The organism is Kineococcus aurantiacus (assembly GCF_013409345.1).
Taxonomy (GTDB): Bacteria; Actinomycetota; Actinomycetes; order Actinomycetales; family Kineococcaceae; genus Kineococcus; species Kineococcus aurantiacus.
Genome location: NZ_JACCBB010000001.1, coordinates 1 through 115343, shown reverse-complemented (window position 1 = coordinate 115343; position 115343 = coordinate 1). Strand labels below are relative to the sequence as shown.

The following is a 115343-nucleotide window of genomic DNA, read 5'->3' as shown; positions in this document are numbered from 1 at the left end:
CTTCGGCAACCTGCCCGCCGTCGAGGCCGCCTGGGACGACCCCTCGATCGCCGACGACGAACTGCTGGCCCCGGTGCGCGAGTCCCTCCCGACCGCCTTCGGCGCCCCGACGGCGGCCACCTGGAGCCAGGTCGCCGACGTCATCGGCCAGCAGATGGAGCGGGTCGTGCGGGGCGGGTCGACGGCGCAGGCGGCGCTGGACGAGGCGCAGGCCCAGGCCGAGGCGCTGGGGACCGGGGCCTGACCGTGGCCTCCACCACCTCCCGCCCCGCCCCGGGAGCCACGTCGTCCGCACCCCGCGGTCCGGCGCTGCGACGCCCCGGCCGGGCCGGGCGGGGCCGGCGCGCCTCCCTGGACCTCGTCGGCTGGGGTTTCGTCCTGCCGTTCGTGCTCGTCTTCGCGGTCTTCAGCGTCGCGCCGGCGGCCATGGCGCTGTTCCTCAGCCTCACCGACATCGGGATCGGCGACCTCACCAGCCCGTTCGCCGTCGACGTCGTGGGGCTGGGGAACTACACCGGCATCCTGCGCAGTGAGGACTTCCAACGGGCGATGCTGAACACCGCGCTGTTCGTGGTGGTGGGGGTGCCCGTCACCATGGGTGCCGGTTTCGTGCTGGCCCTGGCGCTCGACTCCGGCATCCGGCGGCTGCGCAGCGTCTTCCGCGCCGTCGTCTACGTGCCCGTCATCGCGAACGTGGTCGCCGCGGCGGTGCTGTGGCAGTACGCGTTCACCCGGGAGGGACCGGTCAACGGGTTCTTGGGCGCCCTCGGCGTCGACGGGCCCAACTGGCTGGGCCGGCCCGGGTGGGCGGTGGTCGCGGTGCTGCTGCTGACCGTGTGGCGGAACATCGGCACCTGCATGGTGCTGTTCCTCGCCGGTCTGCAGTCGGTGCCCGAGGAGGTGCACGAGGCCGCGGCGCTGGACGGGGCCGGGTACTGGCGCAGGGTGACCGCCATGACGGTCCCGCTCCTGCGGCCCACGACGCTGCTGGTCTCGGTCCTCATGAGCGTGTCCTTCCTCAACATCTTCGACGAGCCGTACCTCGTGACAGACGGGGGGCCGCTGAGCGCGACCACCTCGGTGGCGAAGTGGGTCTACGACCAGTTCGGCTACGGCCGGATCGCCGACTCGATGGCCGGTTCGATGGTCCTTCTCGTCGTGGTGCTCGTCGTGAGCACCGCCCAGGTGCGTCTGCTGAGGTCGAAGCATTGAGCGTCCAGACCCCCACCCCGACCGCCGTGACGGTCACGCCCACCGGACCCCGTGGCACGCGGCCGGCGACGGCCGTGGCTGTGTACGTGCTCCTCGTCGTGGTGTCCGTCCTGATGCTGGCGCCGTTCGCCCTCGTGGTGTTCGGCGCGTTCAAGACGCGGGGGGAGTTCACGGCGGACCCCGGCGGCTGGTTGCCGGACTCCTTCACCAACGTGCACAACTTCGTGGTGCTGTTCACCGAGAAGGGGTTCGGCCGGTACTTCCTCAACAGCGCGATCGTCTCGGCGGTCACGGTCGTGACCAACGTGCTGTTCAGCGCGATGGCCGGCTACGCGCTGGCCAAGGTGCCCTTCCGCGGCCGCAGCCTGGTCTTCGGCGCCGTCGTCCTGGCCATGACCATCCCGTACGTGGCCGTCTTCGTGCCGCAGTTCGTGATCGTCGTGCAGCTGGGGCTGGTGGACACCCTGGCCGGCATCGTCCTGCCGATCCTGGTCATGCCCATCGCGGTCTTCATCATGCGGCAGTTCGCGAGCTCCGTGCCGGACGAGCTGCTGGAGGCCGCGCGGCTGGACGGGGCCAGCGACGTGGGCGTCTTCGTCCGCGTCGTCCTGCCGCTGCTGGGACCGGCGGTCGCCACCGTCGCGATCTTCACCTTCCTCAACAGCTGGAACTACTTCCTCTGGCCGCTCGTCGTCGCCCAGTCCGTCGACACGTACACGCTGCCGGTCGGGCTGTCGGTGGCGTCGGCCGCGGCGAACACCACCGACTACGGCGTGCTGCTCGCCGGGTCGGTGACGATCCTCGTGCCGGTCCTCGTGCTGTTCCTCTTCCTGCAGCGCTACTTCATCCAGGGGATCGCGGCCACCGGCCTGAAGTGAGCCGCGCCCCTGCCGACCCGCCGCGTCGACCGGTTCCCCGGTGGGCGAGGACGACTGGGAGCATCCCCTCGTGACCGAGACCACCCTCCTCACGGCCGACGTCGTCGTGCCGCTCGCCGGCAGCGGCCCCGACCTGCACCGGGTGCTCGCCCCCGGGGCCGTCGCCGTCAGCGGCCAGACGATCCTCGCCGTCGGCGGCCCCGCCGAGCTGCGGGCCGCCCACCCCGACGCCGCCGTCCACGACCTGCCCGGCCGGGTCCTCATGCCGGGCCTGGTCAACGCCCACCACCACTCCGGCCTGCTGCGGGGCACCGCCGAGCACCTGCCGGTGTGGGAGTGGCTGCGCCTGCACATCGACCCGATGCACCGGGTGCTGCGACCCGAGGAGGCCGAGGCCGCGGCGTGGCTCTGCTACGCCGAGGCCCTGCTCTCCGGGACCACGACGGTCGTCGACATGTGGCGCTACCTCGACGGGGCAGCCCGGGCCGCGCAACAGCTCGGCAACCGCCTCGTCACCGTCAACTACGTCGGCGCCCACCCCGACCACGACTACTTCGACACCCTCGACGACAACGAGCGGGTGCTGCGGCAGTGGTCCGGCGCCGCCGAGGGGCGGATCGTCCCCTGGGTCGGTCTGGAACACCCTTTCTACGCCGACGAGGCCGGCCAGCGCCGGGCCGTCGCGCTGGCCGGCGAGTACGGCACCGGGCTGTACACGCACTGCTCCGAGGCCGAGATCGAGGTCGAGCAGTTCCAGCAGCGCTACGGTGCCCGCCCGGTCCACGCCCTGGACCGGCTGGGTTTCTTCGACACCCCGCGCACCGTGCTGGCCCACGCGGTCTGGCTCGACGACTCCGAGATCGAGCTCCTCGCCGCCCGCGGTGCGGGCGTCTCGCACAACCCCGTCAGCAACATGAAGCTCGCCAGCGGCTTCGCCCCGGTCGCCGAGCTCCTCCGGGCGGGCGTCGCCGTCGGGATCGGCAGCGACGGGGAGAAGGAGAACAACAACCTCGACCTGTTCGAGGAGATGAAGGTCGCCTCGCTGCTGGGCAAGCTGCGGACGATGGACGCGGCCGCGATGGACTCCTGGCAGGTCCTGGAGATGGCCACCCGCGGCGGCGCCCGGGCCATGGGCCTGGACGAGACGACCGGGTCGCTGGAGGCCGGCAAGCAGGCCGACCTCATCGCCGTCCGCCTCGACACCCCGCGGATGACCCCGTTGTTCACCGAGGGCCCCTACGCCAACGTCCACCACAACCTCGTCCACGCCGTGCGGGGCTCCGACGTCGACCTGACCATGGTGGCGGGGCAGGTCGTCGTCCGCGACGGTCGCCTCGTCACCGCCGACCTGCACGAGATCATCGCCCGGGCGAACGCAGCCGTCCCCGGTCTGTTCGCCCGCCGCAGCGCGTGGCTCGCCGAGAACGGCGAGCCGGGAGGAGTCGTGCCGTGACCGACCAGGCACCCCACCAGACCCCCGTCACCGAGACCGACCTCGCGCGGCTGCGCGACGCCATCGCGGTGTCCCGCCGCTCCCGCGACCACGGCCAGCACCCCTTCGGGGCCGTGCTCACCGACCCCTCCGGCACGGTCGTCCTGGAAGCGGAGAACAGCGTCCCCGCCGACGGCGACTGCACCGCGCACGCCGAGCTGAAGCTCGCGCGCGCCGCGTTCCGGGCCTACGGGCCCACGGCCCTGGCGGGGTTCACCCTCTACACCAGCGCCGAGGCCTGCGCCATGTGCTCCGGGGCGATCTACTGGTCCGGCATCGGCCGGGTCGTGCACGCCCTGAGCGAGGCCCGGCTCGGCGAGCTGACCGGCGACCACGCGGAGAACCCGACGATGGCGCTGTCGAGCGCCGCCGTCCTGAACGCCGGGCAGCGCGTCGTGCTCGTCGCCGGACCGGCGCTCGCCGGCGAGGCGGCCGCGGTGCACGAGGGGTTCTGGGACTGAGGGGAGCCCCCCGGGCCCGGCGTGGCCGGAACCGGGAGGCCCAGAGCGGGGTTCAGCCGTCGGTCCTCAGACGAGGGGCAGTTCCCCGCCGTCGACGGTGAGGGTGGTGCCGGTGACCCACTGGGCCCGGTCGGAGGCGAGGTAGGCGACGGCCTCGGCGATGTCGCGCGGGTCCCCGGGACGTCCCAGGGGAACCCCGGCGGTGACCTCGGCCAGGGGGACGCCCATCGCGTCGGCGAAACCCTGGCGGATGGCGTCGGCTCCGGGGGTCAGGACGTTTCCGGGCACGATCGTGACGACGCGGATGCCGGCCGGGGCCAGCTCGGCGGCCAGGGCCTTGCCGTAGGCGTTCAGCGCGGCCTTGGCGGCGCCGTAGTGGGCCAGCGGGGGCGCCGGGGTGAGCGCGGCTCCGGAGGAGACGTTGACGATCGCGCCGCCCTCGCCGGCTTCGCGCAGCGCCGGCAGCAGGGCGTTGTTCACCCGCACCGCGGAGAGGTAGTTGAGGTTGAGGGCGTCGACCCACTCCTCGTCGGGGATGGTGGAGGGACCGCCGAGGTGGGCGCGGGCGGCTGCGGCGTTGTTGACGACGACGTCGACGCCGCCGAGGACGTCGAGGGCTGCGGCGGTGAAGGTCTCCACGCCCGCCGGCGAGCTGATGTCGCCCTTGATGAAGGTGGCGGCCCGCGGGGTCGTCTCGGTGGCGTTGCGGGCGGTGGTGACGACGCGGGCGCCGCCGTCGAGGAAGCGCTGGGCGATGGCGGCGCCGATCCCGCGCGAGCCTCCGGTGACGACGACGCGCTTGCCGGCGAACTCGGTGGGGGAGGGGGTCACGGTTCTGAACATGCGGTCCACAATACATGTTCTGGACCGGACGTCCAGAAGTTCTGGAACGCCGGTTCAGATGGGCGTACGATGCGGGCATGGCGCGACCCCGCAAGTTCGACGAGGACGACGTCGTCGACGCAGCCCGCCGGCAGTTCAGCCGGACCGGCTTCCACGGGACCTCGGTCGACGACCTCTCCCGCGCCACGGGCCTGAGCAAGGGCAGCCTCTACGGGGCGTTCGGCGACAAGGCGGCCCTGTTCCACCGGGTCTTCGACGAGTACTGCACGGCGTCCGACCACAGCGCCGCGGCCCGGGTCGAAGGACCGGAGGACCAGGCGCTGGACCGCCTGCGCGAGTGGTTGCGTTCCCCCGAGGGCGGCCACGACCGCCTCGGCTGCCTGCTGGCCAAGGGCACGGCTGAACTGGCGTTCGAGGACGAGGCCGTCGCCGCCCGGTCGCTGGCGGCCTTCGAGGCGTTGTTCGACAGCTGCCGCCGCCTCGTCGAGCAGGCCCAGCGCGCCGGTCACGTCGACCCGGCCGCCGACCCCGCGGTGCTGGGTGGAGTGGTCGTCACCACGCACCGCGGGCTGGAGGCCCTCAGCAAGGCGGGGGTCGACGCCGCGACCCTCAACCGCATCGCCGACGCCACGATCGACGGCATCGCCCTCGCCCCGGCCCGCCCGCAGGTCCAGGGTCCCCGCTCGCGGACGTCACCGCGCCGCGCGGCGCCGGGGGAACCGGGCACTTCGCGGCGCCCGCGCAGCCCGCGCGGTCGTCAGGAGGCGCCGGGGGTCCCGCCCGCGTAGCTCCAGGCCGGCTTGCCCCCGGCTCCGGTCGAGGTGACCTCCGGGCCGATGAGCAGGAAACTCGCCTCCCCGTCCGCCCGGGGGCGGTGCTCGACGCCGCGCGGGACGACCAGCAGGTCGCCCGGGCCCAGCACGACGTCCCCGTCGCGCAGTTGCACGGTGAGTTCCCCCGACAGCAGCAGGAACGTCTCGTCCTGGTCGTCGTGGCTGTGCCAGTTCGTCGACCCGGTCCCCTTGGCCACCTTGAACAAGTTGCCGTTGGCCGAGGTCAGGACCTCCTGCGACCAGAACTCCACCAGTTCCGCGGCCTCGTCGGCCGGGTTGATCTTCTGCAGCACGCACGCCTCGTCCCCACCGGTCGTCCCCGACCGGTCCCGTCGATCCCCGCACGTCGGGGCCCACCCGATCATCGGCGGCGGGTGCCGACGCGGGAAGTGGTAGGAATGCCACGTGCCGCAAGGATCGTCGCAGGGAGCGTGGGGGTCGTCCCCTCCCGGTCCGCACCGCGTCGCCATGGTCGTCGACGCCGACTCCAACCCCTTCGAGGTGGGCTGCGCCTGCGAGGTGTTCGGCGCGCCCGTCCGGGCGGGCATCGGGCGGGCCCTGTACGACTTCCGGGTGGTGGCCCCCCGCCGGGGCGTCCGGATGCGCGACGGCCTCTTCACCATCGAGGCGACCGGCACCCTGGCCGACCTCGAGCAGGCGCAGACGGTGATCGTGCCCAACCGGCCGCACCACGACGACCCGACCCGTCCGGCCGTCCTGGCCGCGATCCGGCGCGCGCACCGGCGCGGTGCCCGGCTGGTGGGTCTGTGCACCGGCGCCTTCACCCTGGCCGAGGCCGGTGTCCTGGCCGGGCGCCGGGCGGCGGTGCACTGGGACCTCGCGGGGACCTTCGCCCAGCGGTACCCCGACGTCCGGGTCGAACCGGACGTCCTGTTCGTCGACGACGGCACCGTGCTCACCTCCGCCGGCAGCGCCGCGGCGCTGGACCTGGCGCTGCACGTGGTGCGCAGCGACCACGGCGCGGAGGTGGCCAACCACGTCAGCCGGCACCTCGTCTTCGCCGCGTTCCGCGACGGCGGTCAGCGCCAGTTCGTGCCCCAGCCGGTCCCCGCCCTCGTCGACCGTTCGCTGGCGCCGGTGCTGGCCTGGGCGGCGGGGGCGCTCGACCAGCCGTTGAGCGTGGCGGACCTGGCCGGGCGGGCGGGGACGAGCGTCAGTTCGCTGCACCGCCGCTTCCGCCAGGAAGTGGGGACGACGCCGCTGGCGTGGCTGACCGCCCAGCGGGTCGCGCTGGCCTGCCGGTTGCTCGAACGCGACGACGCGGGGATCGACGTGGTCGCCCGCCGGGCGGGACTGGGTTCGGCGGCCAACCTGCGCAGCGTGCTCAAGCGGCAGGTGGGGTTGAGCCCGTCGGACTACCGCCGACGGTTCTCCGCGGGGTCGCGCCCCACGGGCCCGGCGACGGCGGGGCAGCCGCGCAGCACGGGGTAGTCGTCGAGCACGGGCACCGACCGCGCGCTGGTCAGGAACGTGCGCTGCGCCAGGCCCCGCAGGGCCCGGGTGGCGGCCAGCCGGTGGGCGGTGCGCACGAGCGCGACCCCGGTCCCGGAGAAGGGGTGCAGGAGTCGCGCCCCGCCCGGAGGCAGACCCTGGGCGCTGTCGGCGTACCGGCGCAGGAGCGCCTCGTACCGGGCGAACGCCCGGCCCGGGTGGTCCTCGCCGGCGGCGTGGGTGCGGGCGAGTTCCCCGGCCAGCACGTGGGCGGCGACCAGGGCCAGGGTGGTGCCCATGCCGGTCGGGCCCGACCCCCACGCGGCGTCCCCGAGCAGGGCGACCCGGCCCTTGCTCCAGGTGGACACCACGACCTGCTCCATGCGCTGGGTGTAGAACTCCTCCGGCCGGGCGGCGAACCCGTCCAGGATCCGCCGCGTCTGCCACCGCGCGCCCCGGAACCGTTCGGTCAGGACGCTCAGCTGCGCCTCGACCGGCAGCCCCTCGAACCCGAGGGGTTCGGACTCGAACGACAGGCTGGCCCGCAAGGTCCCGACGTTGTCGGGCCGGATCGAGGCGACCCGGCCGCGGGGAGCGGTGTACCAGTCCCACCAGTCGACGTCGTCGGCGGTGCGGCTCAGCGTGCCGTAGGCGATGCTCACGCCGAAGTCGCGGTACTCGGTCTCCCGGTCGAACAGCAGCCGGCGCGTGCGGGAACTGCGGCCCTCGGCGACGAGCAGCACGTCGAACCGCTCGCGCGCGCCGCTGTGGAACTCGACCTGCACGCTGTCGGGGTCCTGCCGCACACCGACGACGTGGTCGCCGTAGCGCAGGTCGACGTCGTCCTCGACCAGGCCGACGAGGATCTCGGCGAACTTCCCGCGCAGGATCTCCAGTTCGGCCGTCGGGCCGTCGCGGCCCTCCTCGCGGGGGATGCTCGCGTAGGGCCGGCCCTCGTCGTCGACGTAGCGGGTGCCCCGCTCGCCGGTGAGGTGCGCTCTGACCGTGTCCTCGATCCCCATCCGGCGCAGCACCTCCCGGCCGAGTCCGCGCACGTCGATGTTCTGGCCCGCCTCCCGCGGCCGGGGCGACCGTTCCAGCAGCGTGACCGCGAAACCGGCCTGGTGCAGGCCCCAGGCCAGCGTGGGGCCGGCGATGCTGGCTCCCGTCACCAGGACCCTCGGGGTGCGCGTCGGCGCCGTGTGGGTGCTCACGTCTCGTCCTCCTGCAGCGGTGGTCGGGGTGGAGGGGGCGTCGGCGGCGGGCGCGAGTTCTCCCACACCGGTGTCACCACCATGAAGTTTCTCCACTATGGAGACATTTCATGGTGGAGGCAACCGGTAGGCTCGGTCCCCGTCCACCCAGGACGCGGGCCCCGTGGGGCACGGGGGAGGCAGGAGGACCGGGATGGCGCGACGGCAGGCGGAGGACGGTGCGGCAAGGGCCGTCCTGCGCGAGGACGTGGACGCGCGCAGCGCGATGCCGCTGGCCGACCAGGTCGTCGACGCCCTGCGGGTGCACACCGCCGACAACGCCGACGTCGTCCACCAGCTGTCCCGCTGGCTGGGGGTCGGCACGGCCGACGCCGAGGCCTTCGGGCAGGTGCTGTACGCCCAGGAACGGGGCACCCCGCTGTCGCCGACGGTCCTGGGTCGCCGCGTCGGCTTGAGCACCGGCGCCACAGCGGCGCTGCTGAACCGCCTCGAGGCGGCCGACCTGGTGGTCCGGTCCCGCGAGCACCGCGACCGGCGGGTCGTGACCCTGCGCGTCCCGCCGGACGTCCGGGAACGGGCGGCGGTGTTCTTCGCGCCGCTGAGCGACCGCGTCGACGCGATGATGCGTCAGCACCCCCCGGAGCTGCTCCGCCAGATCGTCGCCGTGCTGGACGAGCTGCACCTGGCGGTGAGCGACGTCGTGAGGGAGTTCGACCGCGCGCAGGCACCTGCGGGCCCGGCTGCGCGCAGGCGCTGACGCAGCCTCAGCCCAGCGCGCGCGTCCCTCCCCGGGCCGCGGCACGCCCCGCCTCGGCCGTGGCGCCCTCCCCGGGGGACCGGCGGGCGACCTCGCTCAGCCAGGACGCGGTGTCCGTGCACGCCCGGCGGGCCTGCTCCTCGTCCCCCTCCGGGCGCTCGGGACCGGTGGTGGCTGCGGTCCAGGCCCGCCCGCCCTGCAACGCGGTGTAGCGGATCCCGAGCCAGAACCCCGGCTCCTGCACCTGCAGACCGTCCTCGTCGTGCTCGGCCGGGCGGGCACGGTCGACGAGGACCTGGGTGACGTAGTGACGCCCCCGACCGTCGGTGCCCTCCAGCACGACGAGGCGCGAGCCGGCCTGCGAGGGGGTCGCCGGCAGCGCCACGGTGCACAGCTCCTCGGGCGCCCGGTCGGGGCCGGGAGCGTCCAGGGGCGTGAACTCGATGGAACTGGACATGCCGGGGCAGCCGTCGTTGTCGGCGCACACCTGCCGCATCGCCTCCCGGCTGCGCGCGGCGGCCGCGGCGACGACGTGGTCCACCGCGGTCCGGGCCTCGGCCTCGCTCACGGCCGCGGCCGGCCCCTCGGGCTCGGAACAGCCGGCCAGGCCGCTCACCAGGACACCGGCCAGGACACCGGCCAGAACACCGGCCGGCGTCAGCGCGCGCAGGGTGCCGGGCCTCGACGGGCGACGCGGTGCGATCACGCCGCCGACGCTACCGAGCGGGCACCGGTCCCGGGGGCGGATGCCGCACCGATCGGTGCTCCTTCCCGGTTCGCCTCACAGGAGCCGCCGAGTTCGGACAGAGTGGGCCCGGTTCCGCTGGCAGACGACGATCGGGGAGCGATGTCCAGGCGTGGTGCTTTCGATCCGCAGGAGACGGCCGGCGCGGGGCGAACGGACGGTGCCTGGCGTCTCGCTGTCGCGCGAGCACTGATGATGGCGGCGGTGACGACGTTGATGCTCACCGGTGTCCTCGCCCAGCCGTCCCGGGCCGCGGTGCCGACCATCACGCGACTGGCGGGCGACGATCGGTACGCGACCGCGGCAGCGGTGGCCCGGCAAGCTTTTCCTGGACGTGCTGACACTGTGCTCATCGCCTCCGGGGAGACCTTTCCAGACGCGCTGACGGTCACAGCGCTCGCCGGCGCCTTGAGAGCGCCGGTCCTCTTGGCGCGTAGCGGCGAAGCCCCCCCGAGCGACCAAGGAGGCCCTGGCTGGTCTGAGGCCCTCCCAGCTCATCGTCGCGGGCGGGGCGAACCGCGTCAGCGACGCTGTCGCGGCGTCCCTGGCGGACAGCGCCGGCGGTGCCCGGGTGACGCGTCTAGCTGGCGAGGACCGCTACGGGACGGCGGCGCGGATCGCGGCCGAACTGCCGACGGCGGGCATCGGGCAGGTCGCAGGAGTGCGCACGGCGTTCCTGGCGACCGGTCTCCGCTTCCCCGACGCGCTCGCCGCCGGGCCCGTCGCTGCGTCGATCGGCTCTCCGGTGCTCCTCACCGATCCGCAAAGCCTGCCCGAGGCTACAGAACGCGCGCTCGTCGACAATGGCATCGGACAGGTCGTCGTCCTCGGTGCCGAGAGCGCCGTCGGTGAGGCGGTCCTCGACCGGCTGAGCTCTTTGGGGATCGGGTTCACCCGTTTGGGAGGGGCTGACCGCCAAGCCACGGCCGCCCTGGTGGCCGACTGGGCCGTCATGCACGTCGGCTTCTCCGGTGCTCGAAGCGGCCTAGCCCGCGGCGACGACGCGGGCGGCGGTGCCGACGCCCTCGCCCTCGGCGCCGTCGCCGGCCTGCGAGGTGAACCCGTGCTCCTCGCCGACGCCTCGGATGCCGGCGCCGCGACGCTGTCGTGGTTCGCGGCGCACTCCGGCGTCGTGACGGGGATCGACGTCGTGGGGGATGACAGGGCCGTCTCCTCGCAGGTCGTCTCCTCCGTCGTCGCGGCTGCGACGACGGGGACAGCGCCCGACCAGAAGGGGACGGGACGACTGGGTGTGGAGGTCGTGGGGGCCCCGGCAGGCTCCGAGGCACTGGTGAACGTGTCGGGCCCGAATGGTTTCTACGCATCGTCGTCGGCCAGTGGGACGCTGGACGGTCTCGCTGCGGGCACGTACCGCGTCACCGCAGCACCGGCGCCCTACCCGGGGGGAGTGGCGTACGCCGACTCGCCCATCCAGGACGTCGAGGTACCCGCGCAGGGCATGTCGCAGGTGCGTGTCGCCTTCGGCACCCAGGTCCCCTCGACCACCAAAGCCCTCCCGGCGGCATCGGTGATCGCCAGCGGCGCGGATCCCGCCGGCAGGCCGGTGCTGTCACTGGAACCCGAGCTGTCCCCGAGCATCGCGGTCGGCGACATTCTCGCAGCGGCGGGAGGGACGGGGCTGGCCGACGGCGTACTCGGGCGCGTCGAAGCCGTGGCGACCGGGGACAGAACCACCGTGACGGTGACGCCCGTGGACCTGCGTGACGCGGTGCCGGTCGCCGACTTCACGGTCGAGGCACGCGGCACAATGCCCGACGTCGAGGTCGACGCGGGCGGTGGCGTCGATGCGGCGGCAGCGGCGCCCGCGCAGACCGCTGGGCGGAGCAGCCTGGCAGTGGGCACGGTGCTCAAGGCCGCGGGGACGGGAACCTCCGCGAGGTGGGCTCCTTCCTGCGGCCCCGCCACCACGGTGGAGCTCAAGGCTGAGATTGCCGCTGATCCCTACTACGTCCTCGACGCTGACTGGAACTGGGACGGGGTCGAGGCCTTGGACATCGGGATGGGCCTGACCGGGCGAGCCGGCCTGTCGCTGTCCGGCAAGGGCAAGCTCGGCTGCGAGGTCAAGAAGGAGCAACCGGTCCCCGTCCAGCTGCCCTCCTTCAAGTTCATGGTTGGGTACGTCCCCGTCGTCGTGAAACCCAAGATGGACATGGTCATGAACTTCAAGGGAACCCTGTCGGGGGAGTTCACCTGCAGCAACTCGGCGACGATTGACGTGAGGTTCGGGTCCCGCTACCGGAAGGGCGAAGGGTTCCGCGGGTACGGCGACGAAAGCCACTCGGACAAGCTGACCTGCACCACCGGGGGCGCCGGAACCGCGGAGTTCCTGGCCGGACCGCAGGTCGACCTCAAGGTCTACGGCGTCGCCGGTCCGCGGGTCGCCGCGCAGGTCGGTCTCAGCGCCAAGGTTCAGACGATCAATCCGCGCTGGTACGTCGACGGTGTTCTCGCAGCCAAGGCCGGCCTGGTCGTCGACCTGTGGAAGATCAAATCCGACTACACCGGCGCGCTACAGCTGACATGGCGGATCGCCGAGGCCGAAGAAGGCGGCATCGACGGTGTGTGCGACGGGGTCCAGTTCTGCCGCTCCGTCGCGTCGGTCGACGTGGACGGTGACGGGTCGACCGATGCCGTGGGATTGGTGGGCGGCGAGGCACGAGGATCGACGACGACCGTGCGGTTGTTGACGGCGTCGGGCCTCCTTGTGGCGACGGTTCCCCCAGGCCCCGAGAGCGAGACGTGGCCGTCCGGGTCGTCCTGGTACGGCTACGCCCAGATCGACGGCCACCCCGGGGCCGAACTTGTCATCGGTTCCACGGCGTACTCCTTCTCGTGGTTCTTCCAGGTGTTACACGTCCGCGACGGACGACTGGTGGCTCTGCCGACTCCCCAAAGCGAAGCAGCCGACGACGTGGAATGGATCCTGACCGACGCCGCCGACGAGCCGACCGGTGACCCGATGGAGGACTACGCGGGCCGTACAGGGTTCACGTGCCTGCCGGACGGCACCCTGGAGACGCGCTTGGCCAGCATCGTGGGCGGTGGGGACCACTGGGAGACGTACCGGACGCAGAGGCGTTGGGACGGCGACCGATGGGCCGACGTCAGCACGGTGACCGGGACTGCGGCCGCGGGCGGACTGCCTGGCACGTGGTCGGGCTGGTCGTGCTCGGGACTCTCCCGGCTGCCGTGACCGGTCGCGCCGTCGAACTGGACGTGACCGAGACGGCTGCGCCGTCATGTCCGAGGGGCTTCAGGCCCTGGTGCTTCGGTGAACCGGCGGGATGCGCGGGGTCATCTCGTGCCTCGATCTCCTGTCGTGCCACGGCGCCGAGGTGGTCGCCGCCAGGCCCCGCTACTAGAGAGCGCGCCGTCGACTCGGGGCCGACCCTGCACGGTCCCGGCGGATAGGCCCGTGTCGTCGGAGAAAGCCGATGATCGTCCTCCCACCCTCGCAGGAGCATCCCTATGAGCTGGTGCGCCCGCACAGTTTCATCGTGCGCAGTGTGACCAGCATGGACGCCGTCGACGAAGCGCTGGACCGGCAGTACCGGGCTGTGGTCGCGCCGCCTGCACTTCCCTCGCTCAACCACGCCTCAGGACCGGACGCAGCGCACGAGGACGAGGAGGACGAGGAGGAGATGTGGGAGGTGTCGGTGTCTCGGGCGGTGGGAGGCCAGTACACGCGGGAGGAGTGGTTCGACACCCCGACGATGAACGTGGGGGTGGGCAGCGAGCGGGTGCCGGTGCAACACAACTACGAGACCAGCGGGCACAACGCGGCCGCTCATAGCGAGCGCGCAGGACACCGACGACACCGAGCTGACGTACGCATCGAGGAGGACTGGAGCTGGACCCGGCCGGCTGAGATGTTGCCAGCCGCCGCCGCACGGAAGCGGTCCGGCAGTGGCTGACGACGGGACAGCGGCGCACGAACATCGACTGGGAGGATCTGTAGCCCGTTCCTCCGGACCGCTGTCCACCGCCGACCTCGTGGTTCAGCTCGCGGGCACCTCGGCCCGGCCGCGCCCGTCCCCGCGGCGGGAGGCCTTGGCGGCGTACATCGCGGTGTCGGCGCGGCGCAGCAGGTCGTCGAGGGTGACCGGGCCGGTGCTGCGGGCGGTCCCGGTGCTGGCCGAGACGCGGACCACGACACCGTCGAGGTCGAAGGGGGAGTTCAGCGCGGCCTCGGCGCGGGCGGCCACCTCCTGCACGGCGGTCGGGTCGGCGGTGGCCAGCACGACGACGAACTCGTCACCCCCCAGCCGCGCCAGGCCGTCCCCCGGGCGCAGCAGCGCGGCCAGGCGCTGCGCGGCCAGTTGCAGCAGCCGGTCGCCGGCGGCGTGGCCGTACCGGTCGTTGACGGGTTTGAACCCGTCCAGGTCCAGGTAGAGCACCGCGACGGGCCCGACCGCGTCCCCTGCGGCGTCCGCGGGGGCGTGGTCCCCGGCGCCGGCGACGTGGCGGGTGAAGTGCTCGTGCAGCCCGGCGCGGTTCAGCTGCCCCGTGAGGGGGTCGTGGGTGGCCGCGTGCAGCAGCGCGTCGTGGCGGGCGCGCCGTTCGCGGTCGGCCGCGGCGTTCTCGGCCTCGCGCTGGGCGGCCAGGACCGCGACGTTGCCGATGAGCAGCAGCGACAGCAGCAGGGTGATGACGAAGGCCACCAGGTCCAGGGCCGGGGGCAGGGGAGTGGGCAGCCACCCGGCCTGCACGAGGACCTGCAGGGTCGTGCTTAGCAGCACCGTCACCACCGCGCAGGGGCGCCAGGCCCGTGCTCCGCTCCACTGCAGGTGCACGCTGGCGACCAGGGCCGTGAAGACGGGGAACAGGAACGACACCCCGGTCCAGGCGACGGTGAGGCCGAACACCCCCGAGGCCAGCAGGACCCGCACCCAGACGCGGTTGTCCAGCCGGCCCCCGCCGATCCAGCGCTGCACCGGGTCGCAGCGCAGCAGCAGGGCTGCCGGCCAGCCGAACACCTGGGTCCACCAGGGGGAGAGCACGGCCTCGTCGGGCAGCACCCACCACACCAGCCCGGCCAGCGCGCCGATCCCGGCCGCGGCGGCGGCCAGGCCCGCACCCGTGACGCGGGGACGCCTCGACGACCCCGCCGGTGCCCGGCCGCGGCCCGCGGGCAGGACTCGGCCCGGGCCAGCGCCTGCTGCACCGCGCGGGGCACCCCCTGGCACGCCACCTCCGTGGGCTCGCTCGTCGTCCGCGGCCGATGACCGCTCCCACGGCATCGGTGCAGGGTACGGCCGCCTGGAGGCGGCGAACGAGTGAGGACGCGCGAGCCGGTGCGGGTGCCGGACCCGCCCACGGGATCCCCGGGGGCCCCCGAGGTCACCGGGGATCAGGTGCGCCACCGTTCCGCGATGGCCTCGGCCTCGGCGATCACGGCCGCCCGCACGGCGGCGGCGGCACCGCCGAGGGTGCCGGCGCGCGCCAGGCTCGTCGAGCGGTGGTGCCCGGCGGGGTCGTCGACCCGGACGGCCGTGACGTCGGCGGGCAGCACGTCCGCCGCCAGGCTGGGCAGGGTCGTCAGGCCCAGCCCGGCGGCGACGAACCCGAGCCGGGCCCCCCAGTCGGCGACCTCGGCGACGACGCGGGGTGCGGGCAGGGTCGGCCAGGCCCCGAACTGGGGTTCACCGCGGGCCCCGTGGCCGACGACCCACCCCTCCCCGGCCAGCGCGGAGACCGGCACCCTGCCCTGCCCGGCCAGGTGGTGGCGACGGCTGAGGGCGACGAGCAGTTCCCCGCCCGGCAGCGGTTCGAGGTCGAGGCCGGTCAGGTCCCAGTCCGGCAGCCCCTCGCCGCCGGCGAGCAGCGCCAGGTCCAGGCGCCCGGCGCGCAGCCGGCGGAGCTGCACGGGTGTCGAGGCGATCTGGAAGTCGACGGCCACGGCGGGGTGGTCGAGGGCGACGCGGGCGAGGGTCCGGGGGCCCAGGACCATCGCCGCGGTGGTGAAACCCCCGAGGGCGACACGACCGGACACCGGGGCGGCGGCGTCCCGCAGTTCGCGGGAGGCCGTGTCCAGCTGGTCCAGGACGACGACCGCGCGCGCCGCGAGCCGGTGCGCGGCGGCGGTGGGTGCGGCGCCGCGCGAGCCGCGGTGGAACAGCTGCACCCCGGTGGCGTCCTCCAGGGCGGCGATCTGCTTCGAGACGGCCGACTGGGTGAAGCCGAGCCGCTCGGAGGCCCCGGTCACCGTGCCGGTCTCCAGCACGGCCAGCAGCGCGCGCAGCAGGGAGGGGTGGACGTCCAGCGTCTGCACCGCCCCATCCTCCGGCATGCCGCGGTGGAATGACGGACATGAACGACTGTCGCTCCCGGAAAGGCGGTCGGCGCGGCACGATCGACACCGGAACCCCACCGCGGCACCCGTCGCCGGTGCGACCCGGTTCCGGTGGGAGGCGTCGTGTCCAAGGTCTGGTTCACCACCGGCAGTTCCAGCGGTTTCGGCCGGTTGTGGGCCACGGCGGCGCTGGAGCGCGGTGACCGCGTGGTCGCCACCGCGCGGCGCCCCGAGACGCTGGACGACCTCGTGCAGCGCCACGGGGAGGCCGTGCTGCCCCTCGCGCTGGACGTCACCGACCGCGACGCGGTGTTCGCCGCCGTGGAGCACGGGGTGCGGCGGTTCGGCCGTCTCGACGTCGTCGTGAACAACGCCGGGTACGGGCACTTCGGGATGGTGGAGGAACTCGGCGAGCAGGAACTGCGCCGGCAGCTGGAGACCAACTTCTTCGGCGCGGTCTGGGTGACCCAGGCGGTGCTGCCGGTGCTGCGCGCCCAGCGCAGCGGTCACCTGGTGCAGGTGACCAGCGAGGGCGGTGTCCGCGCCTACCCCGGCATCGGCGCGTACCACGCCTCGAAGTGGGCCCTGGAGGGTCTGTCCGAGTCCCTGGCCCAGGAGGTCGCCCCCTTCGGCGTGCACGTCACCTGCCTCGAACCGGGGCCGTACGCCACCGACTGGCTGTCCCGCGGTTCCCGGCGCAGCGACCCCGCACCGGCCTACGACGTGGTGCGGGCGGACCTGTCCCCGGACTTCGCCGTGGGCGACCCGGCCGCCACCTCGGCGGCGGTCCTGCAGCTCGTCGACGCCGCCGAACCCCCGCGGCGCCTGGTCCTGGGGAACACGCTGCCGCAGATCGAGGCGGTGTACGCCGACCGGTTGCGGACGTGGGACGCGTGGCGGTCGGTCTCGGAGGCGGCGTTCGGCTCCGGGACCCCCTGACCCCTCGACATCTCCCGGGCCCCCGGGGTCCGGACCGTCTCACTCCGCCGGGGGCACCCCCACCCGGTCCCGGTCGCCGACGACGTGGACCCGCGGCCCCGCCGCCCGCAGCCGCTCCAGCTCCGCCTCGTCGGCGTGCTCGTCGGTGACGACGTCGTCGATCCCGTCCAGCGCCGCCACGCGGGCCAGCGTCACCCGACCGACCTTGGAGGAGTCGGCGACCACGACGGTGCGCTGCGCGCTGCGGATCATCGCCGCGTTCGTCCGCGCCTCGGTCTCGTCGTGCGTCGTGACGCCCCCGGCGGCGCTGAGCCCGTCGGCGCCCAGGAACGCCGTCCCGACGTTGAGCGCCGTGAACGTGTTCTCGGCCAGCACCCCGACGAGCTCGAAGGAGTGCGGCCGCACGACCCCGCCGGTCATGAGGACGCGCAGGTTCGGCCGGGAACCGATCTCACCGGCCGTGGTCAGCGAGTTCGTCACGATCGTCAGGTCGGGACGGAACCGCAGCGCGCGGGCCACCTCCGCCGCCGTCGTCCCGCCGCCGATCGCGACCGCGTACGGGCCCTCGGGCAGGAACGTCGCGGCCCGGCGGGCGATGAGCTGCTTGAGGTGGTGGGACGTGCCGGCCCGCAACCGGACGGGGACCTCGACGGCCGAGGCGGCGGTGCGGGCCCCGCCGTGGGTCCGGGTCAGCAGCCCCTGCGCCTCCAGGTCGGCCAGGTCGCGGCGGACGGTGGCGACCGAGACGCCGAGCTCGTCGACGAACCGGTGCAGGCCGACCGTCTCCTGCTCGCCGAGCAGGCGCAGGACCGCGACCAACCGGCGCGAGCGCTTGCCCGAACCGGCGTGGGGGAGTGGTGGCGTCGTCACGCGGCATCCGATCAGTAATCCTGAGCGCTTCGCTCAGATCATTGCAGCCGTCGCTCACCTTCGCCCACCATCGGCCCATGACCCGCGTCACCTCCGTCGGGGCCGGCAGCGTCGTCCCCACCCGGCGGCTCGCCGCCGACCCCCTCGGCTTCGACGACCTCGGACCGCTGGACCTCGCCCTCTTCGACGTCGACGAGCGGCGGCTCGCCGTCGCCGAGGGCACCGCCCACGACCTCGCCGGGCTCAACGGCCTCGACGTCGAGGACACCCGGTTCCGCGCCGCCGGCGTCAACCACCAGGCGTGGCTGCTGGAGTGGACCCACGAGGGACGCGACCTGCACCCCCTGCTGCGCGAGCGCACCGCGCGCGCCCCCAGGCTCGAACGCCGCGTCCGCGTCGAGGTGCTCCGCCGCCTCGAACCGTCGGAGCACCTGCGGATCTCGCCGGAGAACGTCGAGGAGTTCCACGCGGCCGAGGGGGCGCTCGCCGCCGGTGAGCCGCTGACGCTGGAGGAGGGGGCGACGGAGCACGCCCCGCAGGTCGTCCACTCCCTCGTGACCGGACCGAGCGCGAGATCCACGCCGAAACCGTTAGCCACGGGCTCATCGACGACCTGCCGACCGGGTGCGTCGTCGAGGTGCCCCCCGCCGTCGGGGCGCGCGGTGTCGAGCCCGTCCCGAGGGGGTCGCTGCCGGTCCAGGCGGCCGCCGTCGACCGCCCGCACGTCTCGGTCGCCGAGCTCACGGTCGAGGCCGCGCGCACGGGCGAACCGCGGCTGCTGCGGCAGGCCGTGCTCGTCGACCCCGACGCGAGCTCGACGCTGACCCCCGAGCAGATCCGGGCCGTGGGCAACGACCTCGTGGTCGCCCACGGCGACCTGCTGCCGGAGCCGCTGCGCGAGACACTGCCCCCGAACGCGCTCCGACCCGACCACGACCGAGGAGTCCCCGGTGCCCGTCCCCCGACGGCCTCCGCCGGCCTGGAGGACCGAGCCGCCGCGAACCCACCGAGCACCGACCGCAGGAGAACCCCGTGAGCACCCCCGTGACCGACACGCCCCTCAGCGCCACCCACGCCGAGATCCGCCAGCAACCCGCGGCCTGGCGCGAGCTGCGCGACCTGCTGACCCACCGGGGTGACGAGCTCGCCGCGTTCCTCGCACCCCTCCTGGCCCGCGAGGACCTGCGCATCGTCTTCACCGGCGCCGGGACGTCGGCGTTCACCGGCGACATCGCGAGCCAGGCGCTGCGCCCCGTGCTGGCCCGGCGCCTCGACGCGGTCGCCACCACCGACCTCGTGGCCGACCCGCACGGCGCGCTGGCCGAGCCGCTGCCCGTGCTGCTGGTCTCCTTCGCGCGCTCGGGCAACAGCCCCGAGAGCCTCGCGGCGACACGGCTCGTCGACCGCCTGGCTCCGCAGGCGCACCACCTCGTCATCACGTGCAACCCGCAGGGGCAGCTGGCCCGCGAGCACGCGGCGACGGAGGGCTCCTTCGTGCTGCAGCTGCCCGAGCAGACGCACGACCGGGGGTTCGCGATGACGTCGAGCTTCTCCACGATGCTGCTGGCGGCGCTGCTCGCGTTCGACCCGAGCGGTGCCGACGCCGTCGACGCGCTCGCGGCGGCCTCCACCGCGCTCATCGACCGCGCCGGTGAGGTCGAGGCCCTCCTGGACGCCGGGCCGCACCGCGTCGTCCACCTGGGCAGCGGGCCGTTGAAGGGCCTGGCCCAGGAGTCCGCGCTGAAGCTGCTGGAGCTGACCGCGGGCCGGGTCGCTGCGTTCCACGACACCCCGCTGGGTTTCCGGCACGGGCCGAAGTCGATCGTCGACGACCGGACCCTCGTCGTCGTCCACGGGTCGGCCGACCCCTACACCGCGCGGTACGACGCCGACATCGTCGCCGAGCTGCGCGCCGACCACCCCGGCCGCGTCGTCCACCTCGGGGTCGAGGACTTCGCCCTGCCCGGGCTCGACGGCCTCGGCGACGGGCTGCGGGCCGTGGCCATGGCCACGTTCTCCCAGCTCCTGGCCCTCGGTGCCTCGGTGCGGCAGGGCTGCGACCCGGACGACCCGTTCCCGGACGGGACGGTCAACCGCGTCGTGCAGGGCGTCCGCATCCACGAACTGCCCCTCCGGTGAGCTGCTACCTGGGCGTGGACGGCGGCGGGACGAAGACCGAGTTCGTCCTCGTGGACGCCCAGGGGCGGGTCGTCGCCCGGGACCTGCAGCCGACCAGCTACTACTTCGGGGGCGCCGGGCTCGAGGCCGTGGAGGAGGTCCTGCGCGCCGGGATCGCGAACGTGACCGCGGGGATCGGCACCGAGGAAGTCGGGTACGCGTTCTTCGCCTTCCCCGGGTACGGGGAGGCCAGCGCCGACGTCCCCGCCCTGGACGCGCTGCCCGGGAAGGTCCTCGGCCACGACCGCTACGAGTGCGGCAACGACATGGTCAGCGGCTGGGCCGGTTCGCTGGGGGGCCGCGACGGCATCAACGTCGTCGCCGGGACCGGGTCGGTCGCCTACGGCGAGCGGGCCGGCGCCGCGCACCGCGTGGGCGGGTGGAGCGAGCTGTTCGGCGACGAGGGCTCGGCGTACTGGGTAGCCGTCAAGGGGCTGGCGGCGTTCTCCCGGATGGCCGACGGCCGGGAGCCGCGCACGGCCCTGTACGGCGCCGTGCGGACGGCGCTGGGGATCACCGAGGACCTCGACGCGATCGGTGTCGTCGTGGACCGCTGGCAGGGGCAGCGCACGCGGGTCGCCGCACTGGCCCGGACCGTGACGGCCGCCGCCGAGGCGGGGGACGAGCGGGCGCTGGGCATCGTCCGCGCCGCCGTCGCCGAACTGGTCGAGCTCGTCGAGGCCACCGCGCGGGCCCTGGGCCACGACGCGGGGGAGGTGGTCCCGGTGTCGTGCTCGGGCGGCTTGTTCGAGGCGCCCGTGGTGCTCGCGGAGTTCCGGGCGGCGCTGGCGGGCACCTCCTACGACCTGCGCGAGCCCCTGCACGACCCGGGGCTGGGCAGCGCGCTGCACGCGCTGCGCCGCGGCACGTCCTGACCGGTGGCCGGCGCCACGTCCCGGTGGTCGACGACGTCGTCGACCACCGCGGGCACCAGGCCGCGGCCCCGCTGCCCTCGTGGTGCGGCGCAGCGGGTTCGGTGATCCCCACCGTGCGGGCGACGGTGCCGGGCGTGACCGGGCCGCCGTTCCGCAGCGGGCCCGGGGAGCCGTCGAGGACGTCGCGCCGGGCCACCGCGACGTCGGGTCAGCTGCCGGGCGGTCCCGCGAAACCTGTTGGGGCTCAACCCTTGACCCCTCGAACCGGCAGCCCTACCTTGACCTGTGCACTGACATACCAGTCCCGTCGGCCGGGGTCCTGCCCTTCCCGGTCACCGACCGCCAGGAGTCCACGTGCCCGATCTCTTCGTCGCCGGTCGGTGGCGCTCCGCCGCGGCCGGCGGGACCCGAGACGTGGTCAACCCCTTCGACGCCGAGGTGTTCGCGGTCGTCGACGAGGCGGCCGCCGAGGACGCCGAGGCCGCGGTCCTGGCCGCCCGGGCCGCCTTCGACGAAGGGTCCTGGGCGCGGGCGCCCGTCGCCGAGCGGGCCGCCCTGCTCGACCGGGTCGCCGACCTCCTGCAGCGCGACCGCGAGGAGATCGCCCGCACCGAGACCCTCGACACGGGCAAGACGCTGGCCGAGTCGCGCATCGACGTCGACGACGTCACCGCCGTGTTCCGGTACTACGCGCGGGAAGGCGTCGTCGAGGTCGACCGGACCGTCGACGTGGGTCGCCCGGAGGTCGTCAGCCGCGTCGTGCACCACGCCGTCGGCGTCTGCACGCTCATCGCGCCGTGGAACTACCCGCTGCTGCAGATGTCCTGGAAGGTGGCGCCGGCCCTCGTCGCGGGGAACACCGTCGTGCTCAAACCCAGCGAGGTCACCCCGCTGACGACGGTCCACCTCGTCCGGTTGCTCGAGGAGGCCGGCGCCCCGCCCGGGGTGGTGAACCTCGTCCTCGGCGCGGGGGGTGCGGTCGGCCCGGCGCTGACGAGCCACCCCGCCGTCGACCTCGTCTCGTTCACCGGTGGACTGGCCACCGGGCGGGCCATCGCCAAGGCGGCCGCGGAGACCGTCAAGCGCGTCACCGTCGAGCTCGGCGGGAAGAACCCGAACATCGTCTTCGCCGACGTCGACCTCGACGTGGCGATCGACACCGCCCTGACCGGGGTGTTCCTGCACTCCGGGCAGGTCTGCTCGTCCGGGACCCGGCTCATCGTGGAGGAGTCGATCGCCGACGAGCTCGTCGCCGGCGTCGTCGAGCGCGCCCGCCGGATCCGGTTCGGCAACGGCCTCGAGGACGGGGTGGAGAGCGGTCCGCTCGTCTCGGCGCAGCACCGCGAGAAGGTCGAGGGGTACGTCGCCCTCGGGCAGCAGGAGGGCGCCCGGCTGCTCACCGGTGGCCGCCGCCCGGACGACCCGGTGCTGCAGCGCGGCTTCTTCCACGAACCCACCGTCTTCGACGACTGCGACCGCGGCATGCGGATCGTCCAGGAGGAGACGTTCGGTCCCATCCTCACCGTCGAGCGGTTCCGCACCGAGGAGGAGGCGGTGTTCCTCGGGAACGACACGACGTACGGCCTCGCCGGGGCCGTCCAGACCCTCGACGTCGAACGCGGCGAACGCGTCGCGGGCGCCCTGCGGCACGGCACCGTCTGGATCAACGACTTCGGCCCCTACGTGCCGCAGGCGGAGTGGGGCGGGCAGCGGATGTCCGGCAACGGCCGGGAGCTCGGGCCGGCCGGTCTCGCGGAGTACCGCGAGACCAAGCACGTCTGGCGCACCACCCGGCCCGCGGCCCCGGGGTGGTTCCGGGGCTGAGGCGGGCCGGGGCACGGACCCAGGAAGAACTTCGAGCACACGGAGGCACGGTGGAACCCAGGGGTGGTACGGCGGCGGTCGAGGAGTCGCACGGGCTCGACGAGTACGGGTACAAACCGGGCCTCGAACGCAGCATCGGTTCCTTCGCCAGCTTCGCGGCCGGCGTCAGCTACATCTCGATCCTGACGGGCACGTTCCAGCTCTTCTACTTCGGGTACGGTACGGCCGGCCCCCGCTACCTGTGGTCGTGGCCGGCGGTGTTCGTCGGGCAGCTCATGGTCGCCCTGTGCTTCGCGGAGCTGTCGAGCCGCTACAGCGTCGCGGGCTCCCTCTACAACTGGACCAAGCGCCTGGCGTCGCCGACCGTCGCGTGGGTCGCGGGCTGGACGATGCTCGTCGCCTCGATCGTGACGCTCGCCGCCGTCGTGCTCGCGGTGCAGCTCACGCTGCCGCAGCTGTGGGCGGGGTTCCAGCTCTTCGGGGACGGGACGGACGCGACCGACTACGCGCTCAACGCCGTCGTCCTCGGGACCGTGGTCGTCGTGCTCACCACCCTCGTCAACGCGTTCGGCGTCAAGCTCATGTCCCGCATCAACTCCGTCGGGGTCTTCGTCGAGCTGATCGCGGCCGTCGTCATCGTCGTGCTGCTCGCCGTCCACGTCACGCGCGGGCCGGGCGTCGTCCTGGAGGACCGCGGGGTGGGCGTCGACCACTCCGGCGGGTACCTCGGGGCGTTCCTCGTCGCGGCGCTGGCCTCGGGCTACGTCATGTACGGGTTCGACACCGCCAGCTCCCTCGGCGAGGAGACGAAGGACCCGCGCCGCACCGCTCCCCGCGCCGTGCTGCGCGCGGTCGTCGCCTCCTTCGTTCTCGGCGGTCTCATCCTGCTCCTCGGGTTGATGGCGGTCCCGGACCTCGACGACCCGCTCCTGGCGTCGTCCACCGGCGGGTTGCAGCACCTCGTCCTGTCGACCGTCGGGTCGGGGTTCGGCAAACCCTTCCTCGTCTGCGTGGTCGTGGCCGTCCTCGTCTGCTCGCTCGCCGTCCACACCGCGACCATCCGGATGATGTTCGCGATGGCCCGCGACAACAACCTCCCCGCGGGCGCGAAGCTGGCGCGGATCAGCCCCAGGCACCGCACGCCCGTCGTCCCGGCCGTCGTCGTGGGCGTGCTGGCGATCGTGATCCTCGTCGTCAACGTGGGGCAGCCGCAGATCTTCCTCGTCCTCACGAGCCTGGCGGTGGGGATGATCTACCTCGCCTACCTGCTGGTGACGGTCCCCCTGCTCGTCGCGCGGCTGCGCGGCCGCTGGCCCACCCCCATGCCGGACGGGTCCAGCGCCCCGTTCACGCTCGGCCGCTGGGGTCTGCCCGTCAACGTCCTCGCCGTCCTGTGGGGCGTGGGCATGATGGTCAACCTCCTCTGGCCGCGGGCCGAGGTCTACAACCCGGCGGCGCCGTTCCACTGGTACCTGAAGTGGGGTGCGCTGCTGTTCATCGCCGTCGTCGTCGGCGGCGGCACCGTGTACTACCGGCTGCGCCTGCGCCACCGCTCCGGTGTCCTCGCCGACCACGCGAGCACCCTGGACGTCGATCGCGCCGCCGGGCAGCCCCCGGCGCGGGGCCTGTCGACCATCGCCGGCCCCCGGGAGAAGGAGGGTCCCCGGTGACCGCGACGACCGGACCGACCGCGTCCACGACGGTGGAGGAGTTCGACTACGTGATCGCCGGGGGCGGCACGGCCGGGTGCGTCGTCGCCGCCCGGCTCTCGGAGGACCCGGACGTCACCGTCTGCGTGCTCGAGGCCGGCCCGAGCGACGTGGGGGACCCGAACATCCTCGTGCTCGAGGACTGGATGCACCTGCTGGACTCGGGGTACGACTGGGACTACCCGGTCGAACCCCAGGAGAACGGGAACTCGTTCCTGCGCCACGCCCGCGCCAAGGTGCTCGGCGGCTGCTCCTCGCACAACTCGTGCATCGCGTTCCACCCGCCGGCCGAGGGCCTGGACGCGTGGGCGGCGCTGGGCTGCACCGGCTGGGACGCGGCCAGCGTGCTGCCGCTCGTGCGCCGGCTGGAGGACAACGCGGGCCGGGCCCCGCACCACGGGACGTCCGGTCCCGTGCGGTTGCGGGACGTCCCGCCGAACGACCCGTGCGGGGTCGCGCTGCTGCGGGCCGCCGCCGCCGCCGGCCTGCCCACCGTCCAGTTCAACCGCGGGACGACGGTGCGCAACGGCGCCGGCTGGTTCCAGATCAACGCGGGGGAGGACGGCTCGCGCATGTCCTCCTCGCACGCCTACCTGCACCCCGTGATGGACTCCCGCCCGAACCTCGCGGTGCGCACGGGGTACTGGGTCGAGCAGCTCGTCCTGGAACCCGGTCCCGACGGCGCCCCCCGCGCCACGGGCGTGCGGTTCCTGTCCCCGGACGGCGTCCACCACGGCGAGGTGCGGGCCCGCCGCGAGGTGGTGCTGTCCGCGGGCTCCATCGACACCCCGAAGCTGCTCATGCTCTCGGGCATCGGGCCGGCGACGCAGCTCAAGGAGTTCGGCCTGGACGTCGTCGTGGACTCCCCCGGGGTGGGGGAGAACCTCGACGACCACGTCGAGGGCCTCGTGTTCTGGGACGCCCTGCAGCCGATGGTCACGCGGTCCTCGCAGTGGTGGGAGATCGGCGTCTTCGCCACGACGGCGATCGCCGGGCCGGACGCCCCGCTGCCGGACCTGATGATGCACTACGGCTCCGTGCCGTTCGACATGAACACCGTCCGCTGGGGCTACCCCACGACGGACAACGGGTTCTGCCTCACCCCGAACGTCACCCAGGGCCGCTCGCGCGGGACGGTGCGGCTGCGGTCGCGCGACTTCCGCGACCGCGCGAGGGTCGACCCGCGCTACTTCACCGACCCCGAGGGGCACGACCTCGCCGTCATGACCGCCGGGGTCCGGCTGGCCCGGGAGATCGTGCAGCAGGCGGAGATGGCCGGCTGGGCCGGGGCCGAGCTCGCACCCGGCCGCGACGTCGTGACCGACGACGAGATCGCCGACTACGTCACCAAGACGCACAACACCGTCTACCACCCGAGCGCCACGGCGAAGATGGGCCCGGCCACGGACCCCCTCGCCGTCTGCGACCCCGAACTGCGGGTGCGGGGGGTGCAGGGGCTGCGGATCGCCGACGGGTCCGTCATGCCGTTCCTGCCGGCCGTCAACCCGAACATCCTCACGATGACCATCGGGGAGAAGTGCGCGGACCTGCTGAAGGCCGCCGGCTGAGGAGGGGGCCGGGGGAGAGCCGGGTCAGGACGGGCGGGCCCGGAGCCCGTCGAGCAGGACCGACAGGAGCCGGGGGCCCCGTTCGTCGAGCTCGTCGTCGTCCAGGCGCGAGAGCCAGCTGATGAGCACGATGACGTCGCGGGCCTCGACGTCGGCGCGCAGGCTCCCCTCGGCCCGGCCGGCGGCGAGCAGGAGTTCGACCGCCTCACCGATCGGGCCGAGGCTGTGGGCGGCCAGGTCGCGCCACGTCGCCGCCTCCACGGCCGCGAAGACGTGGGTCTTCACCCGGGCGTAGGCCGCGACCCGGTCGAACCACGCCGCCAGCGCCTCGACGGGCCCCCGGGTCGACAGCAGGTCCGCGGCGGCGGCGACGAGCTCGTCGACGTCGTGGCGGTAGACCTCGGCCAGCAGGTCCTCCCGGGTCGGGAAGTGCCGGTACAGCGTCCCCTGCCCGATGCCGCAGGCCTTCGCGACGGCGTTGAGCTTCAGCTCCCCGGACCCGCGCAGCTGCTCACGCGCCGCGTCCAGGATCAGTTCGCGGTTCCGGCGGGCGTCCGCCCGGCGGGCATCCTCACCCGTGGCGGAAGCGGACACGTGTCCGCTATGGTCCTCGACGTATCTGGACATGTGTCCACCTTACGTGAGGAGCCACCGTGACCATCCAGGACAAGGTCGTCGCCATCACCGGCGCCAGCAGCGGCATCGGGGAGGCGACCGCCCGCCACCTCGCGGCCCGCGGCGCCGCCGTGGTGCTCGGGGCCCGCCGCACCGACCGGCTGGACCGGCTCGCCGACGAGATCACCGCCGCCGGCGGCCGGGCCCAGACCCTGCGCGTCGACGTCACCGAGCCCGGCGACCTGCGCGCGCTCGTCGACCGGGCGCTGGAACGGTTCGGCCGCCTCGACGTCCTCGTGGGCAACGCGGGGATCAGCAGGGTCGGGCCGGTCGCCGACCTCGACGTCGAGGGCTGGTCGGCGATGGTCGACGTCAACGTCAAGGGCGTCCTGCACGGCATCGCCGCCGCCCTGCCGGTGTTCCGCCGCCAGGGCACCGGTCACCTCGTCACCGTGGTCTCCACCTCCGGGCTGAAGATCGTCCCCGCGCAGGCGGTCTACGCCGGGACCAAGAACGCGGTGCGGACCCTGCTGGAGTCCCTGCGGCAGGAGAGCACCGACGGGGTCCTGCGGACGACGTCGATCTCCCCGGGCTACGTCCGCACCGAGTTCATCGACTCCGCCGTCGACGACCCCCGGCTGCGCGAGCGGATGCGGCAGGACATGGCCGAGCTGGGGCTGGACCCCGAGGCCGTGGCCCGGGCCATCGCCTTCGCGGTCGACCAGCCCGAGGACGTCGAGATCGGTGACCTCACCGTCCGGCCGACCCGGCAGGGTTGAGCGGGCCGGGCTCACCGCCCTACTTCAGGCCCGAGCTCGCGAGCCCGTCGATGACGCGCCGCTGCAGCACCACGAAGAGCACCAGCACGGGCGCCGTGGCCAGCAGGCTCGCGGCCATCACCACGGGGTAGTCGGTGGTCCGGTCGCTGATGAGCGTGGCCAGGCCCGCCGACAGCGGCATCCGCTCGGCGTACGTCGAGACCACCAGCGGCCACAGCAGCTCGTTCCAGCTCCACAGCGTCGAGGTGATCGCGAGCACGCTGATCGTGGGCCGGGCCAGGGGCAGCATGACGCGCCAGAACACCTGGAACGGGTTGGCCCCGTCGAGGCGGGCGGCCTCCTCCAGCTCGTCGGGCATCCCCAGGAAGGCCGTGCGCATGAGGAACGTCCCGAAGGCGCTGAACAACCCCGGCAGGACCAGACCGCCCAGGCTGTCCAGCAGCCCCAGGTCGGCGACGATCTGGTACTGCGAGAGCAGGTAGACCTGCGAGGGCACCATGAGGATCGACAGCACGGCCGCCAGCAGCACCGGACGGCCCCGGAAGCGCATCCGGGCGAACGCGTAGCCGGCCGCGGTGCAGAACAGGATCTGCGCCAGGACCCGGACGACGGTGATGACCACCGAGGTCCGGAACTGCTCCAGGAACGGCAGCCGCTCGAAGACGGCCGCGTAGTTGCCCCACTGCGGGTGGGCGGGCCAGAACGACGGCGTGACGCTCTGCACCTCGGCGTTGGTGGACAGCGACATGACGACCTGCCACAGGAAGGGGAAGGCCATGACCAGCGCCCCGGCACCCAGCACCAGGTGCGCCACGACGTGGGAGCCGCCGCGGCGGCGCTGCGCCTTCGCCAGGTCGCGCCGGGTCGGGGCGGCGACGCGGTCGAGCTGCTCAACCACGGACCCACCGCCGCTGCAGGCGGAACTGGACGGCCGTGGCGAGGCCGACGAGGACCAGGATCACCATGGCCGTGGCCGCGGCGACCCCCTTGTCGTTGTCCACGAAACCCGCCCGGTAGAAGTAGTAGACGAGGGACAGGCTCTTCGGCAGCGCCGGGTTGGTGGTGCCCAGGACCGCGTACAGCAGGTCGAACAGCTGGAACCCCGCGATGACGGTCACCACAGCCAGGAAGGAGGTGCTGGGGGCGAGCAGCGGCACCGTGATGGACCGGAACTGCCGCGACCGGCTCGCCCCGTCCAGCTGCGCCGCTTCGTACAGCTCCGGGGGGACGTTCTTCAGCCCGGCGGACAGGACGATGAGCGAGAACCCCAGCGAGGACCACAACCCCACGACGGCGACGGCCACGATCGAGGCCCAGGGCGTGCTGATCCAGTAGGGGCCCTCGATCCCGACCAGACCCAGGGCCCAGTTCAGCACGCCGAAGTCGCCGTTGAAGATGATGCGCCAGACCATGGCCACGGCCGTCGGCATCGCGACGTACGGCAGGAAGTAGAGCACCCGGTAGAAGGCCGCGAACCGCAGGCCGGGGAGGTTCAGCAGCGACGCCAGGCACACGGCGATCGGGATGTTGAGCAGCACGATCGCCGTGTAGAGCAGCGTGTTGACCAGCGAGCGGTAGAGCGTCGGGTCGCCGAGGATCTCGGCGTAGTTCCCCAGGCCCGTGAAGGTGGTCCCGCCGAACACGCCGAAGGTCGTGAGGGAGTACCACGCCGTCTGCGCGATGGGCCACAGGTAGAAGACGGCGACACCCAGGGTCAGCGGGGCGACGAACAGCCACGGCCACGCGCCGTCGCGCCGGACCCGGCGCCCTCGTGCGGGCTCCCGTCCGGCTCCTCGCGCGGGCAGCGCCTCACTCATCCGCGAGGGCCTCGTCCATCTGCTGCGCCAGGTCGCCCGCCACCTCACCGACGGGCCTGGCGCCGGAGAAGGCGTCGGGGAGCAGGTCGGTCTCCAGTGCGTTCCACGCGGCGGTGTTCTCGCTGACGGGCAGCGGTTTGGAGTAGTCGACCGCGTCGAGGAACAGCTGCAGGTCGGTGCCCGGCATGGAGGACGCGAACGTCCCCTGGGTGCCGTTGAAGGCGGGGATGACGGTGCCGGCGCTGCCGAGCTGCTGCTGCGCCTCCTGCCCGGCCAGGAACACCTGCAGGGCCTGCGCGGCCTGCCGGTTCTTCGTCGAGGCGGACACGACGTTGGACACGCCGTGGATGACGGTGACCTGCTGGGCGCCCCGGGGCAGCGGCAGCACCTGCACCTTGCCGGCGAGGTCGGTGTCGGTGAGCGCGGCGCGGAACCAGCTGCCGCCCCAGTACATCGCGAGCTTGCCGGAGGTGAACCACTGGTCGGCGGTGGTGTCGGTGAGCTGCTGGATGCTGGGCGAGCCGCCGGACGCGATGAGGTCGGTCCAGAACTGCAGCCCGGCCACCGCGTCGGTGCTCGCGTACCCGGACTTCCCGTCGGCGACGACCTCGCCGCCGGCCTCGAAGATGGTGTTGTAGTAGGTCGTCTGGCCGTCCATGCCGCCGGCCGCCCCGAAGACCCCCTGCGCGGACAGCGCCTGGGAGATGCGCACGGCCGTGTCCTGGAACTCGTCCCAGGTCCACTCCGCCGTCGGCAGTCCCACCCCGGCCCGGGCGAACAGGTCGGTGTTCACCCACACGCCGATGGTGTCGAAGTCCTTGGGCACGCCGTACGTGACGCCGTCGAGGCTGTAGAGGTCGACCAGGGCCGAGGGGTAGTTCGCGGGGTCGATGTCCCCGGCCTCCACGGCCCCCGTGATGGGGGCGATCTTGCCGTTCGCGGCGTAGAGCTGGAAGTTCGGGCCGTTCATCCAGAACAGGTCCGGCAGCGTGTCGCTGGAGGCCTGCGTCTGCAGCTTGGTCCAGTACTCCGAGAACGGCGTGACGTTGACGGCGACCTCGACGCCGGGGAACTTCGCGGTGAAGGCGTCGATGTTCCTCTGCAGCCCGGCGACCTGGGCCTGGTCCCACAACCCGTAGGTGATCCTGGCCTCCAGGTCGCTGGAGGGGGCCTCGTACGCCGTGTCGGCGGCGGGGCCGTCGCCGGAACCGCCTCCGCAGGCCGCGGTCGTGACCAGCACGCCGAGCGTCGCGGCGCCGGCCAGGGTGGTGCGGCGGGTCGTGGTGAGCGGGTGGGCGGTCGTGCTGGTCACGGGGAGACCCTTTCGTCGGAGGTGGCGGAGAAGTGCCGGACGACGTCGTCCGGCAGGTCGGGGACCTGCAGCGGGATCGACCCCGAGCGCAGCGACTCGGCGGCCAGGGCACCGGTCGCCACGGCCTCGCGGGCCGCGACGGGGGAGACGAGCGTGGGCGCGCCCTCGGCGACGTGGGCCAGGAACTCGGTCATGGTCGCGACGTCGGCGTCGGCGTGGCCGCCGGTGACGCCCCCGACCGGGTGCTCGCGGTCCCCGGTCGCCGTCCACTCGTGCCGCCGGTTCCACACCCGCACGACGCCGCCGGCGGTGTCGCCGAAGTTCTCCAGCCGGCCCTCGGTGCCGATGACGGTGTAGTTGCGCCAGTAGTCGGGGGTGAAGTGGCACTGCTGGTAGCTGGCCAGGACCCCGTTGCCCAGCCCCATGAGGACCATCGAGACGTCCTCGACGTCGACGACGGGGTTCAGCCCGGTCTGCGCCGCGGGGGGCCAGTTGTCCATCGAGAACCAGTCCGGCATCGTCTCCCCGGGCCGTTCGCGGCGGTCGGTGATGCCGCCGTAGACCATGAGGTCGCCCATGCCGACGACGCGGCGGGTGTACCCGCCGGCGAGGTGGTGCACGACGTCGAGGTCGTGGCTGGCCTTCTGCAGCAGCAGCGTCCCCGTGCGCCGTCGGTCGGCGTGCCAGTCCTTGAAGTAGTAGTCGCCGCCGTGGCCGACGAAGTGCCGGACCCACACGGCGCGGACCTCGCCGATCTCGCCCCGGTCCACGACGCCCTTCATGGTGCGCACCACGTCCGCGTGCCGGAAGTTGTGGCCGACGTACAGCGGGGTCCCGGTGGCGGCCGCCGTCGCCAGGACGCGGTCGGCGTCGGCCAGCGTGGTCGCGAGGGGTTTCTCCAGGTAGACGGCGATGCCGGCCCGCAGCAGGTCGACGGCGATCTCGGCGTGCGTGTGGTCGGGGGTGGTGACCACGGCGGCGTCGACGCCGGCCCCGGCGATGAGCGTGCGGTGGTCGGGGAAGACCGTCGCCGCGGGGAAGGCGGACGCGGCGCGGTCCCGGCCGGCCTGCGTGGGGTCGGCCACGGCGCTGACGCGCGCTCCGGCGCGCACCCGCGGCACGTGCTGCCCGATCTCGGCCCGGGCGCCGACCCCGATGACAGCCACCGAGAGGTCGTGGCTGATCACTGCGTGACATCCCTGATTGAACTTGTCGCGAATACGACCGAAACGAGCATGAAGCGACGGTAGCCGCCTCGTGACGACAGCACCAGGGGTTCCGCCGCGACGAAACACCCCCGCAACACGGAGGGCTCCGGGCGGTGTGCCCGGAGCCCTCCGCGGTGGCGGCCCTCAGCGCGCGGTCGTCGCCTCGACGACCCGGACCCCGGCGGCCGCCAGGTCCGCGGCCTGCTCGGGCGCCACCGGGCCGTCGGTGACGAGCACGTCGACCCGGTCCAGCGGGCAGATCCGCGCGAACGTGGTGCGGCCCAGCTTGGTGGAGTCCGCGGCGATGACGACCCGGCCGGCGACGGCGGCCAGCTGGCGGCTGGCCTCGGCCTCGCCCTCGTGGATGGTCGTCGCGCCGAAGCGGCTCGTCAGGCCGTCGACCCCCAGGACCACCAGGTCGAGGGAGAAGTCCTGCAGCGAGGACCCCACGAGCGGCCCGACGAGCTCGTAGGACTTCGCGCGCGGCACCCCGCCCGTCACGACGATCTTCACGTGCTCGCGCACCGAGAGCTCGTAGGCGATGTTCAGCGCGTTCGTGACGATGGTGACGCCGAGGGAGCCGAACCGCTCGCTCGACCCCAGGGCCCGCGCCACCTCCGTCGTCGTGGTGCCCCCGTTGAGGCCGACCGAGGCCCCCGGCTCGACGAGCTCGGTCACGGCGCGGGCGATGGCGAGCTTCGCCTCGGCCTGGCGCGGGATCTTGTACTGCAGCGGCAGCTCGTAGCCCGAGCCGAGCACCGCCGCACCGCCGTGGGTGCGGGTCACGAGCCGCTGCTCGGCCAGCAGGTTCAGGTCGCGCCGCACGGTCGCGGTCGAGACGCCCAGGGCACCGGAGACCTCGGCGATGGACACGTTCCCGCGCTCGGTGACGAGTTCGAGCACCCGGTTCAGGCGCTGCTGGGCGGTCATGGCACGGACTCCTCGGTCAGGGGCTCCCGGGGCCCGGGAGCACCCAGGATGGCACGGTTACCGTTGACGCGGGTGCTCGACTCTGATCAGAATGCGCGTTGTGCGCTCACGATCGATCAGAGCAGGGGAGCGCGCGGTGATCGGGATCGACGTCGGCGGCACGACCGTCAAGGGCCTGGCGCTGGACGCCGGCGGCACGGTCCTCGCCGAGCACCGGGCCCCCACCCCCGCGCCCGACCCCGACGGCCGGCGCGTCGCCGCCGCCGTCGGCGAGGTCGCCCGCGCCCTCCGGCACCGCCCCGGTGACCCCGTCGGCGTGGCCCTGCCGGGGATCGTCGACGAGACCACCTCCACGGCGGTGCTGTCGGCGAACCTCGGCTGGGCGGACGTCGCCTTCGGGGACCTCCTGGGCGACCTCCTGGGGTCGGGGGCGCTCGTGTGCCACGACGTCCGCGCCGGTGCCGTCGCCGAGGCCCGAACCGGCGCGGCCCGCGGGGCCGGCGGGGTCGTCGCGTTCGTGCCCGTCGGCACCGGGATCTCCGCGGCGGTCCTCCTCGACGGGGTGCCCCTGGTCGCCGGGGGGTTCGCCGGGGAGATCGGCCAGCTCGTCCTGGCCGACGGGCCCTTCCGCGGCCGGCGCACCGAGGACGTCGCCTCCGCCGCCGCCACCGCCCGCCGCGCCGGGCTGCCCGGCGCCGTCGACGTCGCCCGCGCGATCCGGGCGGGAGACGCTGCCGCGCAACGGGTGTGGTCCCAGACCGTGGACGTCCTGGGGCAGTCCCTCGCCGGCCTGGTGGCCGTCGTCGCCCCCGACGTCCTCGTCGTCGGCGGTGGGCTGGCGCTGGCCGGGGACCTGCTGCTGGACCCCCTGCGCACCCGCCTCACCGACCTGCTGCCCGGGTTGCGCGTCCCCCGCCTGGTGCCCGCCGCGCACGGGGACACCGCAGCCGCCCGCGGAGCCGCCCTGCTGGCCGGGGACGCTTCGTGAACTCCCGGGCGAACCGCGTCGTGGTCGTGACGCCGAACCCGGCCCTCGACGTCACCTACCGGGTGGACCGCCAGCTCGTGGGCGAGACCGTGCGCGTGCGCGAGGTCCTGCACCGCGCGGGCGGCAAGGGGCTCAACGTGGCCCGCGTGCTGCACACCCTCGGCGTCGGCGTGCACACCGTCCAGCCGCTCGGCGGGGACGCCGGCCGCTGGATCGCCGCCGAGCTGCACCGGTGCGGGATCGGCTGCACCGCCGTCGAGATCGACGGCGCCACTCGCAGCACCGTGACCGTCGTCGACGACGTCGCCCACCCCACCGTCCTGGCCGAACCCGGCCCGGGACTGACCGGGCAGGACTGGTCGCGCGTCGTCGCCGCGGTCCGGGCGTGCGGGCCGGGGGACGTGCTCGTCATCTCCGGTTCCCTGCCGCCGGGTGCGGCGGACCTCGGTGAGCTCGTCACCGCCGGCCGCGCCGCCGGGGCCCGCGTCCTGGTCGACGTCAGCGGCCCGGCGCTGCTCGACGCCGCGCGCGCGGGCGCCGACCTGCTCAAACCCAACGCCGAGGAGGCTCGCCGGGCCACCGGGACGTCCGCCCTCGACGACGCCGTCGACCGGCTGCTGGAGCTGGGGGCCGGCCGCGTCGTCGTCTCCGACGGCGCCGCGGGGCTGCTGTCCGCCGGTCCCGCGGGCCGGGTGCACCAGCCCGCGGTCCCCGGGGTCACGGGGAACCCCACGGGCGCCGGCGACGCCGCGACCGCGGGCCTGGCCGCGGGCTGGGTCGCGGGCGCCGACCCGGCCACCGCCCTGCGCTGGGCCGCGCTGCTGGGGGCGGCCGCCGTCCTGCGCCCGGGCGCTGGGGAGATCGACCCGGCGGACCTCCCGGAACTGTCCGCACGCCTCGAAGTCCCCACCACGAGAACGGAACCCCCGTGCCTGCTCAGACCCTGCTGACCGACGCCCGCGCCGCCGGACGCGGTGTCGGCGCCTTCAACGTCGTCCTGCTCGAGCACGCCGAGGCCATCGTCGACGGCGCCCAGCGCGCCGGCCTGCCGGTCGTGCTGCAGATCAGCCAGAACTGCGCCGCCTACCACGGCGGTCTGGCCCCGCTGCTGCTGGCCACGCTCGAGATCGCCCGGACCGCGACCGTCCCGGCCCTCGTGCACCTCGACCACGCCGACGACGAGGCGCTCGTCCGGACCGCCGTGGAACGCGGCGTGCACACCGTCATGTTCGACGGCTCGCCGTTCGGGCACGCCGAGAACGTCGACCGCACGCGGCGCGTCGCGCAGTTCTGCCACGCGCAGGGGGTGCCCGTCGAGGCCGAGCTCGGCGAGGTCGGCGGCAAGGACGGGGTCCACGCCCCCGGCGCGCGCACCGTCCCGGCCGAGGCCGCCGAGTTCGTCGCGGTCACCGGGGTCGACAGCCTCGCCGTCGCCGTCGGCAGTTCGCACGCCATGACCGAGCGGACCGCGGTGATCGACCTGGACCTCGTCGCCGACCTCGCGGCGGCCGTCCCCGTCCCGCTCGTGCTGCACGGTTCCTCCGGCGTCCCCGACGACCAGCTCGCCGCGGCCGTGCGCGCCGGCGTGACCAAGGTGAACATCTCCACCCACCTCAACGGCCTCTTCACGCGCGCCGTGCGCGAGTCCCTGACCGCCCGGCCCGAGCTCGTCGACCCGCGCCGGTACGTCGCCCCGGGGCGCGAGGCCGTCGCGGCCGAGGTCGCCCGGCTGCTGGCGCTGCTGGCCCTGCACTGAGCCCGCGGTGTCCCGTGCGCGGTCAGGCGGACGTCGTGCCCACGGCCGACCGGGACGGCGGGAGGGGGAGCCAGTGCAGGCGTTCCCCCAGCCCCAGGGGTGCGCGCGCGAAGGCGTGCTCGACCTCGGCCCGTCCTTCGTGGAAGTGCTCCCACCCCTCGTAGTGCACGGGGACGATCGTGCGCGGGCGCAGCAGGGAGCACAGTTCGACCGCCTCGGTGGCGGTCAGGCTGTAGTGCGCCCGACCGGTCACCGGGAAGCGGACGGCGCCCAGGTGCAGCAGGACGGTGTCGACGCTCAACCGGGCCGGCACCTCGCGGACGGCGTCGTACAGGACGGTGTCCCCGCTCATCCACAGCACGCCGTGCTCCTGCGTGGGCCAGGACAGGGCGAAGCCGACGACGGCGCCGGCGACGGGACGGCTGAAGCGCGGCCCGTGCCGGCACGGGGTGGCGGTGATGGTCAGGTCCTGCCGCGCCGACCCGGGCGGGGCGGTGAGGGTGGTCTGCTGCCACGGCCGCAGCCCGCGGCACCGGCCGCGCAGGTGGTGGGCGCCGGGGACGGTGGTGATGACGGTGCCGGCGTCCCGCAGCAGTTCCCGCCCGGTGTCGTCGAGGTTGTCGGCGTGGTGGTGGTGGCTGAGCAGGACGACGTCGACGGGGCCGACGTCCTCGGCGGCCAGAGCGGGCCCGGTGAGCTTGCGCGAACCGGTGCCCCAGCCGAAGGAGTAACGCCGTCCGGGGGCGTCGAAGGTGGGGTCGGTCAGGATGCGCCAGCCGGCCGCCTCCAGCAGCACGGTGGGTCCTCCGACGTGCGTGATGCGGACGTCCTTCACGGAGTGCTCCTCACGGGCCGCTGGTGGTGGTCGACCGTCGGGCAGGCGGCGGCACTGAGCGCCGTCCCTCGTTCCCGGCTCCCGGAGGTCACCCCTTGAGGAAGCGCAGGAGGTCGTCGCCGAGCTGCTGCTTGTGGGTGTCGGTGATGCCGTGCGGGGCGCCCTCGTAGACGATCAGCTCGGCGTCCTCGACCAGGGCGGCGGAAGCCCTGCCGCCGACGGGGAAGGGCACGACCTGGTCGTCGTCACCGTGGACGACCAGGGTGGGCACGTCGAAGGCCGCCAGGTCGTCGCGGAAGTCGGTCTCGGAGAACGCCGCGATGCTGTCGTAGGCGTTCTTGTGCCCCGCCTGCAGACCCTGGCGCCAGAAGGCGTCCTGGATGCCCTGGGAGACGGTGACCCCGGGACGGTTGGCGCCGAAGAACGGCCCGGCGGCCAGGTCCTCGTACAGCTGGGAGCGGTCGGCCAGCGAGCCGGCGCGCAGGCCGTCGAAGACCTCGACGGGCACCCCGTCCGGGTTGTCCTCGCGCTGCACCATCAGCGGCGGCACGGCGCTGACCAGGACGGCCTGGGCGATGCGGGAGGTGCCGTGCCGGCCGATGTAGCGGCTGATCTCCCCACCGCCGGTGGAGAAACCGACGAGGGTGACGTCGCGCAGGTCGAGGGTTTCCAGGAGCGCGGCGAGGTCGTCGGCGTAGTGGTCCATGTCGTTGCCGTCCCAGACCTGGGTGGAACGCCCGTGCCCGCGCCGGTCGTGCGCGATGGCGCGGTAACCGGCGTCGGCGAGCTGGTGCTGCTGGGCCTCCCAGCTGTCGCTGTTCAGCGGCCAGCCGTGGGCCAGGACGACGGGGCGGCCCCGGCCCCAGTCCTTGAAGAAGATGTCGTTGCCGTCGGGGGTGGTCACGAAACCCATCAGAGGTTCCTTCCGGTGGTGAGCGGGGGATGGGCGGAGGCCGACGGGTGTCGGTCCGGTGCCGGCCCTGCGGTGGGCCGTGCCGACGGTCTAGTCGTCGACGACGTTCTCGACGACCTCGTGGAGAACGTCGAGGTGCTGGCCCCCGGACGAGGAGCGGGTGGGGAACCGCAGCGCCCAGTCCAGGGCGTCGTCGGCCACGGCCTGCCAGCCCTCGACGACGGCGCTCAGGTGCGGGCGGCCGGGGAACTCGTGGATCTCGGTCACCGCCCCGGTCTTGCGCTGCGCCGTGAAGATGGCGCGGCTGAGGGAGGCGGGCACGGTGTGGTCGGCGCCGTTGGCGTGGATCAGCAGCGGGGGCCGGTCGCTGTTGGTCAGGTCGACGGCGTTGGCGGCCCGGGGACTGAGCGCTGCGGTGGCGGCCTGCCACAGCGGCAGGCCGGGTGTGGGGGCCCAGTGCTGCTCCCACAGCTCGTCGGACTCCGCGCGGGTGAGGGTGTTGGCGAAGGCGTAGTGCCACTGGCTCCTGGTCAGCGCCACGGTGCGGTGGCGGTTGGCGGGACTGCGCAGCACCGCCCAGCCGCTGCGCAGGGTGCTCAGCGGCAGCTGGTTCACGCCCTTGATGGAGGCCGGCGAGATCGCCCCGCCGGCCGAGCCGAGCCCGCGGTCCAGCAGGAGCTGCACGATGAGCCCGCCGAAGGAGTGCCCGATGAGGATCGGAGCCTGCGGCAGCGCGGCGATGGTGCGGGCGTAGGCGTCGACGATCTGCGTCAGACCCACGTCGTCGGTGCGGTCGCCGCTCAGGCTGCGTTCGCGCAGCTGCGCCAGGGGCACGTCCATGCCCGGCCACTCCGGGGCCAGGGTGGTGTGCCCCCTGGCCTCGAAACGGGTGCGCCAGCCGGCCCAGGAGGCGGAGCTGAGCCACAGGCCGTGGACGAAGACGACGGTGCGGTTCCCGGCTGCGGGGTCGGGTGCGGGGTCGGTGGGCATCGTGCTCACCGGCCGGCCGCGCTGCGGATGACCGCGGTGACCTCGTCGGGGTGGCTCATCATCACCACGTGCGAACTGCGCACCTTGGTGACCTCCGCCTTCATCCGCTCGGCCATCGCGAACTGCGCCGGGACCGGGATCAGGCCGTCGCGGGTGGCCACGACGTAGGAGGACGGGATGGTCTTCCACGCCGGGACCCCCGAGGGCTCGATGAGGGAGGACAGCACGCCGGGGCGCTGGGTGGCGGCCATGACGGCGACCTGCTTCTCGGGCAGGTCGCCGGCGAAGATGCGCCGGAACTGGGTGGGGTCGACGTAGGCGTCGGCGTTCTGCGTCCCGCTACCGGGGAAGGGGCGCAGGACGAGGTTCTCGACGACGTCGCTGTGCCCGCCGCCGAGCTCGTTGGCCGCCGCGACGCTCTCTCCCTGGGCCAGGCCGTAGGCGGCGGCGTACACCAGGGCCTTGACGTGGGGGTTGCCGGTGGCGGCGTTGGTGATGACGGCACCGCCGTAGGAGTGCCCCACCAGCACCAGCGGGCCGGTGAGGGTGGACAGGAAGGTGCGGAGGTAGTCGGCGTCGGAGGCCAGGCCCCGCAACGGGTTGGCCGGGGCGATGCAGGTGTAGCCGCACCGCTGCAGCCGCTCGATGACCGCGTTCCAGCCCGAGGCGTCGGCGAAGGCGCCGTGCACGAGCACGATGGTGGGCCGACCGCGCCCGGGCGCCGTCGTGGGCGCCGCGGCGGCGCTGGTGCCGGCGCCGAGGGCGGCCAGCGGGGCGGCCAGGGCGGCGGCCAGCACGGGCCGGCGGGCGAACCGGGCAGCCTTGCGGGCGGTGGACGTCTGGGGCCGGGAGTCGGGGTCGGTGCCGGGGGTGGTGGAGGGTTCGGGGTTCACGACGTCAGCTCCTCGTGGGGTGGGGTGGTCGCTCGCGCCGATCGGCGAGGTCGACCGGCAGGACCGGGTTCACGCGACCGGGTCGTCGACCGGGTCCGTCGATCGAGCGAGGCGGGTGGTGGTGCTGCGCGAGGGGTTGGGAGTCGATCGTGCGGGTGTCGGCTCGCCTCTGCCCTCGAGAGCGTGATCATCGTGACGCCGGCCGGGCACGGCGGGTATGCGACGGTCGACTGCATCGACGACCGTGCTGCACGGTCCGATGACTGAGGCGCGGTCGGACGGTGACGCGGGTCTGCTCCGTCAGTGGCCCGGGTGGCCCGTGACCGGGGGAGGCGGTGCGGTGGTGCCGGACCGGTCCCGCCCCGCAGGACCCGCCCCGCAGGACCCGCCGCGAAGGACCCGCCGCGCAGGAGGTGCCGTGAGCCTCTGCTCCACGGCACCCGCGTCAAGTGGAGGCGGACGACCGCTGCAGGTGCGCCATGGCCGCGCGCAGGTGCGCGCGCCCGCTGATGCCGAGCTTGGGGTAGAGGCGGTACAGGTGCGAGCCGACCGTGCGGTGCGACAGGAACAGCCGCTGGCCGATCTCGCGGTTGCTCAAACCCTCGGCGGCCAGCAGCGCGACCTGCAGTTCCTGGGCGGTCAGCTGCTCACGAGCCTGCGGCAGCGGCCCGGCGCTGTCCTCGCCGCTGGCGCGCAGTTCCTCCCGCGCCAGCTGGGCCCACCCCGCGCCCAGGGCCTCGAAGGTGTCGCGGGCTTCGCGCAGGGGGCCCCGGCACTCCAGGATGCGCTTGCGCCGGCGCAGCCACGAGCCGTACGCCAGCAGCAGCCGGCCGCGGTGCACCGGCCACTGCGACAGGTCCAGCGCGAAGGCGGCGGCGAAGGCGGCTTCGCGCTCTGCTTCGGGGCACACGACGGTGCGGGCGTAGGCCACCGAGGCGATCAGCGCCGGGGAGGGCAGCACCTGGCTGCGCGCCTCGTAGCGGGCCAGGACCTGCCGGGCCTCGGGGGTGCGCCGGGCGCGGGCGGCGGCGTCGGCCAGGTCCGGCAGCGCCCACCCGGACATGTCGGGGTGGAAGCTGGGCGACGTGGGGTCGAAGCAGCGCAGCAGCAGTTCGAAGGCCTCCTCGTGCCGGCCGGCGAAGGCCGCGGCCAGGCCCCGGGTGTGCTGGGCGGCTTCGGCGACGAAGTGGACCCCGGCGGCGTCCGGGTCGGCCAGCACCCGTTCGGCGTGGGCCGTCGCGCCCACCGACTGCCCGCGCATCGCCTCGTGCAGGGCCTGGGTGGCGCGAGCGGCCAGCGCCCAGAAGGCGTCGGCGGACTCCTCGGCCAGTGCGGTGGCCTCCTCGGCGTCGGCGCGCAGCGCCGGCCAGTTCCCCAGCCACAGGCGGATGAAGCTCACCGAGGACATCGTGCGGGCCAGCAGCGCCGCTCTGCCCTGAGCGCGGTAGCCGGCCGCGGCGGTGGCCATGTAGGAGGAAGCGGTGACGAAGTCCCCCAGGACCAGGGCCGCCCCGCCCAGGAAACGCATCGCGTCCACGTCGGAGCGGTCGGGCACCAGGTGCGCCAGGCGCTGCAGCACGCTGGCTCCCCGCGGCTGGGACTGGGCGTAGGCCTCGATGGCCAGGGTGCGGGGGTCGTCGGGGTGCAGCCCCAGCCGGTGGAACACGTCGACGACGTCCTGCCCGCTGCTCTCGGGGACCGCCCCCCACCAGCACCGCGACGCCGCGCGCCAGCACACCGCCACCGCCAGGTCGGTCAGGTCCTGCTCGACCAGCTGCGCGGCCAGCCGGACCAGGTCGCCGACGCGGTCGGCGTCGTGCAGGTCACCGGGGTCGGTGATGTCCTGCACCAGGACCAGACGTGCCCGCGCGGCCAGGTCCATGCTGTGCCAGTCGGCGCGGGAGACCAGTTCCACCGCGCGGCTGCGGTCGTTGAGCTGCGAGGCGATCTCGGCCGCCCGCAGCAGCAGCGAGGTGCGCCGGACCGCGTCCTCGCTCAGCGAGGCCGCCCGCTCCAGCGCGTTGACCGCCACGCCCAGCGCGCCGCGCTGGAGGGCGCGGCCCGCGGCCGCTTCCAGCTCGCTGGACACCTGCTCATCGGTGGCCAGGGTGGCTGCGGCCCGGTGCCAGGCCCGCCGGTCGGGGTCGTCGGCCAGCACGTCGGCCACGGCGGTGTGCACGACCACGCGCTCGACCATGCTGGCGGCGGAGTACACCGCTGCGCGCACCAGCGGGTGGCGGAAGCGCAGCCGGTGCCCGTCCGTCAGCAGCAGCCCGGCGTCGACGGCCGCCGCCAGCGCCGGAGCTGCCACCGGGGGTCGCGTCGACGCGGGCGAGTCCGGGGCAGGTGGGGACGAGGCTCCGCCGAGGAGTTCGCCGGCCACGGTGAGCAACGAGGTGAGCGGCAAGGTGGTGTCGACGGCCAGGACCGTCAGCGCTGCCCGCGTCGGGCGCGGCAGCTGGGCGAGCCGGTCGGCGAAGGCGTTGATCAGCCGCTCGTTCACCGGCAGCAGACCCTCGAGGGCCTCCGTGTGCGCCGGCGAGGCCGAGTCCAGGCAGCCGGGCAGCTCCACCAGGGCCAGGGGGTTCCCGTCCGCCACGTCCAGCACCCGTTCACGTTCCTCGGCGCCCAGTCCTGGAGCGCTGGCCCGCAGCAGCCGCCGCGACGCCTGGTCGTCGAGGCGGTGCAGGTCCAGCTGCGCGAGCCCACCGGCGGTCAGGACACCGGGGTACTGCTCGCGCACCGCCGCCAGGACCACGACCGGCTGGTCGCGCAGCCGGCGGCAGACGAAGCCGATCACCTCCAGCGTCTCCGGGTCCAGCCAGTGCGCGTCCTCGACCAGCACCAGCAGCGGGCAGGCGGCGGCGCGTTCCTCCAGCAGTTCCAGGACGGCCAGGCCCAGCGTGAAGACGTCGGCGGGGTGGTCGTTCTCGCCGAAGGCGGCGCGCACGGCGCGCTGCAACCGGTCGGTCAGGTGCGGCACCTGCTCGGCCATCGGCCTCACCAGCTGGTGCAGGCCGGCGAAGGGCAAGGCGGCCTCGGCCTCGGCGCCGGTGATGGACAGCGTGCTGAAACCTCGCTGCCGTGCCCGTCGGAGGGCCGCCAGCAGCAGACTGGACTTGCCGATGCCCGCCGGGCCACGCACGACCAGCGCGCTGCCCTGGCCCGCGCCCGCACCGGCCAGCACGTCCTCGAGCAGGGTCAGTTCCGGCTGCCGACCGTGCAGCGGCGCCGACTCCTGCGGCCGGGCCGGGGCTGCCGCCGGCGTCGCCGCGTCCCTCGCACCGGGTGCTCCCGCTGGAGCCGCGCCCGCGGCGGACGGCTCGGTCGAGGTCCTGCGTACCGCTCCTCCCGTCCCCACAGGCGAAGGATAGGGTTCCGGCGGTGCACGGATCGGGGCCCAGAGTGCTCACTCGGGGTCTGTGGGTGCAGAGTCGTCGCGTCGTCAGCAGGCCCACCGGTCACGCACACCCCTGGTGCACGCGTCGTCGGCGTCCTACCGTCGTCCCCAGCAGCTTTCCCGGTCCTTCGGCCACCCGCTCGGCGGTCACGAGCCGTCCCAGGAGGAGGTGCTGTGCCTGTCCTGCTGGACACGAGTTCGCTGCCCGCGCACGAACGGGCGGACGCGGTGCGCGCCGCCCTCGAGGGCGCCGTCTCCAAGGCCCGGGTCTGGGCACCCCCGGACGCCTGCTCGCGCATCACGCGGTGGGACCTGGGTCCGGGGGCCCACGTCATCCACCACGCCTCGCGCGGGCACCGGCTGACCCGCACGCGGCAGCACCTGACCTCGGACACGGCGGAGCGGATCTCCGTCGGGGTGTCGACCCGCGGTTCGATGCTGTTGCGCCACCGGGACACCCTGCTGGGGGACCGGATCGGTGAACTGCAGCTGATCGACCTCACCTCACCCTACGACCTGCTCGTCGAAGGTGATTCGTGCGTCCACGCCGTCACCATCGACTGCTCCCACCTCGGGCTGCCGGTGGACGCCGTGCGCCGGGCCGTCCCGCTGATCTCCAGGAGTCCCCTGTACTCGCTGGTGCGCCGTCACCTGCTGGAGCTGCCCGACGCGGTGGACACCCTGCCCGCCGGGCCGGCGCTGGGGATGCTGGGAACGTCCACCACGGAGCTGGTGCGGGCCCTCATCGCCTCGGTCTCCGAGACGTCCGACCGGACGGTGCGTGAGGCGCTCCACGAGTCCCTCTTCGTGCGCATGACCACCTTCATCCAGCAGCACCAGCGCGACACCGACCTCACCGCCGACAGGCTGGCGGCACGGTTCGGCGTCTCCGTCCGCGCCGTGTACGCGGCCTTCGCCCGCAACGAGGAGTCACTGGCCGAGTGGGTCATCCGCGGGCGTCTCGAAGGCGCCCGGCACGACCTGGCGACCCACGCCCGCGACTGGGGGGCCGTCGGCCGGGTCGCGGCCGCATGGGGGTTCAAGGACGCCCGGCACTTCGCCCGGCGGTTCCGCGACCACTACGGGATGTCCCCGCGCGAGTGGCAACGACGCTGCGCGGCACCGTCGGCCGACGGCTGGGCGGGGAGCGGGTCCTCGTCGGCGCGCCGCGGCAGGGTCACCACCTGAGTCGGGGACCGGGGGTGTCGAGGCGCCTGGCACCGGGCCGATCACCGCGGTCGTCCCCACGGCCCCGGTCCTGAGCCGACCGGGGAACCGCTGCCGACGGGGCTCCGGTCCGTTCGGTGCCGGTCACGCCCGTCGCGACCCGGCGCGCGGGCGGCGCGGGAATGGCGGGGCGGGGAACGGGGTTCCGACCGGTGCGGACACATGACTGGTCATGCATCAGGCGGACCGGCCCGCGAGGAAGAGGTGAGGACGATGCAGTTCGGCATCTTCTCGGTCAGCGACATCACCGCCGACCCCACGACCGGTCGCACCCCCAGCGAAGCCGAGCGGATCCAGGCGATGGTCCAGATCGCCGTCAAGGCCGAGGAGGTCGGCCTGGACGTCTTCGGCATCGGGGAGCACCACAACCCGCCGTTCTTCTCCTCCGCGCCCACCACGTTCCTGGCCCACGTGGCGGCCCTGACCCGGCGCATCACCCTGTCCACCGCGGTCACCCTGGCCACGACGAACGACCCGGTGCGCATCGCCGAGGAGTACGCCATGGCCCAGCACCTGGCCCGGGGACGGCTGGACCTCACGCTGGGCCGGGGCAACACCGTCCCGGTCTACGAGTGGTTCGGCCAGGACATCCGCCAGGGCGTGGCGCTGGCCATCGAGAACTACGACCTGCTGCACCGGTTGTGGCGCGAGGACGTCGTGGACTGGGAGGGGGAGTCCCGTTCCCCGCTGCGGGGTTTCACCTCCACCCCGCGCCCGCTGGACGGGGTGCCGCCGTTCGTGTGGCACGGTTCCATCCGCAGCCCGCAGATCGCCGAGCAGGCTGCCTTCTACGGCAACGGGTTCTTCGCCAACAACATCCTGGCCCCGAACGGCCACTTCCTGCCGCTGGTGAACCACTACCGGCAGCGTTTCGCCCACTACGGCCACGGAACCCCCGAGCAGGCGGTCGTCGGGCTGGGGGGTCAGGCGTTCATCGCCCCCCGTTCCCAGGACGCCTTCACCGCGTTCCGGCCCTACTTCGAGGCGGCCCCGGTCTACGACCACTCCCGGCCGCTGGAGTGGTACGCCGAGAACACCCCGCTCAGCGTGGGCAGCCCGCAGCAGGTGATCGACCAGACCATGGCCTTCCGGGAGACCTTCGGGGACTACCAGCGCCAGCTGTGGGTGATGGACTCCTCCGGGCTGCCGCTGCCGGCGGTGCTGGAACAGTTGGAACTGCTGGGCGGGGAGGTGGTGCCGGTGCTGCGCCGGGAGATGGCCGCGCTGCGCTCCCCGGCCGCGGCCGACGCGCCGACCCACGCCGGTCTGGTGCGGGCCCGCTACGGCGACGGCCCGACCCGTCAGGCCCGCCCCAACCCCAACCGCGGTGACAACCTCAGCGGACGTCTGCCCTACCAGGACAGCGACACCGACCGGCCCGCGGACCTGCCGGTCCTGGCGTGAGGACGGGCGAGGTAGAACCGGTGGACGAGCCGGCGGGGGGAGCGGCGCGGCCGGCCCGCCAGGACGTCCGGTTGGCCAACGAGGCCTGGGAGGCGCTCTTCCGCGCCCAGGCCGTGCTGGCCCGCCGCTTCCGCGACGACGACATCTGGGACGAGGTCTCCCCGAGCGAGTACGACGTGCTGCACACCCTCGCCCGCCACGAGGACGGACACCCCGGCGTCCCCGGGTCCGGCGAGGCGGGCGCGACCATGGTCGAGATCAACCAGGAGGTGCTGCTCACCCAGGGCGGCATCTCCCGGCTGGTCGCCCGGCTGGTCGAGCGCGGTCTGCTGGAACGCCGGCCGGACCGGCACGACCGGCGCGCCGCCCGCGTCCTCCTGACCGCGCGGGGACGAGCGGTCCTGCGCACGGTGGGACGTCGCCACGCGCGGGCGGTCAGCGCCGCCATGACGGGAGCCCTCAGCCCCGACCAGTTGCGGCAGCTGCGTCACCTGACCCGGCAGCTCACCGACCACCTGACCTGAACCGGCCGCCGCGCGGGCACGGTGGAACCTTTGCCGTGCCCGCCGTCCGGTGGCACGCTGACCCGGGCCCCGGACCGGCGCGTGGCCTCGCCGGGTGGACCGGCCGACGCCCGCAGGCCGGAGCGGGTGCTGGGAGGGACCGGCGTGATCGGGCGCGAGGCGGAGTTGTCGCGACTGCAGGACCTGCTGCAGCTGGTGGTGACCTCCGGCACCGGACGGGTCGCGGTCGTCGAGGGTGAGGCCGGCATCGGCAAGTCGGCCCTGGTGGACGCGTTCACCGCGACCACCGCGGCGGCGGGGGTCCGCCGTCTGCGCTGCGCCGGCTTCCAGCGCCAGGCCCTGGCGGGGTTCGCCGCCCTGCACGAGCTGCTGCACCCCGTCCTGGCGCAGGCCGGGACCCTGCCGCCGCGCCAGGAGGCGGCCCTGCTGACCGCCTTCGGTCTGCAGGAGGGCCCGGTGCCGGACCGGCTGCTCATCTGCCTGGCGGCGCTCGGGCTGCTGGAGGAGACCGCCGCGGCGCAGCCCGTGCTGCTGGTCGTGGAGGACCTCGCCTGGCTGGACGCCTCCAGCGCCGAGGTCATCGGCTTCCTCGCCCGCCGCCTGCAGGAGGTCCCGGTGCTGCTGGTGGCGACGGTGCGCACCGGCGGCGGGACGTCCGACCTCGAGGCGCTCGACCCCGCGCTGCAGGACAGCACGACCGCGCGCGTCCCCGTGCGGCCGCTGTCGCCGGAGCACTCCGAGCAGCTGCTGGACGCCCTGACGGCCTCCGGCGACCAGCTGACCGCCACCGCACGCCGGCGCGTGCTGGAGGAGGCCGGCGGCAACCCGCTGGCCCTGCGGGAGTTCACCAACGCCCTGCGCGCCCGCGGCGCGGGCGAGCAACCGCCGGCCGGGGCGCCGCTGCCCACGACCCGGCGCCTGGAGGCCGCCTTCCTCGGGGAGGTCGCCGACCTGCCGGCGGGCAGCCGGACGCTCCTGCTGCTGGCCGCCGCGGGGGAGGAGGCGTCCTTGTCCCAGCTCCTCAGCGCCGGGCGGGCCCTGGGTCTGGTCCCGCAGGACCTGACGCCGCTGGAGCGGGCCGAACTGGTCGAGGTGGCCGGCCACCGGCTGCAGCTGCGCCACCCGCTGCTGCGCTCGGCCGTCTACGGCGCGGCGTCCGCGATCGAGCGGGCCGAGGTGCACCGGGCGCTGGCCGGGACGTTCCTCGACAGCGCCCGAGCCGCCTGGCACCGCGCGGCGGCCACCTTCGGACCCGACGAACCCGTGGCCGCGGAACTGGAGGCCGCCGCCACCCGAGCCTCCGAGCGGGGCGCGCGCGCGGAGGCGGCCACCGCCCTGCACCGCGCCGCGGAGCTGTCCCCGGACGCCGAGGAGCGGGTGCGGCGCCTGGTGCTGGCCGCGGAACTGGCCCGCCAGGCCGGCTCGGTCCAGCAGAGCCGCCAGCTCCTGCAGGAGGCCGAACCCCTGGCGCGGACCCCGCAACGCCGTTTCGAGCTGTCGCAGGTGCGCGGGGTGCTGGGCACCTACACCGGGACCGACACCGACAACACGGCCGAGCAGTTCGCCTTCGCCCGCGCCCTCGGTGGGCCCTCGGGGACCGAGCGGCCCCGGGAACGGGTGCGGGTGCTGGCCGCCGCCGCCTACGGCGCCATCAACCGCACCAGCGGGGACCCGGCCCTCGACGCCGCGGCGCGACGTGAGGTCCGCGACGCGCTGGCCGCCGTCGACCTCGGCGACTGGGACGACTACCAGCAACTGGGACTGGCGGTGCTCGACCCGCTCGCCCGGGTGGCCGTGCTGCGACCGGAACTGCCGCGGCTGGTCCGGTCCCTGGCCGAGGACCTGCCGCTGATGCTGGGGCTGGCCCACGCCGCCGAGCACCTGCAGGACCTCGGCACGGCCCTCACCGCCTGGGCGTTCACCGCCGAGGAGTTCACCCGTTCCGGTTCCGCCGGGGACGTGAGCCAGTCGTTGTCGTTGTCGGCGAACCTGCGGCTGATCGCCGGGCAGACCGCCGAGGCGCTCGTGGAGGGGGAGAGCGCACGCCGCCTGGCGCTGGACCTGGAACTGCCGGTCGTCGCGGCGTCCGCCGAGGCGGGGCTCGTGCGTACCCACCTGGTGACCGGCCGGCCCGCGGAGGCCGAAGCGGCGCTGCGGCGCAGTCGTGAGCTGTACCCCGGGACGCAGGTCTCCCTGGTGGTGGCCAGCACCTCCTGGTCGGCCGGTCTGCTGGCCCTGCACCAGCGTCGTTACGGTGACGCGCTGGCCGAGCTGCGCGGAACCTCCCGGCACCCGGTCTTCGCGCAGTGGGCGATCGCGGACCTGACGGAGGCGGCGGTGCGCAACGGGCAGCCGGGCGTCGTCGAGCAGCCCCTCGCCGACGTCGAGCACGCGGCCGACGTGCTGGACTCGGCCCACCTGCGGGTGCTGGTCCACCGCAGCCGGGCCCTGCTGTCCGCCGGTGCCCAGGCGCAGGAGCACTACCGGGCGGCGCTGGCCGCGGCCGCGGACAGCGCCGCCCCGGTCGAACGGGCCCGCACCCACCTGCTCTACGGGGAGTGGCTGCGCCGTGCCCGGCGGGTGCGGGAGGCCCGGGAACACCTGAGCGCCGCGCTGACGACGCTGCAGGCCGTCGGTGCCGGTTCCGGTTCCCTGGCCGTGCGGGCCGCCGCCGAACTACGAGCGGCCGGTGCGGCCCCGGCCGGCGGTCCGGCTCCGGCCGCTGCGCCGCCGTCGCTGACCGCGCAGGAACTGCAGATCGCCCGCCTCGCCGCGCAGGGTTTGACGAACAAGGAGATCGCCGACCGGGTCTACCTGTCGCACCGCACGGTGTCGTCCCACCTGTACAAGGTGTTCCCCAAGCTCGGCATCGCCAACCGCCACCAGTTGCGGGAAGCGCTGCGCGGTGACGGTTTCTCCTCCTCGGGGTGACGGCGCGCCCGGGGTTCGCCCCGGTCAACCCTGGAGGAGCAGGTCGAGGGTGGGGAGGGGGCCACCGGGGAACTGCTGCAGACGGCCGCCGACCGCGAGCGGACCGAGGTCGACGGCCGCCCAGCCCGCCGCGTCCACCAGCGCCGCCACCTCCCGGTTGGCGGTCACGTGGTCCCCCGACAGGAACACCACACGCCGCCCGGCGCCGGTGTGCGGCTCGGCGGCCAGCACCGAGGGGGAGAGGGTGTTGAACGCCTTGACCAGCCGGGCACCGGGAACCAGGTCCTGCACCACCTCGCTGGAGGTGCGACCCCCGAGATCGGCGACGCGGAAGTCCGGCGGGCCCAACGGGTTGGTCGGGTCGACCACGATGCGGCCTCGCCAGTCGACGACCCCGGAGGCGTCCACCGCCGCCGGTACCCGGCGCCACGGCACGGCCAGCACCACCGTGCCCTCGGCCGCCGCCTCGGCGACGGTGCCGGGGTGCAGCTTCGGCCCCAGCCTCGCCGCCAGCGTCGCCAGCGAGCTCGGCCCCCGGCTGTTGCTGATGACGACCTCCTGGCCGGCGGCGGTCAGGCGTGCCGCCAGCGCCTGCCCGATCGCGCCGGCACCGATGATCCCCCAGCTCATCGAACGTCCCCTCCGTTCACGGTCCTGCTCCTGGTCGTGGTCGTTCTCGTGGTTCCGGCGGTGCGGGTCAAGGCTGCGAGGGACGACGGTCCGTCCAGTCGAAGACGATGCGGCGTTCCGCGATGCGCCAGCCCGAGGCGGTCCGCTCGAAGGTGTCCAGGTAGCGGATCGCCATGGTCAGCAGCACGCGCTGCCCGTCGTCACGGAGCAGGTGGTGGGCCATGCAGTACGTCTCGGCGGTCGCCGAGTCGCCCGTCACGTCGATGTCGCTCTGGCCGTTGAGGTAGGTGGTGGCCTCGTACTGCGCGATCAGCCCGGTGAACGTCGCGGCGAGCGCCTCGCGTCCGCGGATGGTCTGCAACGGGGCGACCTGCGCCGGATCCCCCTCGAACAGCAGCACCTGAGCGTCCTGGCTGAAGACCGCCGCCTGCCGGTCCGGGTCGCGCCGATCGGCGTGGTGGGCGTAGGCGTCGACGAGTCGCCGGATCGCCTCGTGGTCAGAACCCGAGCCGGGGTCGTGGCTCGGGACGAACTGGTGGGTGCTCACGTCGGCTCCTCGGTGCGGGTTCGGGTCGAGGGATACCGGTGCCCCGCGGCCAGGAAGGCGGCGAAGTCCAGGACCCCCGGGTGCAGCTGCCGGGTGAGCAGCAGATCCCCCTGGTAGGCGGGTGGGCGTGCCAGCCAGCCGAACATCGCCCGGAAGTCCTCGTCGTCCACCGCCTCGACGGGTGTCGGCTCGAAACGCCCGACGAGCCCGTGCCGACGGCCCAGGCGCTCGGCGACCTGCTCGGGACCCAGGTCGTCGCCGGCGACCTCGACGGCTCCAGCCGGTACCAGTCCCGGGTGCTGGAGCAGCGTGGCCGAGATGACCCCGACGTCCTCGGCGGAGATCAGCTGCAGGGGCGTGCGCGGGCGCAGCGGCGCTCGCAGCACCAGGTTGTCGCCCTCACGCACGGGAGCCATCGACTGCAGGAAGTTCTCCATGAAGAACACCGGACGGACCACCACTGCCGGCAGGCCGCTGGCGCGCAAGTGCTCCTCCACCGTCCACTTGCTCTCGAAGTGCGGGACACCGGAGCGGCGTTCGGCGCCCCCGACCGAGCTGTACACGAGCTGCGGAACCTGCGCGGCGGCGGCCGCGTCGACGACGGCGCGTCCCTGCGCCACTTCCCCGGCCGGCCCGCGGGCGGCGAAGACGGTCATGACGAACAACGCGCGCACGCCGGTGAAGGCCTCCCGCAGGCTCGCCGCGTCGTCGGTGTCGGCGTGCACCGCACGCACGCCCGGGAGCCCCACCAGGTCGGCGGCGGCCTCGGGGCGACGTACCAGGGCGCGTACCGGTGCACCGGCCGCCGACAGCGCCCGGACCACCGCCGAACCCTGCTGCCCGGTCGCGCCCAGGACGGCGACCTCACCTCGCCGGTCCCTCACCCCGGCAGCAGCATGGTGTAGACGTCGGTGATCAGGCCCTTCTCCACGATGGCGATGTCCGCGCCGCGCACCACGGGCTCTTCGCCCTCGGGGCCGAACTGCCAGGCGAGGTACCCCAGGTCCTGCACCACGTGGACGGGGCCGCCGGGGCTGAAGACGAAACCCGGCGACTCGTCCAGCAGCCGCTGGGCCTTCTCGTCCAGCGCCTGGTGGCCCACCACCGTCTCGTCGGGGTCGGCGAACCTGACGTCGGGCACGTAGACCCGCTCGATGGCCGCCCGGCGCCGTTCGGGGTCCCGCTCGGCGAAGACCTCCAGCAGGTTGGCGTGCATGAGTTCCTCGACCGTCACCGGTGCTCCTCCACTGCTCGTCGCTCCACCACGCTGCACTGCCCGCGCACCTGCGCGGTGCCGGGACACCACCGTCCTCGACCCCACCGCCGGGGACCATCCGTCACGTGACTGAAGGTGCGGGGACGGGCCGCGGGGTCGTTGCGCCACGTCACGACGGGGTGGCACGCTGACGCCGGTCCGTGGCCGTGGAGTCCCACCGGGCACGGACCGGGGGCGACGCGGAGGTGTCGCCCCGACGGTTCCCCGGCGTGACGTCCACGCACGGGCGCAGGGGCGAGGGTGGGCAGTGATCGGGCGCACGGAGGAACTGGCTCGACTGCGTGAGCTGCTCGACTCGGTCGCGACGACCGGCGCCGGTGAGGTCGTCGTCGTCGAGGGCGAGGCGGGCATCGGCAAGACCACCCTGGTGGCCGCCCTCACCGACGTGGCCGTGGACGCGGGTTTCCAGGTGTTGCGCTGCACCGGTTTCCAGCGCGGCGCCCTGGGCGGTTTCGCTGCCCTGCACGAGCTGCTGCAGCCGGTCCTGGAGCGGGTCCCCTCGCTGCCCCCGCGCCAGCGGGCGGCGCTGCTGACCGCGCTCGGCCTGCAGGCGGGACCGGCACCGGACCGGCTGCTCATCTGCCTGGCGGTGCTGGGCCTGCTGGAGGAGGCCGCGACGACCCGGCCGTCGCTGGTCGTCGTCGAGGACGCCCCGTGGCTGGACGACTCCAGCGCCGAGGTCGTCGGTTTCGTCGCCCGCCGCCTGGGCGGCGCGAAGGTCCTGCTGGTGGCCACCGCCCGCACCAGCCGGCCCGAGGCCTGCTCACTGGAGTGCGGCAGCGAGGTCCTGGAATCCGCGGCCACGGCGCGGGTGCTGCTGCGACCGCTGTCCGCGCAGCACTCCGAGGAACTGCTGGACGCCGTGGAGGCGTCCGCCGGCCACGCCCCCGGCGCCCCGGCGCCGGCGGTCCTGCCGGCGGGCGCGCGCCGCCGCGTCCTGCAGGAGGCGGGGGGCAACCCCCTGGCCCTGCGCGAGCTGAGCGCCGCCCTGCGCAGTCGCGGCGCGGACCAGCACGTGCCCGCCACCGCGCCGCTGCCCACCACCGGCCGCCTGGAGGCGGCGTTCCTGGTGGAGGTGGGCGACCTGCCGGCGGCCAGCCGGACCCTGCTGCTGCTGGCCGCGGCCGGTGAGGGCGCGCGCCTGTCCGAGCTGCTGGCCGCCGGCCGGCGGCTGGGGGTGCACGCCCCGGACCTGATCCCGCTGGAACGGGCCGACCTCGTCGGCGTCGTCCGCGACCGGCTGCAGATGCGCCACCCGCTGCTGCGCTCGGCCGTCTACGGCGCGGCGTCCCCCGCCGAGCGCACCGAGGCGCACCGGGCCCTGGCCGCGGCCACCGCCGACGGCGACCGCGCCGCCTGGCACCGGGCGGCGGCCACCGCGGAGCCGGACGAGTCCGTGGCCGCCGAGCTGGAGGCCGCGGCCGTGCGGGCGGCCGGGCGCGGGGCGCGGGCGGAGGCGGCCACCGCGCTGCACCGCGCCGCGGAGCTGTCCCTGCAGGACGACGCACGGGTGCGGCGCCTCGTGCAGGCGGCGGAACTGGCCCGCCAGGCCGGCGACCTGACCCAGGCCGAGCAGGTCCTCGCCGAGGCCGCGGCGCTGCCGATGTCGCCGCGGCACCGCTTCGCGTGGGCGCAGTCGCGGGGGTTGACCAGCACCTCGCTGGGCCGGGAGCACGACAGCACGCGCGAGCAGCTGGCCTACGCCCGGGCGCTGGCCGGTGCGAGCGGTGCCGACCACCCCGAGGAGCGCGTGGCCGTCCTCGTCGCCGCGGCGTTCGGAGCCAGCAACCACGTCAACTCCGACACCCGCGACGAGGGGGAGCTGCGGCGCACCGTCCACGACGAGCTGGCCGCGGTCGACCTCGGCCGTCCGGACGCCGCGCAGCAGCTCGGGTTGGCCGTGCTCGACCCGCTGGCGCACGCGGCGCTCGTCCGTCAGGCCCTCCCGGCGATGCTCTCCAGCGCCCCGGGCGACTCGCTGCTGCCCCTCGCCCAGGCGGCCGAACTGCTGCAGGACCTGACGACGGCGCGCCGCGCCCGCACCCTGGCGGCCGAGGAGCTGCAGCGCCTGGGCTCACCCGGCGACGTCGTCCACGCGCTCAGCGGCGTGGCCCTCCTGGAGGTGATCGCCGGGCAGCTGCCCGAGGCGCTCGTGCACGCCGAGCAGGCCCGGCGCACGGCCCTCGACCTCGGTCTGCCGCTCGTCGCGGCGCTGGCCGGGGCCAGTACCGCCCAGGTGCACCTGTGGACCGGCCGCACCCCGGAGGCGGTCGCCGTGCTCCGGCGCAGCCGCGCTCTGCTGGAGCGCGCGGGCATCGAGCGCGCACCCGCCGGCCTGGCCTGGGCCTCGGGTCTGCTGGCGCTGGAGCAGCGCCGCGACGCCGAGGCCCTCACCGCGCTGCGCGGCACCTCCCGGCACCCCGTCTTCGAGCAGTGGGCCATCGCGGACCTGACCGAGGCGGCGGTGCGTTGCGGCCGCCCGCAGGCCGTCCACGCGACCCTCGCCCGCGTCGGGCGGGCGGCCGACGTCCTCGGCTCGGCGCACCTGCAGGCGCTGGTCCACCGCAGCCGGGCCCTGCTGGCCGAGGGGCGCGAGGCGGAGGAGCACTACCGGGCCGCGCTCGCCGCGGGGGCCGACGCCGGCGCCCCCCTGGAGCAGGCCCGCACCCGGCTGCTGCACGGGCAGTGGCTGCGCCGTGCGCGGCGGGTGCGGGAGGCGCGCGAGGAGCTGACCACCGCGCTGCGCGCCTTCGAGACGGCCGGCGCCGGGTCCCTGACCCGGCGCGCCACCGCCGAGCTGCGCGCGGCGGGCAGCGTCCCCACCCCGCTGGCCACGCCCGAGCGTCCGGCGACGCCGCCGACGGCGACGCTGACCGTGCAGGAGCTGCAGATCGCCCGGCTGGCCGCGCAGGGGCTGACGAACAAGGAGATCGCCGACCGGGTGTACCTGTCGCACCGAACCGTCGGCAGCCACCTGTACCGCGTCTTCCCCAAGCTCGGTGTGGCCAACCGGCACCAGCTGCGCGCGCTCCTGGAGGGCGCGGACCCCGCGGCGCCCGGCCGTTGAACCCGGTGACCGGCGCGCGGGGCCCGGGCTCACTCCACGCTCAACGCCCGCGCCGGTCCGCGCCGCAGCGCCAGCAGCGTGGTGGGCACCGTCGCCGCCAGCAGCAGCACCAGCCCCGCGACCGCCGTCACGGCCACGGCCCCGGCGCCGGACGCGGGGAGCGCGGCGGCCCCACCGGCCGGGACCACGGCCCACGCCGCGACCCCGGCGGTCACCGCGACCACCCCCGCCCCCAGCGCCGTCGCGGTGACGGCGTGGATGACCGACTCCCACACCGCGGCGAGCAGCACCACGCCGTGGCCGCCGCCCGCGGCGCGCACCAGCGCCGACTCGCGCTCGCGCACCCGCCCGGACATGAAGACGGTGGCCGCCGCCCCCACGACGGCCAGCAGCAGCGGCCCGCCGACGAGCAGGACGGCCGTCTGCACCGGCGGCGCGGGCGGCAGCCGGCCGGTCTGCGCCCCGACCGCGGCCCGCACGGTGCCGGTGACCGCGAACAGGCTGCCGGGCAGGGCGACGGCCACCACGAGCGGACCGGTGGTGGCGCTGGCGCGCGCGGTGCCGTGCGCGGCCCGGGCCCGGGCCAGGAACCACGACGCCGACGCCTCCGCCGGCACCACGCGGGTCCACGCGCGCAGGAACGGCGCGAACACCAGCGGCCCGGCCAGCACGACGAGGGCGCTCAGGAGCGGACCGGTCAGCGTCAGCGGGACGAGGACGCGGTCCAGGGGCGTCCTGCCCGCGCTGAGCACCAGCACGACCAGGACGCCCAGCAGGAGGACGAGCCCCGCCCAGCGGCGGCGGTCCACCCGCGCCGGCGGCGGGTCGGCGTCGCGCACCAGCAGCAGACCGCTGGTGCGGGAGGCGGCGCGGGCGCTGCGGCGACCGCTCGCGGTGACGACGGCGGTGACGACCACGACGACCGCCGCCGCGGCGGCCGGCCCGAACACCAGCGGCACCTGCTGCAGCCCCTCGGAGGTGGACAGCACCCAGCGGCAGAACGGCACCACCAGGGGGACGGCCAGCAGGACCCCGCCCAGCGCACCGGCCAGGGCCACCAGCAGCAGTTGCGCCAGCACGACGGCGCGCACCTGGCGCGGGCTGACACCGATCAGCTGCCACAGCGCGTGCGAGCGCTGCTGCGAGGTGACCGTCAGCGACGCCACCGAGGACAGCACCACCGCGGTGGCGACCGCGGTGAGGACGACGACGAGGCCGACGACGGGGTACAGCGCCAGGCCGCGCGTGCCGCCGACCTGCACGGCGCTCTGCAGCAGGCACCCCGCGACCGCACCCACGACGGCCGCGGCCCCGGCGACCACCCCGGCCCCCACCCAGGTGCGCGCGTCGGCCAGCAGTTCCCCCACGACCAGGCGCCGCAGCAACCCCCGGGGCGCCCGGGTCGCCGTTCCGGCCCGCACGCTCACACCTTCGCCGCGGCGCGGGTGACGGCCTCCAGCACCTGCGCCGCGCTGACCCCGGACAGCTCGTCGTGGACGGTGCCGTCCCGCAGCACGAGCACCCGGTCCGCGGTGGCGGCCGCCTCCAGGTCGTGGGTGACCACCACCACCGCTCGTCGTCCCGACGCCGCCTCGCGCAGCAGCGCCAGCACCTGCGCGCCGGCGGCGGTGTCCAGCGCACCGGTCGGTTCGTCGGCGAAGACGACGTCACGTTCCACCACCAGCGCCCGGGCGATCGCCACCCGTTGCTGCTGCCCGCCGGACAGGGCCGCGGGTTTGAACCCGGCGCGCTCGCTGAGGCCCACCCGGGCCAGCGCCCGGTCGACGTCCTCGGCGCGCACCCGCCGGCGCGCCAGCCGCACCGGCAGCGCGACGTTGTCCCAGGCCGTGAGCGAGGGGATGAGGTTGTAGGACTGGAAGACGAAACCGACGTGCTCGCGGCGCAACCGCGCCAGCGCTGCGCCACTCAACCCCGCCAGCGGGGTGCCGGCGATCCGCACGGTGCCCGAGGTGGGGTCCTCCAGGCCGGACAGGCAGTGCAGGAGGGTCGACTTGCCCGATCCGCTGGGGCCCACGACTGCGACCAGCTCGCCGGGGTGGACCGTCACGCTCACCCCGCGCAGCACCGGTGTCCACCCCCCGCCCTCCCGGTCGGGGAAGGACTTGGTCACCTCGTGGGCCACCAGGGGCGGCGCGCTCACGGCAGGTCCGGGGCGGGGACGGTGGGAGTTCCGTTCGAGGTGGTGCTCACGGTGGGACCGGCTCTCCGGCACTCGGGTGCCTGGCGGAGGACGTCGTGGTGGACGTCGTGTGGGAACTCGTGCGGGAACTCGTGCGGGAACTCGCGGGTGGACCGTCGGGGCGAGCGCTCGACGGCGGCCGGGTCGACGACCCGGCCGCCGTCCACGGGCAGCCCGGACCCCGGAGAACGCTTCCGGGACGTCCGGGGGGCGGCGTGCGGGTCAGTCAGTGCCCAGGGCCCGGGACAGGAACGCGATGCCCTGGGTGATCGCCTCCTGCGCGGCATGGGTGTGCCGCAACGGGTTCAGCCCCACGAAGTCGTGGATGATCCCGCCGTAGCGCACCGCGGTCACCGGGACCCCGGCCGCGCGCAGCTTCGCCGCGTACGCCTCACCCTCGTCGCGCAGCACGTCGGCCTCGCCGGTGACGACCGGCGCCGGCGGCAGCCCGGCGAGGTCCTCGGTGCTGGCCCGCAGCGGGGAGGCGGTGATCTCGGCCCGCTGGGCGGGGTCGGTGGTGTACTGGTCCCAGAACCACTTCATGCCCTCGCGGGCCAGGAAGTACCCCTCCGCGAACTGCTCGTAGGAACCGGTGTCGAAGTTCGCGTCGGTGACGGGGTAGTACAGCAGCTGGGCCTTGAAGTCGACACCGCCGCGCTGCTTGGCGAGGATCGTGGCCACGGTGGCCATGTTGCCGCCCACGGAGTCGCCGGCCACGGCGATGCGGCTGGTGTCCAGGTGCTCGTCGGGGCCGTTGTCGCGGATCCACTCGGCCACGGCGTGGACCTGCTCGACCTGGGTGGGGTACTTCGCCTCCGGGGCCAGGTCGTAGTCCGGGAAGACGACGGCGGCACCCACCCCGACGGCGATCTCACGGATGAGGCGGTCGTGGGTGACCGGACCGCCGAAGACCCAGCCCAGCCCGTGGACGTACAGGACGACCGGCAGGACACCGGTGGCGCCCGCGGGCCGCACGATGCGCACCCGGACCGAGCCGGTGGGCCCGCCCTCGACGGTCAGGTCGGAGACGTCGGCGTCGGGCAGGGTGGGGGTGGGGTCGGTCTGGACGGTCTCGGCGATCTTGCGACCCTCCTCGGGGGGCAGTTGGTACAGGAACGGCGGAGTGGAGTTGGCGTCGGCGAACGCCTGCGCCACCGGTTCCAGGACGGGCTCGACGGGCTCGGGCACGGTGCATCTCCTCAGGTCGTCCAGCGGTGGCGGGGTCGTCCGCCGCGGTGCGCCGTCCGGCTGGTGCCGTCGGCGCACCGTGTGCCGGGGTCGGTGGAGAAACTGCCGCGACCAGCCGCGTCAGCGCATCCGTCAGGTGACTGCGGTCGAGGCGCCGGCAGGGGTGGGGCAGCTCGGGCGGGTCCGGGACACCGGCGGCACCGGGAACCGCCCACGGCCCCGCGGCCCGTGGAGGACCGTCACGTGACGGATGCCGGGCCGGTCACCGCCCTGCCAGGCTCCGTCCCCGGAGGTGCGGACCGTGCCGACCCACCGTCCGCGGCGGGGCGCGCGGCGATCGCACCCGGTGGAGCATCGAGCAGGCAGGAGCAGGCAGTGCAGATCGGGATCATCGGCAGCGGGAACATCGGCAGGGCTTTCGCCGGTCACCTCGTCCGCGGCGGCCACGACGTCGTCCTCAGCAACAGCAGCGGGCCGGAGAGCCTGCGCCCACTCGTCGAGCAGCTCGGTGGTGCCGCCCGCGCCGGCACCGTCGAGGAGGCCGCGACCCGGGACGTCGTCGTGCTGGCCGTGCCCAGCGCCGCCGCCGGCGGCATCGCCGACTCCGTGCCCGACTGGGGCGGGCGCATCCTGGTCGACGCGACCAACGACTTCTCGGCTCCGGTGCCGGGACCGGGGGAACCGACCAGCAGTGAACTCCTCGCCGGGCGTGCCCGTGGTGCGCGCGTGGTCAAGACCGGCAACCACATGGGAGCCGCGGACCTGGCGGCCGACTCCGCCCGTGAGGACGGGAACGTCGTCCTCTTCCTCTCGGGTGACGACACCGACGCCAAGCAGGTGCTCACCGGCCTGTTCGAGGACCTCGACTTCGTCGTCGTCGACCTGGGCGCGCTGGGACCGGGCAGCCGTCTGCAGCAGTTCCCCGGGGGACCGCTGGCCGGGCGCGCCTTCCTGACCCTGCCCCTCTGACGGCGCCGCCGGTCCTGCCGCCCCTCGACCGGGGGCGGTGACGCCGCGGGACCGGGCCGGGTGGCGACCTGCCGCCTCGCCGCCGGGCTGACCGCGGAAGCACGACGGCACCCCCGGGAGTCCGCGTCTCGACGCGGACTCCCGGGGGTGCCGATGCCCTGGGGCAGGGACCTGCGGTGGACTGCGCACCGCGGGCTGCCGGCCCGCCGAGGTCAGCGGGCGGGGGACTCGCGGGGTGTCACTCGGCCGGGGCTTGTTCCGGGGCGTGAGCGGGAGCGAGGAGCTTGTCGTAGCAGACCGCGGCGACGACCCCGCCGACCAGGGGAGCCAGCAGGTACAGCCACAGGCCGCTGAAGGTGCCCGAGACGACGGCCGGACCGAACGCGCGGGCGGGGTTCACCGCCCCGCCGGTGAGCGGGGCCGCGATGAAGATGCACACCGCCAGCGCCGCACCCACCGCCAGGGGAGCCGCGGCCGCGGGGGCCCGGTCGTCGGTGGCGACGGCGATGATGACCAGCACCAGCACGAAGGTGATCAGGGCCTCGATGAAGAAGGCCCGTCCGGAGGAGACCCCCGGCGCCGGGACGGTGGCGGAGGCGCGCACCACCGAGGGACCGGAACCGCTGTGCACGGCCCAGGTGGCCAGGGAGGCCAGGACCGCGCCGGCCAGCTGGGCCAGCACGTAGACCGGTACCGCCCGCCACGGGAACCGGTGGGTGACCGCGAGCCCCACGGTGACCGCCGGGTTGAGGTGGCAGCCCGAGACGTGCCCCAGGCCGGCCACCAGCGCCGTCAGCGCGAGGCCGAAGGCGGCGACGATGGTGAACAGGTCGTACACCGAGGGGTTCGTGGTGGCCGCGGCGACCGAGGTCGCGCCACCGGCCAGCACGAGCACGAAGGTGCCGACGAGTTCAGCGGCACCGGCGCGGGCGACGTTCTCGCCGGCCTGGCTGCCGAACAGGCCACGGGAGCCGGACGCCACCGCGGGACGCTGGTGCCCGGTCCGGGCGGCGCCCGGCGCGGAGGACGCCCGGGTTACGGCGGGGTTGCGGAAGCGCGGCGTGCGCGGACCACCCGGTCCGGGGTCGGACGTGGTCACAGTCCTTCCACCGCCCCGGTCGTCCCGGTGGGCCGGTTCTCCGGTCCCCCCTGATCGGCGGTGCGGTGCGCTGCGGCGCGGGAACCTCGCGGTTCGGTGACGGGGGCGGGTGCGGGTCCGCGGCGGGATCGGCGCACGGTTACCTCCTGGATGGGGATCTCGTTGGAGAAGGGGAAGGCGGGGATGGACCGGGCACCTCGGTCAGAGGTGCGGATCTGGTCGGGCCGCTGCCCCGGTCGGCCCACGCACGGACCGGCCGGGCGGCGAGGCCGGCGTCCCGGGGAGTTCCCGAGTCCGCCGGCCGGGCCGTCAGCGCTGATCGGTGCCGGTGGTTTCGACCCCTTCGAGTACTACGTCACCGAGCGCTTCGACCTCGGCGACCTCCGTGCGCAGCTCAGTTCGCACGAGTTCTTCCCCGGCGACCGTGACGACGCCGATGCGGACGACCTCCACCGGTTGCACCCGCAGGCTCACCTGGGGCACCTCCTCGTGCAGCACGAGGACCACCTCGGTGGGGCCGGCACCCGGTACCGGTTCGAACCCGGTGGCCGGGTCGGCCGTGGCCTGCACGGCCTCCCGGGTCACCACCAGCTCCTCCACCCGCACCGGCACCTCGATCGTGCGGGTCGTGTGCACGATCCGCTTGGCCACCCGGACCCGCTCGACCGGTACCCGGACCGTGCCCGTGCTCAGCACCTCCGCCGACAAGACCACCTCCGCCGCACGGTCAGCCGCACGGCCAGAGGCGACTTGGTCGATCATCGGGTCGGTGGTCGGGCCGGTGGGCTGCTGGCTCACCGGCTCAGGAGCGGTCGGTACCGCGGGTGCCGCGCTCGCCGTGGGTGATGCCCTGGTCGGCGTCGAGGTCGATGTGCTCCTCGCGCACCTCGGCCTGCACGGTCTCCTCACCCTGGACGGTCTCGGTGTCCAGGCGCACCCGCTCGACCGGGACGGTCTCCTTGGCCGCCACGGCCCGCTCCTCGGTCAGGACGACCTCGTGCTCCTCCTCGGTCAGGTCCCCACCGGACAGCGCCGCACCGCGGTTGGCCTCGGTGATCGGCTCGCGGGTGACGCGGACCTCCTCGTGGGAGACCGGGACGGTGCGGGTGACGTTCTCGCTGGTGATGTACTTGCGCAGCCGCGCCCGGCCGGCCTCGCGGGTCTCGGTGCCCACGCGCAGCTCCTCGCGCGAGCGGGTCATCGCGTCGTCGGTGTTGGGCCCGGAGGTGTCGTGCCCGGCGCCGCGGGTGGTGTCGTAGTCCGCGTTCGTCGCCTCGTGGTCCGCGCCGCGGGTGGTGTCGTACTCCGCGTCCGTGCCCACACCCGTGCCGACACCCGTGGTGCCGGTCGTGGTGCCGGTGGTGCCGGTCGTGGTGGTGCTGGTCTGGTCGTAGCTGGAGTAGCCGCTGACGCCGTAGTAGCGGTACAGCTCGGCCTCGTCGCTCTCGCTGAGCTCGTGGCCGGGGTCGTGGTGGGGGGCGTCCTTGACCTTGGCCTTGGTGAAGGGGACGGTCAGGGTGTCGCCGCTGTGGCTGGCTTCGGCCAGCGGGATGAGCGAGAGGTTGCTGCCGAACAGCCCGGTCTTGACCGAGACCCACTCCGGCTGGCCGGAGTCGTTGTCCAGGTAGACGTCCTCGACCTTGCCGATCTTGTCGCCGTCGTTGCCGGTCACGGTCGCGCCGAAGAGGTTGTCGGGGGTGAAGTGGTGAGCCATGGTGTTCCTTCCGTTCTCCGTCGTCCGGTCGGTCTGTCCCGACCGGTACCTGGTTTCTCGGGGGTTCGCTGCGAGTCGTGGTGATCGGGGCCCTGGTGACGGTGTGCCCGTCCCGGGGACCGCTGGGCCTCGTCGAAGTGGACCGTCAGGTCCGGTGAGGCCGCCGGTCGACGACCGCCGCAGCGGTGATGCCTGTCACAATCCTGTCGCTGTCGGCGACGAGCGCAACTCGGAGGACGAGTTCGTTCCCGCCGGCGTCGGGTACCTGGTTGTTCCGGTGCCCTCTCGTTCCCCGTGAGGCGTGTTGGGCTGCTGCTCAACGGTTCCAGCGACGCATGGAGCGGCGCTGGGTCGCCGCGTGCTCCTCGCGCTGGTCGCGGGAGACGAGCCGCCCGGCGCCCCGCAAACCCCTGGAGAGGGTCGACGGTCCGTTGCGGGCCTCCAACCGACGGCCTGCGGCGCCCAGGACCTTCGCGGCGACCGGGACGGCGAGGGAGGCGATGAGCCAGCGGCGCAGTCCGCCGGAGAGCAGGACCCACATGGTGAGGACTCCAGTCGATCTGTCGGTGTTCGGGGTTTCAGTGGACGCGGGGGAGCCGGCGCGCCCGTCGTGCCACGGACAGGTGGACCCGGGCGCGGGCGTCGTCACGATCCAGCACCTGGTGCAGATCGGCGCTGACGGCGTCCGTGGCGGCGACCACCGCGGTCAGGTCGGCGGTCGGCTCGACGAGGGCCTTCAGCTCGACGACGAGTTGCCCGCGGTCGCGCAGCACCCGGCTGCCGGCCGAGCGCACGCCGGGGAACTCCTCGAGGACCTCGGCCGCGGCCGTGGCCGCGCCGGCCGGTTCGAGCAGCAGGCGCCCGTGCTTGTCGGAGCCGGGCAGGACCAGCGTGCCGACGCCGCGGCGGGGCAGGTGCGCCAGCAGCCACCACAGCCCCAGCAGGACGAGGACGGCACCGGTGACACCGGCGGCCCACGGCCACCAGGTCGCGGCGAACGTGTCGGTGGCGGTCTTCAACTGCAACTGCCGCGGCGCGGCCGACCACACCCGCACGAGCCACCCACCGCCCCAGGCCGCGGTCGCGGCCCCGGCGACGAGCAGGACGACCCCGGCCAGCAGGGCCAGGAGCCGGTCGAGTCCGAGGACGGCGCGGCCCATCAGTTCTCCTGCCTCTCGTGCCGGGACGTGCTGTGGGGAGTGCGGACGTGGACCGACACCCGCAACGGCGAGCGCAGCGCGGACAGCCGCTCGCCGACCTCGCTCGTGACCGCTTCGCGGATGCCGTCACCGGCCGTGGCGCGCACCGTGACGTCGACCTTGCGGCGGGTGGCGGCCGAGGAGGCCTCCAGCACGCCGGAGACGTCGCGGGCCGCTGCCGAGGCCAGGCGGGCGACGTCGCGGGTGTGCAGGAAGACCCCCGTCCGCGAGACCAGGGGCAGCGTCTTGCGGGAACGCGGGCGCAGGGCCGTGACCATCAACCACAGGCCGATGAGGGCGACCACGACGCCGACGGGGATCAACCACGCGGCCGGGGCAAAACCCCGCAGGTTCTCGGCGACGGTGGGCAGCCACGGCGATCCGGTGACGGCACCGGCGGCGACGAGGGCTTCGCGCAGCAGGACGACGCCGGCCGCGGTCAGCAGCAGCGCCAGGACGGGACCGACCACGCCGATCGGCCCGCTGCCGCTCTTCTGGCCGGCAGCGCGCATGGGTTCACCCGACGGGGCACCGGCGGGGTCGTCGGTCGACGTGCTGAGCTGGTGGCTCACTGCACCCGCCTCCTTCCTGCGGTCGTCGGGCGGACCACCTTGGTGACGTGGACCTCGACGGAGTCGACCTCCAGGTCGGCCAGGGTCCGCAACCGGTCGGCGACGTGGTCGCGCACCGCGGCGGCGACGCGGGCGGCCGGTTGCGGCCACAGCGTCGTGAGGTGGACCTCGGCCCGCACCCGGCGTCCGGCGACCTGGCAGTCGACGCGGGGGTTGGACCGGCCGAGCGCGTTGCCCACGCGGCTCGTGTCGTCGTGCGGCCCCGCCACGCCGGGGACCTCGCCGGCGGCGGCTTGCACGATCCGCTCGACGGCCCGGTCCTTCAGTTCCAGCGTCCCGCGCGAACCCATCTCGTCGCGCTGGGGGTCCGACGGCGTCGCGGCGGGCGAGAACTCCCTGTCCGCTCCGCCGCCCGTGGTCCCCGCCGGGCGGTGGGGTGAGGTGCGCGTGGCGCCGGCGGTGCTCGTGTCAGCCACGGCCACGGCCGGGCAGCACGGCGGACAGGTCGATCTTGCCCTCCAGGTGCGCGCCGACGACGTAGCCGACGCCAGCGAACAGCAGGGCCAGGACGAACCAGCCGAAACCGCCCTGGATGAAGATGAGGGCCAGGAGCAGACCGGCGAAGACTCCGACGATCGAGGGTGACACAGTTCCTCCAGCGGGGAGGCCCGTGAGGGCCGGGGAAGGGGAAGGGGCCGGCGTCCGGGGGCGCTGACGCCCCCGCCGGTTCATGCCGGCGGTGCCGGCGCGGTCTGGGCCGTCGGGGTGGTGAGGTCCTCGACGAAGACGTCCACCGGCGCGGTGACGACGGGGGCGACGGCCGCGCGGATCCGCTGGGCCGTCGTGGCGATGTCGACGCCGAAGCGCAGCACGACGTGCACCTCCAGGCGCTGCCCGTCCAGCCGCAGCCCCTGCACCCGCCGTCCGGGCAGGTAGGTGGCGACCTCGCCGAACCGGCCGGGGTGCAGGCCTTCCACCCCGGGGACCGTCACCACGCGCGCCGCGACCTCGTCGGCGACGTCACCGATGTCCGCAACGCCGGCGGTGCGAGCACCGGAGGGGTTTCCGGTCGGTGTCCGCGCGGGGCCCTGCTCGTCGGTCAGCTGGCTCACTGCAGGCGGGCGGTGCGCTGTTCGGCTTCCTCGTCGGCGTCGTCCTGGGGCAGGTGGATGTCGTTGACGTCGATGTTGACCTCCGTCACCTGCAGACCGGTCATGCGCTCGACGGAGGAGATGATGTTGCGCCGGACGCTGGCGGCCAGGTCGGAGATGGCCACGCCGTACTCGGCGATGAGGTCGACGTCGATCGCGGTCTGGGTCTCCCCGACCTCCACCGAGACGCCCTGGGAGTGGTTGACGCGCCCGCCGGGGATCCGCTCGCGCAGGGCGCCGACCGCGCGGGAGGCGCCGCCGCCGAGGGCGTACACGCCCGAGACGTCCTTGGCGGCGATGCCGGCGATCTTCGAGACCACGGTGTCGGCGATGGTGGTGCTGCCCTGGGGGGTGGACAGGGTGCTGGGCTTGCCCGACACCCCGGCGCCGGCGGGGTTCGACTGGGTGCGGGTGGTCTGGTCGGTCATGGTCGCTCCTTGTTGAACGAAGTGGTCCGGACGGCTCGACGGTGTCCGTTTACACCGTTAAGCGCTGGTCCCCATGAAGCCAGTGCCGACCACGGCCCGCAACCGGAAGTCGGGGTCTCCACCACTTTTCTTCCCCGACCCGCGCCTGGGTGGCTGTTGCCCCTCGCGCTCCCGGTTCCGGGAGACCGACTGCGCCCGGTCCGGCCGGATCCGGTGGAGCCGCCTCAGGTGCCTGCGAGGTCCTCGTGGGCGCCGTGGTCCTCGGGGTCGTCGAGGAGGTCAACGACCTGGTCCACCTGGGTGAGGTCGAGCACGAAGCGGACCTGACGGCCGGCGCCGGCCACGACGACGCGGCGCGGAGCCAGCCGCAGGGCGAGCCGGGCCAGGAAGGCGACCCCGGTGGAGTCCATGAAGGGCACCTGGTGGACGTCGACGACGACGGCGGTCTCGGCGGTGCCGGTGGTGCCGGCGAGGTCGACGGCGTCCTCGATCGCGGCACGCAGCTCGTGCTCGACGGCCGTGTCGACGTCACCGTGCAAGCGCACCGTGATCCGTCCGGCGTCGACCTGGACCTGCACGGGAGCCTGCTCGTCGCGCTCGGCTCGGCCGTTGCCGGCTCCGGCCGGGAGGTCGGCGGACCGGCTCACGGTGCCGTCGCGGTCGACGCGTCTGCTGGCTCCACCGGTGTTCACCGTTCGACGGGCGGCAGCAGGCTGTGGTCGCCCGGCTCGGCGTGGGTGCGCGGTGTGGTGCCCGTGGCCGGGTCGACGTCGGTGTCCCCGGCCGGGGACAGGCCGTAGTGGCGGTACAGGTCGACCTCCGCGGCGCCGTCGAGGTGGTCGTTGCCGTCCGCCACCTGCGGAGCCGTGCGGACCTGCCCGGTGGTGACGTCCAGGTGCAGGCGACCTCGGGAGTAGGCCGCGCTGGCCAGGGGGACGAAGCGTTCCCCGGCCGGCGGGAGGGCGCCGTCGGCTTCGGACGGGTCCAGCGCCAGGGCGACGGTGACCCACTCCGGGCGGCCGGTGTGGTCGTCGTAGTAGATGCCGGTGACCGGACCGACCTGCGTGCCGTCGCGGTCGACGGCGACCGAGCGTGCCACCAGGAACGCCTGGTCCTCACTGATCGGCATGACTCTCCTCGCTGGTGGCGGGACGACTGCTGCTCGCGCCGAGTCTGACGGCACGGCGGGTGCTTCGCCCCCGCTCGCCACCACGGTTCAGGTGCACCGGGGATACAGCGTAAACCACAAGAGCCGGTGCGTCGACGTTCAACCAGGTCCGCTCCGGTCGCCGGTCCCGGTGCCGACGGTCGGCTCACCCCGAGCCAGCGGGTGCTCGCTGTCGGACCGGACCGGACTGGACCGGACCGGTTCGGACCGGTCCGGACCAGCGTGGTCGGGGTGGGTGGGTGGCCCACGTCCGCTTCTGGGAGGATTGCCTCAGGCAGGTACGTGTGGCCGTGCCGACCGCCTGACCGCGTGGTCCCCTCGACGGAGCAGGTGGTCGCAGGTGGTCCCGGTGGTCGGGGCGCGGGCAGCGTCCAGGGAGGGAGCGGGGTGTCGGGATCGTCGAAACGGCCCAAGCGCTCGACGCCGTCCCCTGCCCGGGCCGATGCGGTCACGCGCACCGGTCAGGCCGCCACCGGTGGTGCCACGCGTCGCCGGCCGGGACTGAGCCGCAGCGCGGTGCTGGAAGCGGCCATCGACCACGTCGACCGCTTCGGCATCGCTGAGCTGTCGATGCGCAAGCTGGGTGCCTCGCTGCACGTGGAGGGCATGGCGCTGTACCGCTACGTGCACAGTCGCGACGAACTGCTCGACGCCATGGTCGACCGGCTGCTGGACCAGCTGTACGCCGACCCCGACGTGCTGCTCAGCCCCGACGACGACTGGCAGACGTTCCTGCGCCGCGTGGCCGCCGGCGTGCGTCGCCTGGCCCACGACCACCCGCAGATCTTCCCCCTCATCGCCACCCGTCACCGCGCCGCCCCGTGGATCCGCCCACCGCTGCGCAGCCTGCGCTGGATCGAGGGCTTCCTGTCGGCGCTGCTGTCGCGCGGTTTCAGCGAGGACGCCGCCGTGTACGCCTACCGCGCCTTCGGCAGCTTCCTGATCGGCCACCTGCTGCTGGAGGTCTCCGCCGAGGGCGCCGACCCGGTGGCGCAGGCGGTCGACCCCGCGAGCAGCCGCGCACCCGGTGCTGTCGCGTCCACCGGCGAGGACACCCCGCGAGGAGCCGCCGACACCGCGTCCCTCGAGCTCGGCGCCTTCCCGACGCTGACCCGCCTGGCCGACAGGTTGGCGGTGCAGGACCTCAGCGAGGAGTTCGAGCACTCCCTGGGCAACCTGCTGGAGCGGTTGGACGAGGCGCGTCGACGCCTGGCCTGACGCCGTGGGACGAGCCGGGGAGCACCGGCCGGGACCGGTCGACACGGTCCAGCGTCCGCGGCGGTGTTCGAGTTCCCGGGACGGCACGCGCGGTCGGGGAAGGGCACCGGTTCTGTGCGGGAGTTGTGCGTCGGGGAAGGAACGTTCTTCGGCGTGAACCACGCAGCGTGTGCAATCGCTGCGCGTCCGTGTTCGGTCCCTTTCTCGACGAGCGGGAAACCTTCCCGGTGCTAGCGTTTGAAACACCTGTTCCACTGAAGCCAAGGAAGGTGTTCAGATGATCGTCCTCGGTGTCATCCTGCTGATCCTGGGGTTGCTGGTCCCCTCGGTGCACGTCTTGCTGTGGGTGGGCGTCGCGCTCATCGTGGTGGGCCTGGTGCTCAACCTCGTGCCGATCGGCGGCAGCAGGCGCCGCGTCTTCTGACGGCGGCGCACGGACGACGTGCCACGCACCGTGGCGTGGCACGTCGTGCCGTCCCCCGAGCACCAGGTTCCACGCCCACCCCTCTGCTGCGTGACTCCCGCGACGACGCGGAGCGGAGCTGAGCGCGTTCCCCACGCGCCGCGACGACATGGGCCGACGCTCACCAGCTGAACCCCGCTCGTGTTCCGCGCCGGGGGAGGAACCCCGGGCGGCACGGACGTCGCAGCGCGCCGAGCGCGTCCCCTCGGGTCTCAGCGACCGGTGGCGTCCGCCCACGTGTCGTCCTCGGTGATGAGGGCGAAGGAGGGGTTGCTCAGGTGCGAGGCGGCGATGACGATGCGTTCCTCCTTCGCCTGTTCGAGGATCCGGCGGCGGGCGCTGCCGGCCGTGTCGCGGTCGACGTCGGTCGTGAAGTGGATGTCCTCGTCGTTCAACTGGGCGGGCAGTTCGATGAGGTCGCCGACGAACCACAGCCGCTCACCCTGCGAGGTGAGCGTCACGGTGACGTGGCCGGGGGTGTGGCCGGGTGCGTGGACGGCCGTGACACCGGGGAGCAGTTCGCTCTCGCCGGCGGGGTACGTCTGCAGGACGCCCGCCTCCTGAGCGGTTTCCATGACGATCCGGGCGGGGTCGTCCGCCGGCGCTCCCTCGACGAGCAGTGCCCAGTCCTCGGCGCCGTAGTACACGGTGGCGTTGGGGAAGAACGGCTGCCCGTCCTTGACGAGCCAGCCGATGTGGTCCAGGTGCAGGTGGGTGGTGAAGACCTTGGTGATGTCCTCGGGCTGGACCCCCTCCGCGGCGAGGGCGGCGGGGAGCGCGCCGGCGCTGGCCAGGAGGGGCGGCGGGTCGGTCAGGCCGTCGGCCGCGGCGAGCTCGGGGGGGAAGGGCATCGACAGCTCCCCGGCTCCGGCGTCCACGAGGAACGTCTCGTCCGGACCCTGCACCAGGTGGGCCCCCAGCCGGATCTCGTGGGTGCCGGTGGCGTCGAGGACGTCGGGGTACCGGGAGAAGTCGGCTCCGGGGTAGGCCGACGGCGGCAGGTGGGAGGCGCCGTCGGTCAGGACGGTGACGGTGAACTCCCCGATGGTGATCTTGTCGGCCATGAGTGCGCTCCGAGTGGGTCGGTGACTGACTTCGTGTCAGCCTGTGACAAGTTGTCGGGACGTGACTGTACACGGTGAGGAGGGCGAGGGACAGAACCCCGGTGGTGGCCAGTTGCTGTCAGGCCGTGACACACGGGTAGTGGGTGACGTGAACGGTACGATCCGGTCATGACGCACCCGACGGACCTCCCGGCTGCTCCCAAGGGCGTGCGCGAGAGGACCCGGGACGCCATCCGCAGCGAGTTGTCGGCCGCCGCCATGCACCTGTTCCAGGAGGAGGGGTACGCCGGCACCACGGTGGAGGCGATCGCCGCGTCCGTCGGGGTCTCGGGGCGGACCTTCTTCAGGTACTTCGCGTCCAAGGAGGACGCGGTCCTGCAGCCGGTCGAGGACCTGGGGCGGCACGCCGCGGCCCGGCTGCTGGACAGGCCGGCTCGTGAAACACCCCTGCAGGCCCTGCGCGCGGCGATGGACGTGGCCGTCGAGGCGGTCCTGCGGGACGTGCCGTTGATGCGGACGGTCATGCAGCTCAACGTCGAGAACCCCGAGCTGCGTCGTCGGCACCTGCAGAAGACGGACGAGTGGATCGACGACCTGGCGGGCGCCCTGGCGTCCCGGCAGGGCCTGACGCCCACCGATCCCTCCGTGCGGCTGCCGTGTGCCATCGTGCTGGCCGCCTGGGAGCTGGCGCTGCGCCGTTGCGCCGAGCAGGACGACTTCGAGGTGGTCGCTGAAGCCCTCGACGCGGCGCTGGCGGAGGCCAAGCAGTTCCTGCGGAGGTGACCGTCACGTCGTGCGCGGGCGGACCGGGAGGTCAGGCGGCGACGTCGAGCGTGAAACCCTCCCGGCGCAGGCGGTCCACGAGCGGTGCCCCGATGCCCGTGGCGGGGGTCAGGACGCCGGCGCGGGCGGGGAGGCGGTCGCCGTCGAGGGCCAGCGCCAGAGCGCTCTGGCCGAGCATGACCGCGGTCGCGGCGTAGCCGGGGTCGCCCTGGGCGGCGACGGTCACCGTGGCGCGGCGCCCGGACTCCGTGCGCGCGTCCAGGCGCAGCCGGAAGTGCCCCGTGCGGCGGGTGCGCTCGCTCGGTCCCGCGCCGGGGGCGGGCAGCAGGCGGTCGAGCAGTGGCCGCAGGGGCTGGACGGCCAGCAGGCCCGTGAGCCCGGCCAGCACCGCCGTGACGGCGCTCGCCCGCAGAGCCGCGGTGCGCCCGGAGAACGCCACGACCTCCGCGTAGCGCAGCCGCGGCCCGTACGCGTGGTCCAGCAGGGCGTTGCTGCGCCGCACCACCCGGGTGTTGCAGGAGCTCATGACGAAGGGCGCGACCCAGTCACCGGTCGCGGCGCGCCGGTGCGGGCCGAACGCGTCGGGCTGGGGGCCCAGGTCGGGTTCGCCCGCTCGGTCCGGGCTCAGGGCGTACGGGTCGGCGACCAGCCGCCGTGCCCGCGGGTCACGGCGCGCGGTGTCCAGCTGCAGGCGCAGGGAGTCGACCGTGCCGCCGCTGAGCCCGCCGCGCGCCGACAGGACCTCCAGCGTGGCGCTCGCGAGGGGCCCGGCGCCCTGCGCCCGGGCCCACTCGTGCGCGAGCAGCACGGCCAGGTCCGAGGGCACCGAGTCGAAGCCGCAGGAGTGCACGATCCGCGCCCCGCTCGCGCGGGCCGCCTCGTCGGCGGTGTCGATGCTGGCGCGCGCGAAGAGCACCTCACCGGTCAGGTCGGCGTAGTGGGTGCCGGCGCGGGCGCACGCCTGCACGAGCGGGAGGCCGTGGCGCAGGTAGGGACCGACGGTGGAGACCACGACGTGCGTCGACTCCGCGAGCGTGCGCAGCGACGCCTCGTCGGACGCGTCGGCCACCACGAGCGGCCAGTGCGCGGCGGCGGGTCCCAGGTCTCGGGCCAGGGCCGTCAGCTTCTCGCGCGAGCGGCCGGCCAGGGCGATCCGCGTCCCCGCCGGGGCGTGCGCGGCCAGGTGGGCCGCGGTCAGCCGCCCGACGAAGCCGGAGGCGCCGAACAGCACGATGTCCAGGTCGCGAGCCACGCCGTCACGCTAACCCGCCGGTCCCGGCTCCACGCGCGGTGGCCGCGCTCGTCCGCGCCCGAGCGGCGTGCCGACGCCGCCGTGCTGTTCGACCGGGCAATTTCGTTAACGGTGTGTTACGTCTCGCTTTCCAGCTGTGAACTGTCTTATGGTGGCCACCGCTCGCCAGGACCGCCGGTGCACCCGTCCGGCGCTGCCGGGCCCAAACACCAGGAGCAGGTTCCGTGAGAAGAACGTTGTGCGCCGCTCTGGGAGCGGCGCTCGTCGTGGCCGTCCCGGCCGCCGCCGCGGCACCCGCCGCGGCAACCACCTCCACCACCACCGCCTTCGCCGCGGACCGAGCCGCCGCTGAACGCCCGCAGGGCAGCGGACGCGAGGACGACCGCTCCAACCCGCTGAGCGACAAGCAGCGCGCGCTGCGCGCCGCCGGGCTGGAGAAGGTCCTCTCCGGCGAAGCCACCCCCCGGGGCGACAACAAGGTCGTCCGGGTCGCCAAGGGCCAGTACGTCGAACTCGCCCGCGAGGACACCGACCAGATCTTCACCGTCCTCGGTGAGTTCTCCGACCTCAAGCACAACAGCATCCCCGCGCCGGACCGGGCGGTGGACAACACCACCATCTGGACGAAGGACTTCTCCCAGCCGTACTACCAGGACCTGCTGTTCTCGCAGGCCGACGGCGACGTCTCGATGGCCAACTTCTACGACGAGGTCTCCTCCGGGCGGTACACCGTCGAGGGCACCGTCACGGACTGGGTGCAGGTGCCCGGCGCCGGCGCCTCCTACGGCGACAACGCCCTCGGCGACGCGGCCGCCTGGAAGTTCGTCAACGACGCCCTGAACGGCTGGTACGCCCAGCAGACGGCGGCCGGCAAGACCGCCGCGCAGATCGACCAGGAACTCTCCCGCTTCGACCAGTGGGACCGCTACGACTTCGACCGCGACGGGAACTTCGACGAGCCCGACGGGTACATCGACCACTTCCAGGCCGTGCACGCCGGCGAGGGCGAGGAGGTCGGTGGCGGACGCCTGGGCCAGGCCGCGATCTGGTCGCACCGCTGGTACAACCAGACCACCCGCCAGGGCGCCGGCGGCCCCACCGTGGGCGGCACCACCGTCGCGCTGGGCGGTACGCGCATCGGGCAGTCGAAGTACTGGGTCGGCGACTACACCGTGGAGCCGGAGAACGGTGGCGTGGGTGTCTTCTCCCACGAGTTCGGCCACGACCTGGGCCTGCCGGACCTGTACGACACCTCCGGGAACTCCGGTGGCGCGGAGAACTCCACCGGCTACTGGTCGCTGATGTCGTCGGGTTCCTACGGCAGCAGCGGCCGTCCCGAGGACGGCATCGGCACCGAGCCCATGCACATGGGCGCCTGGGAGAAGCTGCAGCTGGGCTGGCTTGACTACGAGGCGGTCGCCGCCGGCGCCACGGCGAACACCAAGCTCGGTCCCGCCGAGGCCACCACCAAGCAGGCGCAGGCGCTCGTGGTGAACCTGCCCGACAAGGAGGTCACCACCGAGATCGGCAAGCCGTTCGAGGGCTCCGACTTCTGGTACTCCGGAGCCGGTGACGACCTCGACAACACCATGCTCACGCCGCGACCGGCCGGGGCGAGCACCCTCAGCGCCAAGGTCAGGTACCAGATCGAGCAGGACTGGGACTACGCCTACGTCGTCTACTCCACCGACGGCGGCAGGACGTTCACCCCGGTGCCCACCAACCGCTCCACCACGAGCGACCCCAACGGCCAGAACTTCGGCCAGGGCATCACCGGCAGCACCGGAGGCCAGTGGGTGGACCTGACCGCCTCCCTGGCGACCGTGCCCGCCGGCGCGCTGGTCGGTTTCCGCTACTGGACCGACGGCGCGGCCACCGAGCCGGGCCTGCAGGTGGACGCGGTCTCCCTCGGCGCGAACCCGGTGACGAACTGGACGCTCGACGGTTTCACCACCACCACCGGCACCACGACGGAGTCCTTCTTCAACGCCTACCTCGCCGAGTACCGCCAGTACCGCGGCTACGACGCCAGCCTGGCCACCGGGCCCTACAACTTCGGAGACCCGGCCCGCCCCGACTGGGCCGAGCGCTACCCCTACCAGGACGGCCTGCTCATCACGTACTGGAACTCCCAGTACGCCGACAACAACGTCGGCGCCCACCCCGGCGGCGGTCTGGTCCTGCCGGTCGACGCCCACCCGGCGCTGACCTACGAACCGACCGACGACGAGGGCACCGACCGCGGCAACGGTGAGAGCTGGCGCCCGCGCGTGCAGTCCTACGACTCCACCTTCGGGCGCGAGCGCACGGACACGATCACCCTGCACGACCCCGACACCGGCAAGGCCGGCACCTACGGCGGCTTGCCGGCGGTGCCGACCTTCGACGACACGAAGGACTGGTACGTCGCGGCCGGCGAGCAGCCGGACGCCAACGGCTGGTCCGGGGTGGACGTCCCGAAGACCGGCACGAAGATCACCGTGGTCAGCACCAGCGCCCGCGACTCCTTCATGCAGGTCCGCGTGAGCTGACGCTCCGTCCCGCACCGCGAAGGCCCACCGGCGAGCGCGCCGGTGGGCCTTCGCCGCGTGCGGGCCGGTGGTGCGGTCAACGGTCGGCCGGGGACGTCCCCGCCGGACCCTCCTCGTGCGCTGCCGGCCGGGTCGTGCCGGCGGGGCGGACCAGCCCGCTCTCGTAGGCCGCCACCACCGCCTGGGACCGGCTGGCCAGGCCCAGCTTGGTCAGGACCCGGGACACGTGTGTCTTGACCGTCGCGTCGCCCACGCCCAGCCGCTCGGCGATCTCACCGTTGGCCAGCCCGCCCGCCAGCAGTTCGAGGACGTCCAGCTCGCGCGGCGTCAGGTCGTGCAGCCCGCCCACCGGTACGGCCGGTGAACTCGGGGGCGGGGACAGCGACTCGACCAGTCGCCGGGTCACCGACGGCGCCAGCAGGGAAACCCCCTCGGCCACCGTGCGCAACGCCGCCACGAGCTGGGACTCGGGGGCGTCCTTGAGCAGGAACCCTCCCGCCCCGGCGCGCAACGCCGCGTACACGTGCTCGTCCTGGTCGAACGTCGTCACCACCAGCACGGCCGGCGCCGGGTCCAGCCGGACGATGCGGCGCGTGGCCTCGATCCCGTCCATCCGCGGCATCCGCACGTCCATGAGGACGACGTCGGGGCGCAGGGCCCGGGCCGCGGTGACCGCCTCGACACCGTCGCCGGCCTCACCGACGATCTCCACCCCCGGCTCCGAACCCAGGATCATGCGGAAACCCGCCCGCACCAGCCGCTCGTCGTCCACGACGAGGACGCGCAGGTTCACGTCGCCGCCCGCCCCGCGTCGTCGGGCAGGGGGCGAGCGACCCGCCCGGGGGCCGGCACCGGCAAGGAGGCGTGCAGCCGGTGCCCACCGCCGGGCAGCGGGCCGACGTCCAGCCGGCCGCCGAACAGGTCGACGCGCTCGCGGACGCCCGGCAGGCCGGTACCCCCCTTCCAGGCACGCCCCGCCCCCGTGTCGCCCTCCCCGGCAGGGGCGACGGCGCCGGTGGGGCGGTCGGTGAGGACCTGCAGCACGACGGCGGACCCGGAGGAACGCGCCTCGAGCCGCACCTCGACCTGCACGGCGCTGCCGGGCGCGTGGCGCAGCGCGTTGGTCAGCGCCTCCTGCACGATCCGGTAGCAGGTGACGGCCAGCGCGGTCGGCAGGTCCGGCAACGGGGTGGGCAGGCGCAACGCGACGGGCGTTCCCGCGGCCCGCACCGTCTCGGCCAGCGCGCCCAGCTCCTCCAGACCGGGCTGCGGCGCCGCGGCGCCGGTGGGCAGGCGCAGCAGACCCGTCAACAGCCGCATCTCGTGGATCGAGCGCATCGCGGCGCGTTCCACCTCGTCCAGCGCGTTCCCGGCCAGGACGGGATCGGCCGTCAGGACCCGGCGCGCGCCGCGCGCCTGCAGCACCACCACGCTCAGCCCGTGGCCCACGGCGTCGTGCAGCTCCCGGGCGATGCGCGCGCGCTCGGTGGCCAGCGCCCGCTCCGACTCCTCCCGCGCCTCGTGCTCGGCCGCGGCGCGTTCCTCGGCCCGTCCGCGCTGGCTGGTGTGACGGCGCCACACGGCGCCGACCACGGCCAGGGCCGAGCCGAAGACGACGCCGGAGACGGTGCCGCCGACGCCGTACTCGGCGTTCGTCGCCCCCTGCACGGCGATCAGCGCGACGACGCACACGCAGCCGGCCCAGGCCCTGGCCGGGGTCGGCGCCCACCGCGCAGCGGCCAGGGGCCCCAGGCCGAGGACGGTGAGCGGCACCGCGAAGGTGTTGGTCACCGGGAACAGCAGCGGCTCGACCGCCCACACCGCCGCGGCGGCCACCGGGGCCAGGGAGGGAGCGCGGCGCTGGGCCACCAGCGGCAGCGTCACCCCGAGCAGGAACAGCGAGTGCGCCGGCGAGACCGGAGCCGACTCCGTGCTGTACGGGAGGTGCAGCTCGACCTGCGCCACGGCGGTGAGCAGCAGGGGCAGCGCGACGTCCCACCGCCGCAGCACCTGCCACCTGGACATGACCAGCACGGTAGGCCGCCGCCGCTGCGACGTCATCCACCTGGCGGCGTCCGCCGTGAGGGGGAGGTGCACCCGCCCCTCCACCCCGCGGGGGACGCGGCTCCGCAGCACGCCTGACGCCCGGGGGCACCGCCGGTTCCTACCGTCCAGTCCCACGCCTCCCGCCCGGGGGGCGACGACCTCAGGAGGAGCCGTGTCCCTGCCCGTCGATCGTCCACTCGTCCGCACCCGGCTCGCCGGGGTCTGCCTCGTGGTGGGGGCGGTGCTGCTCGCGGCCACCGGCGCCCTGGACCCCTCCATGCCCGGCGACAGCTCCGGGGACCTGCTGACCTACGCCGTGGCCGAGCAGGGCCGCTGGACCGCGTGGTCGCTCACGCTGGCGGCGGCCGGTCTGGTGCTCCTGCCGGCGGTCAGCGCGCTGGGCCGGGCGGTGCGCGGGCGCGGGTCCGCGCTGAGCGTCACCGGTGCCTGCCTCGCGGGCGCCGGGATGGTGGGGATGGTCCTGGTGGGCACGTCGGAGGCCGACGTGCCCGTCCTGGCCGGTTCCCAGCTCCCCGTGCCGGCGGAGGTGGTGAGCGTCGCCGAACGCATGGCCGGCGGACCCGGGCTGGGGATCGCCTTCCTGCTCATGCTGCCCGGGTACTACCTCGGCGTGCCGGTCCTGCTGTGGGGCCTGCGGCGGGCGCGGCTGCTGGCGACCTGGGTGCCGCTGGTCGGCACGGCGGGCGTGATCGGCTCCTGGTTCGCCACCGAGGCCGGCGACGTCTGGGAACTGCTGTTCCGCTGCGTCGTGGCGCTGGCGCTGACCGCCACGAGCCCGGTCCTGCTCAGGGGTGCTGCGCCGCAGCCGGCGCCACGGTCGGTCCTGGCCCGGAACGTCACGGCGTGAGCCGAGGTGCGCGGCCGGACCCGGCGGCAGTGAGCGGTCCGCACGCCGACGATCCTCACCACCGTCCCCGACCGCCTCGCCCTCGAGACAGCGCGGGACGCGGAGTTCCCGCAGCGACCCCGTGCCGCCCTGATCGGGGCGGCGCACCCACCACCGGGGTGGGAGGACGTGCCGTGCCCCGGCTGACCGGAGTGGACGTCCGTGGGGAGGAACCGTGAGTTCCCCACTGGCGCTGACCGGTGCCGGCGCCCTTCGCACTCGGTGGGGCGACGGTCAGCCTGGTCGGGACGGCCCAGCACAGCCACGACTGGGACGACCGCTGGTTCGTCCGGCACCTGATCCGCCTCGTCGCAGGAGCCGTGGCCGCCACGGTGGCGTTCCCCGTCCTGCAGACGGTGCTCCCCACCGCCGGTGCGACGTCCGAGAACACCACCACGGACACGGACACGGACCACGGCGCGGAACCGGGCACCGTGCCCCCGATCGGGCCCTCGACCCCGGCCGAGACCGGTTTCCACGGCGGGACCGCCTTCGTGGTGGGCTTCATCGACGAGGTGTTCCTCGACCTGGTGGCGGAGGTGACGAAGGTGCTGCTCGCCAGCGGTGGCCCGAGCGAGGTGCAGCCGTTCTCCTCCTCGCTCAGCGAGGAGTCCCTCGACTTCGGCGACGTCCCGTGCGGCCAGAGCTCCAGCAAGCTGGTCGTGGTCACCCTCGCCGGAACCGGGACGAGTGCGCCGAGGCAGGGCTGAGTCCAGGTGCAGGGCGAGCACCAGAGCGACTTCACCGTGAAGGAGCTCACGACGTCCGCCACGGGAGTGGAGGTCGAGGTGACGCTCCCCCCGAGGACCGTGGGCCGGGAGCCGGAGGCCGGCCTCGTGGTGGGGGTCCTGGACGTGACCCGGGTCCTGCCCCTCGAGGGGCGCTGCACCCAACGAGTCGTCTTGCGGGGAATCGCCGGAGGTACTCGTCGGTGCAGCGCTGCTCAGCGCGGACGGTCACCTCCCGCTCGCCGGCGGTCGGGCGCGACAGACACGACGGAAGAACGCTCGTGGTGGTGCGGTTACCCTGGCGGGAACCGCAACGGTCGCGCCCGTCCCCGGGCGCCCGCCGCACGCGCTGGAGTGGAGGACGGATGGTTTCGACGGCACCGGTCGGCGGCTGGGTCGCCTCAGCGCGGTACGGCGATTCGATCGCGCCGGGAGGGCTGGCCTTCGTCGAGGACCTGCTCAACACCGCCTCAGCCGGACGTCCCCGCCTGCCCGACCTGCTGGCCGACCGCGACGACGCCCAGCAGTGGCTCGACGGGGCACTGCGAGCGCTGCGGACCGTCGGCGACGACTCGCTCGGCGACGGCGTGACGTTGTCGGCGCGCGACGTCCGCGACCTGCGGCTCCTGCGCGACGACCTCCGGGCGGGTCTGTTCTCCGGTGGCCGGGGCCCGGACGACGACGGTGACGCGGGCCAGGAGAGCGTCGCCCGCGGAGTGGCCGGTCTCGTCCTGGACCAGCGAGGTCGCGTGCAGGTGCGGGCGCAGGGACAGGGGGCGGACCTGATCCGCTCGTACGTCCTCCTGCAGCTGGCCGTCGCCGAAGTCCAAGGGCAACGCGGCCGGCTGAAGGTCTGCGCGAACGAGGCGTGCCAGTCGGCCTTCTTCGACCTGTCCAAGAACAGCAGCAGGATCTGGCACGACGTCAAGACGTGCGGCAACGCCGCCAACCTGCGGGCCTACCGCCGGCGGCTCAAGGAGGGGGCGTCCGCCGGCGTGGCGCGGTGAGGGCCGCCGGGTGCAGCCGCCCGGCGGCACCGTCGTGCCGCGGCAGTCGCGCGGTGAGCCCGGCCCCACCGGCGGCTCGCACGAGACGGGCTCGACCACCGGAACAACGGTTGCCGAACTTCTCGTAAGAGCCCAACCTCGATCACTCGAGTTCGACGATCCACCGAGCATCGAGGGACGGATTCCCTGGGAGGTCGCTCAGTGACTGGCTGCACCGTTCCCGGGGGCGCCGTCCTGCGGGCGCCGCTGCGGGTGGCGGGGACGGCACCGTGAACCCGCAGTGGGCGGCCACCTCGAGGTACCTCGACAGCAGCGCGCCGGACGGGTTGGGTTTCGTGTAGGACTTCCTCAACACCGCGTCAGCCGGACGCCCGCTCCAGGAGGACCTGCTCGCCGGCCAGTCCGGCGCACAACGGTGGCTGGACCGGGCCCTGGCCGTCCTGGCGGAACACGGTGCTGCGACGGGCGCCCGGCGCACCGTCCTGTCCGAGCGCGACGTGCGCGACCTGCGGCTGCTGCGTGACGACCTGCGTGAGGGCCTGCGTGCGCGCGGCCCGGCGGTGCCGCGACCGGGAGGCGGGGACGGTTCCCGCAGCGGTGCAGGGGTGGAGGTCCTGGCCCGCGCCGGTGCGACCATCGCGCTGTCCGGCGGGGGGTCGGTGAGCCTGGAACCGCAGGGCAGTGGTGCCGAGCTCGTCCGCTCCTGCCTGCTGGTGCAACTGCTCCTCGCCGCGGCGGGTGGCACCGCCCGGCGTCTGAAGGTCTGCGCGGACGACGGTTGCCCCACCGCGTTCTTCGACCGGTCCAGGAACTGCAGCCGCATCTGGCACGACGTGACGTCGTGCGGGAACGTGGCCAACGTGCGCGCTCACCAGAAGCGCGCCCGGTCCACCACCTCTCGTGCCCAGCCGCGGCCGGGTTCGTCCGCCGACGGGATCCAGGGCGGTCACTGACCGGTGGACGTCGTGCGGTGCGCTGCGCGTCCACGGGCACACCCTCGCGCGGAACTCGACGGCGGGACCGGGAACGTGCAGGCGGGGCGGGGTGCAGCCTCCCGGCGCAACCCGCCCCGCCGCGTTCCACGCCGGCGCCCCGCATCAGAGTTCCAGGGCGACCTTGCCCAGGTGCGCCCCGGTGCCCTGGTAGGAGAAGGCCTCGGCGATCCGGGCCAACGGGAACGCCCGGTCGATCACCGGGTGGATGCGCTGGGTCTCCAGGAACCGCACCAGCTTCTGCTGCGTGCTGCGGCTGCCGACGACGATCCCCTGCAGGCGTGCCTGCTTCATCATCAGGGCGTCGGTGGGAACGAGACCCTCCACGCCGGTGAGGACGCCGACCAGGGAGATCCGGCCGCCGACGGCCACCGCCGTGATCGACTGCGGCAACGTTCCCGGCCCACCGACCTCGACCACCCGTTCGGCTCCGCGACCACCGGTCAGTTCCAGCACCCGCTGACCCCAGTGCGGGGTGTCGCGGTAGTTGATGACGTGGTCCGCTCCCAGGTCCAGCGCCCGCTGCAGCTTCTGCCAGGAGGACGAGGTGACGACGACGGCGGCTCCTGCCGCCTTCGCCAGCTGGAGGGCGAAGGTGGACACCCCTCCGGTGCCGAGGACCACCACCACCTCACCGGGGGCCAGACCCTCCAGGGCGGTGGCCGCGGTGACGCCGGCGACGGTGATGGCGGCGGCTTCGGTGTGCGAGAGGTGCCCGGGAGCGCGCGTGAAGGTGCCGGCGGGGGCCACCACCACTTCGCGCGCGTAGCCGTCCCGGCCGATGCCCGCAGCGCTGCCCAGGCTGTCGATGACGGGCGGGCCGGCCTGCCACTGCGGGAAGAAGACGGCCACGACGTGGTCGCCGACCGCCAGGTCGTGCACGTCGGCGCCCACGGCCTCGACCACACCGGCGCCGTCGGCCATGGGCACGTGGCGGTCCGGAGCGTGCAGCACCCCCGTGACGATGCCGCGGTCGTGGAAGTTCACCGTGCTGGCGCGGATGCGCACCCGCACCTCACCGGGCCCGGGTGTTCCGGGATCGGGCAGGTCGGTGACCACGAGGCGGTCCAGCCCGCCGGGGGCGTGGAGGACGGCACCCTTCACGCGACGCTCCTCGCCGGCGCGGACGGTCCTCACCGGCGCCGCGCCGGTGTCCTCGGCGGTGCTCACGAGTCGGCCTCGGCGCCGAAGGTGAGCAGGACCTTGCCCTGCCGTCCGGCGTGACCGTCACGGCGGGCGTGCTCGACGGCTGCGTCGATCTGCGCGATCGGGTAGGTCGCAGCGACCGGGGCGGACAGGACCCCCTCGTCGGTGAGCCGGGCGATGCGCTGGTAGCGGGCGGCGACCTGGGCGGCGGGCGTGGACTCGCGCCAGTTGTTCAGCCAGAAACCCCGCACGGTGATGTCCCCGAAGGTGAGGTGCTGCGGGGGGATGGCCACCGGCGCACCGTTGACGGCTCCGTAGCTGATCACCGTGGCGCCGTGCTGCAGGAAGGGGGCGGTCCGGGAGACGACGTCACCCCCGAGGGGGGTCAGCAGCAGGGGGATGCGTTCCCCGCCCAGCGTCTGCTCCAGCGTGTCGGTGAAGTCGTCGTCGCTGACGATCGCGACGTCCCCACCCAGGGCCAGCACCTCCTGAGCGGCCTCTCGACGCCGGACGATGTTCACCGTGCGCAGTCCCGCCCGCCTGGCCAGGGCGATGAGGTAGGTCCCGACCGCGGAGTTGGCCGCGGTCTGGGCGACCCAGTCGCCGGCCTCGAGGCCGGCGTGGTCGAGCAGCAGGTCCGCGGTGATGGGGTTGATGCCGAGCATGGCCTGCTGCAGGACGTCACCCTCGCCGTCGATGGTGACCACGTCGTCGGCGTCCACCAGCGTCTGCTCGCGCCAGGTGCCGTGGCGCAAGGTGGGGACGACGAGGACGCGCTCGCCGATGCGGGCCGGGTCGACCCCTGCCCCCACCGCGCTGATGCGACCCACGCCTTCGGCTCCCGCTGCCGCCGGCAGCGGTGGGTGCACCGCGTAGTGACCCTCGATGAGCATGAGGTCGGAGGGGTTGACGGGGGCGGCTTCCACGTCGACGACGACCTGACCGGCCTGCGGGGTGGGGGTTTCGACCTCGACGAGTTCGAGGACGTCAGCGGGGTCGCCGAAGGACGAGATCTGCACAGCCTGCACGGCTGCCTCCTGGACGTAGTGGTGGGATCTGGCGGTGCGCCGGCGGGGTGCCCAGCGTCTCGACGGCCGCGTTCACCGCAGCATGTAAGAGCCGTTCAGTTATAGCACCCAGCAAGCGGATCCGCGTCGACGGTCGCGTCCGCAGAGCGGTGCTCGGGGTCGGTCGACCAGCCCTCCGCTAATCCCTCTGCCGCGACAGTCAAGAGGTTGTCAGGGCGTGAAGCGCCGAGGAGGTCGTACGGGTTTGCTCCCGGCGAACCGATCCATCTGAGTAAGAGGTGAAATAGCTTGACTTGATGCGACGCGGTGGATGACGATGCCGGCGGCGCTGCTCCTCGTGTCGCGCCGTCCACGATCCGTTCCAGGAGGACGACGTGATCGTCATCACCGCTGCCCGTCGTCCGCGCGCCGCTGAGGACCTCGGTGTCGAAGTGCGCTACGCCGACTGCGACGCCCCGGCCTCGCTGGTCCCCGCCTTCGCCGGTGCCCGCGCGGTCCTGCTCGTCTCCGGCACCGAGCCCGGCCGGCGCGTCGAGCAGCACGGGGCGGCCGTCGAGGCCGCGGCGCGCGCCGGTGTCGAGCACCTCGTGCACACCGGCGCCCCACGCGTCGACAGCACGGCCCTGGTGTTCGCGCCCGAACACCCGGCCACGGAGCGGCTGATCGCGGGCAGCGGCATCCCGTTCACCACCCTGCGCAACAACTGGTACCTCGAGAACCACGCACCCACGATCGTGTCGGCGGCGAGCACCGGGCACTTCGTCGGGAACGCCGCCGGCGGCGCGGTGGCCAGCGCGGCCCGCGACGACTGCGCCGAGGCGGCCGCTGTCGTCCTGTCCGGCGCCGGGCACGCGAACCGCGTCCACGAGCTGGCCGGGGACAGTCCCTGGACCTGCCAGCAGCTGGCCGGGACCGTCTCGGCGCAGCTGGGTCGTCCGGTGACGTACGAGGACATCGGCTACGAGGAGCACCGCGCCCAGCTGGAGGTCCACGGCGTGCCACCGGCGGGCATCGACGCGATCGCCGGCGTCGAGCGGAACATCGCCGAAGGCGCCCTGGAACTGTCCGACGTGTCCCTGCGCACGCTCCTCGGCCGGGCGACCACCCCGTTGGCCGACACCGTGCGCGACGTCCTGACCCGTCAGCCCGTCGCCCGGCCCTGAACGGTCGCCCGGCCCCGAACACCTGCGGCCGGGGATCGCCACCCCCGCATCGCCGGTCCCTCCCTGAACCCGGGGTGGGACGCCGGCCGCCCGGTACCACCAGCGGCCGTCCACCGAGTGAGAAGAGAGATCGTGAACCTCGAAGAAGCCTTCCGCCTGACCATCGACATCGTCCCGCCGGTCGAGATCGGCGACACCCCGCTGGGCCGGCGATCCCTGATCGGTGCCTCCGGGGGGACCATCGTCGGTGAGCGCCTCAACGGCACCCTCAACCCCGGCGGTGGTGACTGGATGCTGTCCACGGCCGACGGCTACTCCCGCCCCGACGTCCGCCACACCCTGACCACCCACGACGGCGCGGTCGTCTACTTCCACGGCGGGGGTCTCATCGAGATGAACGAGGCCACCCTGGCCGCGATCGGGGGACAGCGCCCCAGCGACTTCGGCGACGCCTACATCCGCCTCAGCCTGACGCTGGAGAGCGGCGACAGCCGTTACGCCTGGGTCAACGAGTCCCTGTTCGTCGCCGAGGGCCGCCTCCTCGCCGGTCCCAGGATCGAGTACGTCGTCCACCGCCTCGCCTGAGGCGCTCGGCCCTGCGCGCCCGGCTGCTGCGGCGGTCACCGCCCACCTCCCCGGGTCCGGTGCCTCGCCGCGCACCTGCGGCCGGGAGCCGGCGCGCTAGGGCCGTGCTCCCAGACCGGGGCCGGCGACGGTCCGCAACTCCTCCGGATCGACGTCGTGCCCGGCGTCGCACCGCAGCCGGGCGTGCACGCTCGCGCCGCAGCCCTCGTGCTCGGCGGTGAGGGTGGCGTTCTCGCGGCCGACCACCCAGGCGTCCCCCCAGTCCCGCAGGGCCGTGAGGACCGGCACGAGGGCCTGCCCCTTGGGGGTCAGGACGTACTCCGCCCGGGTGCGCGAGCCGGGCTCGCGGTAGGAGCGCCGTCGCAGCAGTCCCGCGGCGACCAGGTCCTTCAGGCGGGCGGCCGCGACCGGCTCGCTCACCGCGGCCCGGCGGGCGAAGTCGTCGAAGCGGGTTGTGCCGAGCGCGGCCTCCCGCAGCAGCAGGAGCGTTGAGCGGTTGCCGACGACGTCCAAGGTGGCCGCGATGGAGCAGGTGGCGTCCAGCCAGCTGTCCCGGTCGTCGATCAGTTCGCCCATGCCCTGAGCATACCCACCTGACTTGTTTTCGGTTGAGCCAGCAGTTACCGTCGACCTGCTGACTTAATTAAACACAAGCCAGAAGGGGACCGCCATGGAACTCGAGGGAGCGACCGCGCTCGTCACCGGAGCCAACCGCGGGCTGGGGCGCCGCCTGAGCGAGGAACTGCTCGCCCGCGGCGCCCGGGTCTACGCCGCCGCGCGTGACCCGCGCAGCATCGACCTGCCCGGCGTGACGCCGTTGGCCCTGGACATCACCGACCCGGCCGCCGTGGCCGCGGCCGTGCAGTCCGCGCCCGACGTTACCGTCCTGGTCAACAACGCCGGATCGGCGACCGGGGCGAGCGCGCTCACCGGTGACCTGGCCGACGTGCGCCTGGAGATGGAGACGCACTACTTCGGCACCCTGTCCATGATCCGCGCCTTCGCGCCCCGCATCGAGGCCAACGGCGGGGGCACCGTCCTGAACATCCTGTCCGCGCTGTCGTGGCTGAGCTACCCCGGCGTCGGTGCCTACTCCGCGGCCAAGTCCGCGTCCTGGTCGCTGACCAACGCCGTGCGCCAGGAACTCGCACCGCGGGGCGTGCACGTCGCCGGGCTCCACGTGGGCTACATGGACACCGACATGGCCGCCGGCGTCGACGGCCCCAAGGTGGACCCCCGTGAGGTGGCCCGCGCCGCCGTGGACGGCATCGCCGCGGACGCGTGGGAGATCCTCGCCGACACCGTGAGCCGTCAGGTGCAGCAGGGCCTCTCGGGCGGCGTCCCCGCGCTCTACCCCGACCTGGCCCGCTGACGACCCCTCCGGCGCCGAGCGGCCCCGGGCGCGCCGCCCGGGGCCGCTCGCGGTGCCGCTGCCCGCCGCCGACGCGCACCGCGCAGGCGACCCGCCTGCGCGGCCGACCCACCCGATCAGGAGCAACCGTGGGCGTTCCCGCCGATCCCCACCCCCGTTTCGCCGACTACGCCCACCCCGAACGCCTGGTGAGCACGCAGTGGCTGGACGACCACCTGGACGACCCCGGCCTCGTCGTCGTGGAATCGGACGAGGACGTCCTGCTCTACGACACGGGCCACATCCCGGGGGCCGTGAAGATCGACTGGCACACCGACCTGAACCACCCGACGCGGCGCGACTACATCGGCCCCGAGGCGTTCGCACGGCTCATGGGGCGCTCGGGGATCGGCCGGGAGACGACCGTCGTGCTGTACGGGGACAGGAGCAACTGGTGGGCGGCCTACACCCTGTGGGTGCTCGGCCTCTACGGGCACCCGGACGCCAGGTTGCTCGACGGGGGGCGTGACCGCTGGATCGCCGAAGGCCGCCGGACGAGCCTGGCCCCCGGCGAGCGGACGCCGCTGCCCTACCCCGTCACCCCCCGCGACGACCGCAGCACCCGCGCCTTCAGGCACGACGTCCTCGACCACGCGGGACGCCCGCTCATCGACATCCGCTCACCGCGCGAGTACCGCGGCGAGGTCACCAGCATCCCCGACCACCCCGAGGAGGGCGTGCTGCGCGGCGGGCACATCCCCGGCGCCCGCAACGTCCCCTGGGCGCGCGCGACCACCGAGCTGGGCACCTACCGCTCACGGGCCGACCTGGAGGCCCTCTACTTCCAGGAGGTCGGGCTGCGTCCCGACGACGAGGTCATCACCTACTGCCGGATCGGGGAACGCTCCAGCCACACGTGGTTCGCGCTCACCCACCTGCTGGGGATGCCCGGTGTCCGCAACTACGACGGTTCCTGGACGGAGTGGGGCAACGCCGTGGGCGTGCCGATCGCTGTGGGTGCGGAGGCGGGTTCCTGGGACACCGACGAGGAGGAGCCGTCGGCGCAGCCGGGGGGCTGAGCGGCGACCGGTCCGGACCGGGTCCGAGTTTCCGGACCCGGCCCGGAGCGTCCCCCCGCGCCGCAGGCGGTGCTACGCCGCGCGCAGGTCGGCGAGCAGGGCGACGAGGTCGTCGACGTCGCCGGGCCGGGTGCGCCACGACGAGACCGACAGGCGCATCGCCGGCTGACCGCGCCACACGGTCGAACCGAACCAGGTCCTGCCCGACGCCTGGGCCGCGGCGACGATGCGCGCGGTCTCCTGAGGGGTGTCGGCCCGGGCGATGACCTGGTTGAGCACGACGCGGTTGAGGACGGTGTAACCCGACGCGCGGAGCCCGTCGGCCAGGCGGGTGGCCATGGCGCTGGTGCTCTCGACGAGCTCGGCCACGCCGTCACGGCCCAGCGAGCGCAACGCGGCCCAGACCACGACCCCGCGCGCCCGGCGGGAGAACTCCAGGGTGAGGTTCTTCTGGGAGTCCGCCGAGGTGGTGGAGTAGGCGGCGTCGGAGTTCATGGTCGCGGCCAGCGCGTCCCGGTCGCGGACGACGACCATGGCCGAGTCGTAGGGGGTGTTGAGCCACTTGTGCCCGTCGACCGTCCAGCTGTCGGCCTCCTCGACCCCGGCGGTGAGCTCGTGCAACGCCGAAGCGCGCGCCCACAGGCCGAAGGCCCCGTCGACGTGGACCCAGGCCCCGGCAGCCTTGGCGGCGGGGATGACGTCCCTGAACGGATCGGACTCGCCGGTGTTGACCTCGCCCGCCTGCAGCAGCAACAGGGTCGTGGCGTCCACCTCGGGCAGCCGGGCCGCGTCCACGCGGCCGTGCTCGTCGACGGGAGCGAGGACCAGGTCGTCCTGGCCGAAACCCAGGACCCGCAGCGCCTTGAGCACCACGACGTGCGCGAGTTCGGTGACGACGACCCTGATCCGCGGCGCACCGGCCAAACCGCGCCGGTCGAGGTCCCAACCCAGCCGGGACAGCAGGGAACGACGTGCCGTGGCCAAGGCGATGAGGGTGCCGGCGGTGGCGCTGGTCGTGAAACCCACCGCGCTGTGCCGGGGCAGGTCGAGGATCTCCAGCAGCCACTGGGCGGCCACCCGCTCCACCGCGGCGGTGGCCGGCGAGGTGATGTGACCCAACGCCCCGTTGTCCCAGGCCAGCACGAGCCGGTCGGCGGCTGCCGCCGCCGGGAGACTGGCCCCGACGACGAAGCCGAAGTACCGCGCGCCGTTGCTCTCGACGGTGGCTGGGGTTCCGTGCTCGTCCAGCAGGCGCAACGTCGAGTGCGGGTCGTGCCCGCGTTGCGGCAGGGGTTCGTCGAAGGCGCTCAGCCCGGCCAGGGACTCCGCGGTGGGGAAGACCGGACGCTTCCCGATCCCCGCGGTGTAGGCGCGGGCTCGGAGGTCGGCTTCCAGGAGCAGGTTCACTTCGTCCTGCGGATCGGTCATGTCGCTTCGTCGCTGTTCTCTCGGGGGCGGAGACGCCCTGTCGGTCCTGCGGTTCGGTCCTGCGGTGGGTCTCGCGGTGGGGCCTGCGCGCCGGCTGTGCGTGGGAGCGGCCGCGGCCCGGCGTCCTGTCCACGACCGTCGAGCTGGGGCACCCGCAGCGGGCAGGGACGCCGGTGCGTTCACCTGCCCCGCCCTGTGAGATTACGTACGTCATCTATTTGTGGCAAGGGTGTGTCGTCGAGCGAGTGGACCACCTCAGGCCGGGTGGGTCGACCCGATGCGCCGCAGCGCTTCACGTGCTGCGCGCAGCAACTGCTCGGACAGCGCGGAACCGGCGGTGGCCCGCGCCAGGGCCAGGGCCCCCACCATCGTGCTGAGGGTGACCAGGGCCTCGTCGTCCACCTCGTCGTCCACCTCGTCGTCCACCTCGGCGCCGGCGTCGATCGACGACCCGGTCGGTGGCTCGTCCTGCCCGGGGGAGGGGGAGTCGCTCACGTCCTGACCCACCCCGAGCCAGGACGCCAGGCCGACCACTCCGTGCAGGTAGTGGTCCCGGGCGGGGCTGTCGGCGGGTTCCCGGGTGATGTCGGCGCTGAACCCCGCGGCCGGACAGCCGCCGGCGAGGTCGTCGCGGTGTCCGCTCGAGAGGTAGTGGTCGAGCAGGGCCCGTCGGGCGGCGTCGTGGTCGCCGCCGTGCCGGGTGTCCAGCTGCTGCAAGCCGTGCTGGAGGTCGAGGAAGGCCTGCGCGGTCGCCTCGGCGAGCAGGGCGTCCTTGGACGTGAACTGCTTGTAGAAACCTCCGTGGGTGAGCCCCACCTGCGCCATCAGGTCGGCCACGCTGACCGACGGACCGCGTTCGCGGAACAGGTGCGAGGCGGCGGACACGACCTGCTGACGGTGCTCCGCCGCCTCAGCACGACTGGCACGACCCACGGCACGACCTCCTGGTGGAGCTTGGATGACGTGCGTCATCTTAGGCGTCCGCGGGGGTGGTCGTCCCGGCTTTCCTGACGACGGGCCGGCGCCGGCCCGGGGCCGTCTGCCGTGCGTGGTCACCGCGGACGCGGTCCGGCTCACGCGACGTCCAGTCGGGCCTGCCCGGTGGACGCGGAGGTGCCCCCGTCGACGGGCAGGATCACCCCGTTGACGTAGCGCGCGGCGTCAGAGGCCAGGAAGAGGAACACGGGGGAGATGTCGTCCACCTCGGCCAGGCGGCCCAGGGCGACACGGTCCTCGAACTGCTTGAGCAGTGCGGGGTTGCCGGTGACCGGAGCGAGGGGTTCGGTGTTCGTCGCCGAGGGCGCGACGGCGTTCACGCGCACGCCCCGCGCGCCCCAGTCCAGCGCGAGGGCCTGGACGAACAGCGACACCGCGCCCTTGGAGGCGTTGTAGACGGCCGATCCCCAGTCGCCGCGGATCCCTGAGACGCTCGAGGTGGCGATGAAGCTCCCCCGCGACGTCGCCAGGTGGGGCAGTGCGGCCTGGGCCAGGTGGAAGAAGCCGTCGATGTTCGTCTGCCGCAGCCCCTCCCAGTCCTCGCCGCTGATCTCGGTGATGTCACCGGGGACGTACGCCGCGGCGTTGCTGACGACGACGTCCAGGTGCCCGTGCTCGTCGATCACGGCGCTGACCAGGTCCGACGTCTGCTGCGCGTCACCGATGTCGGAGGCGATCGCCTGCACCGAGCCGTCGATGCCGGCCGCGGCCGCTTCGAGCCGGGCTGCGCTCCGCCCGCTGATCACCACTCGTGCCCCGGCGGCGGCGAAGTCCTTGGCCACCTGCAGGCCGATGCCGCTCCCGCCGCCGGTGACGAGGACGACCTCGTCCGTGAAGTCGTAGGTGACCGATCCGCCGTGCGCCATGGGTGTCCTCCGGTGCTCTCAGGTGCCCGTCCCTCGGGTCGCCTAGGCAAAGCGCCTAAGGCTCTGTCGTATTCCCCGTGCCGCTCCCGGTCCAGAACTCCCCGGTCAAGCCGACCTCGGCGAAGTACGCACCGGCCTCCTGCGGGTCGCGACGCGTGTACGACGGGGCCAGACGCCCGTCGTACCAGTGGGAGGCCAAGCGCCACAGCGTTGCGAGGGAGAACGTGCTGCCCATCGGCAGGCGGTGCCGCTGCAGCCAGGTGCTCACGCAGTCGGTGGAGCAGAAGACGCGCTGGTTCCTGCACGCCTCGACGACGTCGTCCCACACCGATCTCATGGGGACGAGGAAGTGCGCGACCTGATCACCGGCCGGCGGACCGTCCGGCCCGACGTTCCAGGCGTGAGTGGTGCCGCACGCGGGGCAGGTGGTCGCCACGAGCATCGGCCCCCGCTGCAACAGGTGGGGGATGGCGAAGGCGTCCCAGGCGCACCCGCCCCACCACAACGTCTCCTCGCTCATGACGGAGAAGGCGAAGTTGCGGCCCGCGAACGGGTGCGCCAGGACCGTCGCGCCGTCGCGTCGCACCACGTGCCGCTGTTGTTCGAGGATCGTCAGTGCGGCGTCGAGGTCGCCCGGCGCGACGCCGGCCCGGGCTGCCAGCTCGTCGGGGGGCAGTTCGGTGCCCGTGTCCGCGAAACCGCGGTAGAGGGCCCACCGCACGCGGTCGACGTCGGCGTCGGTGAGGGTCACGTCGTCTCCTCCAGGATCGTGGGTGCGCGGTGCGCCCGGTCGGCCGGAGTCGCGGAGCCGGTGCCCCGTGCACGGCACCCTACGCCGGCGTCCCCGGCGACCGGCTGCGCGCCGGAACTGTCGGTGGCGTCGTCCACGTCGTGCCGTGGCCCGGACCCCGATCACCACGGGGAACCGGAAACCGTCTCCACGAACCTCGCCGTGCGATCGGAGCCGCAGGTCCTCGACGTGGGCGACGAGCAGTTCCCGGCCGCGGTTCGTCCACGTGGACACCACCGGCGGGCTGTCCGCCGGTCACCGGGTGCGAGTACGGGTGCGTGGGAACGTGGGTGTGGACAGCGGTCGCGATCCGGGAGGAGCATGCGGGTGTTGCCTGCTGAGGAGGCGTGCCGTGAAGTCGCTGAGGTGCCTGCTGGGTCGGCACCGGTGGACGACCGAGTACACCGAGGACCGCAAATCCTTCCGGATCTGCCGTCGCTGCCGGGGTGAGGACTGGTCGACGTCCTCACGGCCGGACGTCACCGGGATGGACAGGACGGACAAGATCACGTACTTGGGGGGCGGCTTGGGGCCCGGTTGAGGACCAGTCAGGTGAGCGGTGGGAACGATCCACGGCCTCCTGCGCAGACCGGTTCTCCACGGAGCGTGCCGTGGTCTTCGTTCCCGGCCCGGTCCCCCCGCGTCTGCTCCCTCAGCGCTCGCAGGGGGTGGACGGGGCCCGGTGGCTGGGGGGATCCTTGGCGCATCCCCTCGACGAGGAGGTGCGTCGTGAAGTCGTTGAGGTGCCTGCTGGGCCGTCACCGCTGGGTGGCGGAGCGCACCGATGACCACCAGCCCTACCGGATGTGCTCGCGCTGCCGGCGCGAGGACTGGCCCTGGTCCGACGACAGCCCCGCGAAGAACGTGGACGAGTGGACCCGGATGGGGAGCGGTCTGGGGCCGGGGTGAATCGTCGCTGGTCCAGCGCCGCGCGCCCCCGGCGCGGTCGGGGGCGTCAGCGCGTCGGCCACCGGACGCTTCGCGCTGCGGTGCAGGTGTTCCCGCGCCGCAGGTCGCGCAGTGTCAGGCACCGGGACCGGGATCACCACGGGGCGAGGACCTGGGTCCTCGTCGCCGAGCGGTCCCTCCGCGAGGCCGCGTCAGGAGATCCAGCCGCCGCCGGTGTGGCGTCCCTCGTCGATCTGCTGCTGCAGTCGCCGAGCGGTTTCCGCGCGTTCACCGTGGTCACGGTCGCCGGCGCGGCGCAGGCGGCTGCGAGCACCGCCGAAACATGCAGCGACGACGACCGCTGCGAGGACGACTGCCACCACCACCCAGGTCATGGGACCACGGTAGGCCGCTGCGGGGGTGGTGTGAAGGCCTGCAAAGAGGACCGTGAGCACGTTCCTCGAGGCCGCTGCCGGCCTGCTGCCGGGCCCGAACCGACTCCTGCTGACGCCGCGCCGGGATCGTGTCGATCTCGTGCGAGCGGTGATCGTGGGCAGGGTGGAACCGGCACCGGAACACCGCGTCGGCGGCCACGACGCTCACCCCTGAGCGGCGTGGACGCCCCTCGGGCGCTGCACCGACGGCGCGAACACGGTGCCCGACGAGGGCTGGACCGGCTCGACCGGTCCCGTCATGCTGGATCCTGCTCTCGAGGCGGACAGCGGGGTCGGTGAGGGGGGCGTGAGGTGTCCGAGACGGCACGGTGCACGAAGGCCAACGAGCAGTTGCTGCAGCAGTACTTCGAGGTGATGAACGACGGCGGGGACTTCGCGCGCTTCTTCAGCGGTGACGTCGCCTGGGTCAACACCGACAGCGGGCAGCGCTTCACCGGGCCGGCGCAGGTGCGCGAGTACGTCGTGGCCCTGCACACCACGACGTACGAGGCCCGACCGGAGGGCAGGTCCCTGTCCGTCACCGATGCCCACGCCTACCTCGAGGGTGAGTTCGTGGCGACGGCGGAGGCCAGCACACCGGGCCTGCGGGTGCCGTTCTGCCTGGTGTACGACCTCGACGGCGAGGCGATCCGCGAGATGCGCCTGTACACCTCGTTCGCCGCGCTGGCGCCCCTGGCGCGGTCGGTGGTGCCCGCGACGGGACCCGCGTCGGGGCCGTGACGGCCACGGGGTCCCGGCGAGCGCCTCCGGGGGGCGTGACCGTGCCGGTGCCCACCGTTGGGCCGGGCGCAGCCGTCGTCCGGCGGTGCCCGGGGGAGTGGTCAGGTCACTGGTTCCCCCGCCCTCGCCCCCGGACCGCTCCAGGTTCCTCCGGGACGTCCGGCGCCGCAGTTCACGGCCGGGCTGTCCTGCCTCGCTCCGGCGGGTCCCCTCCCTCCCGCCCACGCACCTCCTGACCTGGCGCCGGAACCGCGTGCAGGGCCCGCCACTCCCGGGGGGTGAGGCCGTACGCGGCCCGGAAGCGGCGGCTGAAGTGGCTGGCGTCGGCGAAACCGCAGCGGCGGCCCACCGCGGCGATCCCCTCCGGTGCGTCGCCCTGCGCGACGAGCTGCTCACGGGCCCGTTCCAGCCGCCGGTCGAGGATCCACCGGCCGAGGGTGCGCTCGTGACCGCCGCGCGCCCACACGTCGTAGAGGTGGCGCAGCGAGACGTGGTGGGCGGTGGCGATCCCCTCCACCGACAGGTCCGGGTCCCCCAGGTGCGCCTCGACGTGGGCGCGGACGCGGTGCTCGAGGGAGTCGGCCAGCGCGCCCCGGGCCTCGCCGTGCCCGGCCGCGGTCAGCAGCAGAACCCGCAGCAGCGCCACCGTCGCCTGACCGGCCAGGAGGCGGGGGCCGGCGGGCAGCGGCGCTGTCGCGTCGAACAAGGCGGTCAGGTGGTCGCGGACCAGGGCGTGCACGGGGCTGCGGGACAGCGCCGGGACGGCGGCGCGCACGACGTCGACGGGCACGCCCAGCTGCTCGTCGGCGAGGATGAGGTCGTCGCGCTCGTTGGTGCCGCGCTGACGCAGCTCGTAGGGGCTGCTGGTGTCCACGCAGTGCAGGACACCGGCGCACGTCGGGCCGGTGCGGCCGCCGGCCGACAGCAGCGAGGTGCCGGCCCGCTGCAGGCCGAAGCTGACGTGCTCGGAGGGTTCCCGCCGCACGTGGCCTTCGTCGCGCACGACGTGCAGCGGACTGCCCACGGTGCGGCGCAGGCGCACCTGCGGCCCGAGCTCGACCAGGTCGATCCGGTGGTGGACCGGGCCGGTGCCCACGAAGGTGACCCGCTGGGCGCTCTCCTCGCGGAAGGAGGCCTGCAGCGCCTCGGCCCGCTGGGCGGCCGGCAGGGTCGCGGTGTCGAACAGCACCGTCACCGCGCCACCCCCTCGTGCCCGGCCGCCACCCGCCACTCGGTCGGGCAGACCCCGAAGGCCTGCCGGAAGCGGCGGCTGAAGTGGCTGGGGTCGGCGAAACCGCACCGGCGGGCGACGGCGGCGACGCTGCCGGTGGGTTCGGCCGCGAGCAGCCGACGGGCCCGCTGCAACCGCCGCTCGGTGATCCACCGCGCCGGCGTCAGCGTGTGCCCGGCCCGGGCCCAGACGTCGTAGAGGTGCCGCACCGAGACGGCGTGCGCGGCGGCGACGCGTTCGACGCTGAGGTCGCGCTCGCCGAGGTGGGCGTCCAGGTAGGCGGTGATGCGCGCTTCGAGCGCGGCGTCCATCGCCTCCCCGGCGGTCCCGGACTCGGCGGCGGTGGTCAGCAGGGCGCGCACCAGGGCGGCGGTGGCCTGCCCGGTCAGCGGCCGGTGCTCGGGCGGCAGCCCGCGGACCGCGCGGTGCAGCCCGGCCAGGTGCCGGCGCACCAGGTCGTAGACGGGACTGCGGGACAGGACGGGCGCGGCGGCCCGCACCACGTCCACCGAGACCCCGGCCTGGCGGTTGCTGAGGATGAGCACGTCGTGGTCGTGGGTGGTGCGGTGGCTCAGCCGGTAGGGGGCGGTCATGTCGACGCAGTTCAGCTCACCCACGGGGACGTCGCTGTCGCCGCGGGCCGTCGAGACCAGCGCCTGCCCGCGGCGGTGCCAGCCGATGGCCACGTGCTCCGGCGCGTCGGCCCGCACCTGGCGCGGCGTCCGCACGACGTCGAGGGCGTTGCCCCCGGTGCGCAGCAGCTGGACCTCCGACCCCAGGGCGAGGCGTTCCACGCGGTGGCGCACCGGCTGCGGGCCGAGCACGACGGTGCGTCGCGGGTGCTGGCCGTCGTAGGCGGCGTGGACGGCGTCGACGCGGTCGGCCGCGGGCAGCAGGTCGGTGTCGAGCAGCACGGTCACGGAGTCCCCCTGGTTGAGACTGCGGTCAGCGTAGGTGAGCGGCGGCGGACCGCGGTAGGCCCCGGTCCGGCGTCAGGTCCGGCGTCAGGGCGCGGCGGGGCCGGGGCGGCAGCTGAGCAGCAGGGCCACCAGCAGGCGCACGGTCGCGGCGCCGAGGTCCTCCAGCGCGGGGCTGTCTAGCGCCGGGCCGGTGCGTTGCGGGTCGTCGGCGGACGTGGCGACGACCGAGGCGAGGTCCTGGACGTGGTCGCGCACGAGGTGGTGCAGCGAGCTGGTGCGCAGCAGGGGCGCCGCCACCCGCACCTGCCCGGCGGTCAGGCCCAGCGCACCGGCTTCGACCTGCACCGCGCTCAGCACGCCCGGCCGGCTCCGGTACTCGAAGGGGGAACCCAGGTCCACCAGGGCCAGGTCACCGGCCGCCAGCAGGGACGAGCGCCGGGCCTGGCGCAGCGTCGCCCCGTCGGTCCCGGGGACGAGGAAACCCACCCACCCGGACCGGCACCGGGTGGCGCGGGCCCCCCGCGTCGCCCGCAGCGGGGCCTCGTCGTGGCACCAGGCGCCGACGCTGGGCGACAGCCGCGCACCGCGCCAGTGCGGCCCCGCCGGACCGGCCCCGGCGCACCCGCTCACCGCCGGCTCACGGGCGGGGGATGTTGCGGACGTTGAGCCGGGCCATCTGCAGGAGTTCCCCGACCCCACCGCCGAGCACCACCTTGCCCAGGGAGAGCGCGAACCCGCGGGCCTCCTCGGCGGTCACGTGCGTCGGCACCTCCAGGGCGTCGGGAGTGGTCACGACGTCCAGCAGCGCGGGCCCGTCGTGCGCGAAGACCTCCTCGGCCGCGGCGCGGAGGTCCCCCGGTTCGGTGACCCGCCGGGTGAGGAACCCGGCGGCGGCGGCGAGGGCGGCGAAGTCGACCGGGTCGTGGTCGGTCTCGAACGGCGGATCGCCGGCGACCAGCATCTCCAGCCGCACCATGCCCAGGCTGGAGTTGTTGAACACCACGACCTTGACCGGCAGGGCGTGCGTCTTCACGGTGAGCAGCTCGCCCAGCAGCATGCCGAGGCCACCGTCGCCCGACAGCGAGACCACCTGCCGTCCGGGCGCGGCCGTCTGGGCGCCGACGGCCATCGGCAGGGCGTTGGCCATCGAGCCGTGCACCCACGACCCCAGGAGCCGGCGGCGCCCGTTGGGCGTGACGTAGCGGGCCGCCCAGGTGCAGCACATGCCGGTGTCGACGGTGAACACCGCGTCCTCGGCGGCCACCTCGTCGACCACCGCGGCGAGGTGCTCGGGGTGGATCGGCGCGGTCCGCGCGACGTGGGTGCTGTACGTGTCGACGCTGTGCCGCAGCACCCGCTCGTGCCGGTGCAGGGTGTCGTCGAGGAAGGACCGGTCCCTGCGGGCCGGCAGCAGGGGCAGGAGGGCGCGCAGGGTGAGACCGACGTCGGCGGCGATCCCCTGGGCCAGCGGCGCGCGCCGGCCCAGCCGGGCGGGGTCGATGTCGACCTGCACGTTGTTGCGGGTCGGCAGGAAGTCGTCGTAGGGGAAGTCCGTTCCCAGCAGCAGCACGAGGTCGGCCTCGTGCAGGGCCGAGTAGCAGGCCCCGTAGCCGAGCAGCCCGGTCATGCCCACGTCGTAGGGGTTGTCGTAGCCGACGACGTCCTTGCCGCGCAGGGTGTGACCGACGGGGGCCTGCAACCGGCCGGCGAGTTCCAGCAGTTCGGCGCGGGCGCCGGTGCAGCCGATCCCGGCGAAGACGGCGACCTTGTCGGCTGCGGCGAGGCGACCGGCGAGTTCCTGCACCTCCGCCGCGGTCGGGGCGTTCAGCGGTCGGCCGGTGACGACGGCGCTGGCGGGCACCGGCCCGTCGTGCCGGTCGGCCAGCACGTCCCCGGGCAGCACCAGCACCGCCGCGCCCTGCTTGCCGACCGCGGCCTGCACCGCACCGCGGGCCACCCGGGCCAGCTGGTCGGGGTGGGAGACGGTTTCGCAGAAGTGGCTGGCCTGGGCGAACAGCGCCTCGGGTTTGGTCTCCTGGAAGTACCCGGTGCCGATCTGCCGGCTGGGGATGTGGGAGGCCAGCGCCAGGACCGGCGCGCCGGAGCGGTGGGCGTCCATGACCCCCTGCACCAGGTGGGTGTTCCCCGGGCCGCAACTGCCCGCGCAGACCGCGAGCCGGCCGGTGAGCTGCGCCTCGGCCGAAGCCGCGAACGCCGCGGCCTCCTCGTTGTGGACGTGCACCCAGTCGATGCCGCCGCGCGCCGACCCGCCGCTGCGGCGGACGGCGTCGCTGAAGGCGTTGAGGCTGTCTCCCACCAGCCCGTACACGCGCTGGACCCCGGCGGAGACCAGCACCTCGAGCAGGCTGTCGGCGACGGTTCGGTTCACGGTCGTCCTCCGGTCGAGGTCGGGGTGGGGTTCGGTTCTCCGGGAAGCCGTCCGCTCACGGCGTCCCGACCATGCGGCGGGGGTCGACGACCCGGTCGAACTCGGCGGCGCCGACGTGACCGCTGGCCAGGGCCGCCTCCCGCAGGGTGGTGCCCTCGTCGGCGGCCCGGTGAGCGATCGCGGACGCCTTGTCGTAGCCGATGACCGGGGACAGGGCGGTGACCAGCATGAGCGACCTCCCCACGTGCTCCTCGATCCGGGCCCGGTCCAGTTCGACGCCCTCCAGGCAGAACTCGCGCAGGGTGGTGCAGGCGTCGCCCAGGATGCGCGCGGAGTGCAGGACGTTGCTGACGATGACGGGACGCATCGCGTTGAGCTCGAAGTTCCCCTGGGTGCCGGCGAAGGCGACGCAGGCGTCGGCCCCGAGCACCTGCAGGCACACCATGACCATCGCCTCGCACTGGGTCGGGTTCACCTTCCCGGGCATGATGGAGGACCCGGGCTCGTTGGCCGGCAGCACCAGTTCGCCGATGCCGCAGCGCGGGCCGGAGGCCAGCCAGCGGACGTCGTTGGCGATCTTCATCAGCGGCACGGCGAGCGCCCGCAACCCTGCGCTGGCCGCGACCACGGCGTCCAGACCGCCCTGCGCGGCGAACTTGTTCGGCGCGGTGACGAACGGGTGCCCGGTCTGCTCGGCGATGGCCGCGGCGACCTCCTCGCCGAAACCGGGCGGCGCGTTGAGGCCGGTGCCCACGGCGGTGCCGCCCACGGCCAGTTCGTGCAGTCCGGGCAGGGTGGCCTCCAGCCGCCCCAGCGCCTGGTCCAGCTGCGCCGTCCAGCCCGACCACTCCTGCCCGACGGTCAGCGGGACGGCGTCCTCCAGGTGCGTCCGGCCGATCTTGACCACGTCGCGCCAGGCGCGCGCCTTGGCGTCGAGGGTGTCGCGCAGGGCGCGGACCGCCGGGGCCAGCTGCTCGGTGAAGGCGGCGACGACGGCGATGTGCATGGCGGTCGGGAAGGTGTCGTTGCTCGACTGGCCCATGTTCACGTCGTCGTTCGGGTGCACGGGGTCCTTGCTGCCCAGCTGCCCGCCGAGGAGCTGGATGGCGCGGTTGCTGATGACCTCGTTGGTGTTCATGTTCGACTGCGTGCCCGACCCGGTCTGCCAGACGTGCAGCGGGAAGCTCCCGTCGAGTTCCCCGGCGATCACCTCGTCGGCCACCCGCTGGATGAGCTCGGACTTCCAGGCCGGCAACCGCCCGGCGCGGCCGTTGACGACCGCCGCGGCCTTCTTGACGTGACCGTAGGCGTGGTAGACCGCCTTGGGCATGAGGTCCTCCCCGATGGAGAAGTGCACCAGCGAGCGCTGGGTCTGCGCACCCCAGTACCGGTCGGCCGGTACGTCGATGCCACCCATCGAGTCGGTCTCGGTGCGGGTGCCGGCGGCGTCGAGGCCGATCGGGACGTCCCGGACGGCGGGGACGGTGGCGTCGGCGCTCACCGCGCCTCACCCGCGCTCGCCGGGCCGCGGTAGGCGGGTTCCCACATGGCGTCGTGCACCGCCTGGACCAGGTCCTCGTGCTCGATCGTGGCCACCCCGTCGGCGGCCGCCGCGCGAGCGACGGCGACGGCGACGGTGGCCGAGGAAGCCCGCAGGTCGGCGACGGGCGGCAGCAGCGCGGCGCCGGGGGCGCTGACGTCGACCTGACCGGCGACCGCCGTGGCCGCCGCCAGCAGCATCCCGTCGGTGACGTGACCGGCTCCGGAGACGATCGTGCCCAGGCCCAGGCCCGGGTAGAGCAGCGCGTTGTTGGCCTGCCCGATCGTGTAGGTGGTGCCACCGTGCTCGACGGGTTCGGCCGGGATGCCGACCGCGACCAGCGCCCGGCCGTCGGACCAGGCGATCGCGTCCGCCGGCATGACCTCGATGCGTCCGGTCGGGTTCGACAGCGGCAGCAGGATCGGCCGTTCGACGCCGGCGGCCAGCGCCCGGACGACGTCCTCGGTGAAGGCGCCGTGCACGGTGGAGGTGCCGATGAGGATGGTCGGCCGCACCTGCCGGACGACGGTGAGCAGGTCGATCGCCCCGGTCGCGTCGCGGGTCCAGCCGGCGACCTCGGAGGCGGGGCGGGCGTACGCCTGCTGGTAGTCGGGCAGACCGGTCTGGTCGTCGGTCACCAGACCGTGCTTGTCGATCAGCCACACGCGTCCGCGGGCGGCGTCGTCGTCGAGCCCGGCGCGGCGCATCGCCGCGGAGATCTGGTCGGCCATGCCGGTGCCGGCGGTGCCGGCGCCGAACACGACCAGTCGCTGGTCGTCGAAACCCTCCCCGGTGACCTGCAGGGCGGCCACGACCGCGGCCACGACGATGGCCCCCGTGCCCTGCATGTCGTCGTTGAAGATCCGGTGCTTGGCGGCGTTGTCCACGAGGATCCGCCGCGCGTTGGACGGGCCGAAGTCCTCGAAGTGCAGCAGCGCGGCCGGGAACAGCTCGGCCGCGGTGGTCAGGAAGGCATCCACGAGGCGGTCGTACGCTTCCCCGGTCACCCGGGCGTGCCGGTTGCCGAGGTACTGCGGATCGGCCAGCAGGGTCTCGTTGTCGGTGCCGACGTCGAGGTTCACGGCGACGACCCGGCCGGGGTGGATGCCGGCTGCGGCCGTGTAGACGGCGAGCTTGCCGATGGAGATGTCGGTGCCGTTGACGCCCCAGTCGCCGATGCCCAGGATCTCCTGCGCGTCGGAGACCACGACGAGGTCGACGTCGTCGGGGCCCAGTTCCAGGCTCTCGAACGCCGCACGCACGTCCTCGGGGTGGTCCACCGACAGGTACACCGCCCGCGAGCGGCGGTAGTCGTGGCTCCACTGCTCGATGGCCTCCCCGATGGTGGGGTCGTAGACGACCGGCAGCAGTTCGGTCAGGTGGTCGGTGAGCAGCCGGTAGTACAGCGTCTCGTTCCGGTCGTGCAGGGCGTCGAGGTAGACGTACCGGGCCAGGTCGTCGGGCTGGCGGCGCAGCTGGGCGTAGGCCCGCGCGGCCTGCTGCTCCAGGGTCTCCACCGCCGCCGGCAGCCGGCCCACCAGGCCGAGCTGCCGGCGCTCGTCGGTGGTGTAGGCGGTGCCCCGGGTGTGCAGCGCGTCGCTGAGGGTTCTCTGGGCTCGGTCCACGTCGTCCTCCTGGTCGGTGCTCGTACGGGGGTCTCCTCGTGCACCGGGACGCCCCGCCCCCTCCTGCGCGGTGCGTCCTGGTGCGGTCAGGCGCTGGTGGCCCGGACCGCCTCGCGGATCAGCGAGGTGACGGCCCCGGGGTGGGCGAGCATCACCAGGTGCGGGGAGTCGACCTCGGTGACGGTCGCGCCGGCGCGGCGGTAGCCGAAGCGCTCGACGTCGGGGTTGATGGTGTGGTCGGCGGCGGCGACCAGGCCCCAGGAGGGTTTCGTCTTCCAGGCCGCGGCCGGCGCTCCCTCGGCGAAGGCGGCGGCGGCCAGCGGTCGCTGGGAGACCGCGAGCACCCGGACCACGGCCGGGTCGACGCCGTCGGCGAAGACGGCGGGGAACTTCCCGGCGTCGACGTAGACGTCGGTGCCGTCCGGGCCGCCCTCGACGGGGTAGGGCCGGTACACCAGCGCGGTCGCCAGGTCGGAGTCGGGGAAACCGCCCTGCAGCTCGCCGAGGCTCTCGCCTTCCTCCAGCGCGTACCCGGCCAGGTAGACCAGGCCGACGACGTTCTCCTCGGTGCCGGCGACGGTGATGACCGCACCGCCGTAGGAGTGGCCGACCAGCAGCACCGGCCCCTCGACCTGGCGGACCACGGAGGCGATGTACGCGGCGTCGCCGACCAGGCTGCGGTTGGGCACGGCGGGGACGAGCACGGACAGGCCGTCGTCGAGCAGTTCGGGGACGACGGCGGCGAAACTGGCGGCGTCGGCGAAGGCGCCGTGGACGAGGACGACGGTGGGGGTGCTCACGGTTTCTCCTGGGGTTCCTCGGGCGGTCGGTGGGGTCGGCCGGCTCAGTCGGTGGGGTGCAGGGCGGTGCGGAGGAACTCCCCGCCCTGGGCGGTGGCGGCCCGGGCCGCGTGCGTGTCGCGCAGGCTGTTCACCATCACGAAGTCGTGGATGGCCCCGGAGTAACGCACCGCGGTGACCGGCACGCCGGCGGTGCGCAGCTTCGCCGCGTACGCCTCGCCCTCGTCGCGCAGCACGTCGGCCTCGCCGGTGACCACCAGCGCCGGGGGCAGTCCGGTCAGCTGCTCGGTGGTCGCCCGCAGCGGGGAGGCGGTGATCTCGGCCCGCTGCGCGGGGTCGGTCGTGTACTGGTCCCAGAACCACTGCATGGCGTCGCGGCGCAGCCAGTGGTGCTCGGCGAACCGGTGGTAGGAACCGGTGTCGAACGCGGCGTCGGTGACCGGGTAGTACAGCAGCTGCGCGGCCAGCGCCGGACCGCCGCGCTCCTTGACCAGCAGGGTGATCGCGGCGCTCATGTTCCCGCCGACCGAGTCGCCGGCGACGGCGATGCGACCGGGGTCCAGGTCGTGCTCGGCGCCGTGGGCGGCGATCCACTCCAGCGCGGCGTAGACCTCCTCGATCTGCGAGGGGTACCGGGCCTCGGGGGCGCGCAGGTACTCGGTGAACACCGTGGCGGCGTCGGCGCGGACGGTCAGCTCGCGCACCAGCCGGTCGTGGGTGTGGGCGTCGCCGAACACCCAGCCGGCGCCGTGGGTGTACAGCACGACGGGCAGCACGCCGGTGCGGCCGGCGGGGCGGTAGATCTTGACCGCCACCTGACCCGAGGGGCCGCCGGGGACGGTCAGGTCGGTGACGTCGACGGCGGGGGCCGGGACGTCGCCGTCCTGGACGGAGTCGACGGTCTTGCGGCCCTCCTCCACGCTCAGGTCGAACAGGTACGGCGGGTCGTCGGTCGCGGCGGCGAAGGCCTGGGCGGCCGGCTCGAGCACGGGATCGGGGTCGCTCATCGCAGGTCTCCTCCGAGGGGGCGCGGACCGGGCGACCGTTCGCCGCCCCGGCACGCCGAGCCTCGAGCCGGACCGGCCCCGGGAGAACCCCGGGACCCTTCTCGTGCAGGTTCAGCACAGGGCCGTGCAGGCAGGGACCAGAGCGGCCCGGGGCCTGAGCGGGCCGGTGCGGGACGGAGGACTGGCGGAGCGCGTGGCACCGGCCCCCCACGCTGACGGCGTGGCCGCTCCCGTGCCCGCTGCGGTCCACCACGGGCCGTGCCGGCGGGCCCCACCGACCCGCAGCGCGATCACCGTCAGCGCCGCAACGGGGGTGCGTCCACGGCGCAGTGGCGCTGCGGCGCGAAGGCGGGCTGGTGGTCGCCCGGGGTGCGGCCGATGGTGAGCGCGGCGAGCAGTCCGCCGCCCGCGCAGGCCACCGCGGCGATCGTGACCGCGAGGTGGAACCCGGCCAGCAGGGCGGGAGGGTGCAGGTAGGCGGTGGCGGTGATGCCGGCCGCGGCCGGCAGGACCGCCACGGCGATCAGACCGGCGGTGCGGGCCACGACGCTGTTGGTCGCCGAGGCGATCCCGGCCTGCTCGTCGGGCGCCGCGTCCAGGGCGGTGGACGTCAACGGCGCGACCGTCACCGCCAGTCCCAGCCCGAACACGACCATCGCGGGCAGGACCTGGGTCAGGTAGTGCCCACCCTCGTCGAGGCGGGTCAGCAGCAGCAGGCCGGCCGCGGCCAGCAGCGGGCCCAGGCTCAACTGGACCCGGGGACCGTGGTGCGCCGCGTAGGCGCCCGCCCGGGAGGACAGGAGCAGCATGAGGGCGGTGACCGGCAGCAGCGACGTGCCGGCGGCCAGCGGGCTGTACCCGGCGGCGGACTGCAGCACGATCGGCAGCAGGAAGAAGGCGCCCCCGAGGGCTGCGTAGACGACGAACGTCACCGCGTTCACGGCGCTGAACCGTCGCCGGCGGAACAGCTCCAGCGGCAGCAGCGGGTCGCGGACCCGCCCTTCCCGCAGGACGAACACCACCAGCAGCAGCACCCCGGCCGCCAGCGACCCCAGGACCGGGACCGAACCCCACCCCTGGGCGCTGCCGGCGATGAGCCCGTACGTCCCCGCGGCCAGGGCCCCGGTGATCGCCACGGCTCCTGCGACGTCGAGGTGACCCGCGGTCGGCGGGGCCTTCGACTCGGGGACGTGGCGGGCGCTGACCAGCACGATGAGCACGGCCAGGGGCAGGTTGATGAGGAACAGCCACCGCCAGGAGGCCACCTGCAGCAGCCAGCCGCCGAGGAAGGGCCCGATCGCCACGGCCACCCCGCCCAGTCCCGACCACGCCCCCACCGCCTTGGCCCGGTCCTCGCTGCGGAAGGTGGCGTGCAGGATCGCCAGGCTGCCCGGGGTGAGCAGCGCCGCTCCCACCCCCTGCAGGGCCCGGGCGCCGATGAGCGTGGCTCCGTTCGGGGCCAGCGCGCACAGCAGCGAGGCGAGGGCGAACCAGACGACGCCGACCTGGAAGACGCGCCTGCGCCCGAAGCGGTCGCCGAGGCCACCGCCGAGCAGGAGCAAACCGGCCAGGGTGAGGGTGTACGCGTTGACCACTCCCTGCAGGGCCGGCAGGTCCTCGTCGAGGTCACGGCCGATGGCGGGCAGGGCGATGCCCACGACGCTGGCGTCCAGGGAAGCGAGCCCGGAGCCGAGGACCGTGGTCAGCAGGATCCAGCGTCCGGCGCCGCTGGCGTAGGCGACGCCGGGCGCTGCGGTGGAGAGGTTCGGCATCCGGTCACAACCTCCTGCTCGACCCCGCCGCGCGCGCCGTGGGGTGGTGGCCTCCGCGGGCTCGGGGGACCGCCCGGGGACGGCCAGCATGGCACCGGGGGAGAGGTCTCCCCCAGAGGTCGGCGACTCACCGCGCCGGACCGCGGTCGGCGTCCACGCCGACCAGTGGTGGCCGCGGCGACGGCCCGCCCGGTACGCACCCACCTCGTGACGCGGGTGGGCGCGAGCCCGGCGGACGAGGGGCAGCGGGTGCTGCGGCACCGGCGGCACCGGTGGCAGCGCGCCGGGCACGGACGCGGTGACGCCGCTCGCGGGGGTTTCGTCGGCGGCTGCCCGCTGGTGTGGAGCCGGGGGTGGCCGAGGTCCCGCCGCTGGTCACCCGCCAGGGCCCGGCTGACGCGGTGCCCGGGTGGGTCGGTGCCGGGGTGGGTGAGCAGGTGCTGCAGCCCCTGCCGGTGCCCGGGGTGGGCCCAGGTCAGGTCGTCCAGGTCGGTGGCGTCGAACCACGCGGTGCGCTCGTGCTCCTCGGGCTGCCGGTTGCCGGGCCGGCCCGTCCAGGTCCTGACCCGCCAGATGCTCAGGTGCAGGTGGGTGCCGGGTGGGCCGTCGAGGAGCTGCAGGCGGCCGGTGGGTTCCTCGTCGCAGTCGAGGGCGTCGATGCCGAGCTCCTCGCGCAGTTCCCGGCGCAGCGCGTCGGTCTCCTGCTCGCCGGGCTCGACCTGGCCTCCGGGCAGCGCCCACGTGCCGGGGTGCGCCTCACGCCGCGGGCTGCGCAGGGTGAGCAGGACCCGGCTCCTCTCGACGAGGATCCCGGTGACCACGGTGTACACGGGTGGAGCCGGGCAGACGGTCCCGACACGGGCCGTCGGCGGTGGGCACGACCGCGCACGGCGACCGGCCGGGCTGCGTGGGCGCTCCGCCGGCCGCAGCACGTCCGGGGATCGTCAGACCAGCAGCCTGGCCCGCAGCCGGTCGGCCAGGTCCGGCGCAGCGCCGTGGGACAGGGCCCAGCCCGACGTCCCGCCCTCGTGCGCGTCCCACACGTCGAGGATCGCCTCCAGCGCCTCCACCGGGGCCGTGAAGTACTCCTTCGGAAGCGTCGAGAGGTCGGCGCCCTCGGGCAGCGGGGAACTGGCCAACAGCCGCCGCACGACCTCGGGCATGGCGTCGGTGGTCAAGGCGAAGTCGGCCAGCACGGCCTCGCGGGGGACGTCGAGCAGCCGCAGCACCAGCGCGACCACCAGCCCGGTGCGGTCCTTGCCCGCGGCGCAGTGCACCAGGACCGGCCCCGGTTCGGAGGCGACGAGGCCCACGGCACGCACCAGGCCGGTGCCGGGTTCGAGCATCGACAGGTACACCTCGACGAGGGGGCGGCGGCGCTGGGCGTTCGCGTTGGGGTCCCCGGCGTGGTCGAGCAGGACGACGTTGTGGACGTTGGCCCCCGGCAGCGGGTGCGGGCCGGCCGGGATCTCGGCCGCCGAGCGCAGGTCGACCACCGTGGCCGGCGGCCAGGTCGTCACCTCGCGGGGGGCGCCGTCCCCCGCGAGCGGCTGGGCGCTGCGCCACAGCACGTCCGGGCGCAGACGCTCGTCGGCGTGGGCGACGTCGCGCAGGTTGGCGATCTGCTCGGTCACCGGGCCGTCCCGGCGGCGAGACCGCCGACGAACTCGGCGAGGAACGCCTCGCGATCGACGTCGGTGACCGCCGTGGCCGGGGCGAGGGCGATCTCCCGGGGCAGGGCGGGTGGTGTCCCGTCGGGGAGTTCGAGGAGGCGGGCCCGGGTGGCGAAGCCGTTGCTGGTGACGGCGGCCGGAGCGCTCACGCGCCGGGTGACGAGCTCGGGGTGGACGAGGACCGCGGCGGCCAGCGGGTCGTGGACCGGTGCGACCCGACGGCCCCACTCGTGGACGTAGAAGCGGTAGTAGGCGTCGAGCACGTCCGCAGCGAAGGTCCCCCACGCCGTCCCGGAGTGGCGCAGCGAGGAGGTCATCGCCTCGTCGAGGACGACCGTCCCGGTGACGTCCACCCCGACCATCGTGACGGTGTCGTCGGCGGGACGGGCGGCGCTGAAGAGGGCGTGCGCGGCGTCGCCGTCGTTCTGGATGTTCGCGTCGATCATCAGCGAGCGGCCGAGCGGCTGGTACGGCCCGGACCCACCCATGATGGTGACGCTGCGCACCTTGAAGAGGAGTTCGGGGTCCTCGCGCAGGGCGAGGGCGAGGTTGGTCAGCGGCCCCAGCGCGAGGACGTCGTAGCGACCGGGCGCCTCGTCGGCCAGGGCCACGATCTGCTGCGCCGCCGTGCGCTGCGTGGTCGCGGGGTCGGGCCGGTCGAAGCCGAGGTCGCCGAGCCCGTCGTGGCCGTGGACGTAGCCGGCGATGTGCGCCTCACCCTGCAGCGGCCCCGCGGCGCCCTTGGACAGCGGGACGTCCCCGAGCCCGGCCAGCCGCAGGACGTGGGCGGCGTTGCGCAGCGAGTCCTCGACGTGGCAGTTGCCGTAGACGGTCGTGACGGCGGCGATGTCGGCGCGCGGCGACCCGGCCAGGTGCAGCAGGGCCAGGGCGTCGTCGAGGCCGGTGTCGGTGTCGACGATGACCTGGCGGCGTTCGGGGGTCTCACTCACCCCGAGATCGTAGGCAACGCGGCAGGGTCGACGCCTCCGTGGTGTCACGGGACGACGTCGCGGCGGCGGACGCCCCGCAGGTCGTCCTGGCGCGCGGGGCGCGTCACCGGTCCGAGGGTGTTCCGGTGGACGAGGCGCAGGCGGGGGGACGTCGACGCGGTGGCCACCGGCGGACCAGCGGCAACTGCCGGCTTCCCCGGTCCACGAGACCGGCCCCGGGGTGGGTGCGTACCGCAGTGGCCGTGGTTGAGTCGGATCCCTGCACGTGACCGGCGAAGACCGCCTCGGCCGCCTGCCGCAGCGCCGAGCAGGGCGACCAGGTCGATCCGCCCGCAGCCGCTGTCGGCTCCTCGTGACACTCTGCGCGTCCCACCACCCATGGCGAGCGAGGGAGGCTCCTGATGGCGGCTGCAGGCCCGTACTTCGTAGCGTTCGGCAGGGAAGACGACACCGACCTCCTCTCCGTGGAGCTCATGCACTCCGAGGGTCCCGGGCGCCACCGCATCGCGTGGAAGGTGCTCGACGGCACGAAGTTCGAGGATCGGGTCGACGGCGCCCTGCGGAGCGGGGGGAATGCGGTCCTCACGGCGGACGACTACGTCCCGCTCGTGGCCGCTGAGTACGCCTGCCGCGTGATGCTGCTGATCGACTCCGCCCAGCTCCGGGAGCTTCCGGCGGCCCTTGACGGTGACCGACGGCGCGCGCGCGAGCGGATGCACCGAGCGAAGATGACGAGGACTCGCCTACGCGCTCGGCTCGCTGCTGAAGGACGGGAGCCGGTGTCGCCGGACACCCTGGATCTCGACTGAGGCCGACAGCGCAGGCATCGGTGAGACTGCGAGATCGCGGAGCACGCGGCCCGCGCCATGACTGCGACGTCGCCCGCAGGGGCCTCGACCGCGAGTGGCGGCGTACGTCAGCGTCTTCGGCTGGCGGATTCGGCGAGCTTCTTGACGTGCGCTGCGCGTCGTCGCAGCAAGCGCCAGAGGTGAGGTGCCAGCACCAGACGTGCGACGACAGCGCCCAACGGGTCGGCGGGGGCGGTGATGCTCAGGCGATCGGTCATCCGGGTGCCCGTGGTGCCGCTGCGGCTCGCCTCGTCGGGGAGGGCGTCGAAGAAGTGCTCGTGGTGCAAGCTGCGAAAGGGCCGCGGGTCTGCTCGTCGACGAAGCGGTGGGGGGTCGTGGGGGGTGATGCGGCTGGTCATGCGCCACGGCAGGCCGAAGTGCCGGGCGTGAGAGGTGACCTCGTCACCGGGTTGCAGGTAGCGCCGGCCTTTACCGGTGGTGGCGCGTTCGTCGCTGCTGCTCAAGGAGGCGGCGTGGACTTCGACGTCGAGTTCGAGGTCGAAGACCACCGCGGGGGCAGTGGCGGTGTCGGTCACCACCTCGATCACCACAGCCACGTCGGCAGCCTAGGGTCTGCCCCCTCGCTTTGGTTGAGTCCTGACCTGGGAGGATCATGGTCCTCGCTGGGAGGATGACCATCGTGAAGAAGCCTTACCCAGGTGGATGTGGTCGCGACGTCGTCGCCGTGGCTCGCCAAGGCGGGCAATCACGCCGAAGATCGCCCGCAGCTTCGGGATCTCTGAGTTCCGCTTGAACCGCTGGCCGTGAGTCGCCAAGCAGCTCGACGGCCAGCCAGCCGCCAGGAGCGCTCCGGCCGCCGGCGCCGACCTTGAGGCGGAGAACCGGGAACTGCGGTGCCGAGCTCAGCAGCTGGAGCAGAGAACGAAGTCCTGCGCCGAGCAACGGCGTACTTCGCCCACGACGTCCTCCCGAAGTGATCTCCCCCCGCAGGCGGCAGGTGCCGCCACCGCTGGTCCGTGACCTCGCCGCCGATGGGATACCCATCGCGGTGATCTGTCGGGTGCTGAACTTTTCCAAGCAGGCCTACTAGAAGTAGCGCGCCGATGGTCAGCCGATGCTTTCAACGTCGGAGACGATCGGGCCGTATCCGTAGTCCTCGATGCCCAGCACGATGGCGTACCCGTGGATCCATGCGGGGTCGTCGAAGTAGTACGTGCATTCGATGCCGGTGCTGGTCTGGGTGATGGGGTACGGCACGTTGTGTTCACACCCTTCGAAGGTGCGTCGTCCCTCGAAGGGACCGCCCCACTGGCTGGCTTCGATGGTGGCGGCGTTGGTGGCGTATTCGCGCATGATGTCGAAGCGTTCAGCGTCCCAGGCTCGGATGACGCAGTCGGCGGCGTGCTCGATGGTGACCGGGCCACGGGGGAAGTCGCAGCCGCTGATGCTGGGGTCGGCCAGGGTGCGGTTGATGCGGGCACCGGTGGCCGGTGACCACTCGATGAAGCCGCGCTCGAAGTTGGCGCGTTTGCCGCCGCGGATGTTGAACTCGCTGGAGGTGGGGTAGCCCAAGGGGCTGTTCTCCCACCCGATGCTGGCCCAGGCGTCGCGGATGGCACCGCGTAGGACGTGCGCGCCACCGACCCAGGGACTCCAGTAGATGGAGCCGCCCTCGAAGACGGTGTAGGCCCCATCACCTGCCGGGGTGGGGACTTCGCCAGTGCGGGGGAAGCCCAGGTAGCCGTTCTCCCACCCGGCCCAGGCGTAGGCGGCGCGGATGTCGCCGTGCACTTCGTGGGCGCCGGTGGTTGGCGACCAGTAGATCGAGCCGCGCTCGAAGACGGTGTAGGCGCCGCGGCCGTTGGGTGTGCGAACCTCCCCCGAGGTGGGGAAGCCCAGCGGGCCGGCTTCCCAGCCGGTGCGCTGCCACTCATCGCGGATGGCGCCGTGCACGTCCCACGCCCCGGTGGCCGGGGACCAGTAGATGGAACCGGCGTCGAAGACGACGTAAGCGCCGGGGCGAGTGGGGGTGGGCACCTCCGGGGTCCGCGGCTGACCCAGGAAGCTCCCCGGGCCGCCGAGACTGCTGTAGCGGGCACCGATGGCCCCTTCGACGACCGCGCTTGAGGCGGCGCTGGCCGTGGGGGCGGGGCAGGCGGCCATGAGACCAAGGGTCGTCAGCACGCTGAGGCCGGCCGCCGCGAGCGCCTGGCGCCAGCTGGCCTGGCGGTGCGAGGGCTGGTCGTCCTGCTGGGGGGCGTGCTGAAAGTCGCGCTGAGGGGCGTAGCGGTCGGGGCGCCGGGGGCGTCGGTGACCGGGGGTGTGGCTCACGGCTCCTCCATGATCGATGGTCGATCACAGCCTAGACACAGGTAAAGATTTCAGGGTGGGAACTCGCCAGATGCTCCACTGGAGGGCTTGACTGCTCGTCGTGCACCGCTGCCTCTTCACCCGGCGCTGAGCGTTGCGCTTGGCGTCGATGCTTCGCCCGCGCACGTCTGCCTCAAGCTGTAGGGGTCATCGCAAGTCGTGAGAAACGATCAGTGTACGCAGGCGCGGCTGCGCCGAGGGAGAGATCACTGGGCTAGCGCTGGGATGGTGGGAGGGGGATCCGGACGAGGGCTTCCAGCCTTGGCTTGTTGTGTCGCAGATTGGACGGGTAGGCAGCGACGGGCGATCGAGTCTTCGACCGCGGGAGCGATGTCGATGATGCCGGGCGCAATGTGCAGTGGCTGCGCCGGCTCTCAGAAGACCACCGCTGCGTCTGTGTCGCCACCGTCGACGTCACCGACGCGTTGTTGATCGGTACGGAGACACCTGATGAGGCTGGTTCGGTCAACAGCGGCGTTGATCGCGGATTCGGTGGCCCTGCTGATGCACTGCAGGCGCGGTGGCGTCTGACGCTGGTCGGGGTTTTCCTCCGCTGATGCAGGTGGGTTGTCCGCTACCGCACGTCGTTCACGACGATGACCCCTTCGATCCGCGACACCGCCGGTGTCCTGTCGTGCGGAGCGGTCGGACGGTCGGGGACCGTCGCCTGCAGGGCATCCGCGTACACCGGCCGGCGCCGTGGGCCAGCGCGTGCAGTGGCGGCAGTCGGTCACCCAGCCGATGCGGCTGAAACTCGAGTTCGACGTCGTCGCGACCGGCGACGTGCTCGGAGGTACGTCCCGAGCCGGACGTCTGCCCACCTCGAGCGTCGCCGGACAGCGCGTGGTATCAGCTGGACACCGGACCGGCCGCACGGAGGAGTGCGGCGCGTGACCTCCCCGGGCCACCGCGCGGTACCGACGCAGGTGACGTGGTGAGGCGCCCTGCCGGAGCAGGCGGCGCGCAGACCACCTGTCGACGGGCTCCCGGCGTGGAGGGGCGGCGGTCTGGAGTCGGGGGTCTTCGCGCCCATCGCGAGCAACCCGCAGTGCCTCCCGGCTGCGCCCACCGCCTGCGGCTCTCGAACGCACGGTGTCGCACTCCCCGAACCAGTGCGTTAGTCGGGTCGCACGCCCCCCTGTTGAAGAGGACGGCGACCGCGGGGTCACGGTTCCTCTCCCTGACGAGTCGGTGCCCTCCACCACTGCCTCCTCGTCACCGCGTCGGGGGAGAACCACGCCGGTTCCCGACGCTCACCGGCAGGCGCTGATCGCTGCGGCGCCTGCACCGCGGTCTCCTCAGGGAGCAGTGGTCCGCGTCAGTTCCAGCACGGGGATGGTGCGGATACCTCGCGTCTGCTGTTCGTAGGTCGCGAAGCCGGGGAAGCGGTGAACCTGCTCGGCGTACACCGCATCGCGTTCGCCCCCGGTCAGCTCACGCACGGACACCGGGAAGGTTTCCGTGCCCTTCTCGATGCGGGCGCTACCTGAGGCCATGAGGTTGTGGTACCAGTTCGGGTTGGCCGCTGCGCCCCCGTTGGAGGCGAAGACGTAGACGGCGCCGCCCTCGTCCCCCTCGGTTCCCTCGTCGTCCGCGGGCAGGTACATCATCGGGGTCACGAACTCCTGGCCGCTCTTGCGGCCGGTGTGGTGGACCAGGACCATCGGCGCCCCGGTGAAGGGTCCGCCGACTCGGCCGCCGTTGGCGCGGAACTCGGCGATGGTCCGCTGGTCGATGTCGCTGGGAACGGTCATGGCCGTCTCTGCTCCTAAGGTGTCGTCGTCGCTGTGTTCGTCGTTGTTGTGTTCGTCGTGACCGCGTCCGTCGCAACCCGAGCTCAGTCGCGGACCGGCGAAACGTCCCGGGCGAAGAGGCCGTCGCGGTCGACCTCGAGCCGGATCCGCTCGACGCGGGCGCGGGTGGCCGCGTCGTAGCTGCGTTGCGGCTGCTGGGAGGAGTCGACGAAGTTCGGCGCCGTCAACCCGGTCAGGTACGGCCGCAGGGCCGACCGGGCAGCCCGCAGGTCCGTGGCGGTGGCGGCTGCGGTGTCGGGGTCGGCCAGGCCGACGGCGTAGTACTGCAAGGGGGCGCTGAAGTGGTCCAGCGCTCCGCCCCCTGGCACCGGGGTTCCCAGGGCGCCGCCGAGCTGACGCAGTTCGAGGGCGAGCAGGCTCGGTGCGGCACCGAGCAGCGCGGCCCAGCCCGCCTCGTCCAGTTCGCCGACCAGGGCGGTGTCGGAGGAGAAGGCCACCGGCCCCGGAGGGTCCATGTGCACCGCGGGCAGCGCCTGCGGCGGGGCCGGGGCCCAGGTGTTCAGCCGTGGCTGCGCCACGGCGCTCAGCGGGGCGAGCATGTCCTCGACGATCCGCCGGGCAGCGGGTAGGTCGGCTGCGGTCGTGGCGGTGGCCGCCCCGTCCAGGGCCAGCACGCGCCGGCCGGCCAGCGCCGGGGGCAGGCTCGGCAGCGGGGGCAGGGAGAGCATGCGCAGGCTGGTGGTGATCTGCGGTGGGGCGGTGCGCGCCCACTCCTGCCACAACGGGGCCAGACGGGCGGCGTCGGCAGCGTCCCAGACGGCCGTGCCGGTGACGACGGCGTGCACGGGCACGAGGTCGATCTCGGCTTCCACGACGACGCCGAACCCGCCGCCGCCACCGCGCAGGGCCCAGAACAGTTCCGGGCGCTGGGTGGCGCTGGCCGTGACGACCTGTCCGTCGGCCAGGACGAGGGTCAGCGAGCGCACGGAGTTGGCGGCCAGGCCGAAGCGGCGGCCGTAGAAGCTGATCCCGCCGCCCAGCAGGTAGCCGATGACCCCGACGGTGGGGGAGGAACCGTGCAGGACGGTCAGCCCGTGGGGCACCACCTGCGGCAGGACCTCCCCCCACGTCTTGCCGGCCGGGACGCGGGCGGTGCGCTGGTGCGGGTCGACGCGCACGGGCGCGTCGATGAGCGGGCGCAGCAGCAGTGCGCCGTCCAGCGGTCCGGTGGGCGATCCGGTGCGGCCGATGGCGTGGCCGGTGGTGCTGACCTGCAGCGGCAGCCCGGCGCGGCGGGCGGTCGTGACGGCGTGGACGACGTCCTGGACCGTGCGGGCGGTGAAGGCTGCGACCGGTTCGACCGCGGCGGCGAGCTGGTAGGCCGCGGTGGCCTCGGCGTACTCGGCGCTGCCCGGTGGGGCGAAGGGAGCGAGGCCGGCGGCAGGGCCCGTGGTGAGGGTGGCTGAAGCGGTGGTGCTCATGGCGACTCCTGCGGGAGCGGGTGGGGCGCGCACGGCGGGGGCGCGGCGGGTGTGCGGTGCCTGAGGTGCGGGCTGGGTTCAGAGCGCGAGCTGGTCGCGGTGGGCGGTGAGGAAGCCGGTCAGGTTCGACCAGTGGGGGTTGACGGTGTGCGCGAGCTCCAGGTCACGGCGCCCGTTGTAGGCGTCGGGGAAGTCGGCGTAGTACTGGAACATGTTGCCCAGTTCCTCCGCCCCCGGGAACCCGAAGCCGCGGAACTGCGCGGGGGTCAGCGGCCGGTAGGCCACCGGTTCACCCAGCACGGCGGTGAACGCCGCGGCCATCTGCTCACCGGTGAGGATGTCGCTGACGGCGGGGACGGTGACGCCGGTGCTCGCCCCGGGCCGCTGCAGCACGTGCAGCACCACCTGGCCGATGTCGTCGGAGGCGATGCCGGCGACCGGCGCGTCCCCGACGGGCAGGTGCAGGGCCAGGGTCCCGTCGTCGTCGCGCTGGGGTTTCAGGTCCCCGAGCAGCTGGTCCCAGTAGAACGACATCAGCAGGTAGGTCACCGGCAGGCCGGAGGCGGCGAAGAGGGCGTCGGCGGCTCCGCCCTTGACGTCGAAGTGCGGCACCCGGTACTCCTCGACCCGCCCACCCGCGTGGTCCTGGTCCTGGGTCTGGCCCTGCTCCTCGCGGATGAAGGGCATCCGCTCGTCGTCGGCGGGGATGGCCTGGCGGGTGTCCTCCAGCGTGGACCACACCACGTGCTGCAGCTGCGCGGCCTGGGCCGCGCCGATGAGGTTGCGCACCTCGGCCAGCTCCCGGGCGGGGGATCGGTGCTCCCAGAAGGGGGTGACCAGGAACGCGCCGTGGGCGCCGTCGAAGGCCTTGTACAGGCTGTCCTGGTCGTTCAGGCTCGCCTCCACCACCTCGGCGCCGAGCTCGGTCAGTGCCTGCGCCTTCGCGGAGGTGGCGTCGCGGGTCACCGCGCGGACGGCGAAGGTGCCGTCGGCCAGCAGGGCGCGCGCGACCGCGCCGCCCTGGGTTCCGGTGGCGCCGATCACGGTGATGAGTCGCTGGTCGGGCATGAGTGCTCTCCAAGTGAGGGGTTCGGTGTGAGGGGTTCGGTGCGGGGGTTGCGCTGGTCCTGCGGTGCGCGGGGGACCGGCGGGCAGGAGCCGGTGTGCTCGACCCGCAGGGGGCCGGGGTCGCCGACCCGGTGCGACTGCAGCTCGCTCGCCCGACGCGGCCGGCTGCCCGGCTCGGTGCCGGGCACCTCGCCGGGGCAGGCGCGGGCTTCACTCGGGCAGGACGACGACCTTGCCGGGGATGCGCCCGGCGGTGGCTTCGGCGTGCAGGGCGGGCAGGTCGGTCAGCGGGATGCGGCGGGTCACCTCGACGTGCAGGGCACCGCTGTCGACCAGGGAGACCAGTTCGGCCAGGCGCTCGCGGTGGGGCAGGACGAAGACGGTGGCGGCGGTGACGCCGCGGGCCTCGTCGCTGGGGGTGGCCATGAAGGCGGTGGTGCTGACGACCTTGCCGCCGTCGCGGACCAGGGCCACGAGCGCGGCGAACCGCTCGGGGTCTACGGGGGCGAGGTTGAGCAGCACGTCCACCTGCTCGGTGACGGCGTCGAGCAGGTCGGTGGTGGTGTGGTCGACGACCTCGTCGGCGCCGGCGGCGCGGACGGCTTCGGCGCTGCGGGGGCTGGCGGTGGCCACGACGTGGACGCCGGCTCGCTTGGCCAGGGCGGTGGCGTACTTGCCGACGACACCCCCGGCGCCGTTGACGAGCACCCGCTGACCAGCGGTCAGCTTGCCGTCGTCGAAGAGGGCCTGCCAGGCGGTCAGCGCCACCGAGGGCAGGGCCGCGGCGTCGGGCAGGGGGATGGTGGTGGGGGCGGGGACCAGCGCGTCGGCGGGCGCGAGGACGTACTGTGCCGCGCCACCGTCGCGTTCCATGGGCAGGAACCCGATGACCGGGTCGCCGACGGCGAGGTCCTCGACGTTGTCGCCCAGGGCGTCGACGGTGCCGGAGACGTCGTAGCCGGGGACGTGGGGCAGCACGACGGGGATGGGCAGGAAACCCGCGCGCATGCCGTTGTCGGCGGCGTTGAACGCCGAGGCTGCCACCCGGACCCGGACCTGACCGGGGCCGGGGGTGGGGACGTCGACGTCCTCGTAGTGGAGGACTTCGGGGCCGCCGACTTCGTGGAAGCGCATTGCCTTCATCGCTGAGCCTGCTTTCGTGAGGGGCGAGTGGGGACGACGCTGACCCGAGGGGTGACCGTGGATCGAGCGCCGTCAACGACAGTGGCAGCTCCCGCAGCGCTGAACCTGGGCCGGATTGGCCCACCTTGACGACCGCAGGACGACCGCCTCGGGCTGAGCGGGTCGTCACGGGACGACGCGGGGTCGAGGTGCGATGTGCGGGGCACCGGCCACGCCTGCGGCAGCGACCGCACCACGGGACCTCGGACGCCGTCGAGAATTCTGCCGATGGCCCTGGTGCGCCTGCGGAAGACAGGCATACTTGCGCCGTGGAACAGCACGCGTTCGGCGCGGCGGTGCGTCAGTTGCGAGAGAGCGCAGATCCCGCAGCGGCCGGGCTCCCACCGGGTGGACGACGCGTGCGCGGGCTGCGGCGCGAAGAGCTCGGCGACCTCGCGGGGATGTCCGCGGACTACGTCCGCCGCCTGGAACAGGGTCGCGCCCACCCCTCGGCCGGTGTGGTCAACGCCATCGCCCGGGCGCTGCGGGTGGGGAGGGCCGACTACGAGCGGCTCAGCGCGCTGGCCGGCTACGCCGCCGCCGACGGGCAGGTCCCCACCGAGCTCGGCCCGGGGGCCACCCGGCTGCTGGAGCGCTTCGCCGACACCCCGATGATCGTCTCCGACGCCGCCATGAACGTCGTGGCCCTCAACAGCGCGTTCCTGGCGCTGGAGCACTGGAACCTCACCGGGGACCGCTGGCAGTGGAACGTGGCCTGGCGCGCTTTCTGCGACCCGTTCGAAGCCTTCCAGCAGTCCGAGAGCGACGCCGACGACCACGAGGCGGTCCTCGTGACCCAGCTGAGGAGTTCACTGCTGCGCTACCCCGCCGACACCTCCCTGGCCGCGATGGTGGACGACCTGCGCAGCCGCAGCCGCCGGTTCGACACGCTGTGGCGGGCGCCTCGGCCGGTGCAGGCCTACGAGAGCAGCGCGACGATCACCCAGTCCGACGGGGACTCGGTCACCCTCGTCGGCAACCTCATCGCGATCCCCGGTGACGACCTGGCGGCGGTCATGCTGACCGCGGCGCCGCGCTCGCGCGATGAGACCCGGCTGGCGGAGGTGGTCGGGGCGGCCCAGGGGCCGGCGGTCATCAGGGTGGGCCAACCCGGCCCAGGCTGAGCGCCGCAGGACCTGCGACGTTGGTGACGCTTCCCAGACTGCCGAGCACGTCCGCGCAGCACGTCACCCACGAGGGCAGGTCCAGCGATGAAGGCAGTGCGCTACCACGACTTCGGCGGACCCGAGGTGCTGCGCTGCGAAGACGTGGAACGACCCACGCCCGGCGCCGGCCAGGTGCGGATCCAGGTGACCGCCACGTCCTTCAACGGCATCGACGCCGCTCTGCGCGCCGGCCGCCTGCAGGGTTCGCTCCCTCTGCGGTTGCCGCA

General features: G+C 73.9%; 111 protein-coding genes and 4 pseudogenes (1 of these 115 running past the window's edge). 47 read left to right on the top strand and 68 right to left on the bottom strand.

Translation table 11 applies throughout. The annotated features are described in order from the left end of the window. The 5 genes from BJ968_RS00565 to BJ968_RS00545 form a co-directional block, all read left to right on the top strand. Nucleotides 1-244: the 3' portion of an extracellular solute-binding protein gene (locus BJ968_RS00565; protein WP_179748297.1), read on the top strand. Its footprint begins 1073 nt before the window's first position; 244 of the gene's 1317 nt are visible here — the last part of the coding sequence; its start codon lies off the left edge, out of view; its stop codon occupies nt 242-244. A 2-nt stretch (nt 245-246) separates the two neighbouring features. Beyond that, entirely contained in the window at nt 247-1212 is a 966-nt protein-coding gene (locus BJ968_RS26190) for an ABC transporter permease subunit (protein WP_218884662.1), read from the top strand. Continuing rightward, nucleotides 1209-2090, top strand: coding sequence for a carbohydrate ABC transporter permease (locus tag BJ968_RS00555; RefSeq protein ID WP_218884661.1), 882 nt, complete (start codon nt 1209-1211; stop codon nt 2088-2090). Before BJ968_RS26190 ends, BJ968_RS00555 begins: the two co-directional genes overlap by 4 nt. Before the next feature lie 70 nt (nt 2091-2160). Next, complete coding sequence (locus BJ968_RS00550; protein WP_179748295.1) at nt 2161-3543, top strand: amidohydrolase family protein; 1383 nt, start codon at nt 2161-2163, stop codon at nt 3541-3543. Further along, nucleotides 3540-4043, top strand: coding sequence for a deaminase (locus BJ968_RS00545; protein WP_179748293.1), 504 nt, complete (start codon nt 3540-3542; stop codon nt 4041-4043). Before BJ968_RS00550 ends, BJ968_RS00545 begins: the two co-directional genes overlap by 4 nt. 66 nt (nt 4044-4109) lie before the next feature. On the opposite strand, the gene BJ968_RS00540 is transcribed toward BJ968_RS00545, so the two are convergent. Then, complete coding sequence (locus BJ968_RS00540) at nt 4110-4886, bottom strand: oxidoreductase (RefSeq protein ID WP_179748291.1); 777 nt, start codon at nt 4884-4886, stop codon at nt 4110-4112. Nucleotides 4887-4963: 77 nt separating this feature from the next. Between BJ968_RS00540 and BJ968_RS00535 the strand changes: the two genes are divergently transcribed. Further along, a complete protein-coding gene (locus BJ968_RS00535; RefSeq protein WP_179748289.1) occupies nt 4964-5674 on the top strand; it encodes a TetR/AcrR family transcriptional regulator in 711 nt (236 codons plus the stop codon). Here BJ968_RS00535 and BJ968_RS00530 read toward each other — a convergent pair. After that, a complete protein-coding gene (locus BJ968_RS00530; protein ID WP_218884660.1) occupies nt 5644-6012 on the bottom strand; it encodes a cupin domain-containing protein in 369 nt (122 codons plus the stop codon). The two genes, BJ968_RS00535 and BJ968_RS00530, sit on opposite strands and share 31 nt — an antisense overlap. A 175-nt stretch (nt 6013-6187) precedes the next feature. On the opposite strand from BJ968_RS00530, the gene BJ968_RS00525 reads away from it, so the two are divergent. Then, the gene (locus BJ968_RS00525; protein WP_179748285.1) at nt 6188-7171 is read left to right on the top strand and encodes a GlxA family transcriptional regulator; all 984 of its coding nucleotides are present in this window, start codon (nt 6188-6190) and stop codon (nt 7169-7171) included. On the opposite strand, the gene BJ968_RS00520 is transcribed toward BJ968_RS00525, so the two are convergent. Beyond that, nucleotides 7096-8385, bottom strand: a complete 1290-nt coding sequence (locus BJ968_RS00520; protein ID WP_179748283.1) for an FAD-dependent monooxygenase — start codon at nt 8383-8385, stop codon at nt 7096-7098. The genes BJ968_RS00525 and BJ968_RS00520 overlap by 76 nt on opposite strands. 193 nt (nt 8386-8578) lie before the next feature. On the opposite strand from BJ968_RS00520, the gene BJ968_RS00515 reads away from it, so the two are divergent. Then, nucleotides 8579-9142, top strand: a complete 564-nt coding sequence (locus BJ968_RS00515) for a MarR family winged helix-turn-helix transcriptional regulator (protein WP_218884659.1) — start codon at nt 8579-8581, stop codon at nt 9140-9142. 7 nt (nt 9143-9149) lie between these two features. Here BJ968_RS00515 and BJ968_RS00510 read toward each other — a convergent pair whose 3' ends face one another. Further along, nucleotides 9150-9848 carry a hypothetical protein gene (locus tag BJ968_RS00510; protein ID WP_179748281.1) on the bottom strand — a complete coding sequence of 233 codons (699 nt, stop codon included), beginning with the start codon at nt 9846-9848 and terminating at the stop codon, nt 9150-9152. Nucleotides 9849-9989: 141 nt separating this feature from the next. Between BJ968_RS00510 and BJ968_RS27150 the strand changes: the two are divergent. From BJ968_RS27150 to BJ968_RS00500, 3 genes and pseudogenes are all read left to right on the top strand, one after another. After that, a pseudogene (locus BJ968_RS27150) lies at nt 9990-10313 on the top strand (cell wall-binding repeat-containing protein); the annotation flags it as partial. Nucleotides 10314-10458: 145 nt separating this feature from the next. Then, nucleotides 10459-13101 (top strand): cell wall-binding repeat-containing protein, encoded by a 2643-nt coding sequence (locus BJ968_RS00505; RefSeq protein WP_179748280.1) that lies wholly within the window; start codon nt 10459-10461, stop codon nt 13099-13101. 241 nt (nt 13102-13342) lie between these two features. Beyond that, the gene (locus BJ968_RS00500; protein ID WP_179748278.1) at nt 13343-13822 is read left to right on the top strand and encodes a hypothetical protein; all 480 of its coding nucleotides are present in this window, start codon (nt 13343-13345) and stop codon (nt 13820-13822) included. An 84-nt stretch (nt 13823-13906) separates the two neighbouring features. Here BJ968_RS00500 and BJ968_RS00495 read toward each other — a convergent pair whose 3' ends face one another. Continuing rightward, nucleotides 13907-15094: a diguanylate cyclase domain-containing protein gene (locus tag BJ968_RS00495; RefSeq protein WP_179748277.1), complete on the bottom strand. Its 1188-nt coding sequence runs from the start codon at nt 15092-15094 to the stop codon at nt 13907-13909. 164 nt (nt 15095-15258) lie between these two features. Then, the gene (locus tag BJ968_RS00490) at nt 15259-16179 is read right to left on the bottom strand and encodes a LysR substrate-binding domain-containing protein (RefSeq protein ID WP_179748276.1); all 921 of its coding nucleotides are present in this window, start codon (nt 16177-16179) and stop codon (nt 15259-15261) included. Nucleotides 16180-16323: 144 nt separating this feature from the next. On the opposite strand from BJ968_RS00490, the gene BJ968_RS00485 reads away from it, so the two are divergent. Then, on the top strand, nt 16324-17139 hold the full coding sequence (locus BJ968_RS00485; protein WP_179748275.1) for an SDR family NAD(P)-dependent oxidoreductase: 816 nt from the start codon (nt 16324-16326) through the stop codon (nt 17137-17139). A 39-nt stretch (nt 17140-17178) separates the two neighbouring features. Here the strand turns inward: BJ968_RS00485 and BJ968_RS00480 are convergent, their stop codons facing one another. Next, complete coding sequence (locus tag BJ968_RS00480; RefSeq protein WP_179748274.1) at nt 17179-18009, bottom strand: DeoR family transcriptional regulator; 831 nt, start codon at nt 18007-18009, stop codon at nt 17179-17181. 77 nt (nt 18010-18086) lie between these two features. Here BJ968_RS00480 and BJ968_RS27225 point away from each other — a divergent pair. The 6 genes and pseudogenes from BJ968_RS27225 to BJ968_RS26175 all read left to right on the top strand — a co-directional run bounded on the left by BJ968_RS27225 (nt 18087) and on the right by BJ968_RS26175 (nt 26163). After that, nucleotides 18087-19045 (top strand): annotated as a pseudogene (locus tag BJ968_RS27225) (family 4 glycosyl hydrolase). Continuing rightward, complete coding sequence (locus tag BJ968_RS00470) at nt 19042-20148, top strand: SIS domain-containing protein (protein WP_179748272.1); 1107 nt, start codon at nt 19042-19044, stop codon at nt 20146-20148. Before BJ968_RS27225 ends, BJ968_RS00470 begins: the two are co-directional and overlap by 4 nt. Continuing rightward, nucleotides 20145-21062 carry a BadF/BadG/BcrA/BcrD ATPase family protein gene (locus tag BJ968_RS00465; RefSeq protein WP_179748270.1) on the top strand — a complete coding sequence of 306 codons (918 nt, stop codon included), beginning with the start codon at nt 20145-20147 and terminating at the stop codon, nt 21060-21062. Before BJ968_RS00470 ends, BJ968_RS00465 begins: the two co-directional genes overlap by 4 nt. Before the next feature lie 354 nt (nt 21063-21416). After that, nucleotides 21417-22886 (top strand): aldehyde dehydrogenase family protein, encoded by a 1470-nt coding sequence (locus BJ968_RS00460; RefSeq protein WP_179748268.1) that lies wholly within the window; start codon nt 21417-21419, stop codon nt 22884-22886. 50 nt (nt 22887-22936) lie between these two features. Then, nucleotides 22937-24556 carry an amino acid permease gene (locus tag BJ968_RS00455; protein ID WP_179748266.1) on the top strand — a complete coding sequence of 540 codons (1620 nt, stop codon included), beginning with the start codon at nt 22937-22939 and terminating at the stop codon, nt 24554-24556. Further along, entirely contained in the window at nt 24553-26163 is a 1611-nt protein-coding gene (locus BJ968_RS26175; protein ID WP_218884656.1) for a GMC family oxidoreductase N-terminal domain-containing protein, read from the top strand. The genes BJ968_RS00455 and BJ968_RS26175 overlap by 4 nt, the downstream gene beginning before the upstream one ends. A 24-nt stretch (nt 26164-26187) precedes the next feature. Here the strand turns inward: BJ968_RS26175 and BJ968_RS00445 are convergent, their stop codons facing one another. Beyond that, entirely contained in the window at nt 26188-26790 is a 603-nt protein-coding gene (locus BJ968_RS00445; protein WP_179748264.1) for a TetR/AcrR family transcriptional regulator, read from the bottom strand. Nucleotides 26791-26816: 26 nt separating this feature from the next. Between BJ968_RS00445 and BJ968_RS00440 the strand changes: the two genes are divergently transcribed. After that, the gene (locus tag BJ968_RS00440; RefSeq protein ID WP_179748262.1) at nt 26817-27557 is read left to right on the top strand and encodes an SDR family NAD(P)-dependent oxidoreductase; all 741 of its coding nucleotides are present in this window, start codon (nt 26817-26819) and stop codon (nt 27555-27557) included. Between the two features lie 19 nt (nt 27558-27576). Here the strand turns inward: BJ968_RS00440 and BJ968_RS00435 are convergent, their stop codons facing one another. The 5 genes from BJ968_RS00435 to BJ968_RS00415 all read right to left on the bottom strand — a co-directional run bounded on the left by BJ968_RS00435 (nt 27577) and on the right by BJ968_RS00415 (nt 32824). Next, entirely contained in the window at nt 27577-28455 is an 879-nt protein-coding gene (locus BJ968_RS00435; protein ID WP_343077724.1) for a carbohydrate ABC transporter permease, read from the bottom strand. Then, a complete protein-coding gene (locus tag BJ968_RS00430; protein ID WP_179748260.1) occupies nt 28448-29374 on the bottom strand; it encodes a carbohydrate ABC transporter permease in 927 nt (308 codons plus the stop codon). The genes BJ968_RS00435 and BJ968_RS00430 overlap by 8 nt, the downstream gene beginning before the upstream one ends. Further along, entirely contained in the window at nt 29367-30686 is a 1320-nt protein-coding gene (locus BJ968_RS00425; RefSeq protein WP_179748258.1) for an extracellular solute-binding protein, read from the bottom strand. The genes BJ968_RS00430 and BJ968_RS00425 overlap by 8 nt, the downstream gene beginning before the upstream one ends. Then, nucleotides 30683-31873, bottom strand: a complete 1191-nt coding sequence (locus BJ968_RS00420; RefSeq protein WP_179748256.1) for a Gfo/Idh/MocA family oxidoreductase — start codon at nt 31871-31873, stop codon at nt 30683-30685. Before BJ968_RS00420 ends, BJ968_RS00425 begins: the two co-directional genes overlap by 4 nt. Nucleotides 31874-32038: 165 nt before the next feature. After that, on the bottom strand, nt 32039-32824 hold the full coding sequence (locus tag BJ968_RS00415) for a DeoR/GlpR family DNA-binding transcription regulator (RefSeq protein ID WP_179748254.1): 786 nt from the start codon (nt 32822-32824) through the stop codon (nt 32039-32041). Nucleotides 32825-32960: 136 nt separating this feature from the next. Between BJ968_RS00415 and BJ968_RS00410 the strand changes: the two genes are divergently transcribed. From BJ968_RS00410 to BJ968_RS00400, 3 genes are read left to right on the top strand one after another with little or no spacing between them, the layout of a single operon-like run. Further along, on the top strand, nt 32961-33812 hold the full coding sequence (locus BJ968_RS00410) for an ROK family protein (protein WP_179748252.1): 852 nt from the start codon (nt 32961-32963) through the stop codon (nt 33810-33812). Further along, a complete protein-coding gene (locus BJ968_RS00405; protein ID WP_179748250.1) occupies nt 33809-34762 on the top strand; it encodes a hexose kinase in 954 nt (317 codons plus the stop codon). The genes BJ968_RS00410 and BJ968_RS00405 overlap by 4 nt, the downstream gene beginning before the upstream one ends. Continuing rightward, the gene (locus BJ968_RS00400) at nt 34741-35568 is read left to right on the top strand and encodes a class II fructose-bisphosphate aldolase (RefSeq protein WP_179748248.1); all 828 of its coding nucleotides are present in this window, start codon (nt 34741-34743) and stop codon (nt 35566-35568) included. Before BJ968_RS00405 ends, BJ968_RS00400 begins: the two co-directional genes overlap by 22 nt. A 22-nt stretch (nt 35569-35590) precedes the next feature. On the opposite strand, the gene BJ968_RS00395 is transcribed toward BJ968_RS00400, so the two are convergent. The 5 genes from BJ968_RS00395 to BJ968_RS00375 form a co-directional block, all read right to left on the bottom strand. Then, the gene (locus BJ968_RS00395) at nt 35591-36403 is read right to left on the bottom strand and encodes an MBL fold metallo-hydrolase (RefSeq protein WP_179748246.1); all 813 of its coding nucleotides are present in this window, start codon (nt 36401-36403) and stop codon (nt 35591-35593) included. An 88-nt stretch (nt 36404-36491) separates the two neighbouring features. Further along, on the bottom strand, nt 36492-37316 hold the full coding sequence (locus BJ968_RS00390; RefSeq protein WP_179748244.1) for an alpha/beta fold hydrolase: 825 nt from the start codon (nt 37314-37316) through the stop codon (nt 36492-36494). 90 nt (nt 37317-37406) lie between these two features. Further along, nucleotides 37407-38306 carry an alpha/beta hydrolase gene (locus BJ968_RS00385; RefSeq protein WP_179755908.1) on the bottom strand — a complete coding sequence of 300 codons (900 nt, stop codon included), beginning with the start codon at nt 38304-38306 and terminating at the stop codon, nt 37407-37409. A gap of 5 nt (nt 38307-38311) precedes the next feature. Continuing rightward, a complete protein-coding gene (locus BJ968_RS00380) occupies nt 38312-39199 on the bottom strand; it encodes an alpha/beta fold hydrolase (RefSeq protein ID WP_218884653.1) in 888 nt (295 codons plus the stop codon). Between the two features lie 445 nt (nt 39200-39644). Further along, a complete protein-coding gene (locus tag BJ968_RS00375; RefSeq protein WP_343077723.1) occupies nt 39645-42560 on the bottom strand; it encodes an ATP-binding protein in 2916 nt (971 codons plus the stop codon). A 213-nt stretch (nt 42561-42773) separates the two neighbouring features. Between BJ968_RS00375 and BJ968_RS00370 the strand changes: the two genes are divergently transcribed. The 4 genes from BJ968_RS00370 (at nt 42774) to BJ968_RS00355 (ending at nt 48685) form a co-directional block, all read left to right on the top strand. Continuing rightward, nucleotides 42774-43787, top strand: coding sequence for a helix-turn-helix domain-containing protein (locus BJ968_RS00370; protein ID WP_179748240.1), 1014 nt, complete (start codon nt 42774-42776; stop codon nt 43785-43787). A gap of 252 nt (nt 43788-44039) precedes the next feature. Further along, nucleotides 44040-45230 carry an LLM class flavin-dependent oxidoreductase gene (locus BJ968_RS00365; RefSeq protein ID WP_179748238.1) on the top strand — a complete coding sequence of 397 codons (1191 nt, stop codon included), beginning with the start codon at nt 44040-44042 and terminating at the stop codon, nt 45228-45230. Between the two features lie 20 nt (nt 45231-45250). After that, nucleotides 45251-45754, top strand: a complete 504-nt coding sequence (locus BJ968_RS00360; protein ID WP_179748236.1) for a MarR family transcriptional regulator — start codon at nt 45251-45253, stop codon at nt 45752-45754. 144 nt (nt 45755-45898) lie between these two features. Further along, a complete protein-coding gene (locus BJ968_RS00355; protein WP_179748235.1) occupies nt 45899-48685 on the top strand; it encodes an AAA family ATPase in 2787 nt (928 codons plus the stop codon). Between the two features lie 24 nt (nt 48686-48709). Here BJ968_RS00355 and BJ968_RS00350 read toward each other — a convergent pair. The 4 genes and pseudogenes from BJ968_RS00350 to BJ968_RS00335 all read right to left on the bottom strand — a co-directional run. Further along, nucleotides 48710-49354, bottom strand: a pseudogene (locus tag BJ968_RS00350) (NADPH-dependent F420 reductase); the annotation flags it as partial. 28 nt (nt 49355-49382) lie between these two features. Beyond that, nucleotides 49383-49862: a nuclear transport factor 2 family protein gene (locus tag BJ968_RS00345; protein WP_179748233.1), complete on the bottom strand. Its 480-nt coding sequence runs from the start codon at nt 49860-49862 to the stop codon at nt 49383-49385. Continuing rightward, nucleotides 49859-50746, bottom strand: coding sequence for an NmrA family NAD(P)-binding protein (locus BJ968_RS23895; RefSeq protein ID WP_179748231.1), 888 nt, complete (start codon nt 50744-50746; stop codon nt 49859-49861). The genes BJ968_RS00345 and BJ968_RS23895 overlap by 4 nt, the downstream gene beginning before the upstream one ends. After that, on the bottom strand, nt 50743-51096 hold the full coding sequence (locus BJ968_RS00335) for a nuclear transport factor 2 family protein (RefSeq protein WP_179748229.1): 354 nt from the start codon (nt 51094-51096) through the stop codon (nt 50743-50745). The genes BJ968_RS23895 and BJ968_RS00335 overlap by 4 nt, the downstream gene beginning before the upstream one ends. 289 nt (nt 51097-51385) lie before the next feature. Between BJ968_RS00335 and BJ968_RS00330 the strand changes: the two genes are divergently transcribed. Further along, entirely contained in the window at nt 51386-54205 is a 2820-nt protein-coding gene (locus BJ968_RS00330) for an AAA family ATPase (protein ID WP_179748227.1), read from the top strand. A gap of 29 nt (nt 54206-54234) precedes the next feature. On the opposite strand, the gene BJ968_RS00325 is transcribed toward BJ968_RS00330, so the two are convergent. From BJ968_RS00325 to BJ968_RS00315, 3 genes are all read right to left on the bottom strand, one after another. Continuing rightward, nucleotides 54235-55626, bottom strand: coding sequence for an FtsX-like permease family protein (locus BJ968_RS00325; RefSeq protein WP_179748225.1), 1392 nt, complete (start codon nt 55624-55626; stop codon nt 54235-54237). A gap of 2 nt (nt 55627-55628) precedes the next feature. Continuing rightward, a complete protein-coding gene (locus tag BJ968_RS00320) occupies nt 55629-56366 on the bottom strand; it encodes an ATP-binding cassette domain-containing protein (RefSeq protein ID WP_179748223.1) in 738 nt (245 codons plus the stop codon). A gap of 261 nt (nt 56367-56627) precedes the next feature. Beyond that, complete coding sequence (locus tag BJ968_RS00315) at nt 56628-57593, bottom strand: alpha/beta hydrolase fold domain-containing protein (protein ID WP_179748221.1); 966 nt, start codon at nt 57591-57593, stop codon at nt 56628-56630. 375 nt (nt 57594-57968) lie between these two features. Here BJ968_RS00315 and BJ968_RS26170 point away from each other — a divergent pair, with 375 nt between their 5' ends. Next, nucleotides 57969-58562, top strand: coding sequence for an NAD(P)-binding domain-containing protein (locus BJ968_RS26170; RefSeq protein WP_218884649.1), 594 nt, complete (start codon nt 57969-57971; stop codon nt 58560-58562). Between the two features lie 238 nt (nt 58563-58800). On the opposite strand, the gene BJ968_RS00305 is transcribed toward BJ968_RS26170, so the two are convergent. The 12 genes from BJ968_RS00305 to BJ968_RS00250 all read right to left on the bottom strand — a co-directional run bounded on the left by BJ968_RS00305 (nt 58801) and on the right by BJ968_RS00250 (nt 65854). Beyond that, nucleotides 58801-59544 (bottom strand): aquaporin, encoded by a 744-nt coding sequence (locus tag BJ968_RS00305; RefSeq protein ID WP_179748219.1) that lies wholly within the window; start codon nt 59542-59544, stop codon nt 58801-58803. Nucleotides 59545-59970: 426 nt separating this feature from the next. Beyond that, nucleotides 59971-60375, bottom strand: coding sequence for a DUF2382 domain-containing protein (locus tag BJ968_RS00300; protein ID WP_179748217.1), 405 nt, complete (start codon nt 60373-60375; stop codon nt 59971-59973). Between the two features lie 88 nt (nt 60376-60463). Further along, entirely contained in the window at nt 60464-61375 is a 912-nt protein-coding gene (locus tag BJ968_RS00295) for a DUF2382 domain-containing protein (protein WP_179748215.1), read from the bottom strand. A gap of 316 nt (nt 61376-61691) precedes the next feature. After that, on the bottom strand, nt 61692-61916 hold the full coding sequence (locus BJ968_RS00290) for a hypothetical protein (RefSeq protein ID WP_179748213.1): 225 nt from the start codon (nt 61914-61916) through the stop codon (nt 61692-61694). 37 nt (nt 61917-61953) lie between these two features. Next, nucleotides 61954-62535 (bottom strand): hypothetical protein, encoded by a 582-nt coding sequence (locus tag BJ968_RS00285; RefSeq protein WP_179748211.1) that lies wholly within the window; start codon nt 62533-62535, stop codon nt 61954-61956. After that, entirely contained in the window at nt 62535-63146 is a 612-nt protein-coding gene (locus tag BJ968_RS25405) for a DUF6286 domain-containing protein (RefSeq protein WP_179748209.1), read from the bottom strand. Before BJ968_RS25405 ends, BJ968_RS00285 begins: the two co-directional genes overlap by 1 nt. After that, complete coding sequence (locus tag BJ968_RS00275; protein ID WP_179748207.1) at nt 63143-63622, bottom strand: Asp23/Gls24 family envelope stress response protein; 480 nt, start codon at nt 63620-63622, stop codon at nt 63143-63145. The genes BJ968_RS25405 and BJ968_RS00275 overlap by 4 nt, the downstream gene beginning before the upstream one ends. Next, nucleotides 63615-63794, bottom strand: coding sequence for a DUF2273 domain-containing protein (locus BJ968_RS00270; RefSeq protein WP_179748205.1), 180 nt, complete (start codon nt 63792-63794; stop codon nt 63615-63617). The genes BJ968_RS00275 and BJ968_RS00270 overlap by 8 nt, the downstream gene beginning before the upstream one ends. An 80-nt stretch (nt 63795-63874) precedes the next feature. Then, a complete protein-coding gene (locus BJ968_RS00265; RefSeq protein WP_218884647.1) occupies nt 63875-64258 on the bottom strand; it encodes an Asp23/Gls24 family envelope stress response protein in 384 nt (127 codons plus the stop codon). After that, nucleotides 64255-64725 (bottom strand): Asp23/Gls24 family envelope stress response protein, encoded by a 471-nt coding sequence (locus BJ968_RS00260; protein WP_179748203.1) that lies wholly within the window; start codon nt 64723-64725, stop codon nt 64255-64257. Before BJ968_RS00260 ends, BJ968_RS00265 begins: the two co-directional genes overlap by 4 nt. Before the next feature lie 224 nt (nt 64726-64949). Then, nucleotides 64950-65372, bottom strand: coding sequence for an STAS domain-containing protein (locus tag BJ968_RS00255; RefSeq protein WP_179748201.1), 423 nt, complete (start codon nt 65370-65372; stop codon nt 64950-64952). A gap of 41 nt (nt 65373-65413) precedes the next feature. Beyond that, nucleotides 65414-65854 (bottom strand): hypothetical protein, encoded by a 441-nt coding sequence (locus BJ968_RS00250; protein WP_179748199.1) that lies wholly within the window; start codon nt 65852-65854, stop codon nt 65414-65416. Nucleotides 65855-66409: 555 nt separating this feature from the next. On the opposite strand from BJ968_RS00250, the gene BJ968_RS00245 reads away from it, so the two are divergent. Together BJ968_RS00245 and BJ968_RS00240 are read left to right on the top strand one after the other, a co-directional pair. Next, a complete protein-coding gene (locus BJ968_RS00245) occupies nt 66410-67111 on the top strand; it encodes a TetR/AcrR family transcriptional regulator C-terminal domain-containing protein (RefSeq protein ID WP_218884645.1) in 702 nt (233 codons plus the stop codon). A gap of 277 nt (nt 67112-67388) precedes the next feature. Further along, complete coding sequence (locus BJ968_RS00240; RefSeq protein WP_179748197.1) at nt 67389-67535, top strand: hypothetical protein; 147 nt, start codon at nt 67389-67391, stop codon at nt 67533-67535. A 251-nt stretch (nt 67536-67786) separates the two neighbouring features. Here BJ968_RS00240 and BJ968_RS00235 read toward each other — a convergent pair whose 3' ends face one another. Then, the gene (locus tag BJ968_RS00235) at nt 67787-68638 is read right to left on the bottom strand and encodes an MBL fold metallo-hydrolase (protein ID WP_179748195.1); all 852 of its coding nucleotides are present in this window, start codon (nt 68636-68638) and stop codon (nt 67787-67789) included. A gap of 168 nt (nt 68639-68806) precedes the next feature. Between BJ968_RS00235 and BJ968_RS00230 the strand changes: the two genes are divergently transcribed. Beyond that, nucleotides 68807-69421, top strand: coding sequence for a TetR/AcrR family transcriptional regulator (locus BJ968_RS00230; protein ID WP_179748193.1), 615 nt, complete (start codon nt 68807-68809; stop codon nt 69419-69421). Nucleotides 69422-69452: 31 nt separating this feature from the next. Here BJ968_RS00230 and BJ968_RS00225 read toward each other — a convergent pair whose 3' ends face one another. After that, nucleotides 69453-70673 (bottom strand): saccharopine dehydrogenase NADP-binding domain-containing protein, encoded by a 1221-nt coding sequence (locus tag BJ968_RS00225; protein ID WP_179748191.1) that lies wholly within the window; start codon nt 70671-70673, stop codon nt 69453-69455. Nucleotides 70674-70897: 224 nt separating this feature from the next. Here BJ968_RS00225 and BJ968_RS00220 point away from each other — a divergent pair, with 224 nt between their 5' ends. Then, nucleotides 70898-73204, top strand: coding sequence for an immune inhibitor A domain-containing protein (locus BJ968_RS00220; protein ID WP_179748189.1), 2307 nt, complete (start codon nt 70898-70900; stop codon nt 73202-73204). A gap of 76 nt (nt 73205-73280) precedes the next feature. Here BJ968_RS00220 and BJ968_RS00215 read toward each other — a convergent pair whose 3' ends face one another. Next, nucleotides 73281-73997 (bottom strand): response regulator, encoded by a 717-nt coding sequence (locus BJ968_RS00215; RefSeq protein ID WP_179748187.1) that lies wholly within the window; start codon nt 73995-73997, stop codon nt 73281-73283. Beyond that, nucleotides 73994-75229 carry a sensor histidine kinase gene (locus tag BJ968_RS00210; protein ID WP_179748185.1) on the bottom strand — a complete coding sequence of 412 codons (1236 nt, stop codon included), beginning with the start codon at nt 75227-75229 and terminating at the stop codon, nt 73994-73996. Before BJ968_RS00210 ends, BJ968_RS00215 begins: the two co-directional genes overlap by 4 nt. Nucleotides 75230-75422: 193 nt before the next feature. Here BJ968_RS00210 and BJ968_RS00205 point away from each other — a divergent pair, with 193 nt between their 5' ends. The 4 genes from BJ968_RS00205 (at nt 75423) to BJ968_RS27145 (ending at nt 78845) form a co-directional block, all read left to right on the top strand. Beyond that, complete coding sequence (locus tag BJ968_RS00205; RefSeq protein WP_179748183.1) at nt 75423-76118, top strand: hypothetical protein; 696 nt, start codon at nt 75423-75425, stop codon at nt 76116-76118. Nucleotides 76119-76357: 239 nt separating this feature from the next. Continuing rightward, nucleotides 76358-76867, top strand: a complete 510-nt coding sequence (locus BJ968_RS00200) for a hypothetical protein (protein WP_179748181.1) — start codon at nt 76358-76360, stop codon at nt 76865-76867. Nucleotides 76868-77250: 383 nt separating this feature from the next. Next, nucleotides 77251-77892, top strand: coding sequence for a CGNR zinc finger domain-containing protein (locus tag BJ968_RS00195; protein ID WP_179748179.1), 642 nt, complete (start codon nt 77251-77253; stop codon nt 77890-77892). 497 nt (nt 77893-78389) lie between these two features. Next, the gene (locus tag BJ968_RS27145; RefSeq protein ID WP_179748177.1) at nt 78390-78845 is read left to right on the top strand and encodes a CGNR zinc finger domain-containing protein; all 456 of its coding nucleotides are present in this window, start codon (nt 78390-78392) and stop codon (nt 78843-78845) included. A 144-nt stretch (nt 78846-78989) separates the two neighbouring features. On the opposite strand, the gene BJ968_RS00185 is transcribed toward BJ968_RS27145, so the two are convergent. Together BJ968_RS00185 and BJ968_RS26155 are read right to left on the bottom strand one after the other, a co-directional pair. Further along, the gene (locus BJ968_RS00185) at nt 78990-79988 is read right to left on the bottom strand and encodes a zinc-binding dehydrogenase (RefSeq protein ID WP_179755898.1); all 999 of its coding nucleotides are present in this window, start codon (nt 79986-79988) and stop codon (nt 78990-78992) included. A 62-nt stretch (nt 79989-80050) separates the two neighbouring features. Then, on the bottom strand, nt 80051-81058 hold the full coding sequence (locus tag BJ968_RS26155; protein ID WP_179748175.1) for a zinc-binding dehydrogenase: 1008 nt from the start codon (nt 81056-81058) through the stop codon (nt 80051-80053). 374 nt (nt 81059-81432) lie between these two features. On the opposite strand from BJ968_RS26155, the gene BJ968_RS00175 reads away from it, so the two are divergent. Then, the gene (locus BJ968_RS00175; protein ID WP_179748173.1) at nt 81433-82221 is read left to right on the top strand and encodes an NAD(P)H-binding protein; all 789 of its coding nucleotides are present in this window, start codon (nt 81433-81435) and stop codon (nt 82219-82221) included. A gap of 132 nt (nt 82222-82353) precedes the next feature. Beyond that, nucleotides 82354-82806, top strand: a complete 453-nt coding sequence (locus BJ968_RS00170) for a DUF3237 family protein (RefSeq protein WP_179748170.1) — start codon at nt 82354-82356, stop codon at nt 82804-82806. Nucleotides 82807-82902: 96 nt separating this feature from the next. On the opposite strand, the gene BJ968_RS00165 is transcribed toward BJ968_RS00170, so the two are convergent. Beyond that, nucleotides 82903-83382, bottom strand: coding sequence for a winged helix-turn-helix transcriptional regulator (locus tag BJ968_RS00165; protein WP_179748168.1), 480 nt, complete (start codon nt 83380-83382; stop codon nt 82903-82905). Nucleotides 83383-83476: 94 nt separating this feature from the next. Here BJ968_RS00165 and BJ968_RS00160 point away from each other — a divergent pair, with 94 nt between their 5' ends. Together BJ968_RS00160 and BJ968_RS00155 are read left to right on the top strand one after the other, a co-directional pair. Next, on the top strand, nt 83477-84178 hold the full coding sequence (locus BJ968_RS00160; RefSeq protein ID WP_179748165.1) for an SDR family oxidoreductase: 702 nt from the start codon (nt 83477-83479) through the stop codon (nt 84176-84178). A 128-nt stretch (nt 84179-84306) separates the two neighbouring features. Beyond that, on the top strand, nt 84307-85236 hold the full coding sequence (locus BJ968_RS00155) for a rhodanese-like domain-containing protein (RefSeq protein WP_179748164.1): 930 nt from the start codon (nt 84307-84309) through the stop codon (nt 85234-85236). Nucleotides 85237-85308: 72 nt separating this feature from the next. On the opposite strand, the gene BJ968_RS00150 is transcribed toward BJ968_RS00155, so the two are convergent. The 4 genes from BJ968_RS00150 to merB all read right to left on the bottom strand — a co-directional run bounded on the left by BJ968_RS00150 (nt 85309) and on the right by merB (nt 89277). After that, the gene (locus BJ968_RS00150) at nt 85309-86664 is read right to left on the bottom strand and encodes a pyridoxal phosphate-dependent decarboxylase family protein (protein WP_179748162.1); all 1356 of its coding nucleotides are present in this window, start codon (nt 86662-86664) and stop codon (nt 85309-85311) included. Nucleotides 86665-86919: 255 nt separating this feature from the next. After that, entirely contained in the window at nt 86920-87549 is a 630-nt protein-coding gene (locus BJ968_RS00145; protein WP_218884640.1) for a TetR family transcriptional regulator, read from the bottom strand. Nucleotides 87550-87737: 188 nt separating this feature from the next. Beyond that, nucleotides 87738-88526, bottom strand: coding sequence for a meso-2,3-butanediol dehydrogenase (gene budC, locus BJ968_RS00140; protein WP_179748158.1), 789 nt, complete (start codon nt 88524-88526; stop codon nt 87738-87740). Between the two features lie 55 nt (nt 88527-88581). Continuing rightward, nucleotides 88582-89277, bottom strand: a complete 696-nt coding sequence (gene merB / locus BJ968_RS00135; protein ID WP_179748156.1) for an organomercurial lyase — start codon at nt 89275-89277, stop codon at nt 88582-88584. Nucleotides 89278-90045: 768 nt separating this feature from the next. Here merB and BJ968_RS00130 point away from each other — a divergent pair. Further along, complete coding sequence (locus BJ968_RS00130) at nt 90046-90225, top strand: hypothetical protein (protein WP_179748154.1); 180 nt, start codon at nt 90046-90048, stop codon at nt 90223-90225. Nucleotides 90226-90416: 191 nt separating this feature from the next. On the opposite strand, the gene BJ968_RS00125 is transcribed toward BJ968_RS00130, so the two are convergent. Beyond that, entirely contained in the window at nt 90417-90599 is a 183-nt protein-coding gene (locus BJ968_RS00125; RefSeq protein WP_179748152.1) for a hypothetical protein, read from the bottom strand. Between the two features lie 52 nt (nt 90600-90651). Here BJ968_RS00125 and BJ968_RS00120 point away from each other — a divergent pair, with 52 nt between their 5' ends. Together BJ968_RS00120 and BJ968_RS00115 are read left to right on the top strand one after the other, a co-directional pair. Beyond that, nucleotides 90652-90813, top strand: a complete 162-nt coding sequence (locus tag BJ968_RS00120) for a hypothetical protein (protein ID WP_179748150.1) — start codon at nt 90652-90654, stop codon at nt 90811-90813. A 137-nt stretch (nt 90814-90950) separates the two neighbouring features. Beyond that, a complete protein-coding gene (locus BJ968_RS00115; protein WP_179748148.1) occupies nt 90951-91379 on the top strand; it encodes a nuclear transport factor 2 family protein in 429 nt (142 codons plus the stop codon). A 172-nt stretch (nt 91380-91551) separates the two neighbouring features. Here BJ968_RS00115 and BJ968_RS00110 read toward each other — a convergent pair whose 3' ends face one another. From BJ968_RS00110 to BJ968_RS26140, 13 genes are all read right to left on the bottom strand, one after another. Then, entirely contained in the window at nt 91552-92574 is a 1023-nt protein-coding gene (locus BJ968_RS00110) for a helix-turn-helix domain-containing protein (protein WP_179748146.1), read from the bottom strand. Beyond that, nucleotides 92571-93530 (bottom strand): helix-turn-helix domain-containing protein, encoded by a 960-nt coding sequence (locus tag BJ968_RS00105; RefSeq protein WP_179748144.1) that lies wholly within the window; start codon nt 93528-93530, stop codon nt 92571-92573. The genes BJ968_RS00110 and BJ968_RS00105 overlap by 4 nt, the downstream gene beginning before the upstream one ends. An 84-nt stretch (nt 93531-93614) precedes the next feature. Continuing rightward, the gene (locus tag BJ968_RS00100; protein WP_179748142.1) at nt 93615-94160 is read right to left on the bottom strand and encodes a hypothetical protein; all 546 of its coding nucleotides are present in this window, start codon (nt 94158-94160) and stop codon (nt 93615-93617) included. Nucleotides 94161-94167: 7 nt separating this feature from the next. After that, nucleotides 94168-95919, bottom strand: a complete 1752-nt coding sequence (locus BJ968_RS26150) for a thiamine pyrophosphate-dependent enzyme (protein WP_179748140.1) — start codon at nt 95917-95919, stop codon at nt 94168-94170. Between the two features lie 55 nt (nt 95920-95974). Then, complete coding sequence (gene fumC / locus BJ968_RS00090; protein ID WP_179748138.1) at nt 95975-97420, bottom strand: class II fumarate hydratase; 1446 nt, start codon at nt 97418-97420, stop codon at nt 95975-95977. Continuing rightward, nucleotides 97417-99084: an oxaloacetate-decarboxylating malate dehydrogenase gene (locus tag BJ968_RS00085; RefSeq protein ID WP_179748136.1), complete on the bottom strand. Its 1668-nt coding sequence runs from the start codon at nt 99082-99084 to the stop codon at nt 97417-97419. The genes fumC and BJ968_RS00085 overlap by 4 nt, the downstream gene beginning before the upstream one ends. Before the next feature lie 86 nt (nt 99085-99170). After that, nucleotides 99171-99884 carry an alpha/beta fold hydrolase gene (locus BJ968_RS00080; RefSeq protein ID WP_179748134.1) on the bottom strand — a complete coding sequence of 238 codons (714 nt, stop codon included), beginning with the start codon at nt 99882-99884 and terminating at the stop codon, nt 99171-99173. 44 nt (nt 99885-99928) lie between these two features. Further along, complete coding sequence (locus BJ968_RS00075; protein ID WP_179748132.1) at nt 99929-100891, bottom strand: alpha/beta hydrolase; 963 nt, start codon at nt 100889-100891, stop codon at nt 99929-99931. A 296-nt stretch (nt 100892-101187) separates the two neighbouring features. Continuing rightward, nucleotides 101188-102663, bottom strand: coding sequence for an MFS transporter (locus BJ968_RS00070; protein ID WP_179748130.1), 1476 nt, complete (start codon nt 102661-102663; stop codon nt 101188-101190). Further along, nucleotides 102594-103484, bottom strand: coding sequence for an NUDIX domain-containing protein (locus BJ968_RS26145; RefSeq protein WP_343078212.1), 891 nt, complete (start codon nt 103482-103484; stop codon nt 102594-102596). The genes BJ968_RS00070 and BJ968_RS26145 overlap by 70 nt, the downstream gene beginning before the upstream one ends. A 123-nt stretch (nt 103485-103607) precedes the next feature. Further along, nucleotides 103608-104297 carry a tyrosine-protein phosphatase gene (locus BJ968_RS00060; protein WP_179748128.1) on the bottom strand — a complete coding sequence of 230 codons (690 nt, stop codon included), beginning with the start codon at nt 104295-104297 and terminating at the stop codon, nt 103608-103610. Continuing rightward, a complete protein-coding gene (locus BJ968_RS00055) occupies nt 104294-105286 on the bottom strand; it encodes a nucleoside hydrolase (protein WP_179748126.1) in 993 nt (330 codons plus the stop codon). Before BJ968_RS00055 ends, BJ968_RS00060 begins: the two co-directional genes overlap by 4 nt. Nucleotides 105287-105330: 44 nt before the next feature. Beyond that, complete coding sequence (locus tag BJ968_RS26140; protein ID WP_343077719.1) at nt 105331-105453, bottom strand: hypothetical protein; 123 nt, start codon at nt 105451-105453, stop codon at nt 105331-105333. 234 nt (nt 105454-105687) lie between these two features. Here BJ968_RS26140 and BJ968_RS00050 point away from each other — a divergent pair, with 234 nt between their 5' ends. Continuing rightward, nucleotides 105688-106095 (top strand): hypothetical protein, encoded by a 408-nt coding sequence (locus BJ968_RS00050; protein ID WP_179748124.1) that lies wholly within the window; start codon nt 105688-105690, stop codon nt 106093-106095. A 107-nt stretch (nt 106096-106202) separates the two neighbouring features. Here BJ968_RS00050 and BJ968_RS00045 read toward each other — a convergent pair whose 3' ends face one another. After that, on the bottom strand, nt 106203-106691 hold the full coding sequence (locus BJ968_RS00045; RefSeq protein ID WP_218884638.1) for an SRPBCC family protein: 489 nt from the start codon (nt 106689-106691) through the stop codon (nt 106203-106205). Nucleotides 106692-107202: 511 nt separating this feature from the next. Beyond that, nucleotides 107203-108426: an LGFP repeat-containing protein gene (locus BJ968_RS00040; protein ID WP_179748122.1), complete on the bottom strand. Its 1224-nt coding sequence runs from the start codon at nt 108424-108426 to the stop codon at nt 107203-107205. 392 nt (nt 108427-108818) lie between these two features. Between BJ968_RS00040 and BJ968_RS00035 the strand changes: the two genes are divergently transcribed. Beyond that, a complete protein-coding gene (locus BJ968_RS00035) occupies nt 108819-109022 on the top strand; it encodes a hypothetical protein (RefSeq protein WP_179748120.1) in 204 nt (67 codons plus the stop codon). 741 nt (nt 109023-109763) lie between these two features. Here the strand turns inward: BJ968_RS00035 and BJ968_RS00030 are convergent. The 4 genes from BJ968_RS00030 to BJ968_RS00015 form a co-directional block, all read right to left on the bottom strand. Further along, nucleotides 109764-110219, bottom strand: coding sequence for a nitroreductase family deazaflavin-dependent oxidoreductase (locus BJ968_RS00030; protein WP_179748118.1), 456 nt, complete (start codon nt 110217-110219; stop codon nt 109764-109766). An 83-nt stretch (nt 110220-110302) separates the two neighbouring features. After that, a complete protein-coding gene (locus tag BJ968_RS00025) occupies nt 110303-111700 on the bottom strand; it encodes an FAD-binding oxidoreductase (protein ID WP_179748117.1) in 1398 nt (465 codons plus the stop codon). A 78-nt stretch (nt 111701-111778) separates the two neighbouring features. Next, nucleotides 111779-112768, bottom strand: a complete 990-nt coding sequence (locus BJ968_RS00020) for an NmrA/HSCARG family protein (RefSeq protein ID WP_179748115.1) — start codon at nt 112766-112768, stop codon at nt 111779-111781. A gap of 210 nt (nt 112769-112978) precedes the next feature. Further along, a complete protein-coding gene (locus tag BJ968_RS00015) occupies nt 112979-113911 on the bottom strand; it encodes an NADP-dependent oxidoreductase (RefSeq protein ID WP_179748113.1) in 933 nt (310 codons plus the stop codon). Nucleotides 113912-114219: 308 nt separating this feature from the next. Between BJ968_RS00015 and BJ968_RS00010 the strand changes: the two genes are divergently transcribed. After that, complete coding sequence (locus BJ968_RS00010; RefSeq protein ID WP_179748111.1) at nt 114220-115074, top strand: MmyB family transcriptional regulator; 855 nt, start codon at nt 114220-114222, stop codon at nt 115072-115074. 87 nt (nt 115075-115161) lie between these two features. Further along, nucleotides 115162-115343, top strand: a pseudogene (locus BJ968_RS00005) (NADP-dependent oxidoreductase); the annotation flags it as partial.

Excerpts from the sequence above, each read along its gene's own strand:
- BJ968_RS00390 (WP_179748244.1), bottom strand. The coding sequence starts at position 37,316 with ATGGGTTTCGTGACCACCCCCGACGGCAACGACATCTTCTTCAAGGAC.
- BJ968_RS00540 (WP_179748291.1), bottom strand. The coding sequence starts at position 4,886 with ATGTTCAGAACCGTGACCCCCTCCCCCACCGAGTTCGCCGGCAAGCGC.
- BJ968_RS00260 (WP_179748203.1), bottom strand. The coding sequence starts at position 64,725 with ATGACCGACCAGACCACCCGCACCCAGTCGAACCCCGCCGGCGCCGGG.
- BJ968_RS00020 (WP_179748115.1), bottom strand. The coding sequence starts at position 112,768 with ATGCCCGACCAGCGACTCATCACCGTGATCGGCGCCACCGGAACCCAG.
- BJ968_RS00445 (WP_179748264.1), bottom strand. The coding sequence starts at position 26,790 with ATGTCCAGATACGTCGAGGACCATAGCGGACACGTGTCCGCTTCCGCC.
- BJ968_RS00285 (WP_179748211.1), bottom strand. The coding sequence starts at position 62,535 with ATGGGCCGCGCCGTCCTCGGACTCGACCGGCTCCTGGCCCTGCTGGCC.
- BJ968_RS00430 (WP_179748260.1), bottom strand. The coding sequence starts at position 29,374 with ATGAGTGAGGCGCTGCCCGCGCGAGGAGCCGGACGGGAGCCCGCACGA.
- BJ968_RS00165 (WP_179748168.1), bottom strand. The coding sequence starts at position 83,382 with ATGGGCGAACTGATCGACGACCGGGACAGCTGGCTGGACGCCACCTGC.
- BJ968_RS00015 (WP_179748113.1), bottom strand. The coding sequence starts at position 113,911 with ATGAAGGCAATGCGCTTCCACGAAGTCGGCGGCCCCGAAGTCCTCCAC.
- BJ968_RS00385 (WP_179755908.1), bottom strand. The coding sequence starts at position 38,306 with ATGCCCACCGACCCCGCACCCGACCCCGCAGCCGGGAACCGCACCGTC.
- BJ968_RS00125 (WP_179748152.1), bottom strand. The coding sequence starts at position 90,599 with ATGACCTGGGTGGTGGTGGCAGTCGTCCTCGCAGCGGTCGTCGTCGCT.
- BJ968_RS00030 (WP_179748118.1), bottom strand. The coding sequence starts at position 110,219 with ATGACCGTTCCCAGCGACATCGACCAGCGGACCATCGCCGAGTTCCGC.
- BJ968_RS00290 (WP_179748213.1), bottom strand. The coding sequence starts at position 61,916 with ATGTGGGTCCTGCTCTCCGGCGGACTGCGCCGCTGGCTCATCGCCTCC.
- budC (WP_179748158.1), bottom strand. The coding sequence starts at position 88,526 with ATGGCGCACGGCGGATCGGTCACCTACGACTTCACGGACGAGGTCGTC.
- BJ968_RS00250 (WP_179748199.1), bottom strand. The coding sequence starts at position 65,854 with ATGCCGATCAGTGAGGACCAGGCGTTCCTGGTGGCACGCTCGGTCGCC.
- BJ968_RS00515 (WP_218884659.1), top strand. The coding sequence starts at position 8,579 with ATGGCGCGACGGCAGGCGGAGGACGGTGCGGCAAGGGCCGTCCTGCGC.
- BJ968_RS00050 (WP_179748124.1), top strand. The coding sequence starts at position 105,688 with ATGGCGGCTGCAGGCCCGTACTTCGTAGCGTTCGGCAGGGAAGACGAC.
- BJ968_RS00150 (WP_179748162.1), bottom strand. The coding sequence starts at position 86,664 with ATGACCGATCCGCAGGACGAAGTGAACCTGCTCCTGGAAGCCGACCTC.
- BJ968_RS00535 (WP_179748289.1), top strand. The coding sequence starts at position 4,964 with ATGGCGCGACCCCGCAAGTTCGACGAGGACGACGTCGTCGACGCAGCC.
- BJ968_RS00295 (WP_179748215.1), bottom strand. The coding sequence starts at position 61,375 with ATGGCTCACCACTTCACCCCCGACAACCTCTTCGGCGCGACCGTGACC.
- BJ968_RS00195 (WP_179748179.1), top strand. The coding sequence starts at position 77,251 with ATGGTTTCGACGGCACCGGTCGGCGGCTGGGTCGCCTCAGCGCGGTAC.
- BJ968_RS00075 (WP_179748132.1), bottom strand. The coding sequence starts at position 100,891 with ATGAGCGACCCCGATCCCGTGCTCGAGCCGGCCGCCCAGGCCTTCGCC.
- BJ968_RS00500 (WP_179748278.1), top strand. The coding sequence starts at position 13,343 with ATGATCGTCCTCCCACCCTCGCAGGAGCATCCCTATGAGCTGGTGCGC.
- BJ968_RS00240 (WP_179748197.1), top strand. The coding sequence starts at position 67,389 with ATGATCGTCCTCGGTGTCATCCTGCTGATCCTGGGGTTGCTGGTCCCC.
- BJ968_RS00210 (WP_179748185.1), bottom strand. The coding sequence starts at position 75,229 with ATGTCCAGGTGGCAGGTGCTGCGGCGGTGGGACGTCGCGCTGCCCCTG.
- BJ968_RS00160 (WP_179748165.1), top strand. The coding sequence starts at position 83,477 with ATGGAACTCGAGGGAGCGACCGCGCTCGTCACCGGAGCCAACCGCGGG.
- BJ968_RS00070 (WP_179748130.1), bottom strand. The coding sequence starts at position 102,663 with ATGCCGAACCTCTCCACCGCAGCGCCCGGCGTCGCCTACGCCAGCGGC.
- BJ968_RS00025 (WP_179748117.1), bottom strand. The coding sequence starts at position 111,700 with ATGAGCACCACCGCTTCAGCCACCCTCACCACGGGCCCTGCCGCCGGC.
- BJ968_RS00230 (WP_179748193.1), top strand. The coding sequence starts at position 68,807 with ATGACGCACCCGACGGACCTCCCGGCTGCTCCCAAGGGCGTGCGCGAG.
- BJ968_RS00415 (WP_179748254.1), bottom strand. The coding sequence starts at position 32,824 with ATGACCGCCCAGCAGCGCCTGAACCGGGTGCTCGAACTCGTCACCGAG.
- BJ968_RS00365 (WP_179748238.1), top strand. The coding sequence starts at position 44,040 with ATGCAGTTCGGCATCTTCTCGGTCAGCGACATCACCGCCGACCCCACG.
- BJ968_RS00525 (WP_179748285.1), top strand. The coding sequence starts at position 6,188 with ATGGTCGTCGACGCCGACTCCAACCCCTTCGAGGTGGGCTGCGCCTGC.
- BJ968_RS00235 (WP_179748195.1), bottom strand. The coding sequence starts at position 68,638 with ATGGCCGACAAGATCACCATCGGGGAGTTCACCGTCACCGTCCTGACC.